We start from the raw sequence: 109,148 nt of genomic DNA, 5'->3' as shown, positions 1-109,148 counted from the left end.
CGGGCGATCGCGGCTCTGTACTCGTCGATTTCCGCGAGAACCAACTGGTCAATGTGCAGGCTGGCGACAAGGCCGTGGTGGTGTTCGAAGCCGCGCCGGGAAAACAGTTCGACGCGACGGTCGATTCCATTGCCTGGGGCATTTCGAGCGGCCGCACTTCCACTAATGGCCTCGCCCAGTCTTCGACCGACACACGCTGGTTCCCGCCGGCCCGGAAAATCCCGGTTCGCGTGAGCATCGACGATCCCGCTTCGCTTCCCCCCAATGTGCGGATCGGCTCGGAAGCGGCAGCCCTGATCCTCCCCGATGAAGGCGGCATCGTGCCTGTCATCGCGCGGATCATGCTCGGCTTTTCGAGCGTGATGTCGGGCTTTAACTAAAATGGAAACGCTGCCGCGCGTCGATCCGCTGGAAGATCCCTATCTCGCACTCCGCACCATGCTCGGCGTCGTCCTGCTGTTTGCGCTGGCCGAGCCGCTGGGCATGAGCCAGCCCATGCTGCCCATCGCGATCGGCATGAGCATTCTTTCCGGCCAGCGCGGCGCCCTGACGCCGCGCACCTTTGCCGGGCCGATCATGCTGCCTGTTATCGCCGTCATTTTCTCCTGGCTCGCGGCCATAACGGTCAACGAGCCGATGCTCTTCATCATCATGAATGTGGTGCTGGCGGCAGGCGGCATTGCCCTCATGCTGTTCCGCGGCTCGCGCGCCGGCATGATGCTGACGGTCTTTCCCGCGATGATGTCGATTTCGGCGCTCTACAATGAATATGCACTGGTCGCCATTCGCGACAGCATGGTTTCGGGCGGGCTGATGGTGGGGGTGGCGGCCGTCGTCACCAACCTCTTGTTTCCGCCGAAAACCAAGCGCGTGCACGTGGAGCAACCAAAGCCGCATGTGTCGCGCAATCCGGCGGTGGAACTGGGCATTCGCGTTGCGGTCTATCTCGCCGTGCTGATCGCTACCTACGCGACCAATAATATCAGCTTGCTTATCGCGCCGATCATGATGGTTTTCATCTGCGCCGAGCCCGACCATGGCGGGCGTATCGAGCAGGTGGTGGATCGCGGCGGCGGCACCATCATCGGCGCAATCGTCGGGATTTTGGCGCTGTTCGTCTACAATCTCGTGCCTCAGTTTATCGTGCTGTTGTTGCTGCTGGCCGCCATCACCTATGTGCTGATCGACCGGATGACCACCGGGCCGGCGCGGCCGCAATATTATCAATATGTGTGCTCGGTGGCGCTGGTGGTGGTGCTGTCCTCGATCTACGGCACCAATTCGGCCTTCGAGGTTGTGGTGCAGCGCGTCTCAATCACCGTCGGCATCATGCTGGCTGGCATCGTGCTGCTGTCGCTGCTTGAAACCATGTTCGTCGAACGTGACGATAGTCCCGAGCAACTGGCGCCGGTCGCCTCCTAAGCCTTCCAATCACTCGCCGCCCGGTGCTACATCGGGCGGCGGGTGTTGGCGCCGATGGAGGGGCGGGACATGGCTTTGGACGTCGCTTTTCTGCGCGGCATCAATCTCGGCAAGCGCCAGATGAAGATGGCTGAACTGAAAACCTGTCTCGAAGAGGCGGGGTTTGAGGACGTGAAGACCATTCTCGCCAGTGGCAATGTCCGCTTTCTGAGCAAAGCCGGCCCAGCCGAGAGCAAGACCCTCCTCGAAAAGAGCATCGAGCAAAAATTTGGCTTTAAGGTCGGCGTGGTATTGCGCAGCGAAGGCGAGATCAAGGAAATGCTCGCCGAGCATCCCTTTGACAGGATCGATCCCGCGGCCGACGTGACCCGGCATGTGCTGATGTCCGATGAGCCCCTGCCCAAGGGCGTGGTCATCGAGGACAGGCCCGGCCACACCGAGATCGTCCGCATCGATGCAAGGGAAATCTACATTGCCTGCTATCGCCAGCCCAACGGGCGCTATACGGAAGGCGTCGAGGAGGTGCTGAAGCCGCTTTATGCCAAGCTGGGCAAGGGCGTGCTTGACACCATGCGCAACTGGAACACCATAGAAAAGGTCCTCAAGTGATCGTTGTTTTCGGCTCTACCAATCTCGATCAGGTCGGCACCGTTTCGCGTCTGCCGGCACCCGGCGAAACCGTTGCAGGCGGCACCTTTTCCATGGCGCCAGGCGGCAAGGGCGCCAATCAGGCGCTGGCCGCGCGCCGCGCCGGAGCCGATGTGCGGCATGTCTCGGCCGTGGGCGACGATGCCTTTGCCGATATGGCGCTGAAGCTGTTGCAGGAGGGCGGGGTCGATCTCAGCCAGATGCGCAAGGCGCGTGCTGCAACCGGCATCGCCATGATCTTTGTCGATAGCGCGGGCGAGAACGTCATCGCTATCCTGCCCGGTGCCAATGGCACGGTAAGCGCTGAGGATGCCGAGCGTACGCTGGGTGGCCTGACGCCCAATGACACGATCCTGCTGCAGCAGGAGGTTCCGCAGGCAGCAACGCGGCGGGCGCTCGAAATTGCCCGGGCCAAGGGTGCGCGCAGCGTGCTCAATACCGCGCCCTTCCTCGCCGACACTCCCGAACTCGCGCCGCTGGCCGATATCGTCGTCGCCAACGAAACCGAATTTGCGCTGCTTTCGGGCCGCGGCATCGAGGAACTCGATGCCGCCATGGACGAGTGGGTGAAAAAGACCGGGCGCACCATTGTCGTTACCCTGGGCCCAGATGGGGCGCGGGCGGCCTCGCCGGAGGGCAAGTTTGCGGTGCCGGCCTATAAGGTGGTTCCGGTCGATACGGTTGGTGCAGGCGATACGTTTTGCGGTTATCTGGCAGCGAGCCTTGATGCTGGAATGACGCTTGAAACGGCCATGCGCCGCGCGGCCGTGGCGGGGAGCCTTGCGTGTCTCAATCCGGGCGCGCAGCCGGCTATTCCGCTGGCCGGGGATGTGGACGCGCTGGTTTAAAGGATCATATAGAAACCGCTGCGGGCCGCCCTCGAGGGCGGCCTTTTTCATTCCTCATTGTTCGCTCCCTTGACGCGCTGAACGCCTTCTTCTAATTAATGACCATCAGTCATTAATTAGAAGAAGGCGACCATGGCACGAACCAGGGTGGACGACAAATCGAGCATCATTGCCGAGAGTGCCGCCCGGCTGTTTCGCGACAGGGGCATTGCCGATGTTTCCATAGAAGAGATCGCCGCCGCCGCCGGGATCGCAAAGGGTACGTTCTATCTGTATTTCCGCACCCGGGATGATCTGCTCGAAAAGCTGGCAACAAAGCTGGTGGACCAGATGGCGCGTGCGGCCGAAACCGCTGGCCGGCACCCGGGCAATGGGCTCGAGCGGTTGGCCGCAGCCGTCTGGGCGCTAAAGCTCGTCGACCGCTCGGAAGACTATCTGGTCGAGGCGCTCAACAGGCCGGAAAACAGCGCGCTGCATGAACGGGTCAATGTGTCCCTCGTGCGCCGCATTGGGCCGGTTCTGGTCGACATTGTGGAAGACGGACGAAAAGAGGGTGTATTCGAGGTCGATGACCCCCTCTCCACCCTCCAGTTCATTCTTGCCGGGCAGGCCACGCTTCTGGGCGGGGGGCGGTTCAACTGGTCGGGCGAAGAATATGCCGCCCGTCTCAAAGCGACCTTTACCCTTATCGAGCGTGCCCTCGGCGTCCATGAGCCCGGCGCGCTGGTGCGGCGGCTGAGCCAGGCTCTCGGCCAACTCGATCCGACCTCACTTTCTTCCGACAACAAGGAGCTGACAGAATGAATATCCATATCGAAAAATATGCCGATGGCGTAAAGCAGGAGACCCTGACGCTGCCTTTGGGTCCGCTGCGTTTTTCGCCGGTCTGCTACCGGCCGAGGCGCGCCGACACCTTTCGGAGCATGGCCTCGACCTCGACAGACTGCTTGATACCAAATCGACCGCTACCGACGTGCAATGGCTCGAGGTTACGGAAAAAGACACGCCCAAGCGCATCCGCATTTCGCGCGGAGGATGATTGCACTAACCGGCCGATGCCTCAGTGGAAAACCCGCCGCGGCTGGAACTGGCCGAATTCGACCGAGCCCGTCGCCACCACCTTGCCCTTGAAACTCACCCAGCATTCGTCGAGTTGAGCGGGGGCCGCGGCGCCGGTAAGAAGCACCGGATTGCCATTGCCGACGGCGCTGGCCTGGCTGGCGTCGAGGCGGATTTCGGGGAGATCGACGAGACCGGCCGAGGTCGGGGCCAGGAGCGCGTCGCGGGCTTCGCCGGCTTCGGCGGCTTCCAATTCTTCGAGCGTTACCGCGTCTTCATCGGAAAACGGGCCGACGGCGGCACGGTGGAGGCTGCCGACATGGCCGCGCGTGCCCAAAACTTCGGCGATATCGCGGGCGAGCGAGCGCACATAGGTGCCCTTGCCGCAGGTGACTTCCAGAACGCTCTGTTCGGCGCCGTGTTCGAGGAGCACGAGGGTGTCGATTTCGATTGGGCGTTCGGCCAGTTCGACCGTTTCGCCGGCACGGGCGAGATCATAGGCGCGTTCGCCATCGATCTTGAGGGCCGAAAAGATCGGGGGGCGCTGCATGATGAGGCCGGTAAAGCGCGGCAGCACGGCTTCGAGCGCCGCCCTGTCGGGCCGCACGTCCGAGGTGGCGATCACTTCGCCTTCGCGATCATCGGTCGTGGTGGCGCTGCCCCAGACGATCGAGAAGCGATAGATCTTGGTGCCGTCTTGCACTTGCGGCACGGCCTTGGTGGCTTCGCCGAGAGCAATCGGCAGGATGCCCGTTGCCAGGGGGTCGAGGGTGCCGGCATGGCCGGCCTTGGCGGCGGAAAAGAGCCAGCGCACCTTGCCCACCGCCTGGGTGGAGGTGAAGTCATAGGGCTTATTGAGCACAACCCATCCGGAAATGGGGCGCTTTTTGGATTTTTTCTGTTCGGTCACGGCTATTCTTCGTCGCTACCGTCTTCGTCGAGATCGCGCTTGACGCGATCCGAGCGCAGCAATTCGTCGATCCGGCCAGCTTCCTCAAACGTGTCATCGACATAGAAGCGGATGTCGGGGGCGTATTTGAGGTTGATACGCGGCGCGACGCGGCCACGGATAAATTTGGCATGACGATTGAGCGCGGCGACGATCTCTTCGGCATGCACGCCGCCGAGCGGCATCACATAGGCATTGGCGAGTTTCAGATCGGGCGTCATGCGCACTTCGGGCACGGTCAGGACCGAACCGACCAGCGCTTCGTCCTCGATGTCACCGCGCGCAAAAACGTCGGCCAGCGCGTGGCGCACCAATTCGCCAACGCGCAGCATGCGCTGGCTCGGACCCAGAGGCTTGTTGTCTTTTTTCATGGGCAAGCGGATTAGGCTTTTAGGACCTTTCCGTCAATCCGCCTTGCGGAGCGAGACCTCGGCTTTGAGCTGGTTTGCCCGCGCCTGGACCACCTCGGTCGCGACCGGCCAGGTCTTGGGATCGCCGGGATCAAAGCTCTTGCCGCGCCATTCCTGATAGATGATGGCCACACCCGTATCGGACCGCTGGAAGCTTGCGACCATGATTTCGCCGAGACCGGCAAAGGTGGAATAGCGATCGGCATAGGCGCCGCAGACAAAGCCGAGCGGCGCGAGATCGTTATCGCCCTTGTCGGGGCCGAGCTGGAAGAAGCCGGTCAGCGCCGGATTGCAGCTATTGGCGTGCAGCACCATCAGCGCGGCGCGATAATCGGCCAGGGTCCGCTCGTTTTCGTCGCGGCTGATGCGCGCGCCATAAAGGGTCGTCCAGAGCGCTTCGCTCTCGCCCTTGGGATAGATTTCAAGCAGAGCCTGGCCGTCTTCGGCAAGGAAAGTGGTTTCAACCCGGGCGAGCGCGGCCTCGTCACCCGTCAGCCAATCGGGGCGGGGAAGCGAGAGCTGGTGACCCATCGCATCGAGCGCCAGCTTGCCGCTTTCCTCGAGAAGGGGTGGGGTGCTACGAATCTGTGCCGCCGCCGGCATGGTGGCGGCGCCCAAGGCGACAAGAACAAGACAAACGGTTCTCAACGGCGTCACGGGGCACTCCTTAGCCCAAAGACAGGTGCAGCCCGGCCCAAGCCCCCAAAGGCCAGCTGCTGTGCGCACGATTAGAAAGGAAGTTTCGCCCATGCAAGGCGAACGAGTGACAGGCGTGATGATGGTGCCGCGGTTGAAGGAAAGCTGCAACACATGGGAGGTGGGGGCGGCCCCTATCCCCTTGCGCTCCGCGGCAATGGGGATTCAGGCAAGAGCCGATGCGGCGGCTGGTGGCCGTCCATGAAGGTGCGGATATTGACGATAACCGTTTCGCCCATCTCGATGCGCGCTTCGAGTGTTGCCGAGGCCATGTGGCCCGTGAGCACCACCTGATTGGTTTCGGCCAGGGCCAGGAGCCGGGGGTTGATACCCTTCCTATTGTCGAAAACGTCAAGCGCGGCGCCGGCGAGGCGGCCGGTCTCGATGCGCTCGATCAGCGCCACTTCATCGACGAGTTCTGGACGGCTGACATTGAGCACATAGGCGCCCGGCTTCATCCGATCGAGGCGTTCGGCCGAGAGGATATTTGCCGTGTCGCGCGTCAATGGGGTGTGGAGCGAAACGATGTCGACCGCTTCGAGCATGGGCTCAAGCTCGGGCCAGTAGGTCGCGCCCAGGGGCTCTTCGACGCCGGGCGGGCGGCGGTTGCGGGAGAAATAATGGATATTGAGGCCGAAGGCGCGGGCGCGCTGGGCCACCGCGGTGCCGATGCGGCCCATGCCGACAATGCCGAGCGCTTTGCCGCGGAGCCGATTGCCGAGCATGGAGGTGGGCGACCAGCCGGCCCAACTGCGATCGCGCAGGAGCACCTGCGTGCCTTCCACAAGCCGCCGCGGCAGCGCCAGCAGCAGCGCCATGGCCATATCGGCGGTGTCTTCGGTGAGAACGCTCGGCGTATTGGTAACGGTCAGCCCGGCCGCCCAGGCGGCCTCAAGATCGATATTGTCGACGCCATTGCCGAACTGGGCGATGAGCCTCACGCTTTGGGGCAGGCGCGCAATGAGATCGGCATCGATGCGGTCGGTAATGGTCGAGACCAGCACATCCTTGCCCTCGACCCCGGCCAGGATATCCTCGGCGGTCAGGGTCTGGTCGGTTTCATTGACATCGGTCTCAAAAAGCGTCGCCATGCGCGCTTCGATGGTCTCGGGCAGGCGACGAGTCACCAGAATTTTCGGTTTGCTCGATGTCATGCTTGCCTTGCGACCTGATCACAAAGGGATGGCTTGCGCCTATCCTTTAAGGACCGTTAAGGATCATGCCGTAGTGATAGGGCAATTCCAATCCGTCTGCAAAGTCATGTTCATTTCGCACGCCAGTTCGGGCCGTGCCCGTATACTTTTTCCGCGCTTTTTCGCCGTTTTGCCGCTGGTGCTGGCGAGCCTTTTCATGAGTGCGCCCGCCGCCTGGGCCCAGGCCGAATCGGTTTCGGGGCTGAAATTGCCGCGCTTTGTTTCCACCCGCTCCAACCCCATCAATGTACGTGTCGGCCCCGGCACGAAATATGACATTGCCTGGAATTATACGGTTTCCGGCGTGCCCGTCGAAATCGTCCAGGAATTCGATACCTGGCGCAAGATTCGCGACATGGACGGGGAAGAGGGCTGGGTGCACCAGAGCCTCCTCGTCGGGACGCGCGCTGGCTATGTGACCCCGATTTCAGCAAATGGCGAAGTCGATATGTATGCGTCGCGCTCGGCCGAATCGGGCGTGCGGGCGCGGCTTTCTCCGGGCGTGCGCGTCAATATTTCGGAATGCGACGGCGACTGGTGCACTGTTACCGCCGGGCAGCCGGGCGAGCGGGCCAATTTCTCGGGCTATGTACGGCAGGAAGAAATCTGGGGCGTCTATCCCGACGAGGTTTTCGACTGACTATGCTCTAGGCATCGCATTCGGCCTGCGCTTCATCGCGCAGGCGGGCGAGACGCAGGTCATCGTCCTGCTTGGGACAGGTGCTGCAATAGACATCGGGAAAAGCCAGATAATCGAGGCAGCAGCCTTTTCGCGCTGATATCAGCACCTGCCGTCCATCGGCGAGAACGAGGGTTTCGAGATCGCCCTTCCCCACAAGGTCCATGGCTGAGAGCCACAGGTCGCAGATACGGCGCTGCTCTTCGAGGGTTATGCCCGGAGCATAGTCTCTTAACCGCAACACCAGCCCCAGCATGCGATCGGTCACGAGGCGCAGAGCCGGCAGGCGCCTGAGCTTTGTCACCGCGTTGATTTCGGCGAGGAGAGCATCGGCAAAGACGCGGAGATCAGTGCCGGCGCGCAAGATCAGATCGTCGAGGGGCGCCGTGTATTGGGGCTCGGGCGGCAAGCGAAAGCCGCTGACGTCGATCCCCTTGACCTGCTGGCTGACGCTCGAGAGTTGCGGCAGGGCGCCATGCACGTGGGTGCCGATGACGGCGAGATAGGCCGGCTGCCAGAAGAGATTGGTGAGAAGCCGCACGGCATAAAATGGTTGGCCGGCCGCAGGATAGGTCGCTTCCAGCCTTGCATAGAGTTCGCGCAGGAATGGCGCATTGTCCCCGCCCGGGACGTACCAGCCCGGCAGTGGTCCACCCGGCGCGCCCTTGAGAAAGCCGGTGACCCGCGCGGTGGTTTCGAGAAACCGGGTCAGCGCCACATCATCGTCATCAAGGGCAAAGAGGAAATTGCGGGCGGCCACAGGATTTTCCGGGTTTTACCCCCTATAGCGCCATCCACACGCCAGTCCAAGGCCCGAAGAATCAGGAAATCCCCCTAAGTACTTTTTTATATTTTGATAACAATTGGGGAGGAGAATTATCTGACAACGGATGCATGGTGACAGTATGCTGTACCACCGCGATTCCTGTCTAGGCAACAATTCTGGTAGCTCCGCAGTAGAATTTGCAATTCTGGCGCCAGTTTACTTGATGATGCTCTTTGGCATGCTTGCTTATGGGCTCTACTTCGGGGCCGCCCATTCCCTGCAGCAGCTGGCTGCCGATGCGGCGCGCATTTCCATCGCCGGGCTCGACACCGCCGAGCGCGACAGGCTCGTCGGGCGCTATCTCGATCGTCACGCCGGCGACTATATGCTGCTCAGCCGGCAATACCTGACCTATGCCATTGGCGATGACCCCGGCGATCCCACCCAATATCGCGTCGCCCTGCGCTATGACGCCATAGAATTGCCGATCTGGAACCTTTATCCGCCCCTGCCCATGCCCAGCCGCTATATGGTCTTTGGCGCCACAATCCGGCAGGGCGGGCTGTGATCGGGCCGTTCCTTGCCGACAGAAGCGGCAATATGGCCGTGCTGTTCGCCATCGCCTTTTCACTATCGGGCGTCATTGGCGCCATCGCCGTGGATGCCGCCGCGCTCTATCACGAAAGGCGCGCCATCCAATCGAGCGTGGATCTTGCCGCCATCAGCGCCGCGCGCAATCCGGGCCGCGCCGGGGAGATCGTTGCCGACGTGCTGACCAAGGCCGGCTATACCGATCAGGCCGGCCTTAGCGTCACCGTGGGGCGCTTCGAGGCCGACCCGACCCGCGCGCCGGAAGACCGTTTCACTCCCAACCGCACGCCCACCAATGCGGTGAAAGTGCAATTCAATCGGCCCGGCACGCTGCATTTCGCCTCGAGTTTCACTCAGCCCCCGACGATCGGGGCAACGGGTCTCGCAACCGTCACGCCCGAGGTCTCCTTTTCGCTCGGGTCGCGCCTCGCAAGCCTGAATGGCGGCATCGCTAACGCCTTGCTCGGCACTCTGCTCGGCACCACGGTCAACCTGTCCCTCGTGGACTATAACAACCTTGCCTCCGCGCGTGTCGATGCCCTGAGTTTCCTCGATGCACTGGCGCTGCAACTGGGCGTGAATGCCGGCACCTATAATGACATTCTCGCAACGAAAGCCTATTCTGGAGATATAGCGCGGGCCCTCGCCAGTCTCGCCACCGGGGCGCAAAAGACCGTGCTCACCACGCTGGCCAATGCCGGCCGGGGCAATAGCGTGCCGCTTGGAAAACTCTTTGATCTCGGGCACTACGGCTCTCTGGCCCTCAACAGCGCCGGGTCGGCGCTCAATGCCCGCTTGTCGGCGCTTGAAATTCTCTCCGCCGCCGCCGCTCTCGCCGATGGCAACAAGCAGGTCTGGCTCAGCCTTGGCGGAAACCTGCCCGGCATTGCGGCGCTCTCGGTCGATCTCTCGATCGGTGAACCGCCACAGGGTGGGGGCTGGTTCGCCCTCGGGCCGGTCGATACGGTCGTTCGCACCGCGCAAGTGCGGCTGCGGATCGAGGCGCAATTTCTCGGCGGCCTCATATTGCAGAGCGCCCTCATCCGCCTGCCGCTCTGGCTAGACCTCGCGCCTGCCGAGGCCCGCGTGGCCGGAGCCACCTGCCCCGATCGCAATAGCCCCAATGGCACCGCTGAAATCGCCGTGCTGCCCGGCGCGCTCGAACTTGCCGTGGGGCAGGTCACCAATGCGCAAATGCGCAATTTCGGCGCCAAGTTGCCAGTCACGCCGGTGCGTATTCTCGATGCGCTCCTGTTGGATATTTCCGCCTCGGCAGATGTGAAAGTGGCGCAGACGACGCCCGTGCTGCTGAAATTCTCCTCCAGCGATATCGGCACCGCCCAGATGAAGACCGCCAAGACCACGACGCTCGTGACCTCGCTGGGCCAGTCGCTGCTGGGTGATCTCAACCTTGAGATTTCCGTGCTGGGCCTCGGGCTGTCCCCACTCAATGCCATCCTCAATGCGCTCAAAACGACCATTGCCCCGATTGCCGCGCCGCTCGATTCCATCGTCAACACGCTCCTCACGACGCTGGGTCTCGGCATCGGGGAGGCGGACGTGCGGGTCTATGGCGTACGCTGCCTCAATCCAGTGCTGGTGGGATAGTTTTGCAAGTCTTTGGGGCGGCTCACTTTGAGGGCCGAATGCGGTCCCGCATTTGTCCCGGCGCAGCGGTCGATTGGCGGCGAGACGAAAACACCACTAGACTGGGCAAAAGACCGATTCCCCTGCCCATGTTCTCATTCCTTCGCCAAGCGCCAAAGCCCCCCAGAAGCGTGACCGTCGAAATCGATGGCCGCCCGGTGGATGTTGCCGTCAAAATCAGCAAGCGGGCGACGAGTTTTCGGCTGTCCCTGCCCGCCTCCGGCCCGGTGCTGACGCTGCCCGAACGGGCGCGCTGGGCTGATGGCGAAGCCTTTCTCATGCGTCACCGCAATTGGCTGGCCGCCCGCCTGCCGCGCACGACGCGCTCGATGCGTCTCGAGCCAGGCATGGAAGTGCCGCTGCGCGGGGTGCCGCATCTCGTGGTTGGTACAGGAAACCTGCGCGGCCGGGTGGAGATTTTAGCCCTCGCCGATCTTCCCGAATTGCGCGTGCCCGGCTCGCCGGAGCACCAGCCGCGGCGGCTGTTCGATTGGCTCAAGGCCGAGGCGCTCAACGATCTGTCCGAGCGCAGCGCCGTTCATGCCGCCCGGCTAGGCGTCACGGTGAAGGATATAAAGTTGCGCAGTCAATCGAGCCGCTGGGGCTCGTGCTCCTCGACGGGCTCGATCAATTACAACTGGCGGCTCATTCTCGCTCCACCCTTCGTGCTCGATTATGTCGCTGCCCATGAGGTGGCGCATCTGGTCGAAATGAACCATTCGGACGCCTTCTGGGCGACCGTGAAGCGCACCCTGCCGGACATGGAGCGCGGGCGAGCGTGGCTAAAAGCACACGGTCGGCAGCTGATGGCATGGGAGCCGCCCGGCAATAGCGGCTGAAAGCGTCACTCGCCCCCTTCTCGCCGCAATTGGCCCCCAGCAGCCTTGGGATATGCAGCGGTTTGTCCTTTCCATAGCGATTCTCTTTGCCTTCGCCACCCTTGCCGGGGTGACGACTGCGCATGCGCATCGCTATGTGGCAACCCCTATCGTCGTGCTCAATCACGTCGATGCCGAGAACGTGCCCATTCGCATCACCGTCAAAGTGCAGCGCGGTGAGATCGATCTTGGCGAGGGCATTGTCATGCCCTGTGGGTCGCACCATGCCATTCCCGTGCTGCTGCCCGAATTGCCGGTCGGGCCCGAAGGTGAGGCGCCCAGCGATGGCTTCGCCGCCGCCGCTCCCCGCTGGCTCGCCGAAGATTTTCTCCGCCCGCCAATATCGGCCTGAACGAAGCCCTTCTCCTTTCCTTCCCTTAGAGCCCCTCCGGGCTCTGCCCTTCGTTTAGCGCCCCCTTGCGGGGCCGAGGATATTTTTGTGACTGATATCATCAGCGCGCACCCGTCGCGCCGCGCCGTGCTGGCTGGCCTTGCCAGCCTCGGCGCCCTTGCCCTTGCCGGTTGCACGACCACCGGCTCCACCCGCTCGGCCGTTGCCACCGCAGAACCCGCAGGCCGTATCGTGCCGCCCGAGGTTCTGGCCATGTATGGCCCGCTGCCGGATGAGGATTTCCCCATCCCCGCCGCGCCCATCCACCTGCTCGATCCGATCTATTGGCGCCAGGAAGTGGACAATATTACCGGCGAGAAGCCCGGAACGGTGGTCGTCGATACCGCCAACCGTTTCCTTTACTGGACCATGCCCGATGGCCGCGCCATGCGCTACGGCGTTGGCATTGGCCGCGCGGGCTTTGAATGGAATGGCCGCGCCCATATCGCCTACAAGCGCAAATGGCCGACCTGGACCCCACCATCCGAAATGATCGATCGCCAGCCGGAAATCGAAAAATATCGCCATGGTCAGCCGCCTGGGCTCGAAAACGCCCTCGGTCCCCGCGCCCTCTATATCCATCAGGGCAACAAGGACACGCTCTATCGCGTGCATGGCAATATGGACGTGCATTCGATCGGCAAGGCCGTGTCTTCGGGCTGCGTGCGGCTCCTGTTCCAGGACATCATCGACCTGCATGACCGCGTGCCCAACGGCTCGCCCATCGTCGTCCTGGCCGATCAGTCGGTCATTTGATCCTTTGGGAAGGGCCGGCAATGCCGGCCTTTTTCTTTGGCTGTCGCACGCCTGGGTCTTGCCCTATCGGCAAGGGGGATTCTCGGCAGGGGCATGCCCAACTTGACAACCCCTGCCCCCGAGGCGCATGCCGCTTCATGTTTATGTCTTGACCTATACGTCGGGCCGGCGCGGCGATAAGCTCATCTGGCAAGGCGAAGTAGGCCTTCTCGGCCCAGCGTCTTTCGGCCGTCCTTTTGAAAACAGGTGATTCATGAAACTGCTGGCGCGGTTATACGCCATTGTCCTTGCGCTGATCGGCGTGGGTCTGGCGGGTGGTGGCCTATGGCTGATTACGCTTGGGGGCTCGGCCTATTACGCCATTGTCGGCGTGGTCTATCTGGTCGCGGCGGTCTTGATGCTGCGCGACAAGGCTCTCGGGGGGCAACTCGTGCTCCTCGTTGCCGTGCTGAGCGTGCCCTGGGCCATCTGGGAAGCCGGGCTTGAATTCTGGCCGCTCTTTGCCCGTCTCATGGCGCCGCTGGCGCTGGCTGGTTTTGCCCTTCTCTTCACGCCGGCCCTCGCACGGCCCGTCCGCAGCGGCGCCTATTATGGCGGCGCGGCTTTTGCGGCCGTGCTCTTTGCCGCCGGTTTTGCCTTTGCCTTCCAGCCCCAGGGCGTCGTGCGCCCCTCAGCCGATATTCCGGCCTATCAACCGGCTGTCGGCGACAATACGCCGGCCAACTGGACCTCTTATGGCCGCACCACGGCGGGCCTCCGCTATTCGCCCTTTGACCAGATCAACCGCGACAACGTCGGGGATCTCGACCTCGCCTGGACCTATCGGACCGGGCGAGGTGATATCGGGCTTGACCAGAACACGCCGCTGCAGATCGGCAACCTCGTTTATTCCTGCACCACCTCCAATGTCATCATCGCCATCGATGGCGATAGCGGCGCGGAAGTGTGGAAGTTCGACCCCAAGGCCAGCGGCCCCTTCTGGCAGCGCTGCCGGGGCCTCGGCTACTATGAACTGCCCGTTGACCAGCAAGCCGATGGCGCGCTCTGCAATACGCGCCTGATCATGACCACCATGGATGCGCGCCTCTTTGCCATCGACGCCAAGACCGGCGCCGTCTGCCCCGATTTCGGCACCAATGGCGTCGTGTCGCTGGGCGAAAACATGGGCGAAATCATCCCCGGCTTCTATTTCCAGACCTCGGCGCCTCTCGTTGCTCGCGACAAGATCGTGGTCGGCGGCTGGGTGGTCGACAACCAGATGGTGGGCGAACCTTCGGGCGTCATCCGCGCCTTCAATGTGATCACCGGCGAACTCGACTGGGCCTGGGACCTCGGCAACAAGGCCATCACCCGACTGCCCCTGCCGGGCCAGACCTATACCCGCGGCACGCCAAACATGTGGACCACGGCCGCCTATGACGACACGCTGGGCCTGATCTACGCCCCGCTCGGCAATACGACGCCGGACTATTTTGGCGGCAATCGCCCGCCTTTTGCCGACGAATACAATGCCAGCCTCGTGGCGCTCGACGTCAATACCGGCCGCGAGCGCTGGAAGTTCCAGACCGTCCATCACGACCTCTGGGACTATGACCTGCCCAGCCAACCGGCTCTGCTCGATCTGCCCGATGGCAAGGGCGGCACGCTTGCCGCCGTGCTGCAGACCACCAAGCGCGGTCAGCTGTTCCTTCTCGATCGCGCGACGGGCGAGCCGCTGGCCGATGTCGAGGAAAAGCCCGTGCCCCAGACCGGGCATGTGCCGGAGGAATATCTCTCCCCCACCCAGCCCTATTCGGTCGGCATGCCCACGATCGGGGCGGAACATCTGACCGAAGCCAAGATGTGGGGGCTGACCATGTTCGACCAGCTCATGTGCCGCATCGCCTTCAAGCAGTTGCGCTACGAGGGTGACTTCACCCCCATCGGGCTCGACTACGTGATCTCCCAGCCGGGTAATATCGGCGGGCTCAACTGGGGTTCGGTCTCGGTCGACATCCCCAATAACCGCGTCTTCGTCAACGACGTGCGCGCCCCGAGCAAGTTCGCCCTGGTGCCGCGCGACGACTACGAAGCCTTCGCCGAAAGCGTCCATGCCGACGATACCGGCCACGGCCCCTCGCCCCAGCATGGCACGCCCTATGGCATGGCCACCGAAATGTGGGTTTCCCCGCTCGGCGTGCCCTGCGTCAACCCGCCCTTCGGCACCGTCACGGCCATCGACATGAACACCCGCCAGATCGCCTGGCAGGTGCCGGCCGGCACCGCCGAACAGCTCGGGCCCCTGGGCATCAAGACCAAGCTCCCCATGCCCATGGGCTTGCCGACATATGCCGGCACCTCGGCCACGGCCGGCGGCCTCGTCTTCTTTGCCGGCTACCAGGACTATTACATCCGCGCCTATGACGCCGAAAACGGCGACGAAGTGTGGAAGTACCCGCTCCCGGTCGGCTCGAGCGCCACGCCCATGACCTATGTTTCCCCCGCAACGGGCAAGCAATATGTGCTCATTTCCGTCGGCGGCGCGCCCTATTCAGAAGACAAGGGCGACTACGTCATGGCCTTCGCCCTGCCCAACTGATTTTGGTCTTTTGGGTTTTTGCTCCTTCCCGCTTCGTGTGGGGAGGGGTTTTGTTTTTTGGCGCGGGGGTTTCACACCCACTGCGTGTCATCCCGGCGCAGGCCGGGGTGACATCGCGTTGGTGGGGAATTTTGAGCCCAAGCCAAAACCCCGGCCGACGTTGCCGCCTCCGGTTAAATTGCAAATGAGCAGACCCCGAGGTGGCATTTGCTCCTTGGGAATTTAGAAATGGGGCAAAAGCCACCCCGGGGGCCGGGTTTTTGGACAGCATCCACAGCGCCTCTTGATCGCTCGTCGCGAGGGACCGATGCCCGAACCCGCTTTCCCATGCGAACGGGACCGCGACCGGTACACCCCGCTCAGTTCGCATGCAGACCTGCCCGTGCGAGGTGATGGGTTTTAATCTAAACCCCGCCGGGGGACCGGGGATAAGTTTTTCAAATCGAATTTTCATCGACCGGCGGCGCCCCCAACCGCGCCGCGCGCCCGGCGGCAAAGCCGGCCTCATAAACCCGGCTCTCCTTGGCATTCATCAGCTTGGCCAGAGCCTCCCGCATATCGCGGCCCTTATATGTCTTGAGCTCAAAGGGCGGCACTTCCGCGCGCAGCCGCGCCATGGGCAGTGTCGGGCCAGCGACGCGCCAAACCCGGCAACCCGCCTTGCCATCCCAAAAGGCATGGCGATTTTCAAAATCCTCCAGCATGGCCAGCACCTGGCCCAATTGCAGCGCGAGCCCGGCAAAGTGTTGCGCGGCGACGGGCAGCCGATCCGCCGGCTTCTTGAGAAACGGCCGGCAATCGCTGATCAACCCTTCCACCGTGGCCCGCTCGGTATTCCCCACCGGCGCCTCCGGCTTTTTGGTGGCGATGGCGCAAACGTCCTTGTGGAGGGCGGAAAGGCGGAGCCAGAGCGCCTCGTGGCGCTCTGCGAGGTGGTGGGTGATTTGGGGAAGGGCGGTGGGCATGGAGGTCTCCTACACAGTTGCCACGGTAGGATACCGGACTGTCGAATGGCGGGGATAACAGTCTCCCGAGGCGGACATGCTTGACATACCGTCGGCGGCCGATTCTTGTGTTCGTAGTAGGGGGCAAACACTGCAATGAATACTGGCGATGACGTCGTCGAGGCCTTGGAGGTCTACGAGGACGATTCCAATTTCCTTTCACCACTGTTGGATGACGTCACTTCGCTGGCGTCGGAGTATCGTAGGCGCAAGAACGAGTACGACTTAAAGAGTGTGCATCCTGCCGATATTGAGGCGGAAGAGGCTAAAGGTTGGGCACTACAGCGACCCGGAAAACGTGCGGCTCGCTTAAAGCGCCCAAAGGGCCACGAGCGTTTGCTAGAGGATCGCGTGTGGTGCCTATTCCGATCCATGGGCTACAGGACCCTCAACGGCACGAATTTCAAGATTTCATTCATCCGAGGGGATGGCTCCAAAGGACGTAAGCAAATCGACGTCTATGCCGAAGACGACGAAACGGCGGTCGTGATCGAATGCAAATCGAAATTGGAGCGTGGGCGGCGGTCGCTTCAGAAAGACATCCAAGAGACCGTTTCGCTTCAGAAATATTTCAGAGAGTCGATAAACAAGAAACAGAAGAACGGGCATAGGCCAAAAATAATTTGGATATATGCGACCAGCAACATACTTTGGTCGGTGCCAGACGTGGAAAGAGCAGAAGCTCACGGCATAAAAATTCTCACCGAGAATGAGCTTCAGTACTTCGAGACATTTGTGCGGCACATGGGGCCTGCCGGAAAATATCAGATACTTGGAGAGTTTCTTCGAGGCCAAAAAGTTCCGGGTTTGTCCGATATCAAATTGCCCGCAATCCGAGGTAAAATTGGTGGCGAAGTCTTCTACAGTTTCGTGACTACGCCGCGAAACCTACAGAAAATTGCATTCATAAACCATCAGGCACTCAATCACCCCGATGGCCGTCCTGCGTATCAGCGGATGATATCTTCAAGTAGAATCAAAGAGATAGGAGAGTATATCTCCAAGGGTGGTTTCTTTCCCACGAACATATTGGTCAATTTTTCCGATGCGCCGAGGTTCGATCTCATCTCCAATGCAGAAAATACGGATCCCAACATAAAGTTCGGTTGGCTCACTCTGCCGTCAAAATATCGTTCTGCGTGGATTATCGACGGACAGCACCGCCTGTACGGTTTTTCTCACCTTACGGACAAACATCTCGACCAGAGTTTGTTTGTTTTAGCCTTTGAAAAGATGGCAGTTCAGAAGGAGGCCGACCTATTTATCACTATAAATCACAAGCAAAAGAGCGTGCCTAAGGGACTTCTGGTAAGTCTGTTGGCGGATATTCGGATGGGCGATGCTGACCCGTCTACGGCGCTGTCTGCGCTTGCTTCGGCTGTTGTGCGCGCCCTAAATACCGACAAAACTAGCCCCCTGTCCCGGCGTTTCGCGGTACATGGTGTTCCGGCAGAGCCTAACCAGAATCTTACAATTTCTGAGGCAGTAAATGGATTTCGTCGGTCCGGACTAGTCGGACGGCTTGCTGGTTCCTCTGTCGCGCCCGGCCCCCTTACTGGCGCGACCGATGACGAAACTGTCGCGCGGGCCTCAAGCGTCCTCAACGCGTATTTTGAAAAGGTCCGAGAGGCTAATCCGAAGCGTTGGGAGAGCGGTAGGGACGCGTTTATCGCGATCAATCCGGGGCTGCGCGCCCACCTCTCCGTTATCGCCGAGGTCGTAAGTTACTTATCGCACAAAAAGGCTCTGGACTTTCAGCTTCTAAAATCGCCGGACTTTGCTGCGCACATCATCACCTTTTGCGAGCCGATTTACAAATTTATCAGGGATGCACCTGACGAGTTGGTCAAAGAAAAGTTCTCACGCAAATTCGGTGAGGGCGGTGTGAAGGAGTACGCGTATCACTTGATGAGGATCCTGACTGATACTCACTCCGATTTTGGCACCGAAGAGTTCCTGCGGTGGGTTGAGCAGAGCAACTCGGACAAGATAGATGAAGTAAATCAGTTTCTCATGAAGCTGTCCGAGCGTCTGACCAACTACGTGATCGACACGCTCAAGCAGGTGCATGGCACGCATCGGTTGGCCAGTGATGAGCAAGCGTTTTGGGAAACTGGGGTTGAAAGCGAGCGAATTAGGCGGAACGCTTTCGAGGCGCAGCAGCGAGACAAGTCGCGTCGTAAGCCGAAAGAGGCTTATCTAAATATTGTTGATTTAGCAGAAATTGTTAAACAGCCCAACAACTGGTCTCATTTCGAGCATGCTTTTAAAAATCCAAAATCAGAGGAGAGGACTGGTCAAAAGTATTACCTATCTTGGATCCAGGACTTCAATGAATTGAGAAATATCGCTGCACATAAGAATCAATTGAAAACGTATACAGACGAAGATCTGAATTTTATTGAGTGGTTGCGAACTGAAGTTAGCCCGAAATTTCCAGTATGAGTAAAGAACCTTTGAAGCCGTTCCTGAAGTGGGCGGGTGGCAAGCGGTGGATGTTCGAAAGCGGGCAGTTTGCAACGCCTAGCTTCCCCGGAAGGTACGTTGAGCCGTTTCTAGGCGGCGGAGCCGTTTTTTTCGAAACTGGGCCAGAGCGGGCGGTATTGAGTGATTCCAATGAACGCTTGATCGAGGTCTACGTCGCTATACGGGACGATTTGGACCGGCTTGTTCTCCTTCTTCAGGGGCACGCCGCAGCGCACTCCAAAAGCTACTACTACGAAACGAGATCGAGGAGCTTCCCAGATCTAGCGGAAAGAGCGGCGCAGTTCTTATACTTGAACAGGACCTGCTGGAACGGGCTCTATCGCGAGAATCTAAAGGGTCAATTCAATGTCCCCATCGGCACGAAACAAACTGTCATTTCGACCGCAGACAACTTCATCGCTTGGTCCGCAGCGCTCCAAGGCGCAGAACTCGCAACGTCGGATTTTGAGCAAACGATCAACCGGGCGGGCGAGGGGGATTTCATATTCGCGGATCCCCCTTACACCGTTCGGCACAATATGAATGGATTCGTGAAGTATAATCAGAACATATTTGCGTGGAACGACCAAGTTCGCTTGCGTGACGCAATAAGACGAGCAGCCGCGCGTGGCGCTTTGTTTGCCATAACCAACGCAGATCACGAGAGCGTGCGCGATCTATATCGTGATTTTGGACATCACCGACAGTTGGGCCGGCACAGCGTTATTGCCGCGAAAGCAATGCATCGCGCACAATCTACGGAACTTCTGATTACGAGTTGAAGCAGAACGGACGACGGGTGAGGAAGTGACTACTCGTCGCCCATCTTCAGCGCCTTAATAAACGCTTCTTGCGGAATGTTGACGTTGCCGTATTGGCGCATCTTGGCTTTGCCTTTTTTCTGCTTGTCCAAGAGCTTGCGTTTACGCGTCGCGTCGCCGCCATAGCATTTTGCGGTGACGTCTTTGCGCATGGCGCGGACGGTTTCGCGGGCGATGATCTTGCCGCCGATGGCGGCCTGGATCGGGATAACGAAGAGATGGGGCGGGATCAGCTCCTTGAGCTTTTCGCACATCAGGCGGCCGCGTGATTCGGCGACAGACCTATGCACCAGCATGGAGAGCGCGTCGACCGGCTCGGCATTGACCAGAATCGAGAGTTTCACCAGATCGCCCTCACGATGGGTATCGAGGTGATAATCAAAACTCGCATAGCCCTTCGAGATCGACTTCAATCGATCATAGAAATCGAAGACCACTTCGTTGAGCGGCAGGTCGTATTCGACCATGGCGCGATTGCCGACATAGGACAGGTTGTTCTGGATGCCGCGGCGGTCCTGGCAGAGCTTTAGGATCGCGCCGAGATATTCGTCGGGCGTCAGGATCGTCGCCTTGATCCAGGGCTCGCGGATTTCTTCGATCTTCATCACATCGGGCAAATCAGCCGGATTGTGCAGCAGGATCGTTTCGCCCGAAGTCATCTGCACTTCGTAGACCACCGAAGGGGCGGTGGCGATCAGATCGAGATCGAACTCGCGGGAGAGGCGTTCCTGGATGATTTCGAGATGCAAGAGGCCCAAAAAGCCGCAGCGGAAACCGAAGCCGAGCGCAGCAGAGGTTTCCATTTCGAAGGAAAAACTGGCGTCGTTGAGGCGCAGCTTGCCCATGGCGGCGCGCAGTTCGTCGAAGTCGGACGCATCAACCGGGAAGAGGCCACAGAACACCACGGGCTGGGCGGGACGGAAGTCGGGCAGCGGGGTGGCGGTGGGCTTGCGATCGTCGGTGATGGTATCGCCGACATTGGTATCTGCCACTTCCTTGATCGAGGCGGTGAAAACGCCGAGTTCGCCGGGTGTAAGCTCCTTGACTTCCACCAGTTTCGGGGTCTGCACGGCGACGCGATCGAGCTCGTAAACGGCGCCCGAGGCCATCATGCGGATGCGCTGGCCCTTCTTCATCACGCCATCCATGATGCGGACGAGAACGACGACGCCGAGATAGGTGTCGTACCAGCTATCGACCAAGAGGGCTTTGAGCGGCGCGTCGATGTCGCCCTTGGGGGCGGGGAGGCGGGTGACGATGGCTTCGAGCACGGTGTCGATGCCAAGGCCGGTCTTGGCCGAGATTTCGAGCGCGTCGGACGCGTCGATGCCGATAACGTCCTCGATCTGCGTTTTGACGCGCGGAATATCCGCGGCGGGCAGATCGACCTTGTTGAGGACGGGGACGATTTCGTGATTGGCGTCGAGCGCGTGATAGACGTTGGCAAGGGTCTGCGCCTCGACGCCCTGGGAGGCGTCGACCACCAGCAGCGAGCCTTCGACGGCGGCCATGGAGCGGCTGACTTCATAGGCGAAATCGACGTGGCCGGGCGTGTCGATGAGGTTGAGGACATAGTCCTCGCCGTCCTTGGCCTTATAATTGAGGCGCACGGTCTGCGCCTTGATGGTGATGCCGCGCTCGCGCTCGATATCCATCGAATCGAGGACCTGTTCCTTCATCTCACGCAGGTCCAATCCGCCGGTGAGCTGGATCAGCCGGTCGGCGAGCGTGGACTTGCCATGGTCGATATGGGCGACGATGGAGAAATTGCGGATGTTTTTGATCGGCGTGGTCATTCGCGCCTGATAGCAGAAGGCGCGGAGCGGAGAAAGATGGTTTCCGCGCGGTAAACGGCAACGTTCGCATGAGAACTGCGTTTGGAGGGGCATGGCTTTTCCCTACCGCACCTTCGCCGCCGTTTTGGTCCTGCTGCCCGTATCGGTCACCGCGCAGGATTTTTTCAAACCCCTCGAGGATTTTGTCGAAGACCTGGTGCCGCAAAGGGCCCCGGCGACAAGGCCCGCGCCCAAACCTGCGGCGGAGGTGAAGGAAGAAGCGGAAACCCCGCCGCCTCTCCCAAAACCGCGTCCAGAAGGGCTGGGCGAGGAGCCTGAGCCAGAAGAACCGGTCGAGGCGCCTGAGCTAGAGGTTACGCCCGAACCAGAACCGGAGCCTGTGAAAGAAGAGGCGGTGGTGGACGAGCGAATCTATCAGACCGCTTGCCCGGCGCTGCTTTCCGGCGCGGTCGTCGCAAAAATGCTGCCGCCGATCGCTGAGGGGGTGTGCATGGCGCAATCCCCGCTCGAGGTGACGGCGCTGAACCTGAATGGAAAGACGGTGGAGCTGACGAGCCCGATAGAGACAAATTGCGAGATGGCTACGGCGCTGGTGGATTGGGCGGGCGAGGTGGACGCCTATGCCAAGGCGGCGCTTGATAGCGAACTCGTCGCTCTGCAGACGGGCACCAGCTATATGTGCCGTGGCCGGGTTGGCGGGGCGGAACAGTTCACCTCCGAGCACGGCTTTGCCAATGCCGTGGACCTCGTCGGCTTTACCCTCGCCGATGGCCGCAGCATTGTGGTGAAGGATGATTGGCTGCCGGCGACGACACCCGAGGCGAAATTGCTGCGGCAATCACACGGGGCGGCCTGCGGAAAGTTCACCACTGTCCTCGGGCCCGAGGCCAATGCCGATCATGAAGACCATCTGCATCTCGACCTCGGTTGCCATGGGCAGACCTGCACCGCGCAGATCTGCGAATAGCTGAAACCGCTCAGGTGCCCGAATAGACGGCGATAACAGCGTCGGTCTGTTGGCGGTCGGGGCTTCCTTCGGTGCAATCGACGCCGGATTTTTCGACATCGGCCTTGACGGTCTCATAGGCTTTTACGGCCGTTTCGCCTTCGAGATGGAACTCGGTTTCGAGCTGGCGGCGGTGCGCGGCCATGGCGGTGACGCCCGGCTCAGCGACAGTGATGTTGCACAGTTCGATAGTGGCCTGCGTGGCGTAGAGACCCGTCAGCAACTGACCCTGCTTAGGCATGGCATCCACAATGGCGTGGGGGTCAACGGTGATCGTCGGGGCAGCGGCTGGGGCGGTAGCCGGGGCCGGCGCGGCGTCCTGCGCCAGGGGAGCGACAATGGTCAGAGCAAGAACGGAAAGGGCTAGGGCGAAGCGGGGCACGTGGGCACTCCATGCTCGGGGAAGAGGTTTCCCGCCATTGTCAGCCCGATTATGGCTTCAGCACGGCGTGCCATCGGCCCTGGGATGATGCGGGGGCAGGTCAGCCCAATCCCTCGCACTCATTTCTGGTTCCATGGACGATGAGGCGGCGGGGGCGTTGAGCCAGGCGAAGACAAGGCGCAAAAGCTCGTTCAGGCGGGACATGGCGGTCTCCTGTTCGCTAAAATTGCGGGGCGGTGTTGAAGTGTCTTTACCTTGCGCCCGAGCCTCCCTCGCCGCAATGGACAAGGTTTTTGCCGGGGTATAGAAAATCTATATGAGCAATCCCTTCCCCATTCCGCTCAATGCCCTGCGGGCCATCGAAATCGTGGCGCGGGCCGGTGCGCTGGCCCCGGCCGCCGAGGAATTGGGCGTGACCGTGGGCGCTGTCAGCCAGCATCTGCGGCGCGCCGAGGAGCGGCTGGGGATGGAGCTCTTTGCCCGCACGCCCCAGGGGCTCAAGCCCGTGCCGGAGCTGATCGAAATCCTGCCCCAGCTGTCGGCCGGATTTGCCTCGCTGCGCGACGGGCTGGCAACGCTGACCGGGGCGCATGAGGGCGTGCTCAATATTACCGTGGGCAGTGTCTTTGCCTCACGCTGGCTGATCTGGCGGGTCAACAAATTCTCTTCGCGCCATCCCGGGCTCGAAGTGCGGCTGACGGTGACCGCCGCCATGCTCGACCTGACCCGGCCGGACCTTGATTGCGGCATTCGTTTCGGTGACGGCAATTGGCCGGGTGTTTCCCTCAGCCTGATCGGTGGGCAGGACTTTCAGCCCGTTTGTGCGCCGGAATTATTGCGGCGCTATCCTAATATGGCCGAGCTTGGAAAAATTCCCGTGATCGCGGACCAGACGAGCATGCTCGATTGGCCGCTCTGGCTCGGCGCTGCCGGGTTTGACCCGAACCTGAAACTTTCGGGGCCGGTTTATTCCGATGCCTCGCTCGCCTTTGATGCCGCCATTTCCGGCCAGGGCATTCTGCTTGCTGCCGACATGATGAGCGCCGACGCGGTATGCGATGGAAGGCTGGTGCGGCCCTTCGAAAAGCCGGTCCAGAGCACCTATGGCTACTATCTGGCGACCGCCAGGGGCCGGCGCGAATCCAAAAAACTAAAACTGTTTCGCGACTGGCTGGCCGAGGAAGTGGCCGCCAGCGCCAGAGGCTATCTGTTTCAGTCCGGACCGGACGCCAGCTAGGCGGACCGCGACGGCCGGAAATTCGTCAAGGAGGCGAATATGCAAGACGTCCTGATCCTTGGAGCCGGCATTGTCGGTATTGCCACCGGGATCCATCTGCTGAAACGCGGGCGCAGCGTTACCCTTGTCGACAAGAACCAGCCCGGCCGCGAAACCTCCTATGGCAATGCCGGTATCATCCAGCGCGAAGGGGTGCGGCCGCACGCTTTTCCGCGCGATCTCCATACCCTGATGCAGGTGGGGCTGCATCTCTCGACGGCAGCCCGCTACGAGCCGCTGGCTTTGCCGCGCATTGCGCCGCCACTCCTGAAATATTGGTGGGCCTCCTCGCCCGAACACTATCGGCAGGTGGTGCAAAGCTATGCGCCGCTGATCGCGCGCTCGATCGATACCCATGCGGCGCTGATCGCCGAGGCGGGGCCGGATGCGGAAAAGCTGATTTCGAAAGAGGGCTGGTATCTGGTTTTCCGCACGCTCGAAAAACTGCAGCGCGAAGCCGCCAAGGCCGAAGAGGACCGGGCGCGGTTCAATATCCATCATGAAGTGGTGGATTGGGCGGGGCTGAAAGCGCTGGAGCCGAGCCTGATCGGGGGGCTGGCGGGCGGCATTCATTGGACCGATCCCTGGACTGTCACCGATCCCGGCGGGCTCGTCACCCAATATTTCAAGCTTTTCGAAAAGCTTGGCGGAAGTTTTGTGTCGGGCGAAGCCTCGGGCCTGACGCAGGATGGCGGCAGCTGGCAGACACGGGTCGGCGGCACGCTGCACACGGCGAAACAGGCCGTGATTGCGCTCGGGCCCTGGGCCCCCGAAGTGCTCGACAAATTGGGCTATCGCCTGCCGCTCTTCGTCAAGCGCGGCTATCATATGCATTATAAGCCCGCCGAGGGCGCGGCGCTCAATCACCTGCTGCTCGATGCGGAAGTGGGCTATGTGCTGGCGCCTATGGCCCAGGGCATTCGCCTGACGACGGGCGCGGAATTTAACCTCCGCGACGCGGCGCCGACGCCGATCCAGCTCGGCAAGGCGGAGGCGGCGGCCAAGGAAGTGTTTCCATTGGGCGAACGCGTCGATCCGCAGCCCTGGAAGGGCGCGCGGCCCTGCACGCCCGATATGATGCCGATCATTTCCGAGGCGCCGAAACATGAAGGGCTTTTTGCCGGCATCGGCCACGCCCATCATGGCTTTACGCTGGGGCCGGCAACGGGCGAGCTGCTGGCGCAGATGATGACCGGGGAAGCGACAGCGATCGATGTGACGCCGTTCAGGATGGGGAGATTCCTGGGCTCCTAGCCGTCCCGCGAGGCAAATCGCTGTGGAGCGATTTGAGGCTGGGAGGCCACGAGAGCAATGCTCGAGTGGCGGGGAGATTGCCGAAAGGCCCCCTCACCCGCCGCTTTGCGGCGACCTCTCCCCCAGAGGGAGAGGTGTCGCTCCGCGACTTTAGCACCCTCCCCACCTCTCCCTTCGGGGGAGCGGTCGGCCCGTAGGGCTCACCGAATTCGCTATCGCGAATTCGGTTGGGGTGAGGGGGCCTTTGGCCCGACCTTCATTGCGCCCTAACCCAGCGCGACCACCGCGACGACACCGCAGACAAAGCCGATGGCGACAAGCAGCGCGATGTTAAGCGCTCGGCCATTGCTCTGCCGCGCGAGGGGCAGGGGCGCGGTGCCTTGTGGCCGGGACGTGTTTCCGACCGATGCCCTGATCCGCTCCGGGTTTCCCCATTTCAGCTTGCGAAACGCATAGACATTGGAGCGCCGCCGCTGGGCTTCGAACGCTGCGTGATCTGGCGATGGCTTCTCGCTGGACATATTTATTCCCTTTCGAGCCATGCAGATGGGGATGCGCGACCCTGGCGGCAATGGCTGGCGCTGCCAGGGCGAGAAAGAGCGTTAACGCCGCCGGGCCAGATGCCTCTTGCCCAAACATTAGAACCGTTCTAATCATTGTTTGGAACAATTCTAAACTTTGAGGCGGGCATGTTTACCCTGTGGCCGGACAACAGACGCGCTTTCGAGACGCTGTCGGAGCGTGAAATCCTGTCTCTCGCCATCGCGGCCGAGGAAGAAGACGGGCGGATCTATTCCGAACTGGCAACGCGGCTGGGCGAGACTTTTCCCGGCACGGCGGCGCTGCTCGAAGCCATGGCGGCCGAAGAGGACGAGCATCGCCGGCGGCTGCTCGATATCTATGTCGACCGGTTCGGCAAGCGCCTCGTGCCCATTCGCCGCGAGCATGTGCGCGGTTTCCTCAATCGCAAGCCGGTGTGGCTCCTCAAGACGTTGACGCTCGAACAGGCGCGCCAGCAGGTCTGGGAAATAGAGGAAAGCGCCTACCATTTCTATCTTGAAGCGGCCAAGCAGACCAATGACGTGGGCATTCGCAAGCTGCTCGGCGATCTGGCGGTGGCCGAGCGCGGCCATGCCGCATCAGCCACCAAACTCGATGAAAAGCTCCTCGGGGATGCGGGCCACGATACGGAAAAGGACGAGGCGCATCGCCAGTTTCTCCTCACCTATGTGCAGCCGGGTCTGGCCGGGCTGATGGATGGTTCGGTGTCGACGCTGGCGCCGGTCTTTGCCGCGGCCTTTGCGACGGGCGATACCCACCAGACCTTTCTGGTCGGGCTTGCCGCCGCGGTGGGCGCCGGCATTTCTATGGGTTTTACGGAAGCCGCTTCCGACGATGGCAAGCTGACGGGGCGTGGCTCGCCGATCAAGCGCGGCTTTGCCGCGGGGATCATGACGGCGGTAGGCGGGCTCGGGCACGCCCTGCCCTATCTGATCCACGATTTCTGGACCGCGACCTTTATTGCCGGAGCGGTGGTTCTGCTCGAACTTTGGGCAATCGCCTTTATTCAGAAGCGGTTTATGCAGACCCCGTTCTGGCGGGCTGTGTTGCAGGTGGTGCTGGGCGGCGCGCTGGTGTTTGCGGCGGGGGTCTTTATCGGCATGGCTTGAGCGGGCACACCACTGAGTATCCAGTAGCCCTCATGGTGAGGTGGGAGCGGAGCGACCCTCGAACCACGGGGCGCGCGAGTGGAGGCACGGTGCCACACCCTCGTGGTTCGAGGCCCTCGGTCAAGCCCGAGGGCACCTCACCATGAGGGTTAATGGGAGGAAGGGGTCTAGCGTCCCGCCAAAAGGCTCGCGGCCTTCGATCCGATCGCCATGGCCGGCGCATTGGTATTCCCTGACACGATCTGGGGCATGATCGAACAATCGATGACCCGCAACCCGTCGATCCCGCGCACCTTCAACGCCGCATCGACCACAGCCGTCGGATCATCATCGCGGCCCATGCGCAGCGTGCCGACGGGGTGATAGTTGGTCTTCACTGTTTGCCCGCAATAGCGGTTGAGCGCTTCGGGATCGTCCATCACCGCCTGGCCGGGCAGCAGTTCGGTATCGATCTTTTCGGTCAGGGGCGCCGATTTCAGCAGCTTTCGCGCTTCGTGGAGGGCCGCGATGGTGAGCCTGAGATCGTCGGGATGCCCGAAGAAATTGCAGTTCACCACCGGCTGATCCGCGGGATTAGCCGAGCGCAGGGTGACGCTGCCGCGCGCCTTGGGGCGGAGGAGGCAGGAGGTGAAGGTGACGCCATAGGTCGGCTTGGCGGCCGAGACGTCGCGATCGAGATAGACGATGGGCGCGCAATAGAGCTGGATCGTCGGGCGGCTGCCGCCATCGGGATCGAAGAACATGCAGGCTTCGATGCCGGTGGTGGTCACCGGGCCGGTATTGGTGAGAAGATATTGAAGCCCGTTGCGCACCATGTTCCAGCCGCGGTCCTGGCCGAAATAGCCGGACTTATCCTTGGTCGTGGCGATAACCGGGACTTCGTGATGGTCCTGCAGGCTTTGGCCGACGCCGGGGATATCGGCGGTGACCGCGATGCCGTGTTGGCGCAGGTGATCGGCGGGGCCGATGCCCGAGAGCATCATCAGCTTGGCGCTATTGTAAGTACCGGCGCCGACGAGCACTTCGCGCTCGGCGCGGACGGTGTGGCTCTCGCCGTTCGTGGTATAGACGAGGCCGGTGGCGCGGCCCTTTTCGATCGTGATGCGATCGACGCGGGCGCCGGAAATAATCGTCAGCCTGCCGTCGGATTTCAGCGGATCGAGGAAGGCTTTGACCGCGTCGGAGCGCTCCTTGTAGCGGCCCCATTGCCCATAGGTGTGCTGCATGATGCCAACGCCGAACTGGCTGGCGCCGTTGAAATCGGGGTTTGGCTTGTGGCCGAGCGCTTGGGCGGCGGCGATGAAATCGTGCGTCGTTTGCGTCGTATAGCCGGGGTCGGACACGCGGAGGGGACCGCCCGAGCCATGGAAGCCATCATGGAGACGCGCATTGTCTTCCACGGCCTTGAAATGGGGTAATATGGCATCATAGGACCAGCTCGGGTCATTGCCTAGGCTTTGGGCCCAGCCGTCATAATCCTCCTTCTGCCCGCGCATATAGACCATGGCATTGACCGAGGAGCCGCCGCCAAGCACCTTGGCCACCGGCACGATGGGCGCACGGCCACCAAGCTGGGGCTGCGGCACGGTCTGGTGCATTTCGAGGAACGTGTCCTCTCCCAGATATTTCATATAGCCGGCCGGCATCGCCATGATGCGATTGGTGCGCTCACGGCCGCGCTCGAGCATCAGCACCGAAAAGCCGAATTCCTTGACCAGGCGCCAGGCGGTGACGGAAGCCGCCGACCCGCCGCCGGCAATGACGAAATCATATGTGGGCATGGTGTCCTCCGCTTCTAATCTTAAGCGGCGGGCAGGAAGACCTCTAGGCGATTATCAATAATTTCGCCCACTCGCGCGCATTCCGCCGCGATCTCGCGGATGAAATCGGCCAGCATCGGGCGCTCCAGCGCCGCCTTGGAACGCACCACCATGGCGGTGTCGCGATGGAGCGGGCCAAAATCGGCCGGGGTGATTTCCACCAGCCGCCCCGCCGCGAGGTCATCGGCCACGGCCGACTGGACGAAAAAGCCCAGCCCCTGACCCTTGATGGCAAGGCGCCGGCCGGGGCCGGTCGGGAGTTCGACGCTGGTGCGGCCAAGGCGGGCCAGCACCGTGGCGGTTTCCGGATCAGCCTGCCACCAGCGCAGCGAAATGACGCGTGGCACCAGCGCCAGCACCTCCTCGATGCCCGGCTGGGCCGGGAGGCGGGCGGCGATGTCGGCCGAAACCACCAGCGGCACGCGCTCGCGCATGATCAGAAGGGGGATGAGGTCGACGATCAGCGGATCGAGATTGGGCCAGCACAGAATGCCCATTTCCACATCGCGCTCATGCAGCATGGCGGCGATCTGGGCCTGACGGCCTTCGTTGACGACGACATCCACCGCCGGATATTTTTCCTGGAAGCGCAGCAGGCTTTCGGTGATCAGCGGGGAGACGAGGCTGCGAAGCGAGGCGATGGCGATGCGGCCGCGCTCGACCCGGCGCAGAGCTTCGCGCGCCTCCTGCGCCGTGCCGATGATGCGGCGGGCAAAGGGCAGGAAGGTCATGCCCTGATCGGTCAGCGTCACCGTTCGCCCGCGCACGAAAAGGGTGACGCCCAGCAGTTGTTCGAGCGCCCGCATGCGCATCGAGGCCGTAGCCTGGGTGATATTCAGATAGGCCGCCGCCTTAGTAAAACTCTGCTCGCGAACGATGCGGTCAAATGTGCGAAGCTGGTCGAGGTCCATAGGATTGGCTTATGCAATTGCGTCGATAGGCCGGAATATCGGTGTTCGCATAGAACATGTCTATGCGTTGAATGGCGCATAACGCATTGCGTTATATAACGAGACGCGTTATATTCTGGTATGATCCAGAGTTTTTCGGACGGCGAAGCGGAGCTGATCTGGAACGGTCGCCGCAGCCGAAGGCTGCCGGCCGACATTCAGTCCGTTGCCCTCAGAAAGCTCCGCCTGCTGCATGCCGCTCGCGTCATCAGCGACCTCAAGGTGCCGCCCGGCAATCGGCTGGAAACACTCAAGGGCAACCGGGCCGGCCAATGGAGCATTCGCATCAACGATCAATGGCGCATCTGTTTTGTCTGGGATGAAGGAGGACCGCGCAATGTCGAAATTGTCGACTACCATGGATGACACCCTGCCTAATCCGCATCCCGGCGAAATCCTGCTCGAAGAATTTCTGAAGCCCATGGGGCTCAGTCAGAACGCGCTCGCCCGCGCGGTCCATGTGCCGCCTCGCCGTATCAATGAGATCGTGCTGGGGCAGCGTGGCGTGACGGCCGATACGGACCTGCGGCTGGCGCGCTACTTCGGCCTTTCCGAGGGATTTTTCTTGTCCCTCCAGATCGAGTTCGACCTCATGCAGCGCCGGCGCGAGCTGGGCGATGATCTTGAGACAATAGAGCCGCGCGCAGCCTAGTCGCGCTCGTTGCGGGCCCGCGACTCTTCGGCCAGCGCCTGTTTTTGTGCCTTGGCTTTTGCGGCGATCTCGGCGACGGCGTCGCCCAGATGCGCCGTGCCGCGCTTTTTGGCGAGGTCCATCTGTTTCTGCCGCTCCGCCGCGGCTTCGTGCTTGGCCGTGTCACCAATGCAATAGGGGCAGGTCAGGCCTTCGGCAAAGTGCTCGTGGCGCCGGTCGGCTTCGGTGAGCGGATGGCGGCAAGCGCGGCAGAGGGTGGCGTCGCCGAGTTCGAGGCCGTGGCCGACCGAGACGCGTTCGTCGAAGACGAAGCATTCGCCGGCAAAGCGGGTGTCTTCCTTCGGCGTCACTTCGAGATATTTCAGAATGCCGCCCTTGAGGTGAAACACCTCCTCAAAGCCCTGACTAAGCAGATAGCTCGATGCCTTTTCGCAGCGGATGCCGCCGGTGCAGAACATGGCGACCTTCTTGTCCCGGGCGGGATCGAGGTTTTTCGCCACATAGTCCTTGAACTCGACAAAGCTTGCGGTTTTGGGATCGAGGGCACGCTGGAAGGTACCGAGGCCGACTTCGTAATCGTTGCGGGTATCGACCAGCACCACGTCGTTGCGGTCAATAAGCGCGTTCCAGTCTTCGGGCTCGACATAGGTGCCGACCTGCCTGGAGGGGTCGGCCTCGGGGGCGCGGAGGGTGACGATTTCAGGCTTTAGCCGCACCTTCATGCGGAGGAACGGTGCGGTGTCGGCGAAGGAATATTTGGTTTCCGCGCCAAGAAGGCGCGCGCCGAAGGGACCGGAGACGAACAAAAAATCGACCAGCGCGTCCACGGCGTCGGGCGTACCGGCCACCGTGCCGTTGATGCCTTCGGGGGCGAGAATGAGCGTACCCTTGATGCCGCGGTTGCAGCAGAAAGCGGCGAGCGGGGTTTTGAGCGCTTCCGCATCGGGGAGGGAGGCGAACTTGTAGATCGCCATCACCTTGAAGGGATGGGTGTCCTGGTGCACTCTGGGGGCAGAATTGTGTGTGGGCGCGGTCATGGCGCGCTCATACCACTGGCCGGGCCCGGCGTCACGGGCCGCCGCAAGCAAGACATCGGGAGGACTCTTAATGACCTATCGGGCGGATAACGCACGCTACGACACCATGCAATATCGCCGCTCCGGGCGCTCGGGGCTGAAATTGCCGGTTTTGAGCCTCGGCCTCTGGCAGAATTTTGGCGGCACGCGCGACTATCCCGGCGCCATGGAAATTTTGGGCTATGCCTTCGATCAGGGCATTACCCACTTTGATCTCGCCAACAATTACGGGCCGCCGGCCGGCTCTTCGGAAGAACTGTTCGGCCAGGTGATGGCGCGCGATTTTCACCCCTATCGCGACGAAATGATCGTTTCGACCAAAGCGGGCTACAATATGTGGCCGGGTCCCTATGGCGAGTGGGGGAGCCGCAAATATGTGCTGGCGAGCCTTGACCAGAGCCTCAAGCGGCTCGGGCTCGACTATGTCGATATTTTCTATTCCCACCGTTTCGATCCCGAAACGCCGCTTGAGGAAACCATGGGCGCACTGGCCCATGCGGTGAAATCGGGCAAAGCGCTCTATGTCGGGGTCTCGTCCTATCCCGAAAAGGAAACGCGCGAGGCGCATCGGATTCTCAAAGACATGGGCGTTGCGACGACCATTCACCAGCCGAGCTATTCGGTGCTCAACCGCTGGATCGAGAACGATCACACCATCGATGCCTGTGGCGAACTGGGCATCGGCGTGATCGCCTTTTCGCCGCTGGCGCAGGGGGTGCTGTCGGGGAAATATTCGTCGGGTGGCGACAAGGCGGGGACGCGCGGCGCCAATCCCAATGGTTCGCTACGCGCCAGCCATGTCGAGCCACGCGTGCTCGACGCGGTGGACAAGCTTAGCGCCATTGCCAGGAATCGTGGCCAGTCGCTGGTGCAACTGGCGCTCGCCTGGGTGTTGCGGCGCAAGGAGGTTACCTCGGCACTGATCGGCGTGCGGACGCTCGAACAGCTCAAGGATAATCTCGGGGTGATCGACAATATCGAGCTGAGTGCGGCGGAAATTGTGGCGATTGATGAGGCGACCAAGGACGGGCAAATGGAGCTGCATCCGCGTCCGCAGGGCTGGCTGCGGTAGAGGAGCGACCAGACCGGCCCTCAACTTACCGTGTCATCCCCGTGAAAGCGGGGATGACACGGTGGATGAAAAACCTCAAACCATCATCGATTGCAATGCGCCCATGGCGGCCATTGAGCCGGTATTGTTGGCAAAAGTGACCGAATGCATGCCGGTCGTCAGGTCGCCGGCGGCGAAAATGCCGGGGCGCGAGGTCAATTGCATATCGCTCACGGCGATCATGGTGCCGGTGGGCGTATCCTTCATGTCGAGACCAAGCTGCAGGTGCAGGTCCGCCGACGGCCGATTGTGCGGATGGGCATAGAGAGCTTCGAGCCCGATCTTTTCGCCGTCCGCCATGGTGACGCCGGAAATGCGGCCGGCCTCATGATGGATGGCAGCCAGTTTGCCATCGACAATTTTAACGCCGCGCTGTTCGAGCTTGTGGCGCTCTTCCGCGATGATCTCGTGCCCATCAAGGATCAGCGTGATGTCATCGGTCCAATTGGCGTAGAGTATTGGTCCATGAAGAGACATGGGCGAGGAATAGACAAGGCCCCAGCGCGTACCCGCGACTTCATAGCCATGGCAGAACGGGCAGTGAATGACGGTCTTGCCCCAGCTCTCGGCGAAGCCGGGAATGGCGGGAAATTCATCGACAATGCCATAGCTGAGGATCAGGCGGCGGCCGGAGATCGTCTCGCCTTCCGCCGTGGTGACGGCGAAATTATCCGGTTCGCCTGAGATGCCCACGGCCTTCCCGCTGATCATTTTTACCGTTGGATAGTGCGCGATCTGCGCCCTTGCTGATGCGAGCAGCTCGCCCGGCGGAGTGCCGTCATGGCCGAAAATATTATGGGCATGTTCGGCGTAGCGGTTTCGGTTGAGGCCGGTGTCGAGCACGGTGACCTTGCGACGGGCGCGGCCGAGCTGCATGGCGGCGGTGAGGCCGGCAAAACTGCCGCCGATAATGATGACATCCTGCATGAAAGATCTCCGTTCGTCGCAATGACACCTGCAATGTAATAACATTACGCAGATGTCAAGCCAAGGTTTCGCTCTCCGGTGGTTTGACCTAGAGTGCGGCGCGGACAGCCCCTCGGGAGGGAGAATATGCGTCGTCTTTTCGCTTGCCTTGTTATTGGTCTCATTGGGATTTCGCCGGCTCTGGCTTTCGATACGGGGACCCAGGGCGTGCTGGACCGGATGAAGATCGGCAAGCCCGTCCCCATCACCGACATCGCCACGCTGATGCGCAGTTCTGCGCGCTGGTGTTATGCCGAGGACGAGGGCAGTTGCTCGTGGTCCGATATCTATCTCGAGGTCACCGACACGGGCGCGACCTATGAGATCGGCAATGCCTGGGACGCCGACTATGACGTGATCTTCACCGATCACGGCACATTCGAAGAGGGCCGCTATATCTGCGAGACGGGCTATGACTGGGTGCCGACCCTTCGCGCCGTCAAGCGCGCCGACGGCACCGCCCTCAATGGCCGCCCGCTTTGGGACCTCAAGACCCAGATTGGATCAGGGCGCAGCGAAGGTATCGACTGCTTCGACTATGTCCTCAAGGGATCGGACAGCGCGGCGGAAACCATTACGCTGTTGCAGCGGCAGTTTACCCAAGGCGTCACCGACCCGATCAACGACGTGACGGTGACGCTGCATTTCAACGCGAAAACCGCCGCGGCGCTGAGCTGGTATTACTGAGCGCCCGCTGCAGAGAGCCAGGTGGGATCGGGCTCAATCGGGGTAATCACATCGAGCAGCACGCCATTGGGGTCGCTGGCGATGAAATGGCGCTGGCCGAAAACCTCGTCGCGGAGCGGCTGGGCAATTCTTATGCCTTTGGTTGCGAAGCGCGCGGCCTCCGCTGCGGCGTCGGCAACTTCAAAGCTGAGGATCAGGCCTGAGGTCGGGGCGCGCCCTTCGGGGGGAATGGTTTCGTGGTCATAGACGATGATCGCGAGTTCCTGTGGCCCGTTTGGCGCGCGCAGATGCATGTACCAGTCACTGGCAAAGACCTCGGTAAAGCCGAAGAGGTCCTGGTAGAATGAGGCTGTGGCGGCGACATCCCGGACCTGCAAGAGCGGATAATAAGCCGAAAACATGGGTCTCTCCTTGCGAAATGACGAAAACAAATACATACTGACTGTATGTAATTTAACAAACAGGCTGCATGTATGCAAGAGGGTCGCAAAACGCAGGAAGAGCGGCGGGAGGGCACACGGCGCGCGCTGATCGCGGCGGCACGGCGGCAATTCGCCGGGAATGGCTATGCCGCGACCAATACGCCCGCCATTGCGGCCGCCGCCGGGGTGACCCGCGGCGCGCTTTATCACCACTTTGCCGACAAGCAGGCGCTGTTCGAGGCGGTGGTCGAGGAAGAGCATGCGCTTCTGGCGCTTGCGATCAATGCGGCGGCGGGAGGCGAAGATGAACCCGGCCCCGTGCGCGCGCTGATCGAAGGCGGCGACGCCTATCTCGCCGCCATGCAGGATATCGGGCGGCGGCGCATTCTGCTCATCGACGCGCCGGCGGTGATCGGACGGCAAAGGCTTGAAGCCATCAATTCGCGCTTCGGATTGAGGACATTGGTTGAAGGCGTCGCCGCGGCGGTAGAGGCCGGCGCGATCCGCGACCTGCCGGTGATGCCGCTGGCGCAATTGCTCGACGCGCTCTTTGATCGCGCCGCCCTGGCGCCGGCCGAAGAACTGGCCGACTACCGCAAGGCGATCAGGGCATTGATTAGGGGCCTAAAGACCTGATTCCAGTTTGTGCACCCGCTCCGCCAGAGCCTGAACGGCGGCGACAACTGGCGCGATGAAGCTTGAATAGCGCAGGGCTTGCTGGCTATCGGCATCCTCGTCATCGACCAGCACATGGCCACCGAAGTTTGGCGCGCCATGGGCCCTTGCGGTGGCGAGGACCTCTTGCGCCAGAAGGCCGTAGTGGACGCGCTCGTCCGCGGCATTGTCGCGCCAGCGGTAGCGCACCGGGTTCAGCGCCAGGATGAAATCGAGACCGAGATCGGACGGAAAGATATCGGTCTTGAGGCGCTTGTCCGAGGTCTGGATCGTGCCGGTGGCCGACCAGACGGCGCTCCAGCGCGCGCCGCTGGCGCCGAGGGTCTGTGCATTGTCGGTAAGGGGTTTTAGGGCGCCGGCAAAGCTGGCGCTGCCATCCCCAGCGATCACCAGGGCATTGCTCCAGATGCTGCCGTCGCTGCTGATCTTGAGGCGCCAGGCATTGTCGGCAAGCAGCCCCATTTCGGCCCGGCCCGACCAATTGCTTTGGAAGAGGAGGCTGGCCGTGTCGCCCGAAGTCGCCTTGTTGAGCTTGAGCTGGTGCCCCGCGCCGTCGTGGTTGAGGAGCGTCGCATCGGCCGAGATCGACAGGCGATTGGTGGTGTCGGCGTCGGCATTGATGCCCAGTTGCGGCAGGCCGGCGCCGGTGGCGGCGACGGCAATCCAGCCGGTGCCGGAAAAAATGCAGAGCGTGCCGCTCGCCTTGTCGAAAACCTGCCAGCCGGGCGCGGGGTCGTAAAATGTCCAGGCGCCGGCCTGGAAGGCGGCGATTTCCTCGCCATGCCCGGCCCAGGCGCCAGTGGCGGATGCTGGAACGATCCAGGCTTCGCCGTCGAGCGGGGTTGCGGGTGGCGCCGTGACCGTGCTCGCTTCGACGCTCGCCTGTACCAAAGCGTCGAGCCGCATCAGGGCTTCATTGTGGGTGATGTGTTTGAGCGCCTGCCCGGAAATGATCTGCGGCAGGCTCAGGCGCGGGGTGTCGTCCATGGGGTCAATCCTCTTTGCGATGGCCCCATTGTCCACCCGCCTTGAGGGGCGGGGATTAGCGGGATAACTGGATTTTTCTTCCCTTTGGCGTGCGAGCCTTTATGAGATGCCTTCGATCCCGAGCCGTTCACCGTTTCGTCGAAACGGTGAACGGCCCAGATTTTTTGTTTGTCGCGTTTTCGAACCGGAAGAATGGTTTCCATTCTTCCTGAAAACCCTCCAGGCCCGAGAGCGGAATGAGCGCACCCATCCATATCGTCCTCGCCTTCGACGACAATTTCTGGGCCCCGGCCTTTACGGTGATGCGCTCGGTGTGCCTCTCGACGCATCGGCGCAAGGACCTGGTGTTTCACCTCTTCCATATGCCGATCAGCGATGAGCATCGCTATGATCTTGAAGGCGTGGTGCGCGAATATGGGGCGAGCCTGCGCTGGTATCCGGTGGCCGATTCCGCGCTGTTCGACTTCTTCGTGGCCGAACTACCCGCTTCGGTGCAATGGCCGAAAATCGTCTATGCCCGCATGCTGGTGGCCGATCTTTTGCCCAGTGATATCGAGCGCGCCATCTATCTCGATTGCGACATGCTGGTGCGCGCGCCGATCGAGCAGCTTTTTGACATGGATCTGGAAGGGCGCCCCCTCGGGGCCGTGCGCGATTCGCTTGCACCCTTCATCGCGGCGGGGAGGGAGATGCGGCAGAACAGGGGTATTTTCGACCCTGCCGATCCCTATTTCAATTCCGGCATGCTGGTCATCGACCTTGCCCAATGGCGCGAGATCGATGTCAAAGCGGAGATCGCTGCCATCGCCGGGCGGGGACTGATGGACCGGCTCTACTACGACCAGGATATGCTCAACCTCGTTTTCCATAATCGTTGGACCCAACTGCCCTGGCGCTGGAATACGATCGATGCCCATCCAACCCATGAAGCGCTCGATGCAGCCATCCTGCACTATACGCTGAGGGGTAAACCCTGGTTTCTGCTGTCGGGCATTTTGCGCCGCGCCGCCTATGCCCGCTGGTATCGGCACGTGATGACCAACGACATTTTTTATCGCTTCGCCCGGCACCGCTGGAAGCGGAAGTGGACGAAAAGGCTTGGATTGGGCCGATAGATGGCGATGCATGTTGCACTGACGTTCGACGACAATTTCTGGGCGCCCGCCTATGCGACTATGCGTTCGGTATGCCTGTTTTCGCATCGCCGGCAGGAGCTGGTCTTTCATCTCTGTCATCGCACGCTGACGGCAGCGCACCGCGCCGATCTCGAATGCATCACCGAAGAATTTCCGGTGGAGCTGCGGTGGTACGATCTCGACCAGTCCAACATGTTCCGGGACATTGCCGGGCGCATGCCCGAGAACAAGCGCCTTTCAAATATCGTCTATGCGCGGCTGATGATCGACCGGCTGGTCGGCCCCGATGTCACCCGTATCCTTTACCTCGACTGCGACATGCTGGTGCGCGAAGACGTGGCCTTCTTTTTCGAGCTCGACCTTGAGGGCAATTCCATCGCGGCGGTGCGCGACTCGATCGGGGCCCTCATTACCGGCCGGCGCGATCTCAAGCAGAACCGCGATATTTTCGATCCCGCCGACTACTATTTCAACGCCGGCATGGTGTTGATCGACATCGCCAAATGGCGCGAAGCCGATGTTATCGGCCGCATGGAAGAGGCCTATGCCGCAGGCATCATGCAGCGGATCTACTACGATCAGGACCTGCTGAACCTGATCTTCAAGGGCAAATGGCTGAAATTGCCCTGGCGCTGGAATGTCATCGATGCGCGCCATGCCCATGATGGCGTCGACCCCGCCATTCTTCACTATACCGCCGAACGCAAACCCTGGGGGGTGCTCGCGGGCATGCTGCAGTCCGTGGCCTTTGCGCGGTTTTATCGCCACGTGATGACCAATGAGCTGTTCTATCGCTTTGCGCGGCATCGTTGGAAGCGTTGGTGGCTGAAGACGTTGCGGCTGGGCCGCTAGGCAATACTTGCTGGATCAAGTCCCTCGCGGGCGCAGAGTTCGGCCAATGCACTCCCCGCTTCGGGGAGCGGCAGGCCGGCGCGGCCGCGGTCGGTGAGTTGGCTGCGCCAGAGGTGGATGCCAAGAGTTTCTGGTTTTATCGCTGCGTCGAGGTCGGAGCCTGACTTCATCAGCGCCGGGATGCCTTCATAGGGCACGGGGTAGAAGGTTGCCGAGGGTAGGACGCGCGCGACGAAACCATGCTCGGCGACGAAATGAGTGAGAGCCATGGGGCCGGTTGCGCCATATTGCATGTGCTCGGGCGTTACCCGGTCGCCCACGAGGCGGCGGATGGCGACTTCAATACGGCGCAGCGGCGGCAGGTGCGGCTCAAGGAGCGGGCGCTTTTTTTCTTCGAACACCGAGAGCAGATCGGCCAGCAGCGGGGCGTCGGCCGGCATATAGAGCACGGCGCCGTTGACCGAACCGGGGCGCTCCCAGGCCATGAGATAGTCGAATGACCCCGCCATGGGGCGCAGGCAATAGATGTCGAGATCGGCATAGACCCCGAGCCCAGCCTTTAGCGCTGCGTAGCGAAAATGATCGGAAAAGACGCCGGGCGTGCCGCGGCCCTTGTAAAAAACCAGCTTTTCCTGCGGCAGCACCTTTGCCGCATCGCGCCATTCGGCGCCGGCGGGCAGACCTTTTATGGGGTCATAGGAATAGACTTCTACCCTGTGTCCCTGCCGGAGAAAGGAGCGGATGCACAGAATTTCCAGCCAGCTCATCGGGCCGTGCCAAAAGCTGACAATGGTGGGAAGCGACATGGGAGCGGTCCTGTTTGGACCGCTCCCTAGCATGTTGGGGCATAAAGGCTCAATTGGCGGCGGAGCGGCGGCGATATTCGCTGGCGATGTAAATCGCAACGAGGGCGAAGACTGCGCCGATGCCGACCTGCAACCAATCGAACTTTTGCAGGAAATCCACCATGAAACGCGTGGCGTCGAACATTTCCTGCCCTTCCCAGATGCGGTCGAGATAGTCGAACGACACCGGGAATTGCGAGCGGTAGTCAAGGAATGCCCAGGTGCGCGTGGCGAAGGGATGCATGCCGCCGCCAAGGAGGACCCATTCGAGCACCGAAAGCACCGAGGGCAGCAGCAGCGCCAGCGGAATGGCCCAGCGGCCGGCGACCGTGCCCATGGCCCCCACCAGCGCCATATAAGGCAGGTACCAGAGAAGGGCGCAGACCACGACGACGAGCAGCACAAGGCTCATCTGCGCGAAGATGCCCAGAATATTCCAGAGGAGGGTCGCGCTGCCGAGGCCGGCGATCATCGTCGTCACATAAGCAACGCCGAACATGAGAAGAATGCTGAGCAAAGCGACGGCAAAGACCGAGCCGGGCAGGATGGTCAGCGCGGCAGCAAGCTTGCTGAGCAGCACTTTGAAATCCGAAGCCGGCATCGACTTCCAGAACAGCATGGCGTTGTTGCGCTTGTCGGCGGCAAAGCCGTCGGCACAATAGAAGAACAGCACGAAACCGAGATAAATGAGCCAGCCCGCGGCAAGCGCGGCAAAGCCGGCTTCAAAAACCCAGGTGGGCATGACGGTCAGCATCTGACCGGAAAAGCGTGTGTTGATGCGCTCGACACTGAAGGCGAGAATGGTGAGGAGGAAGACGAGGGCCACCATGACCAGCGGCGCAATGAAGAAGGCACCGCGATGTTCGATATATTCGCGATGGACGAGTGCCAAAAAAGCCTTCATCGGGCCGTCTCCGGATTGGCGGTCGGCCGTTGCATCAGCGCGACGAAAAGGTCGGACAGGGTCGGGGTGGAGATTTTTCCCAGCGGCTCAAGCTGCTCGCGTGCAATGCCGTCAAAGATGAAGACGGTCTGACCGAAGCGGGTTTCCTCATAGACCGGCCCAAGGGCGCGGGCCTGCGCCTGAAATTCGGGTTCGTTGGTGACGAGCTGGGAGAATTTCTCGTTCACCGTCTCCATCTGCATGTGGAGGATCAGGTCGCCATCCCGGATGAACATGATGTCGGAGAGCATGAACTCGATCTCGTCCACCTGATGGGTGGTGATGATCAGCGTGCGTTCCTCGGTCATGTAATCTTCGAGAAGACGGCGGTAAAAGCGCTTGCGATAGGTGATGTCGAGGCCGAGCGTCGGCTCGTCGAGGACGAGCAGTTTCGCGTCGATCGCCATAACCACGGCGAGGTGGAGTTGGGCCACCATGCCCTTTGAAAGCGTCTTGATCTTCATTTCGGGCTTTATGTCGGTGCCTTCGAGGAAGCTGCGCGCCTTGTCGGTCGAAAAATTGGGATGGATATTGGAGAGGAGCGCAAAGAGCTCGCGCACGCGCAAGAAGCGCGGCAGGCTCGCGACGTCGGAAATGAAGGCGACGTTCTCCATCAATTTGGCGCGGCGCGCAAAGGGGTCTTCGCCGAGCACGCGGATCGTGCCCTCATAGCTCGTCAGGCCCAGCATGGCATTGAGCGTCGTGGTCTTGCCCGCGCCATTGTGGCCGACAAGGCCATAGATGCGGCCGGGTGGAATGTCGAAATCGAGACCGTGCAGGATTTCCTTGCGGCCGAATTTTTTCCGGAGGCCCCGTGCGGTGACAACGGGCTCGATGGTCTGGTTGATATCGGTCATGGTTTGGGCTCCACCGGGGTTTCGGCAAAGAGGGTTTTCGGATCGAGGTCGAGCGCCTTGATCTGGGTGAGAATACGCGGCCAATCCTCTTTGAGAAACTTGTCGCGTTCGTGGGACAGCAGTTTGTCGCGTGCGCCTTGGGTAACGAACATGCCAAGACCCCTCCGTTTTTCGACCACGCCGATCTCGACCAAGGCTTCGAAAGCCTTGGTGACCGTCAGCGGATTGACCGATAGCTCTGCTGCAATCTGGCGCACCGAGGGAAGCGAATCGCCCTCCCCCACTGCGCCACGCAGGATCATCTCGATCAGCCGCTGCCGGATCTGCACGAAGATCGGCTGGCTCGCGTGAAAATCATCCATGTGTCGCGCCTATCTAGTGTGATAGATGTGTAGCACACTAAATCGCCGAGTCAAGCACTGTTACCGAGCGCGGAGAATCTCCTCCTCTGGCCTAGCCTGATGCACGAAAAGGGATTTTCGTTTGCGGTCTTGCTCTTGCCACGATTTTTCGGCATAAGAGGGGATATACGTTTCTGCCTAAGTCGGCCGCCTTTTTCCGGTTTTCCGGTCCTTGGCTCTCTGATCCACTTTGCGAACGTCTGTAGGCCCTTTTGCATGTTGCGGAGGGAAACGCTCGCTTCGCTTCGGCTCCGAGCTTTTAGGATTTAAAAAAATGGCCACCATCAACGGCACCGTCAAGTTCTTCAACGCCACCAAGGGCTTTGGTTTCATCACCCCCGACAATGGCGGCAAGGATCACTTCGTCCACATTTCCGCTGTTCAGCGTTCGGGCGTCGATGGCCTCTACGAAAACGACAAGGTCACCTATGAAGTCGAAACCGGCCGTGACGGTCGTGAATCGGCAATCAACCTGACCCTCGTTCAGCAGTAAGCTCTTTTTGAGCGCTGAAGGTTGCCCTCGGGCGACCTGAGTTTTAGCCCGCCCAGCCTCTGCTGGGCGGGCTTTTTGCTGCCCAGCTCAACCGGGCACAAAAAAGGCGCCCTTGCGGGCGCCAGTTCACTTGGGAGGTAGGGAAGAAAGGGGCCGGCCTTAGCCGTTATTGCCCCAATTGTTATTGTCGGTCGGCTTGCTGTCGCCAAAACCCTGGCGGTTGCCGCGATGTTCGCTCATGAAGCGATCGAATTCTTCGCGGTCCTTGGCCTTCCTGAGGTTCGCCATATAGTCCTGGAAGGCGTCCACTTCGGCGTCGAGGCGGGCGCGTTCTTCATCGAGACGCTTGAGCTGGTCGGAGCGGTAATCGTCGAAGGCAGCATTGCCCGAGCTCGACTGATCGCGGTTAAAGCCGCCAAAGTGCTTCTTGTTGTTGCGCATATAGCCACATCCCTTGTTCCAGTAAGCCTGTGCCTTTTCGGCGGAGCCGCCGAATTTCTCGCCCCAGATGATGTAGGCGAGCATGACGAAGCCAAGCGGCGGAAAGGTGATGAAGCCGATGACCATGAGTGCGATGGTCAGTGGCGACCATTGCGGTTTGATAATTGCTGTGTTCATGTTGATGTGTTTCCCAGTCACGTTGCGATGTGCATAACGTGGCCCTCCCCCGGGCAGGATCAAGAATGTGCCTATGGGATTTCTAGGCTTGAAATGATGCTTTTCCCTTCCTATGCGGCGCATAGACGTTCCCCAAAATCATGAGCGAAGAGAGCCTTTCCGTCAGCGACGACGCCTCCCATTGGCGGCCGCTGCGCCTGCAAACGCTGGTGCTGCTGCGCTGGCTCGCCGTCGTGGGACAGACCATTGGCGTGCTCTTCGTGCATCTGGGGCTCGGCTACCCCTTGCCGCTCTGGGAATGTTTTGCGCTGATTGCCCTTTCGGCGGGCCTCAATGTCGCGTTGTTCCTGCGCTATGGTGCCAAAGGCCAGCTTTCGCCGCGTTTTGCCGCCATCCAGCTGGCCTTCGACCTCTGCCAATTGGGCGGCTTGCTGGCCCTGACGGGGGGCCTGCTCAACCCATTCGCGCTACTGCTCCTCGCGCCAGTCTCCGTCTCGGCAACGACGCTGCCGCCAAGGGAAACGCTGGTGATTTCGGCGCTGGCCGCCGTCATCGCCTCGGTAATCTCGATCCTGCACCTGCCCCTGCCCTGGGTGCCCGGCGAGGAACTGGTATTCAACCGCATCTATGTGATCGGCATCTGGGTGTCGATCATCTGCGGCATTGCCTTCATCGCCGCCTATACGATCCGCGTCGCCCATGAATCGCGCCTGATCGCGGACGCGCTGGCTGCGACCGAACTGGCGCTCTCGCATCGCGAGCAGCTTTCAGCCCTCGATGGGCTTGCCGCCGCCGCCGCGCATGAACTGGGTACCCCGCTCTCGACCATTGCGCTCGCCGCCAAGGAAATGCGGGCCGAGGTCGAGGAAGGCAGCCCGCTCGCCGAAGACGTCGAACTGATCATCTCGCAGGCCGCGCGATGCCGGGCTATTCTCTCCAAACTGCGCAACCTCGGCAGCGAGCCGGCCGATATGTTCGCCAAAGCGCCGCTGACCGATATTCTGGCCGAAGTCGCGCGCCCGCATGAGGGGCGCGGCAAGGTTATTTTGTTCTATTCGGAGCGCGCCACCGGCACGTCCCCCGTATTTCCGCGCTCGGTGGGCTTGCTCTATGGTCTCGGTAATCTGATCGAAAACGCCACCGGCTATGCGCGCGAAACCGTGCGCATCGATACCGAATGGGATCAGGCGACGATCACCGTCACGGTGACAGACGACGGCCCCGGCTTTGCGCCTGAACTTATCGCGCGGCTGGGCGAGCCTTATCTGACGACGCGCCCGCGCGATCCGCATGGCAGCGACGCGCATCAGCCCGGCGGCTTGGGCCTTGGCATCTTCATTGCCAAGACCCTCTTGGAGCGCACCGGGGCGCGCCTAAGCTTTGAAAATGAAAAACCCACGGGCCATGCCCGCGTCACTATTACCTGGCCGCGCGCGGCACTGTGATCGTGTCGCACCCAGCCGATTTTGACGAAAGAGCGGCAAAGGCTTAAGGAAAGCGCCATGAACACGCTCGAAGACATCCTTGCGGCCGATCCCAGCCTTTTGCTGGTCGATGACGATGCGGCCTTTCTCTCCCGGCTCGAACGGGCCATGGCGCGGCGCGGCTTTATCGTGCGCACCGCGCCGTCAGTCGCTGCCGGCGTTGCCGCCGTCAACGAACAGCCGCCGGCCTTCGCCGTCGTCGATCTGCGCCTCGAAGACGGCAATGGGCTCGAGGTGGTTTCGGCGCTGCACCAGAAGCGCCCCGATGCCCGGGCCGTGGTCCTCACCGGCTATGGCAATATCGCCACTGCGGTGACCGCGGTAAAACTCGGGGCGATGGATTATCTTTCAAAACCCGCCGACGCCGACGACGTCATCAATGCCCTTCTCGCCACCGGCGAAGACAAGCCCGAGCCGCCGGAAAACCCGATGTCGGCCGACCGGGTACGCTGGGAACATATTCAGCGCGTTTATGAACTGTGCGATCGCAATGTTTCGGAAACGGCCCGCCGCCTCAATATGCACCGCCGCACGCTGCAGCGCATTTTGGCCAAGCGCGCGCCGCGCTGATTCAATCAAGCCACCGCGTCATCCCCGCGAAAGCGGGGATCTCTGTTTCCAAAGCCGAGATTCCCGCTTTCGCGGGAATGACGCCGCGCCTGTCAGGCTCACACCTCGAACAGCGTCGAAAACCCGCCATAGATCAGACGCTGCCCGTCAAACGGCATGTCTGGAACGTTCGCCATCGCGGGGTCTTCCATCATGCGCTTCATCACCGCATCGCGCGTCGCCTTGTCGGGATATTCAATCCAGGAAAAGACGATGACCTCGTCCTCCTTGGCCTGCACGGCGCGCTGAAAGTCGGTCACTTTACCGGGGGGAACGTCATCGCCCCAATTCTCAACGACGCGGGTTGCGCCCCACTGTTTAGCCAAATCGGCCGCCCCTCGGGCGTGGGCAATATATTGCTCCTTGTTTGCCTTGGGCACGGCGGCGACAAATCCATCCACATAGGTCATTTCGTCTCTCCTCATTGGTTCGAACAAAACAGCGGCGAGCCATAACCGGTTGCCCGCTGCCTCGACTTTGACGAATGGCTGAGGCTAAGTTCGACACCCAAGGCGAAAATTCGGGAGTTTTGTGATGACGGTGACCCTCCATTTCCATGGCGCAGCAGGAACGGTCACCGGATCGTGCTACCGCGTGGTGCATCCGCAGGGGCAATTCCTCGTCGATTGCGGGCTGTTTCAGGGCAATAAGTCAGTCCGCGACCTCAATCTCAAGCCGACACCCTTCAATCCCAAAGAAATCGATTTTTTGCTTTTGACGCATGCGCATATCGACCATGCAGGCCTCCTGCCAAAGCTCTATGCCGAGGGCTGGCGCGGGCCGATGTGGATGACCGAACCAACGGCGGGCCTGCTCGAATATCTGCTGCCCGACAGCGCCGGCATTCAGGAAAGCGAAGCCGAGCGCGAGACCAAGAAGCGCAACCATCGCGGCGATGAACCGGCAAAACCGCTCTACACGATGGAGGACGCCAGCGAAGCGCTGCTGCACCGGAAAACCTGCAATTATGGCGAGTGGATTTCTCCCGGCCCCGGCGTGCGCGCCCGCTTCTGGAATGCCGGCCATATCATCGGCTCGGCCTCGATTGAGGTGGAAGTGATGAATGGCGATGGCAAGCCGGTGCGCCTGATGTTTTCGGGCGATATCGGGCCGGACGAAAAGGTGTTTTACAACGAGCCCGAAGGCCCTTCGAACTTCGACTATATCCTTTGCGAATCCACCTATGGCGGCCGCGAGCGCGAGGATTATACCCTCGTGCAGCGCCGCGAGGCGCTCAAGACCGAGATCAACCTTGCCCTGCAAAAGGGCGGCAATCTCATCATCCCCGCCTTCGCCGTCGAGCGCAGCCAGGAACTTTTACACGATATCGGCGTCCTTATTCGCGACAAAGAGATCGACCCGCGCCTCGTCGTGCTCGATTCCCCGCTCGCCAGCAAAGTGACCGGCGTCTATCGCAAATATGCGAAAATGTTCGAGGACACCGAGCTGACCGCCGACGAATTGTTCAACGATCCGCGCTTTCGCATCATCGAGGCCGTAGAAGATTCCAAGGCGCTCAATGCCATCAAGGGCGGCGCCATCATCATGTCCGCTTCGGGCATGGCTGATGCCGGGCGCATCAAACATCACCTGCGCAACAACCTGATCCGCGCCAATGCCACGGTTCTGTTCGTCGGCTATCAGGCGCCGGGCACGCTGGGGCAGATCATTCTCTCCGGCGCCAAGGAAGTGCGTATTCATGGCACGCTGGTGCCGGTGCGCGCCACGATCCGCTCCATGGGCAACTATTCGGCCCATGCGGACCATTCCGAACTGATGGCGTGGATCAAGGAGCGCCTGCCGGCGCATGGCGCCATCTTCCTCACCCATGGCGAGGACGAAGAGCGCACGGCGCTGCGCGCCGCATTGATGGCCACCGGGATCGGTGGCGACCAGATCGTTCTGCCGCAGCTCGACGACTATTTTGAACTGACCGCCGCCGGCATTGCCGCCGCCAAGGCGCCGGCCGCCCGCCGCGTGGACCTCAAACAGTTGCCGGCCGACTGGCACAATGCCTTCTCGGACTTCACCATCCGGCTGAGCCAGCGCCTCCACGACCTGCCGGACAGCGACAAGCTGGCGCTGATGACCTCGCTGCAACGAAAACTCTCGGAACTGGGCGCAGCGCCAAGCCCAACGCCCGTGCCGACGCCGGTCACCCCGGTCGAGACACAGGCTTTCGACGAGTAGTTTTCTTACGACGCCGGGCGCGGTTTCAGGCGCCCGGCCATGGCAAAAGTCAGCACCAGCAAGGGGATGAGCATGGCAAAGGCCAGGCGCACCCCAAGGCCTTGCGCCACAGCGCCAATCAGCGCCGGCGCACCGAGATTGACGAGCTGGAAGATCAGCGTCGTTGCGGCAACGTTCTGGCTCGCTGGACGATCGCCAATGCGCGCGGCGGCCGAGAGCATCAGCGGATAAAGCACGCAGATGCCCATGCCGACGACAACGAAACCCAGTAGCGCCACATAAGCATTGGGCGAGAGCACGATGAGCACCATGCCGGCGACGGCGAGCGCCGAGAGCAGTCGCGCGACGCGCACCGGACCAAAGCGGTCGATGACGCGATCGGCCAGCAGCCGGCCCGCCGCCATGGCCGCCAGAAGCGCGGGCAAAGCCAGCGACTCGACAAAGGGCGGCACATCAAAACTATCGCGCAGATAAATGATCGACCAGGCGCGCGAGGCGCCTTCGGTGAGGCCCGCGCCAAGGCCGAAGGCGACGAGGCCAAGAGTCGCCAGGGTCGGCAGCGCCAGCTTTCTGACCTTTTCGCCGCTATGCGGGCGCGGCGGCATGACCGGCATGGGCACGACGACGACCAGCAGGAGCACGATAAGAACCGGCGCCAGTGCCCAGAGGTGAATGGCCGGATCGACATGAAGGCCGCGCAGCGTCGCGCCCAGAAGCGATGTAATCAAAAAACCGACGCTCCAGACGCCGTGGCAGGTATTCATCACCCGCGCGCCCGTCGCCGCTTCCACCCGGTCGGCCTCGACATTCATGGCGATATTGCTGAGCGAAAAGCCAAGCCCGTTAAGGGCCAGGAGCATAAAGAGCGCCACGGGGTTGAGCAGCACAGTCGCCAAAGCCGCCGTGATGATGACCACGGGCAGCACCGCGAGGATGGCGCGGCGCGGCCCAAAGCGCTCGATGATCGCGCTCGCGAACAGAAACATCGAGAGAGCGCCAAGCGGCTGGCCCATCAGCACGAGGCCCAGCTGTCCCTCGGAAAGACCCATGGCGACCTGCAGGTCGGGGATGCGCGTATGGATCGCGCCGGCGGCCAGGGCATGGGTGAAAAAAAGCGCAATAATGCGCCAGCGGGCAGAGGTCATGATCTACTAAACGTTCAATGGGGACCGGGGTCCATCAGCACATGGATGCGGTCGGCGCCGAGGCGGGCGAGTTTGAGCATCAGTGCCTTGCGGCGGGCGGGGGCAAGGGGGGTATCGGGGCTATCGCGCAAAATGGCGCCATCATGCCCGTCGGCAACGATAAGTCCCTCGCTTTGCGGAAAAATCTCTCCGTCGAGCTCGGGCGGTTTGGCAAAAAAGAACTTGTCGGAAAATTCGCGGTATTCGGGCCATTTGCGATCGACCTGAAAGTCGATGAGGCTCGATTTGATCTCGATGATCCAAATCTCGCCCTTGGGCCCGACGGCCAAAACGTCGGCGCGCCGCCCATTGCTGAGCGGCACTTCGGCATAGCACGCCATATCGTGCCGCTCGCGCAGCATGCGCATGACCCCGCGCTGCACGCGCAGGGCCGTAGCCGATTGCCGGAGATCGACGATAGGCGGCAGGTCTTCAGCCATGGGCGAGCGCTGCAAATTTCCGTGCCGGCAGAGCGCGGATGACGAGGAGCGCAGCGACCAGCAGCGGCACCACGACCCAATAGGACATGCGGATGCCGAACTGTTCGGCAACGAGGCCCAGCAGAGGCGGGGCGAGGAAGAAGACCACAAAAGTCATCTGCCCGAGCGAAGCGACATTGACCGAGGCGGGACGATCGGTGCGTTGCGCCGCCGCCGAAACGGCCAGCGGATAGACCGCCGAGCAGCCAATGCCGGTGAGCACAAAGCCCAACAGAGCCACATATTCATGCGGCGCCGTGGCGACCAGCACCAGCCCGGCAATGGCGATCAGCAGTAAGGTTGCCGCCACCGCGCGCGGCGAGAACCGATCGACGACGCCATCCATGGTGAGGCGCGCAACGGCCATGGCCAGCGAGAAAACGGTGACGCTGAGCCCGCCGATGAAAGGCTCGACGTGGAAGACGTCGCGCATATAGATCGCAGACCAGTCGATGCCGGCGCCTTCCGCCAGGAGAGGCGCCGCCCCGATGAGGCAGAGCGCGGCAAGACCCATGGTCGGAAAAGCGATGCGCGGCGCTTCGCCGGCATGGGAATCAGGCCGCAGCGGCGCATTTTCGATGCCGCGGAAGACGACGAGGCCGGCGATGACCACGACGATCAGCGCGGCCACGAGATGTACCGTCACCGGCACGCCGGCCTGGCGGACGCCTGCACTGACGAGGGCGGTGACGAAAAAGCCGAGGCTCCACATGCCATGGGTGCGGCTCATGATGCCGTAGCCAAGCTGGGCTTCGAGCCGGTCGGCTTCGAGATTGACGACGATTTCGACGGCGCCGGCGCAGATGCCGGCGAAAAACAGCACTGGCACGACAAAGAGCGCCGACGGCATGAACGGCACCAGCGCATAGAGCGCCGAGGCGAGGAAGATGGTGACGAAAACGCTGGTTCGCGCCGGATAGCGGGCGATGAAGGGGCCGGAGAAGGTGAGCCCGACAAGAGCGCCGCAGGACATGGCGATCAGCATCAGCCCCAGTTGGCCCTCGGTCAGCTCGAATTGACGCTGCAGATCGGGCAGGCGCGAGAGCATGGCGCCCATCGAGAGGGCAAAAATGAAAAAGACCCCGAAAATCCGGTGGTGCGGACGCATGAAAGAAATCTCCTTGCGAGAGTTCTGGCGCCCTGCGGCGTCAGAACCCGTCAGCAATCGTCTTTATTTGCCGGTCAGCCGAGCGGCGTCGGCTCGGGCGGCATGCCGTGTGGCGTATCGACCTTTTTGGTGCCAAGGGCAAAGCTCGAGGCCCAAAGGCCGGCGAGCAGCAGCGGCAGGCAGATGAGATAGGACCAGCGGATGCCCAAAAATTCGGCGACGAAACCGAGCAGCGGTGGGGCGAGGAAGAACACCACGAAGCTAACCTGGCCGATAGCCGCCACATTGACTGCCGCTGGGCGATCGGTGCGCTGCGCGGCGGCGGAAACCGCCAGCGGATAGACCGCCGAGCAACCGGCGCCCATCAGCGCAAAGCCAAGCAAGGCCAGTTCCGCGGTCGGCGCCGTGCCGACGAGGAGAGCGCCAAAACTTGCCGCAGTCAGCATGACCATGGCGACGTTGCGCGGGCCGAAGCGGGCGACGATGGGGTCGGCGGAAAGACGCATCGCCGCCATGAAGAAGGCAAAAAGCGTCAGGCCCATGCCGCCGATAAACGGCTCCACGGCAAAGACATTGCGCATGTAGATTGCCGACCAGTCGATACCGGCGCCTTCGACGAGGAAAGCGGCAAAGCCGATGAGGCAGAGCGGCAGTAGGCCGAGATTGGGGAAAGCGAAGCCATGGCTCTGGCCCTCGACCTTTGCCGGCTTGGGCGCTTCGGTGGCCGAGATCAGCAGGAAGCCGCCCACGGCCACGACGATGATGGCAATGATGCCCAGATGCCAGCCAGCCGAAAGGCCCGACTGGCGGATCATGGCGCCGAAAAGCGCGGTGACGAAGAAGCCGACGCTCCAAAAACCATGGGCGCGGTTCATGAAGCGCTGACCGGTTTGAATTTCCAGCCGGTCGATTTCGACATTGAGATTGATTTCGAGCGCCCCGGCCAGAAGCCCGGCAAAAAACAGCACGCCGAACATGGCCGGCGCCACCGGCAGCCAGGGAATGGTGGCGAAGAGCAGCGCGGGGCCGAGCACGGTGAGCAGAGCGGTCTTGCGGAAGCCGAGCTTTTCGATCAGGGGCGGCCCGAAGGTGAGGGCGATCAGCGAGCCGATGGCCATGCCGATCATGGTCAGGCCAAGCTGGCCTTCGGAAATGCCGAGATGGGTCTGGATATCGGGCAGGCGCGCCATCAGCGCACCCGTGGTCACGGCAAACAGGAAGAAGCTGGCATAGATACGGTGTTGAGCGGCAATCATGAGGTGGCCTCAAGCAGGACAGGTTTGGGCGCCAGGACATGGGCCGTGGTAAAGCCGAGCAGCACCAGCGGAATGCCGACGCCGAACACCCACTGGATGCCAAAATGCTCGCCGATAAAGCCGAGGAGCGGCGGTCCCAGGAGGAAAGCGGTGAAGGAGAATTGTGCCAGGGCGGCCACATTGACCGCCGCCGGACGATCGGTCTGCTGCGCTGCAGCCGACATGGCGAGCGGGAACAGCGCCGAGGAGCCGACGCCGATCAGGGCAAAGCCGAGATAGGCCACCCAAGCGGCCGGGGCGAAGAAAGCCAGCAGCACGCCCACGCCCAAAATGGTGAGCAGCACGCGCGCCACGAGCACCGGGCTGAAGCGCTCGACAAAGCCATCGGCAAAAAAGCGCGCCACGCCCTGCGAACCGGCAACGGTCGCCACGGCAAGGCCCGCCCAGAAGGGTTCGGCATTGAAGAGATCGCGCATATAGATGGCCGACCAGTCGATCCCCGCGCCTTCCATCAACATGGCCGAAAGGCACACGCCGACAAGGGCCATGACGGTGGCCGTGGGGCGGGCAAAGCGCGGCGCTTCATCGGTGCTGGTGCCGGCGCGGTGGGCTGCCGGCTCGAACCGCCCGAGGATGAGGAGGGTCGCGACGATGATGACGGGGACCATGATCATCAGATGGTAGTGCACTTCGAGCCCAGACTGGGCAATGAAGGAGCCGACGATGCCGGCGGCGAAAAAGCCAAGGCTCCAGAAGGCATGGGCGCGGCTCATGATGCGGCGGCCGATGGCGTGTTCGACGCGATCGGCCTCGACATTGATGATGACTTCGATGGCGCCAATCGTAAGACCGACAGGCAGCAAGAGCAGGAAGAAAGTGAGAGGGGTCTGCGCCCAGCTTGCCAGCGCATAAAGCGCCGAGAGCAGCGGAATGGCGGTCAGGAGCACGCGGCGATAGCCGATGGTTTCGACGATACGGCCGGCAAATGTCAGCGAGATCAGCGTGCCGACGGCCGAGCCGATCAGCGCCAGGCCCAACGCGCCTTCACGCACGCCCATGGCGGTCTGAATATCGGGCAGGCGCGGGAAAATGCTGCCCATGGCAAAGGAATAAATGAAAAACGCCCCAAAGACCTTGATCTGGGGCGGCAACGCAATGCCGAATCGCATGACAGGAAAATGCTCTAAAAATCAGACCGGCGCGACGTTAGGGCATTTCACGGCGCAGTGAAATGGGGGCGCGCCTGCCCCAATAGAGTTTATTGCAACGTTTGCATTGCTGCCACATCGGTGAATTCGTCGCGCAGGACGGAAACGCCATCGAGCAGATTGCGCACGATTTCGAGCCGCCGGAACGGGCCGCCGACACGCGTCATCGAAGGGTTTGGTTCAAGCGCCGCGACGCGGTTACGCCGGTCGGGACCGAAATAGCCCGCGGTCTCGTAAAAGACCAGGCTGTGGCCGATCTGCCGGGCGAGGCGCTGGCGCAGTTTCGGCTGCGACTGCGGCAGAGCCACGATGTCGTCAAAGCCCATATTGATGCAGGCCATGGTGGTTTCGACCGACGGGTCCTCGGCGCAATAGACCATGGGCGAAAAGCGAATGGCACGCGAAGCCGAGAAGCGGATGGCGTCGGCAACGGGACGAAGCGCGCTCAGGTCTACGGCGGCCGAAAACAGAAAATAGCAGACCGGCGTCTCGCCTGCCTGCTGCTCCACCTGATTGAGGCCGCGAAAGTCCGAGACGCCGGCAAAGCCGAGAGCGCCGGCCATGTCGAAAAGCGTCTGCCAGGCCTTGTCCTGAGGCCCGACGACATAGGCGTATGCCTTCATAGCACCGCTGTCCCTGCTGCATTCCCGGTGCGAATGCTAGGCCCAAGCCCCTAACGCGGACCTAACGGATCGGTTGGGTTTTATGCGTGCAGCGGCTTTTCCCCGCGAAACAGCGGCGCGTTTTCGTGCATCAGCGCGGCGATGCGCTCGGTGACGGCGCGCACGGCGGGGGTGTGCCGCTCCTCGTGGTGACAGACCAGCCATTGATCGGTTTCAAGCTCGGGAATGGTGCCGGCCATGCGATCGACCCGCGGATCGCTGTCGCCGACAAAGCAGGGAAAGACCGACATGCCGGCGCCGGCCGCCACCAGTTCCAAGACGCTCATGGCGTCATTGCCGCGCGTCGCGATACGATCGCCATGCCGCGCATGCAGCCAGCGGGCCGAGTGGGTCTGGCCACCCTCGCCAGCGACACCGACGAAATAACCGGCCGCCACCCCGCTGATCAGCTCGGGCCGCGCATAAAGCCCATAGGCGACTTTTCCCACCAGCCGCCCGGCCAGCCACTGCTCGGTCGGGCGCTGGTTGCGGATGCCGATATCGGCGTGCCGCCGGCCGATATCGACTTTTTGGCTGGCGGTCACCAGTTCGAGCGCAAAGCGATCCCCCGCCGTCCAGATTTTTGCAATGTGCCGGGCCAGGAATGCCGAGGTCCAGGGTCCGGCCGAAACGCGCACCACCCGCTCGCCGATGGCGCCTTCCTTCCAGCGTTTCAGCGACAGCATGGCCGCTTCCACCTCTTCGGCGCGCAGCAGCAATTCTTCCCCGGACGGGGTCAGCCGATAGCCGGTCTGGCTGCGCATAAAGAGCGGCTCGCCGACCTGCCGCTCAAGCGCCGTCACGCGGCGGCCAAGGGTCGCCGCCGAAAGGCCGGTGGTCTCGGTCGCAGCGCTCAGCCCACCGAGCCGCGCCACATCGAGAAACAGCCGGAGATCATCCCAGGAGAAATCCATTTTTCATTTCTGAAAAGAACCTTGCAGTCTCGAGTGTAGCGCAAGGGTATGAGAAAGCGCAATTATCGCCTCATCGGATCGCCGGAAGCGGTCCCAACCTTTGCAGAAAGCACCAGTTTTGAAACGCCGGATTCCAGTCTGGCGCCGGGGTGTTTTTGCGCAAAATTTCGAGGAGACGACATGTTTGAACCCATCAGAAACCGCCTGCGGCGTTGGCATCTGCGCAATATCACCCGCCGCCAGCTTTCCCTGCTCGACGACCGCCTGCTGGCCGATATCGGCACAAAGCGCAGCGGCATTGCCGACTTCGTGGCCACCCAAACCGACGAAGGAGCATGACCATGATGGACAAGCGCAAACTCGGGCCCAATGGGCCAAAGGTCGGTGCCGTGGGCATGGGCTGCTGGGCCATTGGCGGTCACTTTACCCTCGATGGGCGCAATGACGGTTGGGGACAGGTCGACGACGCGCAATCGGTGCGCTCGATCGAACTGGCGCTTGACCTCGGCGCCAGCCTTTTCGACACGGCCGACGCCTATGGCACCGGCCATAGCGAGAGCATTTTGGGCAGCGCGCTCAAAGGGCGGCGCGACGAGGTTTTTGTCGCCACAAAATTCGGCTTCACCTATGACGAGGGCGCCAAGGCTCTCGTCGCGACCGATGTGTCGCCGAGCTATATCGATTGGGCCTCGGGGAAATCGCTGAAACGGCTCGGCATGGACCATATCGACCTCTACCAGATCCATGTCGGCGATCTCAGCGATGACGCCGCCGACCGCGCCGGCGAAGCGCTCGAAAGTCTCGTCGATAAAGGCCGCATCCGCGCCTGGGGCTGGAGCACGGACAACGCGGCTTCTGCCCGCCGCATGCTCAAATATCCGCATTTTGCCGCCGTACAGCAGGAACTGAGCGTGCTCTGCGACGGGAAGGACATGCTGGCGCTCTGTGCCGAGGCTGATCTTGCCAGCCTCAATCGCTCGCCGCTGGCCATGGGCATGCTGAGCGGCAAGTTTTCTGCCAGTTCGCGCCTCGGCAAGGACGATGTGCGGGCGGCGGGCCACTCCTGGGTGCGGTTCTTTGCCGATGGCAGACCAAAGCCCGAAACCCTCGCCGTGGTCGAGGCCCTGCGTGACCTGCTGACGACCGGCGGCAGAACCGTGGCGCAGGGCGCACTGGGCTGGAACCTTGCCCGCTCGCCGCACACCGTGCCCATTCCCGGCTTCAAGACCGAGGCGCAGGTCCGGGACAATCTCGGGGCGCTCGAAAAAGGCCCCCTGCCCGCCGCCGTCATGGCCGAAATATCAGGCATATTGCGGGCCGAGCCCGTCGACGCCTGAGAGCAAAAATACAAAAGGCCGCCCAAAGGGGCGGCCTTTTACTTGGGAGATCGCAAGGGATCACATGGAATCGAGGCAGACCGAGGTCGTGCCGCGATTGCGGAAGCCGAGAGCAGTTGCCGCGGCTTTCGAAAGGTCGATGATGCGCTTGCCGTGGAAAGGCCCGCGATCATTGATGACCACTTCAATCGACTTGCCCGAGTTCTGGTCGGTGACCTGAACCTTGGTGCCGAAGGGGAGAGAACGATGCGCCGCCGTCATGGCGTTTTCGTTGAAGATTTCACCCGATGCAGCCCGCTTGCCGTTGAAGCCGGGGCCATACCAGGAAGCGCCACCACATTGGGCGTAGGCTGCCGAGGAGGAAAGTGCGAGGGCAGCCGCCGCTGCGGCGACGAGAACGGCTCTTCTGATCAATGGTCTATGCTCACTGAAGTTATCGATGAGCATTGCCTAAAGATGACGCGCGGCACGATTAAGGGCGAAATCGCGCGGGATTGTGCGGTGTTGCCTCATTGCCGCAGGTTTGCCGGCATCAATTCATTAACCATTCAGCCAGTCTTGATCGATTCTTAGAAACTGAATCTCAAGAATTGCCGAATTAGCGCCCTGCTAACCGAGATCGGTAAGAATCAGGAAACCACTTTGTTCGCTGTGGCCATGAGGCAACGGTTCCCGAAATCTGGCCGAAAGCCCCGGATTTCGGCCAGTCAAGCCTGTGAATAACGAGAAATCCGGCCTTTTCAGAAAATACGAACAATGATTGCGGCCAATTTGGGCAGCGCAAAACGGCAATTGCGGCAAAGAAAATGGGCGATGGAGTGAACCACCGCCCAGTCAGTCAGGGAGAAGACAGTTACCGCCTGCGCTTGTCCCCCGAAAGTGGGACCCGGTTTCGGGATAAGGACAGGCGCCGCCAGAAACTCAAACGCGTAGCGTTTCAGCCACGGGGTTGCGGAACAATGCGCAGGTAGGGCTTCAGTTCCTTCCAGCCCTCGGGATACTTGGCCTTGGCCGCCTCATTGGACACGGCCGGAACGATGATCACATCCTCGCCGCTCTTCCAGTTCACCGGCGTCGCCACCTGGTGCTTGGCGGTCAGCTGCAGGCTGTCGATGACGCGCAGCACTTCATCGAAGTTGCGGCCGGTCGAGGCGGGATATTCGATCTTGAGTTTTACTTTTTTGTCCGGGCCGACGACGAAGACGGAGCGGACGGTCAGGGTATTATCGGCATTGGGGTGGATCATGTCGTAAAGACGGGCCACCTTGCCTTCGGTATCGGCCAAGAGCGGGAAGTTGAGCGCCGTGCCCTGGGTCTCTTCGATATCCTTGGCCCAACCGCCATGGTCTTCGAGCTTGTCGACCGAGAGGCCCAGCACTTTGACGCCGCGCTTTTCAAATTCCGGTTTCAGCTTGGCCGTGTAACCAAGTTCGGTGGTGCAGACGGGCGTAAAATTCTTGGGGTGGCTGAACAGCACGGCCCAGGACCCTTCGATATAGTCGTGGAAGTGAATGGTGCCCTCGGTGGAGTCGAGGGTGAAATCAGGGGCGGTATCGCCGATCAGGATCGCCATGTTTGTCTTCCCTTGCCGCCAGCAGATGGCGCTAAATGTCTGAAAAGAGAATATCGTGCCCCGCACTGCCGTTTGAAGCGGCTGCGGGCGGAACGCTTTTGCCTTGTTTTAGCCAAGACCGGCAAGCCTTTGCCCGCCGGAGCCGACAGCCGGAATGGCCTAAAGCGCGTCGCGATCTCTAGGATCCGCTCCAGACGCTTTAGCCTTTTGATTTAACGCATGTCTTGGTCCCGAAACCGGTACCCACTTTCGGGAGACATGCTTATTGCACCATGACCGAGCCGGTGACCGGTGCACCCGTGGGCGCGCCATTTTTCCAGGTCACGTTGAGCCCGTTGAGCGGCACGACCGAAAGGCTCATCTTGCCCGAGCCCTGCTGGATTTCGCGGGCATGGGCGAGATAGATCAGCGAATTGTTGGCCTGGTCGTAAATCCGGGTGACGCGCAGCGACTTCCAGATCAGCGAGCGCGCTTCCTTGAAGATTTCTTCGCTGCCCTTCATGGGGATATCGCCCACGGTGATCGGACCGACCGCCGAGCAATCGAGCGCGGAATAGGACGGGTCCTCGAACCAGTTGCCCTGGCTGACGCGATCGATGAAGGAGCGGTTGAAGAAAGCCAAGTGGCAGACGACGCCCGTGACATCGGGATCGGCCACGGCCTCGACCGAAATATCATTGCCGGTCCAATCGACCCCGACATTGCCCACCTCATTGCGATTGCCGCAGGCGGCAAGGGCGAGAGCGGCAACTCCAAAAACGGCAAGACGGGCAAGTTTGTGCATTGGGTCCTCCAGCGATTTCCAGAACATGGTCCGTGCGAAGGCGTCCCGCAAGACGATCAGCCCCGATCTTTTCGCGCCATGAACATTTCAAGCCAGCGCACCAGGAGCGAGAGCGAAATGGTCATGGTGAGATAAAGAAAGGCCACGACATTATAGGTCTCAAAAAACTGAAAGCTCGAGGAGGCGTGGAGTTTTCCCAATTGGGTAATGTCCTGCACGCCGAGCGCTGAAACCAGCGCCGAGTCTTTCACCATCGAGACGAAATCATTGCCGAGCGGGGGCAGGATGGTGCGCAGCGCCTGGGGCATGATGACGAGGCGAAAGCACTGAAAGCGCGAGAGACCAAGCGAGCGCGCCGCCTCGACCTGCCCGCGCCCTACCGCCTCGATGCCGGCGCGGAAAATCTCGGCGATGAAGGCGGAGTAGCAGATGGTCAGCGCCAGGATCGCCCGCCAGACGAAATCAAAACCGCGCACCGTCGCCGGGGCCGTCCAGCCAAGGTCGATGAGCGGGCCGACCACCCAATTGAAGGCAGACACCAAAGCCGGTGCGCCAACAAAGGCGATATAGAACAAAAACACCAGGATCGGGATGCCGCGGATGATCTCCACGTAAAAGGTCGCGATTTCGCGCAGTACGCGGATATTGGAGGTTCGCGCCAAAGCAATAAGAAGCCCGAACACGGTCGCCAGACCAAAGGCGAGCAGCGTCACCCATAGCGTTGTCAGCACGCCGCCGGAGAGTTTTTGGAAAATATTGGCATAGGTCGCGTCCGCCGTGATGGCCCAAAAGCCAAGCACGAACAGGAGCCCGACGACGAGCAGCCACCAGGGCATGCGGGCGAGAATGGAAGGGCGGCGTGGGCTTGTGGTCATAAGTGGGAGATAGCCGAAAGCGGCGTGCTTGTCGTCACCCCCTCCCATCCTCCCCCATCAAGGGGGAGGTGCCATATCGAGTTGGTGACGCGGTCCAGCCAAGGGCCCAGTCCCTTCACCTCCCCCTTGATGGGGGAGGCCGGGAGGGGGTGACGGCAATCGCCAAAAGCCAAAAAGCTCACTCGCCCGCATATTCAAAGAACCAGTAATTGATCCGCTCATCGAGCCAACCTTCGGCCCTGAGCTGGACGATTGCCGCATTGAAGGGGTCTACCAGGTCCGAGCCCGGCGTCAGGATCAACCCGAGCGGGTCGGCCTTGATGGCTTCGCCCACCTGTTTGAAGGCGCCGGGATCGGCCCCGATATAGCCGGCGGAAGCTGCCTGATCGGCAATCACGGCATCGACATCGCCGGCCTTGACCGCCTGCACCGCGGCGCCAAAGCTGTCGAAAACCTTGACGCGCGGATTGGCCTCGTCGCCGTCGAGCACATCGTAAATGGCGGTATAGAAGGACGAGGTTCCGGCCTGGGCGCCGAACAGCAGATCGGCGTTCTCGGCAAAGCTTTCCTTGGTGGTGATCCGCTCTTCATCGGCGCGCACGAGGAAATATTGTTCGACGGTGATGAAGGGTTGGGTGAAGTCGATCTGCTCGTCGCGCTCGGCGGTGATGGTGATGCCATCGGCGCCGACATCGAACTGGCCGGTGCGGACCGATTCGATCATTACATCCCAGGCGACGAGGTTCCATTCGACCTTGGCGTTGAGGCGCTTGGCGATCTCGTTGATCACGTCATATTCGAGCCCAATGCCTTCCCCGGTCTTGGCATCGGCGAAATTGAGCGGGTAATAGGCGTTTTCCGTCACCGCATGGATGGTGCGGCCGGCAAGATCGGGCAGGTCCTGCGCCGAGGCGGGTGCGGCAATGGCCAAGGCGGCCACGGCAAGGAGGGCGGAGGTCTTCAACATCTTTGCGTCCCCAAATCTGATTGAGGGACAGTAGTGCGCTTTAGCAAAATGTGGAAAGGGGGCGTCGCGCCCCCAAGCCAATTCTTTTTAATTTGGTAGCAATGGGGAGTTAGGCTTCGTCGGCGACGTCGGCGCCGGGACCATTCTTTTTCAGCGAAGCGATGGCATTGGTGGCGCTGGATTTCTGCTTGTAGGTCTCGGTGCGAACCATGGTTTCGTTATTGGAGGCCACGAAGCGCACGAAGTGCTGGCCATCCTTGGACGCCACGATCTCGAAACGATAACCTTTGCCCTCTTCACCCTTGGAGAGGTCGGCCGTCGCGGCATCGGGGGCGTGCTTTTTCAGCGACTCGATCGCCGATTTGGCTGATGCCTTCTGCTTGTAGTTTTCCGACCAGAAGATCGTTTCGGCATTGTAGACGAAGGCGAACTTGAACTGCTCGTTTGCAGCCCCAGTGATCTTGAACTTGTGAGCCATGACGCCAGGCCTCCCTTGGGTTTGACAGGGAAAGACTATCCAAAAGCCGGCATTTGAAAAGGGTTATTTGCTTTTGATGAGATCCACATGGCCAAGACTGCGCTCGGGGTCGATGCGGTCGCGCAGCATTTGCTTGAGCACCCGGCTATCGGGGAAGCCGCCATCGCGCTTGCGTTCCCAGACGAGTTCGCCATCGACGTGGATTTCGAAAATGCCGCCGGTGCCCGGCACCAGCGTCACCGACTGCAGTTCGAGCGAAAAGGTCGAGAGCAGTTCCTGCGCCATCCAGGCCGACCGCAGCATCCAGTTGCACTGCGTGCAATAGGTGATGACGACGGCGGGTTTTCCCGCCGTTGCAACGGCGGGTTTTAGAACCGTCTCGTCGCTCATTTGCGCTTCTTCTTGCCTGCTTCGCCCGGATCGACAAGGCTCGCCAAGATTTCATCGACGAGATCGAGATCCTGCCGCTTGCCAGCCGCCTGTTGCTGCAGATCGACGAGATAGGAGGTCGTATAATAAAGCCGCCGGGCCAGCATGGTGGCGATATGGAGCGAGAATTCGGGATGACCATCGAGGAAGGTCAGGGCATCGGGAATTTCATAGGCTTCCACCTCGGAGAGGGCTTTTACCGTTGCCGAATGCGGCATGTCGAGCAGCACCGCCATTTCCCCAAAGATCGAGCCGGGCTCGTCCACATGGGTCACCTGCGTGCGCTCGCGGATGATCTCCACCTGTCCTTCAATGAGAACATAGAGTTTTCCCAGGCGCTCGCCCTCGGGCAGGATCACCTGCCCCGACTTGAAGCGCTGCTTCTTCAGATCCTTGCAATAGTCGAGAATGTCGGCCATGGCCCGCCCTCGTTCATCCGCCGCCCTCTAACCTAGAGGCTTTATGGCGCAAAGCAATCTGGCATGCGGAGGTGGTCGTCTCGGGTTTTGAGGATGCCAACACCCCCACCCATCCTCCCCCATCAAGGGGGAGGTGTCAGGCCGGTGACTTTGACTCGATAGTGCCCAAAACTCGATGCAGCACCTCCCCCTTGATGGGGGAGGATGGGAGGGGGTGGAGCCGCAAACGCTTGCCCTAAAGCAGCTTCTCAATATCCCCCGCAATATCCGCTGGTTCCGTCGCGGGCGCAAAGCGCTCGACCACCTGGCCGTCGCGGCCAATCAGAAATTTCGTGAAATTCCACTTGATGGCTTCGCTACCGAGCAGCCCCGGCGCCGATTCCTTGAGCCACTTGTAGAGCGGATGCGCCTCGTCGCCATTGACATCAACGCGTTCGAAGATCGGGAAGGTAACCCCGTAATTGATCTGACAAAAACTGGCGATTTCTGCGCTGGTTCCGGGCTCCTGGCCCGCAAACTGATTGCAGGGAAAGCCGAGAACGACGAGGCCGCGATCCCCATATTGCTTATAGAGCGCCTCAAGCCCCTCATATTGCGGGGTCAGGCCGCACTGGCTCGCCACATTGACCACCAGCACCACCTTGCCGGAAAAATCAGCGAGGTTTTGCGGCTTGCCGCTGAGGAGCGGCAGGGTGAAATCTGCAAGTGTGGTCATGAGAAAATCCGGGGACGCGAGGGAGATAGTGCCCATCTGCACCCGTAATGGCGGCAGCACAATGGCGAGGCGATGGAAGGTCTCCATCGCCTCGCCATTTCATGTTGTCCGTTAGGCCAAAGGCCTCAATTGCCGAACAAGAGGTCCATCAGCGTGCGCTGCGAATTTTCGTTCTGATAAACCGGCTGCTGCTGTTGGCCCACCGGTGCGGGCGGGGCGAAGGGGCTGGCCGGCTGGATTTGCTGACCCTGGAACTGCTGCTGACCGGCCGCCGGCGCGCCCGGCACCCAGACCTGCTGGCCCGTTGCCGGATCAACCACCAGCACCATGGGCATGCCGGTCTGCGGATCGATCGGCGCATTGTTAAGACCCGCATTGGGATCGGCCTGCAAGGGGAAGCCCGTTACCGGATCGATTGCCTGGCCCTGCGCATCGTATTGCGGCTGGGTCTGGTCAAAACCACCATTGATCGGCAGCCCCGTCGTGGGGTCGGTCATCTGTCCGGTCTGGATCGGGGGATTGGTCGATGTGCCGGCACCGACAGGCGCCAAGTTCGGATTGGCAAGACCGGTATTGGGATCGATAGCGACGACCTGACCCGTCGCCGGATCGGTCATGGTCTGCACCGGCTGGCCGGTGCCACCATCGACATATTGCACCTGCGGCTGGCCGGTGGTCGGATCGATCAGGGCCTGCCCCGTTGCCGGGTCGATCAATTGCTGGGCAATCAACTGGCCCTGATAGGAGCCGCCGGGAATGGCGACCGGCGAGCGGCCGGCATGGGCCTTGGTCATGAATTCGGACCAGATCGACGCCGGCACATTACCGCCCGATAGGGTGGTCTTGGTGTCATTGTCATTGCCCAGCCACACGCCGGTGACCATGGCCGAGGTATAGCCGACAAAGAGCGCGTCGCGCGCGTTCTGGCTGGTGCCGGTCTTGCCGCCAAAATCCCAGCCGCCAAGATTGGCGCCCTTGCCCGTACCCACTTCCACCGCGGTCTTGAGCATGTCGTTCATTTCGGCGAGCACATTGGGATCGACGACGCGGCCGGGGCCGGCGTCGGAGGCTTCATAAAGCTGGGTGCCGTCCTTGGAGGTGATCTTGGTGATCACATTGGGAATGACGCCCATGCCGCCATTGGCGAAAGGCGCATAGGCCGAGGTCAGCTCAAGCAGGTTCACTTCCTGCGTGCCGAGCGCGATCGAGGGCACCGGCGTCATATGCGATGAAATGCCCATGCGGGTCGCGACATCGATGACGGCTTCCGGCGTCACGTCGATGGCAAGGCGACCGGCAATGGTATTGAGCGAATAGGCCAGACCCTGGCGCAGCGTCACCGTGCCGGCATATTTGCCCGAGGCATTGCGCGGGCTCCAGCCCTTATATTCGAACTGGGCATCCTCGGCCAAAGTGTCGGGTGTATAGCCCTTTTCCATGGCGGCCATATAGACGAAGGGCTTGAAGGTCGAACCGGGCTGACGCTTGGCGGTCACGGCGCGGTTATATTGGCTTGCCTGATAATCAACGCCGCCGACCATGGCGCGCACCGTGCCATTAACGTCCATGGCAACCAGCGCGCCCTGGCTGAAACCGCGCTTGGCGCCCTCATTGGCCACAGCCTCGCGGACGGCAAACTCGGCGTCCTTTTGCATTTTCCAGTCGATGGTGGTCTGCACCACCACGTCATCCTTGATCTCGCCGATATAGGCGGTCATCAGGCTTTCGACCCAGTCTGCCACATAGGATTCCGAACCCGCGACCACGGTGCGCACGGTCCCTTGGTCAGAAGAAATCTGCGCCGCGTCAGCCTCCTGGCGGGTGATATAGCCTTCCTGCGCCATGGAATTGAGCACCAGACGCTGGCGCTCGATGGCGCGCTGCGGATTGGCTTTTGGATTATAGGCCGATGGCGCGGGCAGAATGCCCACCAGCATGGCGGCCTGGCCCAGCGAGAGGTTTCGCGCGGACACACCAAAATAGGTCTGGGCCGCGGCTTCGATACCGGTGGCGCCGGAACCGAAATAGACGCGGTTCATATAGAGTTCGAGAATTTCTTCCTTGGTGAAATTCTGCTCGAGCCAGATGGCGAGAATGGCTTCCTGCACCTTACGGCCAAGGGTCTGGTCGGGGGTAAGAAAGAGGTTCTTTGCCACCTGCTGGGTCAAGGTCGATGCGCCACGCGTTACTTCGCGCGCTTGGACGGATTCGACGGCAACCGCGATCAAACCAATCGGGTCGACGCCAAAATGGCTCATGAAGCGCCGGTCTTCCGAGGCGATGAAGGCGGCCGGCACATATTGGGGCAATTCGCGGAACGTGACCGCTTCGCCGCCAGTCTGGCCGCGATTGGAAATCAGGCTGCCATCGGCCGCCAGAATACGGATATTGGGCGGGCGATCGGGAATGGCCCAAGAATTGGACGAGGGCAGTTGCGCGCCATAATAGACGATGACGCCGATAACGGCGAGACCGCCCCAAAGGCAGGCGACAAAGCCCCACCACAGAAGCCCCATGAGGAAACCGCCCGAGCGCGAGCGGCGCTTTTTGGGTTTTGCCATTTCGGCCTTGCCGCGGCGCGGTTCCTTCTCGGCGCGGGCCGGCTTCTTGCCGCGCGGCGGCTTGCCGCCATTGCCGCCACCACCGCCGATGGGACCGCCGGAGCGTTCATCATCGACAAAGCCGCCGACGGACTGGCCAAGGCTCGGCTCGACGCGCTGGCCTTTTGCGGCACGCGCTTGCGGCTTGGCACCCCTATTGGGCTGGGCGCCAACGCGATCATCGGCCGAAATGCGGAAGTCCATCGAGCAAACCTGTCCTAGGGGGTCTCATCCCGCTTCTACCCTGTTCTCTCCATGAGGGAAACAAAAGGTAAGCAGGAGGTTAAAGTCCTCTGGCGCGCTGTGGACGGGATTTCCCGTCTCCGCTGCGTCTCGCGGTCGGATGAGACGCTTTTCTGCGGTAAATGTGGCCGGTTTATGGGATTTGCGACAGTGTTGAAGCCAGTGTGACCCCTCTGCCACAGCCCTTTTGCTGACCCGATCTGAAACAGCTCTTTTAGGCGGGATGACTTTGGAGGATAACCTTACGCCATCCCAGTCAGCATGAAAGAGCGCGCCATGCCCCGCTTTCTCGCCGTCTATACGATGCAGCCGGAAGATCTCGCCCGCTTCCGCGCCATGCCCAAGGCCGATCAGGACGCGGTTGACGCAGCCGGCCTCAAGCAATGGGCCGATTGGGAGAAGCGCAACGCCGCCTCATTTCCCGATCCCGGCGGCATGGTGGGCAAGACCTTGCGCGTCAGTAAGAACGGCGTCGCACCGGCAGTGAACCCCTTTTGCGGCTATATCGTCGTCGAGGCCGAAAGCATCGAGGCAGCGGCAAAACTCTTCGAAAACCACCCGCATTTCTCGCTCTTTCCCGGCGATGGCGTCGATATCATGCCCTTTCTTACCGGGCCGTCGAACTGAACGCTTCCGACGTCGCCAGGGCCTTGCGGGCGCCACCTTGAGCGGGCAGAAAGCAGCATGCGCTTCTGCTTCCTGCTTCTGATTTTCCTGCTATCCGCCCTGCCGCCGGCCCACGCCAATACGGTTGACGCGGCCTTCGACCGCGCCATCGCCCAATTCGAAGCCGCGCGCCTCAACCTGCCAGCCGAACTCTTCGGGGTCGATGTATCAGCCTATCGCGCCGCGCTGACTTTTAGGCAATTCACGTCGCGCCACTGGGGCGGTACCGTCATCATGCGCGTCGAAAACGGCAGCGCCACCAACAATTCCTGTTCCCGCTTCGCCGCTTTCGTCCGCCTGCCGCCCAGCGAGGGTCAGGTCAGCCTCGTGCTCTGCCCGCAATTTTCGAGTGATGGCGCCGATACACTACGCACGCTCACCATTTTGCACGAACTGGTCCATGTCGTCGCCGGCCCCAACGAATGCCGCGCCATGGCCTTTGCCGCCCATATCGAACAGGCCGCGACGGGCCGGTTCACCGATGTGACCAGTTACTGGCGCGCAAATGAATGCGGAGGCTCGGGCTTCAGCCTGCCTTAGCGCCAGCCGAGGCCCGGGGCCACATGGGTGAGAATGCTCTCGATCACATGGGCATTGTAATCGACGCCAAGCTGGTTCGGCACGGTTAGCAGCAGCGTGTCGGCTTCGGCGATGGCTTCGTCGCGCTTCAGCTCTTCGATCAGCTTGTCGGGTTCGGCGGTGTAGCCGCGCCCGAAAACGGCGCGTTTTTCCGGCTCGATATAGCCGAACTGATCCGCTTCCGAGCGTCCCGTGCCGAAGAAGGCGCGATCCTGATCATTGACCAGCGCAAAGATCGAGCGGCTGACCGAAACGCGCGGCTCGTGCGTGTGGCCGGCTTCCGCCCAGGCGGCCCGATAGGCGCGGATCTGTTCGGCCTGCTGCACGTGGAAGGGTTTTCCCGATTCATCGAATTTCAGCGTCGAGGACTGCAGGTGCATGCCCATTTTGGCCGCCCAGATCGCCGTCGCGTCGCTCGCCGCGCCCCACCAGATGCGGTTGCGCAGGCCCTCGGAATGCGGTTCGAGCCGCAGCATGCCCGGGGGATTGGGGAACATGGGCTGCGGATTGGGCTGGGCAAAGCCCTTGCCCTTCAAAATTTCCAGAAACACCTCGGCATGCTGGCGCGCCATGTCCTGGTCGGTCTTGCCCTCTTCGGGCGCAAACCCGAAATAGCGCCAGCCATCGATCACCTGTTCGGGCGAGCCACGCGAAATGCCAAGCTGCAAACGCCCCCCGGCGATCAGATCGGCCGCGCCGGCATCCTCTGCCATATAGAGCGGGTTTTCGTAGCGCATATCGATCACGGCCGTGCCGAGCTCGATTTTTTTGGTCTTTGCCCCGGCGGCCGCGAGCAATGGAAAGGGCGAGGCCAGCTGGCGGGCAAAATGGTGCACGCGGAAATAGGCGCCATCGGCCCCCAGTTCCTCGGCGGCCACCGCCAGGTCGATCGATTGCAGCAGCGCATCGCTCGCCGAGCGCGTGCCCGATTGCGGCGAGGGATTCCAATGCCCGAAGGACAGAAAGCCGATCTTTTTCATTTTTGCCTCACGGGGCCCGATTTATGTTGGATCATAGCTAGGCGGTGACGGCCAAAGGCACAAGGCGGCCGGGCGGAACGGATTGGTCCGCGAGGGTGAACGATAAATCCCTCGGCCCCGGCAACTTGCCAAGAGTCCACGCCGGGCTTGGCAAGGCCGCTTTGCCCTGCCAATAGGGGACCATGACCAATTCCGATGATGATTATGTCTATGACGAGGTAACGGGCGAGTGGCGCCCTGCCTCCGAGGCAAACGCCGCCCCGCCGAACCAAAACCTGGAGGTGCGTGACGCCTCGGGCACCATCCTCGCGGATGGCGATCCCGTTGTCCTGATCAAGGACCTAAAAGTAAAAGGCGCCGGCCAGACCCTCAAACAGGGCACGGTCATCAAATCGATCCGTCTGACCGACAATCCCGAAGAAATCGACTGTCGGCACGAGGCGATCAAAGGCCTTGTTCTCCGCACCGAATTCGTGCGCAAGCGCTAGGCCGCGGCACCGCGACCAAAAAACCGGCGCAGATATCATCCGAATCGGCCACCTTCGAGCCTGATGCCGGAGGACCGAAAATGCAGATTGCCGTCGCGCAAACGCCTGTCGAAGAGGACATTCGGGCCAATGGCGATACGATCCGGAAAGTGCTGCTCGCCGCTCACGCGCAGAACATAGCGCTCGTCGTCTTCTGCGAAGGCGCGCTGTCCGGCTATGCCAAATCCCAGATCATGCGCAAGGACGAATGGCACGCGTTCGACTGGGAGGCTCAGGAAAACGAGCTGCGCGACATCGCCGCCCTCTGCGGTACGCTCGGCATTTTTGCCGTTATCGGAGGCGCGCACCGACTGGATGCCGCCACCCGCCCCCATAACAGTCTCTATGTTTTGTCCGCCTCGGGGGACCTGCTGACGCGCTACGACAAACGCTTCCTCTCCCATACCGAAATCACCGATTGGTACACGCCCGGCACCGAGCCGATCACCTTCGAAGTCGATGGGTTCCGGTTTGGCCTTGCCATCTGCATCGAGTCGCAATTTCCCGAAATTTTCAGCCAGTATGAGGCGCTCGGCGTCGATGCCGTGCTTTTTGGCAGTTACGGCATTCCCGAATATTTCCAGATCGCGCTGCGCGCTCATGCCGGGCTCAACTGCCTCTGGATCGCCGGCGCCACCCCGGCGCAGCAGGCACCGGAGGGTCCGGCCGGGATCATCGGCCCGGATGGCAAGGTGATTTCCCACTGCCCGGCCTCAGCGGAGGCAAGCCTGGCTGTTGCGAGGCTTGACCGGAACGATCCGAACTATGACGTGGCTCTCAACAAGGCCCGCCCCTGGCGCGCCAAGGCACGGTTGGGGGACATCTATCGCGAGCGCATGGTGGACGATGCGCGCAGCACCGAGCGGACACGTTATTGATCCAAACAAAAATCCCCGCTTGCGCGGGGATCTTGGAGGCCGGCCGCCATTCGAGCACAGCTCTCGTGGCCTAGCCTGCTCAAATCGCTCCACTGGAGCGATTTGTCCCTTCGGGCCGGTGGCCGCCATTCGACCATAGGTCTCATGGCCTGCTCGCCTAGAATCGCGCCACCGGCGCGATTCTGCCGCTTTGCGGCCGGCTCTCAGACATCCAGATTGCTTACGTTGAGCGCGTTGTCCTGGATGAAATCGCGGCGCGGCTCCACCAGGTCGCCCATCAGCGCGGTAAAAATCTGATCGGCTTCGTCGGTCTGGTCGATTTCGACGCGCAGCAGCGTGCGGGCATTGGGGTCGAGCGTTGTTTCCCAAAGCTGCTCGGCATTCATTTCGCCAAGACCCTTGTAGCGCTGGAGGCTCACGCCCTTGCGGCCGGCATCGGTGACGGCCTTGAACAGCGTCGAGGGCCCGAAGATGGAAATCGTCTCGCCCTTGCGCTTGAGCGTCGGCACGCCGCCGAACAGTTCATCCAGACGCCCGGCCAATTGCCGCAGTTTTCGCGCATCGGCCGATTGCAAGAGCGCGCGGTCGATTTGATGCGTCTCGGTCACGCCCCGCACGGTGCGCGAAAAGGCCAGCGCGTCCTCGTCGGTGATCGCCCCGCTCCAGCCGCGTTCCAACTCGTCCGAGATACGATCGAGCCGGTTGGCGACGCGCTTTAGCGTTTCGGCGCTCTTTTCGGGGTCCGCCATGCCATCGGGATCGAGCGCCCCGACGATTGCCGCCTGTTCCACCAGATTGCGATTGTAGCGCAGGTTGAGGTTCTTGATCGCATAGTCGATATCGCGCGCCTGCTGCAGAATGGCGAGCAGATCGGGTCCGGCATGCTCGACACCATCGCGCGTCGTGAACACGGCCTCGTCGAGCCCGGCATCGAGCAGGTAATTCTCGAGCGCCCGTTCGTCCTTGAGATATTGTTCGGAGCGGCCGCGCGTCGCCTTATAAAGCGGCGGCTGGGCGATGTAGATATGCCCGCGTTCGAGTAACTCGCGGGTCTGCCGGAAAAAGAACGTGAGCAGCAGCGTACGGATATGGGCGCCGTCGACGTCGGCGTCCGTCATGATGATAATCTTGTGGTAGCGCAGCTTGTCGGCGTTGAACTCTTCGCGGCCAATGCCGGTGCCAAGCGCGGTGATCAGCGTGCCGACCTGATCGGACGAAATCATCCGGTCAAAGCGCGCGCGCTCGACGTTGAGAATTTTGCCGCGCAGCGGCAGCACTGCCTGATTGGAGCGGTCGCGGCCTTGCTTGGCCGAACCACCTGCGGAGTCGCCTTCGACGATGAAGATTTCGCTCTTTGCCGGGTCGCGTTCCTGGCAGTCGGCAAGCTTGCCGGGCAGCGAGGAGATTTCGAGCGCACCCTTGCGGCGGGTCAGTTCGCGCGCCTTGCGGGCCGCTTCGCGGGCGGCGGCGGCTTCCACCACCTTGCCGACGATGACCTTGGCCTCGTTCGGGTGCTCTTCGAACCACTGGCCGAGCTTCTCGTTGACGATGTTTTCGACAACGGGACGGACTTCAGAAGAAACCAGCTTGTCCTTGGTCTGGCTCGAAAATTTCGGGTCCGGCACCTTTACCGAAAGCACGCAGGTCAGCCCTTCGCGCGTATCATCGCCGTTGAGCTCGACCTTTTCTTTCTTGGAAATGCCCGAAGACGCCGCATAGCCCGTCACCTGGCGCGTCAGCGCGCCGCGGAGACCGGCGAGGTGCGTACCGCCATCGCGCTGCGGGATGTTGTTGGTGAAGCACAGCACGTTCTCATGGTAACTGTCGTTCCACTGCAGCGCCACTTCGACGGTGATACCGTCCTTTTCCGAGATCATGGTGATCGGGGTTTCGATCACCGGCGCCTTGGACTTGTCGAGATATCTAACGAAGGCTTCGAGGCCGCCCTCATAGAACAGCTCGACCTCGATCGGTTCGGGATGGCGGTGATCGCGCAAATGGATGCGGACGCCCGAATTGAGGAATGCCAGCTCGCGCAGGCGGTGTTCGAGCGTCTTGAAATCGAACTCGACCATGGTGAAGGTGTCGGTCGAGGGCAGGAAGGTGATTTCCGAGCCCGAGCGCCCTTCATAAGTGCCGGGCTGCTTGTTCTCGACATAGGAGCCGATCACCTTGAGCGGCGCATCGGCCACGCCATGGGTAAAGCTCATCTCGTGCACCGAGCCATCGCGGCGGATGTTGAGCCTGAGAAAGACCGACAGCGCGTTGACGACGGAAACGCCGACGCCGTGGAGACCGCCGGATACCTTATAGGAATTCTGGTCGAATTTACCGCCGGCATGGAGCTGGGTCATGATGACCTCGGCCGCCGACACGCCTTCGGAGGCGTGAATGCCGGTTGGAATGCCGCGGCCATTGTCGTTGACCGAGCAGGACCCATCGGCATTGAGCGTCACGGTGACAAGATCGGCGTGGCCGGCCAGGGCCTCGTCGATGGCATTGTCGACCACCTCATAGACCATGTGGTGCAGGCCCGAACCGTCATCCGTATCCCCGATATACATGCCGGGGCGCTTGCGCACGGCATCGAGCCCTTTCAGCACCTTGATGCTGTCGGCGCCATACTCGTTCGGGGTCGGATTTTCGCTATCGCTCATGGGGTCCGAATCACTCGTACTTTTGGTTACTTGTTTCTAGCGGAACGGGGTGTAAACCCCAAGAAAATTGCCGGTTTTCGTGGCTTTTGGTGGGCATAAGGCGCGAGCGCCGAACTATTCTTCTCCCCCTCGGGGAGAAGGTGGCGCGCAGCTCACCGAATTCGCGAATTCGGTTGGGATGAGGGGGCTTTGAAGCGGGCCACACACCCTCACCCGTCTCGGCCTCCGGCCGATCCACCCTCTCCCCGAGGGGGAGAGGAACAGAAGAAACTAGTCCCGCGCCACCCGGCCCTCGTGCACGGTAAAACGCTGCGCCCGGTCTTCCAGCGCCTGGAACAGCACCGCATCCGTGCCGGTCAGAAAACACTGCGTTTCGAGCCCATCGAGCGCCAGAAACAGCGCCCGGCGCCGGTCGGGATCGAGATGGGCCGCGATCTCGTCGAGCAGCAGAAAGGGCACGATGCCGGTGCGCAAGCGCACCAGCCGCGCATGCGCCAGGATGAGGCCAATGAGCAGCGCTTTTTGCTCGCCGGTCGAACCCAGAGCCGCCTTCATGTGCTTTTGCGCATGCATGACGTCGAGATCGACCCGGTGTGGACCAGATGTGGTGCGTCCAGCTGCCCGATCAAGGCCGCGCGCCGCATGCCAGCGCTGCGCGAGGAGAGCTTCAAGTTCGGCCGACGTGGTGGCGACCGCCCCATCCTCGAAGAGCGGGGTCAGCGACAGTCTTGCCGCGGGGAAACTGGCATCCTCGAGGCTTTCGGCGATCAGCGCCTGCAAATGGGCGAGGCTATCGGCGCGATTGAGATGGATCGAGGCGCCAAGCTCGGCCATCTGTACTTCGATGGCGTTGAGCCAGCGCGGGTCCGTCCCCTCTTCGAGCAGCTTGTTGCGCTGCCGCATGGCTTTTTCGAAGTCCGAGACCGCAGAAGAATGCGAGGGGATCAGCGTCGTCACCAGCCGGTCCAAAAAACGCCGCCGCTCGCCTGCGGGGCCGGAAAAGAGCCCATCCATGGCCGGGGTCAGCCAGAGCACACGCAAATAGTCGCTCATGGCTTCAATGGAGCGCGCATTGGCGCCATTGACCCTTACCCGCCGCCCGCCATCGGGCAGAGCGCCGGTGCCGATATCGGCGGGTCCATCATCGGTTTCAACGCTTGCCGCCACGGCCCAGCTGATATCGGAACCCTGCTGCTGCAAAGTCTCGAAACTGGCGCCGCGCAACCCGCGTCCGGGCGAGAGCACCGAGACCGCCTCAAGCAGATTGGTCTTGCCCGAGCCGTTCGATCCGGTGAGCACGACATGGCGTTCGTCGAGGTCGAGCGCGGCCGAGGCGTAATTGCGAAAAGCGGTCAGGCGCAGGCGGGAGATGTGGCGGATCATTTGGCGCTTGGCGCCCTCGTGGTTCGAGGCTCGTGAAGAACTCGCACCTCACCATGAGGGCTTCCGAAACACCGTTTCCGAGTAGCCCTCATGGTGAGGTGGGAGCGCAGCGACCCTCGAACCACGAGGGCGTGGCACAATGCATCAGACCCGCATCGGCATCAGCACATAAAGCGCCGACGCCTCGCCCTCTTCCTTCACCAGCGTCGGCGAATTGGCGTCGTTGAAGAGGAAGACGGCGCTCTCGGAGCGGATCTGGGTGATGATATCGAGCAGATACTTGGCATTGAAGCCGATCTCGAAAGCGTCGACATCAAAGTCGACCGCCAGCTCTTCGCTCGCCGTACCGTGATCGGGATTGGTCACCGACAATTCCAAGAGGCCATCATGGGCCTGGAGCTTGACGGCCTTGCCGCCGCGATCCGAAGCGATGGTCGAAACGCGGTCCACAGCCACGGCAAAGGCCGCACGATCGACCAGCATCTGCTTGTCGTTGTTCTTGGGCGTCACCCGGTCATAATCGGGGAACGTGCCTTCAATAAGCTTTGAAAGCAGCACGACCGGGCCGACGGTGAAGCGGATTTTCGTGTCCGAGACTTCAACCTTCACCTCGCCATCGACGCCATCGAGCAGCTTCTGCACTTCGCCCACCGTCTTTTTCGGCACGATGATGCCGCTCATGCCGCGCGCGCCTTCGGGCGCGGCGATTTCGGCGCGGGCCATGCGGTGCCCATCGGTGGCGACGGCGCGGAACAGCGGGCCGGTCTGGGAATTCTCGACGGCGTGAAAATAGATGCCGTTGAGATAATAGCGCGTCTCTTCGTTCGAAATCGCAAACTGGGTGCGCTCGATCAGCTCGCGCAGCAGCGCCGCCGAGACATCGAATTCATGGGCAAAGCTGCCCGATTTCAGATCCGGAAAGGAGTCGGGCGACAGGCACGCAAGATTAAACCGCGAACGGCCGGAGGTGAGAACCATGTTCTCCCCGCCATCGGTTTCAAGCCGCACTTCGGCGCCGTCGGAAAGCTTGCGGACGATTTCATAGAGCGTATGCGCCGGCACCGTGGTCGTGCCCGGCGTCGAGACCATGGCGGGCACGCTTTCGGTGACCTCGATATCGAGATCGGTAGCGCGCAGCTCGACGTGGTCTTCGCTGGCCTTGAACAGCACGTTGGCAAGGATGGGATAGGTGTTGCGGCGTTCCACAACCCGATGCACATGGCTCAGCGACTTGAGCAGATGGTTGCGTTCGAGCGTGACTTTCATATTCGGCATCTATCCCAAAAAAGGCGCAGCAATCCGGCCGAGGCCGGGCACGGACGTTTACATTCTCGTAAGAGGTTGGCAAGGCCACCAGGACTTTTGGCCGCGCCCAAGCTGTGGATCAGCTCTGAAAATAGATCGTAACGGAAAAACGCTCGTCCGCCGCTGCCCCCAGCGCCTCGAGCCCCTCGAACGGCACGCAGCGATCGACAGCGGCCAGAATGCTGTCGGTCAAGACGCCACGCTTGCTGGCGGCCTTGGCCGATTCGGGTGCCAGCATGACCTCGCCATCGAGCGTGCCATCGCCAAAAAAGGCGATATCGAGCGCCAGCCGCTGGTCTTCTTCACCGGGCGGCACGATCCAGCAGGCCATGAGCTGCTGTTGCACGCGAATGGCAATGGCCTGGTTCTGCTTGGCGATGGCCTCGGCAGACAGCCCTTGCGCCAAAGCGGGCGCGGCGAGGGTCATAGCAAGGCAAAGAGCGAGGTATCTGATCATGCGCCCATGGGTGCCGCTCGGCAGGGGCCAGATCAAGGCACAGTTCCGTCAACTTGAAGAGAATTGGGGATTGTCGCATGGGGGACACAGCGCAGGCTTTAGACCTATGCCGAGCGTCATTCCCGCGAAGGCGGGAATGACGCCGTGGTGAACAAAGGCGTGAGGGGTTTCTCCCGCCAGCCCTATTCTTCCAGCATACGCTTCAACAATTCGATTTCCTGGCCGAGCTCCAGATCGTCCTTGATCATCTGCTCGACCTTGCGCACCGAGTGCAACACCGTCGTGTGATCGCGGCCACCGAAGCGACGGCCGATTTCGGGGAGGGAGCGCGAGGTCAGCGCTTTGGCCAGATACATGGCGATCTGGCGCGGACGCACCACGTCGCGCGAGCGGCGGGCCGAGAGCAGTTCGTTGCGCGGCACCTTGTAGTGGCGCGAGACGATCTTCAAAATATCTTCGATGCGGACGCGCTTGGCGTCGCGGGCCCGGATCAGGTCCGCCAGGGTCTTTTCGGCCAGCGGCACGGTGATCAGTTCGCCGGTCAGCTGATTGGCGGCAACGAGGCGATTGACCGCCCCATCGAGGTCGCGGCCATGGCTCGTGACGGCGCGGGCGACATAATCGAGCACGGCGGGCGGGAAATGCATGCCGAAGCGGGCGGTTGACTGGTCGGCGCGGCGCTGCACGATGGCGCGGCGGAGGTCCATGTCAAAGGTCGAGATCGGCACGACAAGCCCGCCCGAGAGCCGCGAACGGACCCGCTCATCGAGCATTTCAAGATCGCGCGGCGGCGCATCGCCGGCCACGACGACCTGCTTGGCGCCGGTCAGCAGCGCCCCGAGCGTGTGGCCGAATTCGGTGGCCGACTTGCCCTGCAGGAACTGCATGTCGTCAATAAGAAGGAGGTCGACCTTGCGCAACCACTCCTTGAAGCCGAGCGCCGACTGGCGCTGCACGGCGGTAATGAAGTGGTACATGAAATGGTCGGCGGTCAGATAGACGATGTTTTTCGAACTATCGGCCTGGCCGACGGCGTGGGCGATGGCATTGAGGAGATGCGATTTGCCGAGGCCGACGGTCGAATGGATATAGACCGGGTTGAAGGTGACGGTGTTGTTGATGGCCGCATTGGCGATCTGCTTGGCGACACCGAAAGCCATTTCATTGGCTTCGCCCGACACGAAGGTATCGAAGGTCATGCGAGAATCGATGGCGCTTCCGGCCAGGGCATCGCCCTTTTGCGCCTGCTGGACGAGGCGGGTGACCGGGGCGGCGCTCGACATATCGGCAGAAACACTCGGCGCTGCGGACCTTGCGGCGGGCGCCTCCTCGGCCGGCTCGGCAGCAACAACCGGCGCCGGAGCGAGGCGCGGGCGGGCCTGGCCATTGACGCGCATGGTCACATGGAGCCGGGCCGCATCAGGAACGTCGTGACGGAAGGCTTCAACGATGCGGTCGGAATAATTGGATTGCACCCAGGAGCAGAGGAAGCGCGTGGGGGCGGAAAGGTGCACGAGGTCGTCGACGAGCTCTTCAAGCTCAAGCCGGGCGAACCAGGAGGCAAAAACATCCTCGCCCACCGCCGTTTTGAGGCGGGCGCGCACGCGCATCCAGAGATCGCGCTGGGTGGCGGCAGGGGAATTTTCGCTCATGACAGGGTCGCCACTCTGGTTGACGGAGGAAGAGGAGGGAGAGGCGGCCACCGACCAATCATCCCGTCCTGCGATTGCCTGTCGCATCATGTTTTCAAACCCCGTTTGTTGTGCCCGTGCGGTCCGCATGCCGCCGAAGCTTGTTGTTCTCGCGCCCGCCGCTCCACTTGAGAGACGAGCATTTCCTTGGCTTCCCCCAAAAGGAGAAACACTGGCCCGCGACAGTTCCCTGTCAAAGGCCTCAATCAATCAATGTCGTGAGCCCGGCCGGACCGGCCGAAGGACTAATACGCCGTGCCGCCCCGGAGGAATCCGGCCGCACACCGTTCCGTCAAAAAGGTCATAACCAGCCCATGCTGTTCCGGCCTCGTGTGCCGAGACAGCCCCCATACTCTTGCCCGAAGTGATCGTGTCCACACCGTACCGGGGTCATTTAGAGCCCCGCTTTTCCGTGCTGACCAGTTCACTTTAGGGGGTTGGTTTTGGCCCCGCAACTGGTGAATCGTTGAAATAGGCCCTTGACTCGCAGACAGAGATTTAACCCTCGAGCGAGGTCCAAAATTGCCTTTCCACAAGAGCCTGTGACTCAATGCAGAATCGCTTTTTCGCCTCTTTAACAAAGGATGAAAAAATTATTCTCGTCCCCAGGTCTCGCCGATTTTATGTCGATTTGAACGCGGTTTAACGAAAAGGCGATTTCGGGGGTAAGCCATTAAATCTGAAGCGCTTTCCCCGCCGTGACCCGGAAGTACGGCATTCTACCACAGTGTCATCGAAATGATATGTGACGCGCCGAAGACGAAAAACATGCCCATTTGAGGGACCAAGAAAAAGGGCTCCTTGCGGAGCCCGTTTCTGTGTCGCGTCTGCCTTATGGGCGCCGCTTCAGTTTTTTTGGCTTAGGCCTGGAGGGCCTTCACGCGGCTGTTCAGACGGCTAACCTTGCGCGAAGCGAGGTTGGTGTGAACGATGCCCTTGCCCGCAGCGCGGTGAATTTCGGGCTCGGCAGCCTTGAGCGCGGCGAAAGCAACGGCGTGGTCGCCGGCAGTGATCGCTTCTTCGACCTTGCGGATGAAGGTACGAACGCGGCTACGGCGCGACTTGTTGACCGCGGTGCGGGCTTCGATCTTGCGGGTAGCCTTTTTGGCTGAAGGCGTATTGGCCATAACGGTCCTCTTGGCGTCCAACCGGCCAACAAGCGCACAACGTCGCAGGCGTCCGGGATAAAATGAAATCGGCGGCGTTCGACTGCCGCCAAGTTGGGCGGTCTATAGGGGATAGGTGCCGAGGCGTCAACATCATTTGGACTCTTTGAAGAGCCCGGTTGGTGCTCAAGGCCCCCTCACCCGCCGGCTTCGCCGTCGACCTCTCCCCCAGAGGGAGAGGTGGGAGTGTGCCGAAGTCGCGGAGCGACACCTCTCTCAAGGCGCCTTCTGACACACCGGACAAAAGAATGTCGAGCGCCCCGACTGCACGATGCGCTCCACCGTGCCCTTGCACATCGGGGTCGGACACGGCTCCCCTTCCCGATCATAAACCGCAAACCGGTGCTGGAAATAACCAGACCCGCCCTCGGCATTGCGGAAATCGCGCAAGGTCGAACCACCCACTTCGATGGCCTCCGTCAGCACCTCGCGCACAGCGTAAGAAAGATCCTCCAGCGCCTTTTTGGGTTTTTCCGCCTTGGTAAGAAGGCTCCGTGCTTCGATGGTGGGCAGGATGTGCGCCCGATGCAGCGCCTCGGCGACATAGATATTGCCCAGACCCGCCACGACGCGCTGGTCGAGCAGCGCCGCCTTTATCGGCGCTTTTTTACCCTTGAACGCGGCAGCCATTTCCTCGGCGTTAAAATCGTTGCCGAGCGGCTCCGGTCCCAGTCCGTGCAAATAGGAACAGTGCTCAGGCCTCTCGAAGAGGTCCAAGAATCCGAACCGCCGGGGATCGGCATAGATGAGATGACTTTTGCCGTGCTCGGGGTGATCAATCGAAAAAATGAGATGATCGTGCCTGGGCTCGGTGCCCGGCTCATAATAGCGCGGCGGCTTGTCGATGCCGTGCTCGGCAAAGCGCCAGGAGCCGGTCATCCCCAAATGGCTGAGAATCGTAAAACCGTTGTCGAGCGTAATAAGCAGATACTTTGCCCGCCGCCCGACAGTGGTCACCGTGGCGCCCGTCACCTTTTCCGCCAACCCCGCGGGAAAGGGAAAGCGCAGGTCAGGGCGTCGCAGTTCCACCTTTTCAATGCGCGCATGCACCAGCCAGGGCTCGAGCCCCCGGCGGACGGTTTCTACCTCGGGCAGTTCGGGCACGAAAAATCTCCTTCACCCTGCGGTTCTTTGCGCCATGGGCTTTTGGCTACGCCTTATATATGGTGCGCGCCGATCCCATGTGGATGTTTCTTCCAGTTTAGCAAAGAGGCATGAGCCATGACCGAGGCGCGCGAAACCACCCATTTCGGCGAGCAGACCGTGGCGCTCGAAGACAAGCAGGGTCTCGTCAACAAGGTCTTTCACGACGTGGCGGATCGCTACGACCTGATGAATGATCTCATGAGCTTTGGCATCCACCGCCTCTGGAAGGATGCCCTCATTGCCGACCTCGCGCCGCCCCGCACTGGCAGCCGTGGCTATAAAGTGCTCGACATGGCCGGCGGCACCGGTGATGTCGCCGAGCGCATCGTCAATGCATCACATGGCTATGCCGAAGTCGTCGTTTCCGACATCAATGCGGATATGCTGCGGGTCGGCGCCGAGCGCGCAAAAACCTGGCGCTATCCGAGCCAAGCCAGTTTCGTCGAAGCCAATGCCGAAGAACTGCCCTTCGAGAGCAATTCGTTCGACGCCTATACGATCGCCTTCGGCATCCGCAATGTGCCGCGCATCCAGACCGCCCTCAACGAAGCCCATCGCGTGTTGAAGCGCGGCGGCCGTATTTTGGTCCTTGAGTTTTCGCAAGTCGATATTCCCGGCTTCGACGCGGTCTATCGCGCCTTCTCCGATACTGTCATCCCCCCCATGGGCCGCGCCGTCACCGGCGATGCGCAGCCCTATCAATATCTCGTCGAATCGATCCGCAAATTTCCCGATCCCGCGCGCTTCACCGCCATGCTCGACACGGCCGGCTTCAAGCGCACCAAACACACCGCCTTTTCGGGCAATATCGCGACGCTGTTTTCGGGCTGGAAGATTTAAGGGATGGGTCTGGGCTCTTATTTCCGTCTCTTCCACGCCGGCTGGGTGCTAGCGCGCGAAGGCGCCTTCTCCGTGCTTCCTGCCGAATCGCTGCCGCCATCGATGAAGCTGGGCATTGGCCTTGCGCGTGTTGTCGAGCGCCCGAGCGTGCGAAAAACCGGCCGTGTTGACCGGCTCAATGCCGCGCTCAATAAGCTCGGGCCCAGTTTTGTCAAATTCGGCCAGACCCTTGCCACCCGCCCAGATATCGTCGGCCCCCAGGCGGCGGCCGATCTCTCGGGCCTGCAAGACCGCATGCCGCCCTTTGACCCCGCCTTGGTCCCCGGCATTTTGGCGACTGCCCTCGGCCCCAAGGCCGAACTTCTTACTGAAATCAGCGAGCCCGTCGCCGCCGCCTCCATCGCCCAGGTGCACAAGGCAAAACTCCGCCAGCCCGGGGCGCTGCCGAAAACCGTCGCCATAAAAATGCTGCGCCCCGGCGTCTCCGAACGCTTCCATTCGGACACCAAGGCGCTCTATGCCGGCGCGCATCTGGCCGAAATGTTCGCGCCCTCAAGCCGCCGCCTGAAACCCACCGAGGTTGTCAGGACGCTCGACCATTCCATGCGCATCGAACTGGACCTGCGCCTTGAAGCGGCAGCCATTTCGGAATTGGCCGAAAATATAAAAAACGATACCGGCTTCATCATTCCCGACGTCCAGTGGGATCAGGTCGCGCAAAACGTCCTCACCACCACCTGGGTCGATGGCATCCCGATCCGCGATCTCACCGCCATCGACGCCGCCGGGATCGATCGCAAGGCGCTGGCCTCAAAACTGCTGCAGTCCTTCCTCCGCCACGCCATCCGCGACGGCTTCTTCCACGCCGACATGCACCCGGGCAATCTATTCGCCGACCCGAAAACCGGGGACGTGATCGCCGTCGATTTCGGCATCATGGGCCGCATTTCCAAGCGCGAACGAAAGTTCCTCGCCGATATTCTGTTCGGTTTCATCACCAGGGATTATCACCTCGTCGCCCAGCGCCATTTCGACATCGGCTATGTGCCAAAGCACCAGTCCGTGGACGATTTCACCCTCGCCATCCGCTCGATCGGCGAACCGCTGCATGGCCGCACCGCCGCCGACATTTCCATGGCCAAGGTTTTGGGCCAGCTCTTCGTCATCACCGAACTCTTTGACATGCAGACCCGCCCCGAGCTGGTTCTCTTGCAAAAATCCATGGTGCTGGTCGAAGGCGTGGCGCGAAACCTCGATCCCGATCTCGATATCTGGACCGTCGCCGAGCCGGTCGTCGGTGATTGGCTGCGCCGCGAGGAAGGCCCCGTGGGCCGTATCGAAGAGTTTGCCGGTCATTTTTCCCGTATGAGCGAGGCGCTTGGCCGCGTGCCTGTGCTTATCGCCGAGGCAGAGCTGACGCTGGCCGAGCATCGCGCCATGATGGCTAAAAACCAGCCAAACCGCTTCGTCAACAGCGCTCTCATTGCCGTGCTGGCCGCGGCTTTCGTGGTGCTTGTTCTGGCCGGCTGGCGCCTCCTCACAGGTAATTTTTAGCGTCAGCTTGCCGCCTTGTGCGCGCGCGCCTAGTTTGCCGCCAATCGGCTTCCGGAGATTTTTATGGGTTTCAAAACCATCGCAAAACTCGGCGCCATGCTGACATTCGGCGCCTCGCTTGCCGGCTGCATCGACGCAAAGGTTGATATCGAGCTCACCAGCCAAACCACGGCCAAAACCACGATGACCCAGGTCATGAGCGCCGATTTCTACGCCATGTTCAAGATGAACGCCTCGGAAAGCGAACCGGCCACCGGCGAGTTCTGCTCCGGCGGCACGCTCACCGAAAATGCCGATGGCAGCGCCACCTGCACCATGACCGAAACAGGCACGTTCGAGCAATTGACCGCCGGCGAAGAGTCGAAGGCCCTGGTCTTCACCCCGGCCGGTCCGGGCCTGGTGCGTGTCGCCCTGCCGACCGCCGACATGATGGGCGAACTCAGTTCCGAGGAATTGGACGCGGAAACCAAGCAGATGGTGGAAGCCTTTTTCACCGGCCATAGCGTGACGATCCGCATTACCGGGGCCGAGATCACCGAGACCAATATGAAGATCAGCGCGGACAAAAAATCGGCCGAAACCGAGCTGCCTTTCCTCGACCTGATCAACGGCACCGCCGATCTGCCGGACGAACTCTTTGCCGTGGTGCGCGCGAAATGAGCGGTTCTATCTCGATTCCCCTCCAGTGGCTCCCCCATGGCGCAGGCCTCTCCGTGCCCAAAGTGCAGACCGCCCTCTCGGCCGGCGCCGATCTCTACGCCGCGGTCGATGCCGACGCGCCCATCACCCTAAAACCCGGCGCCCGCGCGCTGATCCCCTGCGGCTTTGCCATGGCGCTACCCGCCGGCTACGAAGCGCAGGTGCGTCCCCGTTCCGGCCTTGCCGCCAAGCATGGGGTGACGGTGCTCAATTCGCCCGGTACGATCGATGCCGATTATCGCGGCGAAGTAAAAGTGATCCTCGTCAATCTCGGCGCCGAGGATTTCGTCGTCACCCGCGGCGAGCGCGTCGCCCAGATGGTCGTCGCCCCCGTGGTGCAGCCGATCTTTGGCCAAGTGGAGGAACTCGATGAAACCGAACGCGGCTCTGGTGGTTTTGGCTCGACGGGTCGCTAGTGTTTTTGGGCTTTTTGGCCTGATGGCCTCACCCGCTCTGGCGGGTGACCGGGCCTTGATCGACTTCATCGGCTTTTCGCCCGATGCCAAATATTTCGCCTTCGAGGAATTCGGCATCCAGGACGGTTCTGGTTCGGCCTATTCCAATATTTTCGTCATCGACCTCGAAAACGACTCCTGGCTCGATGGCACCCCGATCCGCGCCCAGGCCGAGGAGGGCGACGACAGCGAAAACCTCCTCGCCATCCGCTCGAAGGCCAATAGCGAGGCGCTGAAATTCATCGCCGATAACAAGATCTTCGTGCCCGCCGAAATCGCCGCGCTCAATGCCGATGGCGAAATCGAGGAAGATCCGGCCCGGCTCGCCTTCATGTTCCCAATTCCGGGTCCAGGGATGGAGACCGCGAGCTACCAGCTCGAAATCTCGACCTTTGCCGCAACCTCCTCCGAGGATTGCGCCGGCTATTTCGGCAATCCTCCGCTTGGCTTTGAACTGACCGTCTTCGATGGCAAAGAAACCAGAAGTCTCCACCGCGATGGGGACACCCTGCCGGGCTCGCGCAGCTGCCCATACACCTATCGGCCCTATGCCGTGCTCGTGCCGGGGATCGGTGCGTCGCAACACGCAGGCGTCGTCATCGTCTCCTATACGCGCGGCGGCTTTGAAGGCCCCGATCGCCGCTTCCTCGCGGTGCCACTTGCCTTCTGATTCTCCCCTTTCACCCGAGGAAACCCGCCGCTATGCGCGCCACCTCGTCCTCAAGGGGTTTGGTGGCACCGCCCAGCAAAAACTGAAGGCGGCCAGCGTGCTCATTGTCGGCGCCGGCGGCCTCGGCAGCCCGGCTCTCGCCTATCTCGCCGCGGCAGGGATCGGCCGGCTCGGCATTGTCGATCCCGACAGCGTGTCCCTTTCCAATCTGCAGCGCCAGATCGTCCACACAACGGCCGGCCTGGGCACGCTAAAGGCGGACAGCGCCAAAAGTTTTGCGGAAAATCTCAATCCACACGTGGTCGTAGACGCCATCCCCGAGGCCGTCACCGCAGCCAATGCGGCGGATATTCTTGCGCCCTACGATCTCGTCCTCGACGGCACCGACAATCTCGTCACCCGCCGCCTCGTGGCCGCCGCAGCAGCAGCCCAGCAAAAGCCCCTCGTCTCCGGCGCCGTCTCGATGTTTTCCGGCCAGGTCACCGTCTTCGCCCCCCATCTCGGCGGCCCCCGCCACGACGCGCTCTTTTCCGAGGATGCCGACGACGACAGCCTCCCCTCCTGCGAACTCAACGGCATTTTGGGGCCCGTCACCGGCGTCATCGGCACGCTCATGGCCATGGAAGCGATCAAACTGATCACCGGCACCGGCACGCCGCTGATCGGCCGGGCGCTTATCTACGACGCGCGCGACGCGCAGTTTTCCGAGATTGCCTACTGAAGCTCCCGCAATTCCCGCGCCACCCACTCAATCACCCCTGCCAATCTTCGCGGCACGAACTGGCGCGAGGGATAGACCGCGTGAATGGGCAGCGCGAGTTTCTTCCAGCCCGTAAGCACCTCGACCAGCCTGCCGCTGGCCAAATCTCCCTCCACCAGCACCCGCGGCGCATAGGCGAGCCCAACGCCTTCCAGCGCCGCCGCGCGCATGGCCTCGCCATTATCGACCCCAAAATTGCCCTTCACCGCCGCCGAAACCTCGCGCCCCCCAGCGTCCCAAAAGCTCCAATGGTCGCGCGGCGAAAGGTTGAGGCTGATGACGCAGCGATGCCTACCCAATTCATCGGGATGGCCCGGCGTCCCCGCGCGCCGCAGATAATCGGGCGAGGCGCAGCAAGCAAAATCATAGGTGCCGATGCGCCGCGCGATCAGGCTCGACGGCTTCAGATTGCCAATGCGAAACGCCAGATCAAACCCCTCGGCCACCAGATCCACATTGCGATCGAGCAGCGTCATTTCCACCGAAACGGCAGGATGCGCATTGGTAAAACGCGCCAGAGCCGGGGTGAGCAATTTGACGCCCAGCGTCGTCGAGCCGCTGATCCTGATATGCCCGACCAGATCCTCCGCCTGCGGATGGGCGATATCGTCGAGCTGCTCCACCTCCTCGAGGATTTTTAGCGCCTTGGCGAGAAACGCCTGCCCCGTCTCGGTCAGCCGCTGGCTGCGCGTCGTGCGCTCGATCAGTTTGACGCCATAGTCCGCTTCGAGCGCCAGGATGCGCCGCCCCACCATGGCCGGCGACACGTTGAGCCGCCCCGCAGCCTTGGAAAAGCTGCCTGAGGTTGCCGCGGTCACAAAGGTGCGCAAATTGACGAGGTCGACCATTCGATACTTTTTTGAACTTCTCTTCCAACCATTGAAGACATTCACGTTGCAATCGTCCAGCCCTATTTTCCTCTCATCGAAACCGCCACACGGAGAGAAGAAATGACCACCGCAATCATCGGTCTTGGAAATATGGGTTCGGGCCTCGCCCGCCGTCTTGCCGGCAACGGCAATCTGGTGCTCGCCGCCCGCAATGAAGCCGCTGCGACGACCCTCGCTCAGGACATCGGCGCCAAGAGCGCGTCCGTCGACGCCGCCATCGCCGCTGCCGATACCGTCATCCTCGCCCTGCCCTATGACGCAGCGCTGGCGCTGGCAAAATCGGGGGCGCTGGATGGCAAGGTGGTCGTCGATATCTCCAATCCGGTAAAGCCGGACTTTTCGGGTCTTGCCTTCGGCTTTGACACCTCGGCTGCCGAAGAAATCCAGAAGGCCGCCCCCGGCGCCAAGGTCGTCAAGGCCTTCAACACCATCTTTGCCAGCCTCTTTGCCGCCCCCCGCGACAACACGGCCAATGTGCCCGTTTTCCTCGCCGGCGAAGACGCTGCCCTCGAAAAGGTCGAAACGCTGGTCAAGAATGCCGGCTTTGCCGTCGAAAAAACCGGCACGCTCGACGCCGCCCGCCTCCTCGAACCTCTCGGCATGCTCAACATCCGCTTCGGCTACGGCCTCGGCCGCGGCACGTCGATTGCGCCGGCCTGGCTGAGCGTTTGATCCTCGGCTCGACACAGACGCCGCCACACACTCGATTGTCACCCCGGCGAAGGCCGGGGCCCATCCTGAGATCTCAAGATGGATCCCGGCCCTCGCCGGGATGACAGCCGGTGGGGGGCGTGAAGGTAGAACCTCCAAAAAACAAAAAAGGCGGGCCCAAAAGCCCGCCTTCTTCAATTCCACAGATACCGTCGCCTTACTTGGGCGCCAGCACCATGACCATCTGGCGGCCTTCGGAGCGGGGCTGGCTTTCCACCTTGGCGATGGTTTCCATCTGCTCCTTGACCTTGACGAGCAGCGACATGCCGATGTCCTGGTGCGCCATTTCGCGGCCACGGAAACGCATCGTCACTTTCACGCGGTCGCCTTCGCCCAGGAACCGTTGCACAGCTTTCATCTTGGTCTCGTAGTCATGGGTATCGATGTTCGGCCGGAGCTGAACTTCCTTGACTTCGATGACCTTCTGCTTCTTGCGCGCTTCGGCCGCCTTTTTCTGGGCAGCATATTTGAAACGGCCAAGATCGAGCATCTTGGCGACCGGCGGAGCAGAGTTCGCGGCGATCAGCACGAGGTCGAGCCCGGCTTCCTGCGCTTCTGCAAGCGCGACGCGCGTTGAAACTATGCCGCGGTTTTCACCTTCGGCATCGATAAGCTGGACGTCGGGGCTGGTAATGTCCTCATTGGCAAGCGGCCCATCTTTTTGGGGCGCCGTTGGTCTCATTGGACGACGAATGGCAAGCGTTCCTTGTGCTATTCAAGCGAGGGGGTGAATTCGGGCCTAAAATCGTGTTAGCGGGTTAAGAAGTCAACAGCCGGATATGCTGATTTTCCCGGTGTTGCGCCCGGGGAACGCTTATTCGTTTGCCGGTAAAGATCGCAAACGGCCAAAGAGTTCCGCGTGACTTCCCTTCCCTCACAGTTCCTTAGCATTGGCGAAGCTGAAAAGCACCGCAATATCGCCTATGTCCAGCGCCCCGGAAAAACCCCGGGACTTTTCTGGCTCAATGGTTTCCGCTCGGTAATGACCGGGCTCAAAGCCAGCGCCCTCGACACATTTGGCGCCGAGATGGGCTTTGAGGTGACGCGATTCGATTATTCCGGCCATGGCGAGTCGGGGGGCGAATTCGACCACGGCACCATCACCCGCTGGCTCGAAGAAACCATCGCGGTCTTCAACCAGACCCACGGACCGCAAATCGTTATCGGCTCCTCGATGGGCGGCTGGCTCGCCTTGCTCCTCGCCCGGCATCTGCTCGAAACCGGCGAAAAGCGTTTGCTGGGCCTGATCCTCATCGCCCCGGCGGTCGATGCGACACGCGACCTCATCCCCACCCGCTTCACGCCCGAACAGTTTTCCGCCCTTGCCGAACAGGGCTTTGTCGAGCGCCTGAGCCAATATGGCGACGGCGACTATCGCTATACCAAAACCCTGCTCGAGGACGGCGAGAACCACCAGCTCTTCGGCCGCGTCATCGAAACCGGCTGCCCCGTCCATATCCTCCAAGGCGGCCAAGACCCGGACGTGCCCCCCGCCCATGCGCAAAAGCTGCTGACGCACATCCTCCACGATCCCGTCACGTTCACGCTGATCCCCGACGGGGACCATAGGCTCAGTCGTGAGGGAGATCTGGAAAGGTTGCGGCAGGCAGTGCTGGGGATGATGCCGTAGACACACCCTCCCGCCCTCCCCATCAAGGGGACTGTTTACTTTGGACTGCTCAGCGCTCTTAACAACCTCGGCGTCATTCCCGCGAAAGCGGGAATCCCCTTGCACCGAAACAGAGATTCCCGCTTTCGCGGGAATGACGCGGTGAAAGAGGATGAACCAGCGAAGTCCAAAGTAAACACTCCCCCATCAAAGGGGGAGGTGAAGAGACAGTGGTCGACCCGAGATGTTGGCAAACACTGGATGCAACACCTCCCCCTTGATGGGGGAGGATGGGAGGGGGTGGTGCAGCCCGCGCGATACTATCGCGCCCCCGCATTCCGCATCCGGATCATCGAGAACATCAGGCTCGACGCTTTCACCCCATCATGAAGCGCCCACAGCGACGGCAGCACTTTTAGCGTCACACCTTCGGCCGCAATCGCCCCCGGCAGATCGTCCAAAACCTCCATCGCCAGCGGTTCTATGGCGCCATAGGACACCCAATAGCCCGCGCCCTCGTCCTGCAGCACGAAGCCGTCTTTGGGCATGACATAGCGATGCAGCTTTTCATTCTGCACCCGCACCCGCCAATCCGCCTCGATAGCAATCACCGCGGTTTCGTCACTGAGAAACCGCTCAATATCCGCGCCCAGGCTTTCCGGCCCGGCGCGAAAGCACACGCGCGGGCAATGGCGTGGCAGTAGGTAGTTCGCAATCCGCTGGTCCGAAATCGCCCAGACCACCGGCTCGGCGGTATAGGCCGAGGGCCGGGGCTCGAAGCGGGCAATAGTGGGATCATCGCTGAGATGAAACAGCTTCACCGCGTCGCAAGCCGGCTCTTCTGCTGCCCGGCATCATCAAAATTGTCGGGGCTCAGCCAGCGCTCATATTCGGCCCGCAGTGCCGGCCATTCGCCGTCCACAATCGAGAACCAGGCCGTATCGCGGCTCTCGCCCTTGATGATCATGTCCTGGCGAAACACGCCCTCATGCTTGAAGCCAAAGCGCGTCGCCGCGGCCTTCGAGGGCTCGTTGCGATCATTGCATTTCCACTCGAAACGCCGATAGCCGAGGTCATCAAAGGCATGGCGCGCAAAGAGATAGAGCGCCTCGGTCGCCATTTGCGTGCGCGCCATGGGCAGTCCCCAATAGACCCCGCCGATCTCGATGGAGCCGTGTTCCGGGCGAATGCGCATCCAGCCCTGCTGGCCCAGTGCCTTGCCACTGGCTTTGTCGATGATGGCCACATAGGCGGGGTCGGTCCCGGCATTGGCCTCCTCGATGCGGGCTTCCATGTCCGCCACGCTCACCGGCGCGTTGCTAAAAAGCCAGCGATAGCGCTCGGCGCCGCCTTCCATCGTGGAAACGGCCAGCAAGTCCGCCGCATGGCGCCTGTCCAGCGGCTCCAATCGCACATATCGCCCTTCGAGCACGATCCGCTCAGGTGCAGACTTTGCGGGTTTGACGCTCATCGAAACGCCTTCCAGATGGCTTCGAGCCCGGCTTGATAGTTGGGATAAAGCAGTTCGATCCCCAGCGCTTGCTTGATCGCCCTGTTCGAAACCCGCTTATTGTCGCGATAAAAACTGCGCGCCATCGGCGTCATCTCGGCCGTCTCGAAATCCACCTCGGCCGGCGGCTCCACGCCCATCTTTTCGGCCGCATAAGTAATGAGATCCTGGGGCGGTCCCGGCGCATCGTCAGCGAGATTGAAAATCCCGTCGAGCCGCCGCTCCGTCGCCAGCATGGTTACGCGGGCAATGTCTTCCACATGGATGCGATTGAATACCTGCCCCGGTTTTATCACCCGCCGCGCCGTGCCATCGGCCAATTTGTCAAAGCTCGAGCGTCCCGGCCCATAGATGCCGGCGAGGCGCAGAATACAGAGCGGCACACCGCGTGCCCGCGCATAGTCGATCCACTCTTCTTCGGCGCTGGCGCGCACGCCCGAGCGCAGATTGCGCGGGCTCAGCGGCGCTGATTCGTCGATCCAGGCGCCGCCGAAATCCCCGTAGACCCCGACCGTGGAATAATAGCAGAGCCATTGCAAATTGGGCATGGCGTCGAGATCGGCACGATGGTGGCGCAACACCACATCGCCGGTTTCGTCGGGCGCGATCGAGACCACCACATGCGTGCTATCCCGCAGCACTGCGGCTACGTCGGGCCCCGGCGCAGTGCCGTCGAAGACGACTGCGGAAAGACCGCTTTTTGTTAACCGATTGGCCTTGTCCGACGTTCTCACTGTTCCCAGTGTGCTAGCGAACTCGCCACTCATTTGCATGAGTTGCGCACTCGCCTGCGACGAATAGCCAAGGCCGAAAAAGAACGTGCGCATAATCTATCCCCGGCCCTAAAAGTCGAGGTCGGCATATCCCTTGCTCGGCGGCATGGCAACGACGCGGTCGTTGAGGAGGGTCCGGAAGGCCGGGCGCGATTTCAGCCGCGAATACCAGTCGCGCGTCTCGGCGGCCTTCGACCAATCGATATCGCCGAGATAATCAAGCGTGGACAAATGCGCGGCCAGGGCAAAATCGGCCAGCGTCATCTCTTCGCCGGCCAGCCATTTGCGGCTTGCCAGCAGCCAGTTGAAATAGAGCATATGCTCGGCAAGGTTGGCCTTGGCCGCCCGCAAAACCGAGGGTTCGGGCGTCGCGCCCTTGAGATCGCGTTTGGCGATTTTTTCCTCAACGAGATAGCGCGTCACTTCGTCGTTGAATTTGACCAGCATCCATTCGACCAGCCGCCACATTTCGGCGCGATCAAGCGGATGGGTCGGCATCAAACCGCCAACGGTTTCAAGGGTGTAGATATCTTCCACAACATGGATCGAGGCGAGAATGCCGATGATCGGCACCTCATCGTCGGTCACCAGGATAGGCAAGGTTGCCGCAGGGTTGAGGTCCAGCAGATGCGGTTCACGCAGCCAGGGCTTGATCTCCTCCACGTCCAGCGGCACGCCATATTCGGCACACATGAGCCGAATAAGCCGCGAGGCGGGATCGAGAGGATGGTGCACGAGTGTCGGCATGAAGGGGCCCCGGTTGACGCGAAGCTGCCTTGCTTGGTCCCTCGCTTGGCGCGGTAGACGAACACCGTTAAGAGAGGGGGCAAAACGGCCCAAGAGACGAGTTAGGAGATCAGATGAACGCGGATCAAGGTCTTTTTGTGCCCCTTATTCTGGGAATTCTGGAAGGCCTTACCGAATTCCTACCGGTCAGCTCCACTGGTCACCTTTTGTTAGCAGGTCATTTCTTCGGCCTGACCCAGCCGGCGACCTTCGTTGTGCTCATCCAATTGGGCGCAATTCTTGCTGTGGTCACGGTCTATTTCGCCAAATTGGGCATGCTCATTCGCGATGCTCTGACCGGCAAGGCCTATGCCTGGCAGTTCGCTCTCACGGTGGTTATCGCCTGCGTCCCGGCGGTGATCGCGGGGGTGCTCCTGCGCGATTTCATCCAGGGTGACCTTTGGGAATCAGCGGCGTTGATCTGCTGGTCGCTGCTCATCGGCGGCTTTGTCCTCCTTGTGGTCGATCGCCTGAAGTTGCAACCAAAGTACGACGATATCTACACTTTTCCCTGGCACCTGGCGGCGATCATCGGTCTATTCCAGATGATCTCGTTGATCCCCGGTGTTTCGCGTTCCGGCTCGACTGTTGTCGGCGGCATGCTCTTTGGCGCCTCCAAGCGCGCGGCGGCCGAGTTCACGTTTTTCGTCGCTCTCCCCATCATGGTCGGCGCTTTCGGCTATGACCTCTACAAGAGCCGCGACCTGATCGACGCGTCCATTGCCCTCAATGTCGCCGTGGGCTTTGCCGCCGCCTTCGTCGTCGGCGCGATCGTCGTGCGCTACCTCCTCAACTTCGTCTCCCGCTACGGTTTCGCCCCCTTCGCCTGGTGGCGCATTGCTGTGGGTATCTTTGGGCTGGTGGGGATTTATTTCTTCGGGCGATAGCCCCTAAAGCCCATGACCTTGCTCAGTAGCCCTCATCCTGAGGCGCGGAGCGCAGCGTAGCCTCGAAGGGCGGGGGCGTGCCCCGATGTTTCCCTGCCACGTCCTCGTGGTTCGAGGCTTTGCTGCGCAAAGCACCTCACCATGAGGACTACTGAAACAAAAGCCCTCCTAACGGAGGGCTTTTTCATTTCACGTGTCGATCTCTTACCGCCGCGTCGAGGGATCAACGCCCTTATAGGTCGCTGGAATCGAAAAATACGAGCGCGGAATTTCGACGCCCTTTTCGACGTCATAAAGCGAAAAGGTCAGCTCCGAGCCGCTGGGCTCAACCAGGCTCCACTGCGCCAGGTCCTTGGTCTCGACGTCGAAAATCAGCGACACCTGCACCGTGCCGGCCACCGTCTCGTCGATGATGGTAATGGCCATATAGCCGTCCGAGGTCGTGACATCGATCACATTGGCATTCATGAGGTTGATCTGATCGCCCAAGAACTGGCGCAACGGGATCGTGTCCTGCGGATAGGCGTAATAAGTCTCTTCCTGCCGGTTGAGCACGTAGAAGCCACGGCCCACCGAGACGATTTCTTCCCGGCTGGGCGGATTATAGCGGAAGCGCACCTTGTCCGGCCGTTCGAGGAAGAACGTGCCTTCGGTGCGCCCGCCATTGGTGTCGATCTGGAGAAACCGGCCCACCATGGTGCGGATTGCCGAATTATGCGTGTTGATCTCGGTGATGAGCTGCTGCTCTTCTGGCGTCAGTGTCCGTCCCTGAGCCAGGGCCGGCACGATGGGAGCCAAAACGGCGGCAACACCAAGAAGGAGAGCATGGCGGCGAATCATCGGCGGGATATCCTCGCTGGGTTTTTAGTCTGATAAACTAACCTAGGAAGCAATTGCGGCAAGAGGTGGAAAGTTCCACCGGCCGGAGGGGGACGACAATGCGCAAATTGGTGATGTGCTTAACGCTGCTTTTTGGGACGACGCTGCCAGCCTTCGCGGCCCTGCCACCGCAATACCAGCGAAGCGCCGAATTTGCCGCCGTCCTGAACGTCGCGACCGAGGTTCTGGGCATCGGCAACCTCATCGACGCCATCGAGACGAGCGAGCCCGATATCTATTCGGTGCGCTCTGGCGCATGCACGCTCATCGTGCGGATCGTCGATACGCCGAAAAAACAAGAGCCCGGCTGGGCCGGTCCGCGCCAGTTCGAAGCCGTAGCGGACCCACTCACCTGCTGAACAAGACCCCCACCTGGCTAGCCACTCGGGCGTAGCCCTCGCGGCCTTCTCGCCTAAAATTGCGCCACTGGCGCAATTTTGCCTGCGGCCGGTTCGAAGCCCCTGAAGGGGGAGGGATCTGCCGGTGGCTCACCACCATCGCGGCAAACTCAATGCGTCCCTCCCCCTCTGCAGGGGGAGGTTAGGTGGGGGTAGACGCTCCGCCCACCAAAAGCAAAAGCCTCGGCGCAAAACCGAGGCTTTTCAATTCATTAGTAAAACTACCTAGTAGCCGTCGGCATTGTTCCCGACCAGGATTTCGCGCTTGCCGGCATGGTTGGCCGGGCTGATGACGCCCTCGCGTTCCATGCGCTCGATCAGCGTTGCCGCCTTGTTGTAGCCGATGGCCAGGCGCCGCTGCACATAGGAGGTGGAGGCCTTCTTGTCGGTGAGAACGACATGCACGGCCTTGTCATAGAGCTCGTCGCCCGAGCCCGCATAATCGTCGCCCCCGCCGGACCCGCCGGCATCCATGCCGCCTTCGTCTTCGTCGGCGGTGACCGAATCGAGATAATCCGGGGCGCCCTGGCTCTTGAGATGATTGACCACCGCCTCGACCTCGTTGTCCGACACGAAGGCGCCATGGAGGCGCTTGGTGCGGCCGCCCGAGGCCATATAGAGCATGTCGCCATTGCCCAGGAGCTGCTCGGCGCCCTGCTCGCCCAGAATCGTGCGCGAGTCGATTTTGCTGGTCACCATGAACGAGATACGCGTGGGGAAATTGGCCTTGATCGTGCCGGTGATGACGTCGACGGAGGGGCGCTGGGTGGCGGTGACGATATGGATGCCGGCGGCGCGGGCCATCTGGGCAAGGCGCTGAATGGCGCCTTCGATGTCCTTGCCGGCAACCATCATCAGGTCGGCCATTTCGTCAACGATCACGACGATATAGGGGAGCGGTGCGAGATCGAATTCTTCGCTCTCGTAGATCGCCTCGCCGGTTTCGCGATCAAAGCCGGTCTGCACGGTACGGCTGATGGTGCGGCCTTCCTTGGCCGCTTCCGAGACGCGCTGGTTGAAACCATCGATATTGCGCACCCCGATCTTGCTCATCTTGCGATAGCGATCTTCCATCTCGCGCACGGCCCATTTGAGCGCCACCACGGCCTTTTGCGGGTCGGTCACGACCGGGGTGAGCAGATGCGGAATGCCATCATAGATCGAGAGCTCGAGCATTTTGGGATCGATCATGATCATGCGGCACTGCTCGGGCGTCATCTGGTAGAGCAGCGAGAGAATGAAGGTATTGATACCCACCGACTTGCCCGAGCCGGTGGTACCGGCGATCAGCAAGTGCGGCATGCGCGCGAGATCGGCGATGATCGGCTCGCCGCCAATGGTCTTGCCGAGGCAGATCGGCAGCTTGCCCTTCATCTTCTCGAAGTCGGACGAGGCCAGCATTTCGCGGAAATAGACGGTTTCGCGCGTCTGGTTGGGCAGTTCGATGCCGATGGCATTGCGGCCCGGCACCACAGCGACGCGGGCGGAAATGGCCGACATGGAGCGGGCAATATCGTCGGCCAGCGAAATGACGCGTGAGGACTTGATCCCGGGAGCCGGCTCCAGCTCGAACAGGGTGACGACCGGGCCGGGGCGGACATTGATGATGTCGCCCTTGACGCCAAAGTCGCTCAAAACCTCTTCGAGACGGCGCGCCATCGCTTCGAGCCGTTCGGGCGCATGCTCGGCCGAGGGTCCGGAGCGCTTGGGTTCGGCAAGCAGGCTCAGCGCCGGCAGCTCAAAGCCTTGCGGCTCATCGAGGAGGCTCGGCTGGGCTTCGCGGAACTGGCGCTGGCCCTGTGCCGGGCGGGGCGCGGGCGCGGTAACGCGCGGGGCGGTGTGATCGACCGGCTGAAAGCGCGAATCGCCGCGCTGGGTATGATTGGCCACGGCCGGGTGCTGGGCGATCGGCATGTCCGGCTCGAAGGGGATCGAATCATCCTCGGCTTCGTCGGGATAATCGATTTCGGTTTCGCCATAAGCCGGACCCGCATTGATGCGCGGCGATACCACGGGCGAGGCTTCGAAAGCCGGCTCGACCGGGGCATGAATACGCCGCTGGGTGGGCGCAAAAGCCGGCTCTTCGGCGCCGGGGCCGCGCGAGGTGACGGAAACGTCGAGGTCCGGCTCCTGGCCGTGCTCGCGCCATTCTTCCTCTTCCTCGTGGCGGGCCGCCTGGGCGGCACGGGCACGGCGCCAGGCGGTGCGCATGGAATAGCCCATATGCACCACGGCGCCGAGCGCCACTTCCATCAGCGGATTGGCTTCGCGCTCGTCGTCTTCCTCAACCTGCGCCGATTTGCGGGAGCCCTTGGCCGGCATGGCGGGCACGGAGGTGCCAAGGCCCATGGCGATCCAGAGAAGCGCAAAAGCGGGTACGGCGATGATGACGGCGAAAAGCGCGCCGGTGATCGGCTGTGGGTCGGCGCCGGCGATCATGGCGGCAAGATTGGTGAAGAGCATGCCCGCAAGCCCACCGAGTCCGGTCGGCAGCGGCCAGCTTGCCGGGGTCGGCAGGAACGAAAAAACCCCGGTCGAAAGCAGGATAGCGCCGAGCCAGGAGAGGCTGCGCAGCACGACATGGGTCAGCCGGCGTTTTCGCAGCAGCGCCCAGCTCCAGAGCGCCGGCGGCACGATGGCGACAATGCCGCCAAGCCCGAGGAACTGAAAAACCAGATCGGCAATGACGGCGCCGGGATAACCGAGCCAGTTTTCCGCAATCTTGCCCGTGGCATAGGAAAGCGAGGGGTCATCGACCGACCAGGAGCTCAGCGAGAGCAGCAGGATCGTGACGACGCCCAAGAGCACCATGCCGGCGATTCTGAGCGGAATGCGGATGGCGATAACCGGCGCGGGCTTAGGCATGGCCTGCGCCTTTTGGCGGGCAGACCCACGCGGCGGCACGGGGCGAACATCATCGAGCGTCGGAACGGGATGGCTGGGCATGACACGCATTACTGTTCGGGGGACACGACCCATTCGCGGTCCCCGTATCGCCTGCCATGCTAGAGCGAGGTGGTTAATCTCGTGCTAACCATCGACCAGAGCATCATCAGAACGAGAAATTTCTGCTTCGTCCGCTAAGCTTTCCCAGGGAGTGCGGCCCACCATTGTGCGTGGGAAGCCTCTGTGGCGGGCCAAGAGGAAGCAGGCCGCACACCGCGAGAAAGCGTTGGCAGGCGGCACCGAAGCGCCGCCTGCCGGGGAGGGATCAGTTGTAGGCGCGTTCGCCGTGGCTCGTGAGATCGAGACCATCGCTTTCGCCGGCCTCGCTGACGCGAGCACCGCCGAAGATGGCCTTGACGATGAGCATGGCAACCAGGGCCACGACACCGGACCAGACGATGGCAACGATAACGGCCAGGAACTGGGTGACCAGCTGGCCGCCCATGGCGTAGCCCTCGGCACCAAAGCCGCCCAGAGCCGGGTCAGCGACGATGGCCGTGCCGATGGCGCCGACAATGCCGCCCACGCCGTGGATGCCGAACACGTCGAGCGAGTCGTCATATTTGAGCATCGGCTTGAGGGTGACGACGGCCCAGAGGCAGACGAAACCGGTGACGGCACCCAGAACGATCGAGCCGAAGGTACCGGCAAAGCCGGCGGCCGGGGTGATGGCCACGAGACCGGCAACGGCGCCCGAAACAAAGCCCAGGGCCGAAGCATGGCCACGGGTGATCTTTTCGCCGACGGCCCAGGCAATGGCGGCAGCGGCAGGCGCAGTGATGGTGTTGAGGAAGGCTTGAGCCGCAAGGCCATTGGCCCCGAGTGCCGAACCAGCGTTGAAGCCGAACCAGCCAACCCAGAGGAGCGAAGCGCCGATGAACACGAAGATCAGGTTATGCGGAGCGATCGGCTCCTTCATGTAGCCAAGACGTGGCCCGAGCACGATGGCGGCGACGAGAGCGGCCACACCGGAGTTGATATGCACGACGGTGCCGCCGGCAAAGTCGAGGGCGCCCATGTTGAAGAACAGGCCCGCACCCGACCACACCATGTGGGCTATCGGCAGATAGGCGAAGGTGAACCAGATGGCGAGGAACGCCATGACCGCACCGAACTTCATGCGCTCGGCAATGCCGCCAACGACCAGGGTCGCCGTGATACAGGCAAAGGTCAGCTGGAAGACCACGAAGACCAGTTCGGGGATCGTGCCCGAAACCGAATCAGGGGTCACATTGGCCAAGAAGAGGTTGGAGAAGTCACCGATGAAGGCCGAGATACCGCCTTCGGACGGGCCCGAGAAGGCCAGCGAATAGCCATAGGCCACCCAGAGAAGGGCGATCATCGAGAAGGCGCCGAACACCTGGGTGACGACGGACAAGACGTTCTTGCCGCGGACGAGGCCGCCGTAGAACAGAGCAACGCCCGGGATGGTCATCAGAATGACGAGCAGGGTCGAAACGATCATCCAGGCGGTATCGCCGGTATCGATGGTGGCGACTTCCTCGGCAGCAGCGGCAACTTCGGGCGCCGCGTCCTGGGCAAAGGCCGGAAGGGCCAGCAGCAGGGAGGCCAGCGCAGCACTCCCCAAGAGTTTGGACATCTTCATTGTTCTTGTCTCCAGTTGGGGAAGGGCCTAGAGGGCGGACGCGCCGGTTTCACCGGTGCGAATACGGGTGACCGCGAGCAGATCGAGCACGAAAATCTTGCCGTCGCCGATGCGGCCGGTCTGGGCCGAGTCGCGAATGGCATTGCTCACCTGGTCGGCGAGGCTGTCATCGACAGCGATTTCGAGCTTCAGCTTGGGCAGGAAATGCACGGCATATTCGGTGCCGCGATAGATTTCCGAATGACCCTTCTGACGTCCGTAGCCCTTCACCTCGGTCACGGTCATGCCGTGAACGTCGAGAGAATTGAGCGCCTGCCGGACCTCTTCCAGCCGCGACGGCTTTATGATGGCAACCACCAGTTTCATTTGACCCCCTTTGGCGCCGCTCCGGCGCGTTTCGGTATGGCGACATGAATTCAAGTGCCGTGCCAAACCAAAGGGCACGGATTTTCGCCACTTTTACAATGGCTTAACCAGAGACCGCGAAGCAGCGACTCGCATTTGGGCAGAAGTGCGCCGCTTTTTTGTGCGCACGAACCGATATTTGCCTGTTTTTTAAACACCACAATTGACGCCGCGGCATTGGGCGCACTTGCACCGGAGCGCCCTGCGCCCGACAATGAATGAAAGACGCAAGGAGACGGCGATGAGCGCAGCGGCACCGGAGCATTTCGACGTGGCAATTGTTGGCGGCGGGCCGGTGGGCATGACCCTGGCGCTGGCGCTGGTTCAATCCATGCGCGGCATGCGGGTCGCTCTCATCGACCGCCGGCCGCTGAGCGTCCCCAAAGACAATCGCGCCTCGGCGATCGCCGCAGGTGTGCGCCGGGTTTTCGACGCGCTCGGCGTCTGGGGGGAGATGGAGGCGCAGTCCCAGCCGATCACCGCCATGCGCATTACCGATTCGGGCAGTGGCGACATCGCGCGTCCGCTTTTTCTGCAATTTGACGGCGAGGTCGCGCCCGGCGAGGCCTTTGCCCATATGGTGCCTAATACGGCAAGTCAGGCAGCCCTCCTCGGGGCCATGGGCGGCCTCGTCACCGTCATCGCCCCCGCCGACATTGCCGATTGGTCGGAAGGCCGGCTCACCCTTGCCGATGGACGGACAATCGTCGCGCCTGTGATCGTTGCTGCGGACGGCGCGCAATCGGCGCTGCGCCAGCGCGCCGGCATTACGACATCGGGCCACGACTATCACCAGACCGGGCTCGTTGCGACCATCGCGCATGAGCTGGCCCATGACGGGGTCGCCTACGAACATTTCCGACCCTCCGGCCCCTTTGCGAGCCTCCCGCTCAAGGGCAATCGCTCCTCGCTCGTCTGGACCGAGACAAGCGAGAACGCCAAGGCATTCCTCGCCATGGACAGCGACCAACTGGCCCTCGAAATCGAGGCCGTCATGGGGTCAAGCCTCGGCGCCGTCACGCTCGAAGACAAATTGATGGGGTTTCCGCTGCGCCTGCAGATCGCCCGCGATTTCGTCGGGCCGCGTCTGGCGCTGGTCGGCGATGCGGCCCATGTGGTCCACCCCATCGCCGGGCAGGGACTCAATCTCGGTTTGAAGGATGTCGCGGCGCTGGCCGAAGTGATCGTCGATGCCATTCGCCTCGGGCTCGATCACGGCAGCAACGATGTTCTCGCCCGCTATCAGGCCTGGCGCCGCCTCGATACGGCCAGCATGGTCATGGTGACCGATGGCATGAACCGGCTCTTTTCCAACGATGTCGCCCCCGTGCGCGCCATCCGCGATTTCGGCCTCGGGCTGGTCGATCGCGCCGGTCCGCTCAAGGACGCGATGATCCGCGCCGCCGCGGGCGTCTCGCAAAACGGCCCAAAACTCTTGAGCGGCCTGCCGATCTAGTGCGGCTGGCGCGAAAGCGTCTGCAACTCTTCCGGCTCGACATTGCGCGCTTCTTCGAGACTCAATAGCGGCACGCCCTGCACAATGGGAAAAGCCAACCGCGCGGCAATTGAGATCAGTTCCTTGTGGTCGCCCGAGAGCGTCAACCGCGTCTTGGTCAGCGGACAGACCAGCATTTCGAGCACCTGCCGGTCGACGATGTGGCGGGGATCGGCCGGGGTTTCCGCCATCAGTTGAGCGGCACGGCGCCTTTGCCGCCGCCGGCCATTTCATATTCGGTCATGGCGATCAGCGTTTCCGCCCGGTCGTTGAGCGTCTGCGCTTCGAGCAGTACCTGCTTTTCGGCCGGCCCGTAGGGCGAAACCATGGCGCAGAAATTGACGAGATCCGCCGTGCCGGTGCGCTCGATCTCTTCCCAGTTGAGATCGATGCTGGCGAATTCGGCATAGTCGCGCATCATTTTGACGAACCGCACCCGGTCGACCACTGCTTCCCCATCATTGCGGATGAAATCAGCCTCAAAGCCTTCCACGGAAATTTTCGCCTGGCGATAGGCGGTGCCACGGTCCAGTTCTTCGCGGATGCGAAACCGCGTCACCCCTTCAAGAATGACGAAATAGCGTCCGTCGCCGCTTTCCTCGAAATGCGTCATCCGGCCAAGACAGCCGACCTTATGGAGCGGCACTTGCCCAACCGGGCTTTCTTCGCTCGCGTCTTCGGGCTGGATCAGCCCGATCAACCTATCGGTCGACAGCGCGAAATCGACCATCTCGATATAGCGCGGCTCGAAAATATTGAGCGGCCGGTGCGAATAGGGCAGCAGCAGCGCCCCGCTCAGCGGAAAGATCGGGACCAGTTCCGGCACCTGGGCAGGGCTGGTGGGGCGCTGCGGCATATTTTTAGTCCTAGGAGAAAAGGGCCGCGGAAAGGAGGCGCCGGCCCTTGAGAGTAGCCGGATCCTTGGCGCCCCAGGCCTCGAAGAATTCGAGCAGCTTCTTGCGCGCGCCGTCTTCGTTCCAGGTGCGGTCGCGCTTGAAGATGGCGACCAGAGCCTCGGCCGCCTCGACGCGCTTGCCTTCGGCGTTGAGCACGACCGCCAGATCAAACCGCGCCTGATGATTGTCCGGGTCCGCCGCAATTGCGGCCTCGAGCGAAGCCGATTCGGACAGGCCGGACGCTTCGTCCTGGAGGCGAATGGTATTGGCAATGGTCGTATAGGCTTCGCCCTTGCGCTTGTCCTCGGGCACCATATCGAGCGTTGCCCGCGCCTGATCGAATTCACCGGCCTCGACATAAACGCGCGAGAGACCAATCAGGGCCAGTTCGTTTTCGGGAGAGTGTTGCAAGACCATGCCGAAAATCTGCGCGGCCTGGCCGAGATCGCCGGCCGCAAACGCTTCTTCCGCAACTTTTAGCGCATCGGCAATCTGGGCTTCGATGGAATCGGCCGGCGGCGCGCCCGCGGGGGCTGCGGCAATCACCTTGTCGGCGAATTTGCGCACTTCGCCTTCGGGCATGGCGCCCATGAAACCGTCGACCGGACGGCCGCCGGAGAAGGCAAAAACCGCGGGAATGGACTGCACGCCCAATTGTCCGGCAACGCCGGGATGGTCGTCGATATTGATCTTGACCAGTTTGATCTTGCCGGCCTTTTCGTTGACCACCTTTTCAAGCGCGGGGGTCAATTGGCGGCAGGGACCGCACCAGGGCGCCCAGAAATCGACGAGAACCGGAACATCGCGCGAGGCTTCGAGCACATCGGCGCGGAAGCCGGCATCGGAGGATTCGCTGATGAGACCGACGGGAGCGGCCGGGGCAGCGCCGGCGGCGCCGTTGAGGGAAATCGACATAAAGAGCTCTCGCGAATGGGCATTGAGGGAGCAGTCGCGGGCCTTTTTGCGCCCGCCTCAACCCGGTTGCAAGTCCTCATTCCCACAGGCTTTCAACAAGATGACATGAAAGCGAAGAACTGGGGTTGCAATCGGTCTGATGATTAGGCATATAGCGCCTCGTTGAAGCGCTTCAAGGCGCGGCGACACGGATGCGGGTGTAGCTCAGGGGTAGAGCATAACCTTGCCAAGGTTAGGGTCGAGGGTTCGAATCCCTTCGCCCGCTCCAATTCTCCCAGGTTGGCAAGCCTAGGGAGAAACAAAGGGTCCTTCGGGACCCTTTTTGTTTTTCCAAGGCATGGCGTTCCCATTGCCCAATGGACCGACTCGCGATCTAGCTGGCGCCCCTTGAGGCCATTGAAACACGAGAACGCCATGACCGACCTGTCGCAATTCCCCATCGCCCAGCGCTGGCCGGCGGCGCATCCCGATCGCCTGCAGCTTTATTCCTGGCCGACGCCCAATGGGGTGAAAGTCTCGATCATGCTCGAAGAAACGGGCTTGCCCTATGAGGCGCATGCGATCCAGATCGGCAAGAACGAGACCTGGACGCCCGAATTCCTCGCGCTCAATCCAAACGGCAAGATTCCGGCAATCATCGATCCCAACGGCCCCGGCGGCAAGCCGCTGGCGCTGTTCGAATCGGGCGCCATTCTTTTGTATCTGGCTGAAAAGACCGGCAAATTCCTGCCCCAGGACCCGGCGCTGCGCTACGAGACCATCCAGTGGGTGTTTTTCCAGATGGCCGCCATCGGCCCGATGTTCGGCCAGGTCGGTTTCTTCCACAAATTCGCAGGGCGGGAATTTGAGGACAAGCGCCCGCTCGAACGCTACAGCGCCGAATCGCGACGGCTGCTCGACGTGCTGGAAAAGCGCCTCGAAACCCGCGACTGGATCATGGACGACTATTCCATCGCCGATATCGCGACGCTGGGCTGGGTCCGCAATCTCATCGGCTTTTATGGCGCGGGCGATCTCGTCGCCTATCACACGCTCAAAAACGTGCCGGCATGGCTCGAACGCGGCCTCGCCCGCCCCGCAGTGCAGCGCGGTTTGCTCATTCCTGCCGCCGACTAATTTTGCCACAAGCGGCGGCAGGGCCTTTGGTCAGCCCCTCGCCGCCGCTTCCAGCGCCGAGATGTCGAATTTTACCTGTTTCAGCATGGCCTCGGTGACGCGTTTCGACACAGCCGGATCGGGGTCCATCATCAGTTCGCCCAGGCGCTTGGGGGTAATCTGCCAGGAGAGGCCCCAGCGGTCCTTCAGCCAGCCGCATTGCTCGGTCGAGCCGCCCTCTTTCAGCGCATCCCAGAGCCGGTCGATCTCGGCCTGGGTGTCGACTTCGACCAGAATCGAAAAACTGTGGTTGAAGGGGTCGAGCGGACCCGCCTCGATCGCCATATAGCGCTGGTCGCCAATGGTGAAGGCGGCCATGCCGACACTGCCGGCCGGGCCGCTGGGATTATCAGCCGGAATGGCCGAGACCCATTCGATCTTCGAGCCTGGAATCAGCGACGTATAGAATTTTATCGCCGCGTCCATGTCTTTTTCAAACCAGAGATGCTGGGTGACCTTCATCGTTTCGTCCTCCTGTTGAACCGTCTGCCTTCAAGACGATTCAACGTTTTGGACTTCGACATGGTCGCGACGATTTAGCATTTCGTCAGTGCCAACCCCACCTCGGTGGCCCCCCCGGCCTTCGCCGGGGTGACAGCTGGTGGTTGAGAATCTATCGACGAAAAGCGCTATGCCGGCCGGATGCGAATGGCCAGATGCGGCCGCCCCGGCAGTTCGACCGCAAAGGCGGCGTCGGGCTTGCGCGCCACGACCACCGCCCCATGCCGCGTCGGATGATTTGCCGGCGCCGGCACGATCTTTGCCGGCTCCACCGTCATGTTCCAGGTATCGATCAGGTCTACCCGGTATTTTCCATCGTCCTTGGGCAGGCCCGAGGCCCAGATCACCGGCTGGTGCTCGCCAAAATAGACAATCGTCGTGTCGCCATCGCGCGCCCCTGAAACACGGTTCCACGGATAGCGCGTCTGCGGATCGATCGGCTCGAAACCGTGCTTGGCGTCTTCTTCCATGAGATCGCGGAGGAAGCCGATGCGCTTCCAGGCCTCGCCATGCAGTTCCCCGCCCTTGGCCCACCAGATGAGATCATCGGGATTGGAAAAGGTCTCGCCGTGCCCGGTATAGCCGCCGCGCATTGCCGTCACCCAAAAGCGGTGCACCAGCTCCTCGGCGGAAATATTCCCCCAGACCTGGATGATATTGCCCTCATATTCGGGCTCGTCATTGACCACCGGTTTTCCGTAAGCCAGCCGCCATTCCCCGGTCCGCTTCACATCCCAGTGCTGGATGCAGACATGGGTCACCCAAGGCTTGCGATGATCGTAATTGGCCTCCGGGTCGCCATTGTGGATCGAGCGCAGATGCCCATAGGGATCGTTCTCTTCGAGGATATGAAAATAGCGCTCCCACTGGTGCATCGGCTTGGTATTGAGCAGGAAGTCATACTCGTTGGCGAGCGACCACCAGACATTGCGATAGGCCGAAAGCCGCGCGGCGAGATATTTTACATAGGCGTAGTCCTGCGTCTCGCTCATGTCGCAGTAACCCCAGCGGTCGTAGGGGTGGAAGATGATGATATCGGCTTCGATCCCCATCTCCCCCAGCGCCTTCACCTGGTTTTCAAAATGCCGGAAACTCTCGGGATTGGGCCGGTCGAAGTCGAATTTCCCGTCACTGCCCTTCTGATAGACGTCGTGCAGCGCCTCGTTGACATTGTAGGGATAGTCCTTGGGAAAGACGCCCATGCGTAGTTTGTTGAAACGCGTCTTCTCAAGCGTTTCCAGTGTCTTCTGCTGTTCGCCCAGCGGCTGATGCGTCCAGGCATAGCAGGTGGTGCCGAAGGACAAAAACGGCGTGCCATCGGCGTAGGCAAAGTGGAATTTGTTGGCGACCCGCACCGGGCCATGGACGCCTGCACGCGGCGCGGTGACGGAAAAACTGCCGGTCTTGCCGTTCAGTTCCGCCACATTGGACTTGGTCGAAAACGTCCACTCGCCCGCATTGTCCGGCATGAAGCGAATACGGAAAATCCCGTCGCCATCATAAAAGCCGGGCACGCGCACGGTACGGCTCTTTTGCTGAAAGAAAGCCTCCAGCGTCACCTCGAGAAACGGATTGCCGCCCGAGGGGCCCTCAAAACTGGCTTCAAACACATCCCATTGCGCTGTGGTAGACATGCTCATTCTCCGTCGACGCGCTTGAACAGCAGGGCTTGGTAGGGCTTTGGCGAAAAATGCAGGACATCGCCGCGCTCGACGCTATCGGCCAATGTCTTCTCGGTCATTTCCCAGGTGTCGATCAGCGTCGCCGAATATTTTTCGCCTGGCGGGGTCGCCACCGCGAATTCGTTCGGCTGGTTCTCGCCGAGATAGCTCAGATAGTAGCGATGCGGCTGGCCGGCCGTCGCGAACCAGGCTTGCACCCGCGGCCAATCCTCTTCGCCCGCCGCAGGCTGAAACAATTGGGCCAAGACAACATTATCGAGCCCGCCGACAATGGTCGTCCGATAAGCGCCGGTCGATTTGACGGGATCGAGCCCCTCATCCGGACCGTCTTCCAAAATTTTGCGGAGAAAAGCGATGCGCGCGACGCTCTCGCCAGTCAGCTTGCCACCCTTGGCCCACCAAAGATTTTCTTCGTCATTATAGTAGGTTTCGCCATGCGTGACGTAACCGCCATTGACGGTGCCGTCCCAAAAACGGCGCACCATTTTCTGCCCGGAAATATTGCCCCAAAGTTCAGCGATATCGCCCTCGTAGCAGCACTCGTCGATCGAGACGGGTTTGCCGTACTTTTCCCGCCACAGGGCCGAGAGATTGGCCCCCGAGCGCTGGATGCTCGAATGGGTGATGCGGGGATGGTTGTGGTCATAAAAGGCAAAACAATTGTGCACGCTGAGAAGGTGCCCGAAGGGATCATTGTCGGACGTGATGTGGATGAACCGATCCCAGTCCGCCATCGTCTTCGATGGCATCAGGTCATATTCATTGGCCATCGACCACCAGACATTGGGGAAGGCCGCGAGGCGCGCCACGAGATATTTCAGGTAAGCATCATCCTCGGCCGGGCTCATCCGCGAAAAACCCCAGCGGTCATAGGGGTGGAAGATGATCAGGTCGGCTTCGACGCCGATCTCGGCCAGCTGGTTGATGCGCTTTTCGAGGTGCCGGAAATAATCGGGCTCAAAGCGCGAGAAATCGAATTCCCAGCCGAACTCGCCGCCGAAGCGGCCGGTCCATTCGCTTGATCCCGTCTTCGTCACCGGGAAGGGATAACGCTCTGGCTCGTTCTCGTTGTAGCGATAGTGTTTTGGGAACACGCACATGCGGATTTTTGTGAAAGGCCCATCCGCCAGCGTTGCCAGCGTCTCCTCCTCCATCGCGTCGCCCTGCAGGTTCCAGACATAGGCCGTGGTGCCGATATTGATGTAGCGCGTGCCATCGGCATAACGGAAATGGTGGCGGTTGGAGACGCGCACCGGCCCATGATGACCGGGCTTGGCCGCACCAACCTCCAAGCTGCCGCTTACCCCATCAAGCGCCGAGACATTGCTCTTCGTCACGTAGGACCAGGTACCCGTCGTGTCGGGCAGGAAGCGCAGTTTGTAATCGCCGTCGCCATCGTAAAAGCCGTTCACCCGTACCGTTTTATCGCCTTGGGTAAAGGTCGCGCGCAGCTCGACGTCCTGAAATGGATTGCCCTCGCTCGGGCCGTTTAGGGTGAGTTCATACGTGGCCCACAGCGACGCGGCGCCATTGGCAGAAACCGAATTGGTCATCTTTCTGTCCCGTAGTCTGAAATGAGTTGGTTTGAAATTTCTGGCTAACTGGCCACGCGTTTGCGCTCGCGCCAGCGGCTGGTGGTCGTGGGAATAGAACTCAGCAGCAGTCGCGTATAATCGTGCTGCGGGTCGGACATCACCTTTCGTGCCGGGCCGAATTCGACCACGCGACCCTTGTTCATCACCGCCACATAGTCGGAGATGTAGTAGGCCGTGGCGAGATCGTGGGTGATGTAGACAAAGCTCCGTCCCGCCTCGTCGCGCAGCCGCTTAAAGAGGTTGATGATGATCATGCGCCGCGAGGCGTCGATCATGGAGACGGGCTCGTCGGCCACGATCAGTTTCGGATTGGGAATCAACGCCCGCGCCACCGAAATGCGCTGCAATTCACCGCCCGAAAACTGGGCCGTGTATTTGCCCCGCACATCGTCATAGTTGAGCCCGACGCTCTTTAGCGCAGCTTCCACCGCCGCCTCGGCCTGTACCCCATCCATGCCGGCGACACGCCGCGCCGTTTCTTCGAGATAAACATCCACCGGCCGATAGCGGCTAAAGGCTTCAAAAGGGTTTTGGAAGATCGGCTGCACCAATCCCAAAAAGTCCTTCTTGGAGGGGATGGCACCCTTCCCGGCGACCACTTCGTCATAGACGATCGCCTGGCCAGAAGTCGGCGTTTCGAGCCGCAGCAGCGTTTTGGCCAGGGTCGTCTTACCGCTGCCTGACTCTCCCACCACCGCAATCACCACCGGCTTGTCGCTCTCGACGGTGATGTTGACGTCGTTGAGCGCCTGCACCTGCTTGGCATTGACGATGCCGCCGAGCCGATAGGTCTTGTTGAGCCCTTCGGTCTTGAGAATGAAGGTCATGCCAAAACTCCCTCACGCTGGCGGGCCGGCTGGGCCACAAAATGCCCCGGCTTCACCTCGATGAGATTGGGTTCGACCCGGAAGGCGCGGTCGCCGCCGCCGCCAGCCTCGCTCGCCATAACGCCACGCATGCTGTCGTCGCCGATGGTGGGCAAGCTGTCGATCAGCATTTTCGTATAGGCATGCTGCGGATCGGCAAAGACGCTGTCGGTATCGCCATATTCGACGACGCGACCGGCATACATGATCAGCATTTTCTGGGTGACCTGATAGTGGACGCCCATGTCGTGCGAGACGACGAGGATGGTATTGCCCATCTCCTCCTGCAGCTCCATGAGCAGCATCAGAATGTCCTTCTGCACCACCACGTCGAGTGCCGTCGTCGGCTCGTCGGCAATGATCAGTTCGGGCTGGAAGAAGGTCGCAAGCGCGATCATCATGCGCTGCCGCATGCCGCCCGAAAGCTGGTGCGGATAGGAATCCATCGCCTCCGGGGGAAGCCCAAGTTTTCCGATATAGGCACGCGCCCGTTCGAGAACCCGCTTCTTGTTGCTGTCCGTGCCCGGAAAATCCACGAACTGTTCGCGAATGCGGATAACCGGATTGAGCGAGTTCATCGAAGATTGCGGAATGTAGGAAATGGTCTTGAACCACTCTTTCCGCACATTCTCGGCCGTGACCGCTTTCCCGTCCGTACCCTTGAGGCCGTATTCGATACTGCCCCGTGAGAGATACATGGGCGATTGAATATCGCCATAGATCGCCTTCATCAGCGTCGATTTGCCCGACCCAGACTCCCCGGCAATGCCGACGACGCAATTGTCGGGAATAGTCAGCGTCACCCCGTCAACGGCGTCGATGGTGCGGCCGCCGATGCGATAGCTGATTTTCAGATCGTTGAGGCGGATCATGAGACACCACGCTTGGCTGCAAAGGCTTGGTTGAACCCGGTCGAAGTCAGGAACAGCCCGAGGAAAAGGGTAACGGTCGCGACGATCGGCGCCACGATCCAGGGATATTGCCCGGTGAAGAGAGCATTGTAGCTCAGGGCCCAGAAGATGATGGAGCCGAGCGTCGGCACCTCAACCTTGGAGAGCCCGATCACTGCCAGCGTCGCCTCGGTATTGATGGCGAAAAGCACGGTGTTGATGAAGCCGACGAGGATATAGGCCGACACATAGGGAAAAATTTCCTTGGCCAGAATGTCGACCGTATTGGCCCCCGAGAAGCGGGCCATGTTGATAAATTCGCGTTCTCGCAGGGAGAGCGCCATGGCGCGAACGGTGCGTGCGTCCCAGGCCCAGCCAAAAATGATGATGATCAGCCCGACGGTGAAAAACGAGGTATTTCCCCGGATCAGCGCGCCCAAAATGATCAGGATCGGCAGGAGAGGGATGGTGATGAACGTATCGACGAACAGCATGACGATGCGCTCGAACATGCCGCCGATATAGCCCGCGCTGAGCCCGACAATCGTCGCGACAATGGTCACACCCACCGCCACCAGAATGCCGAGCATCAGCGAGTTCTTGATGGCAAAGACCAGGAACCAGAAAATGTCCTGCCCCAAAGAATTGGTGCCGAGCCAATGGACACCCGACATCGGCAGGTTGCGCATGTAAGTCGCCTGGATCGAGGGGTCCGCAGGCGCGAAGAACGGCAGGATAAAACTACCGAGGCCCATGACGAGAAGAATGATGAGGCCGATAGCAAGGCGCGCATTGAGGAGCCAGAGCAGCCCGCCCTTCTTGCGGCCGGGTTTTACGGAGACGGGCGGGGCGACAACCAGCGCCACCGGATCGGCATTGTTGGTGTCAAAACTCATTTGGTGCGGATCCGCGGGTCGAGGAGAGGATAGATGAGGTCGATGACGAGGCCGGCGGTAGCGACGGCGAGGATCGAGAGCGTGATCGCGCCATAGAGCACATTGTAATCGCCGCCGGTCGCGGCGGTGCGCATGATCAAGCCAATGCCGGGATAGGAGAAGATGATCTCCGTAAGAAGCGCGCCGTTAAAAATCATGCCCAGCGACAGGGCCAGAGCCGTCACCTGCGGCAAGAGCGCATTGCGGAACACGTAGCGCGTCATGCGCGTCCAATTGGAAGCGCCTTTCAACCTTGCATAGGTGACATAGGGCTCCTCGGTGGTCGCAACCGCCAGGGCCTTCATGGACAAAATATTCCAGCCAAAACCCGCCAGGACCAGCGTGATCGCCGGCAGCAGCGAATTGTAGATGATCATGCCCACCTTGGCCCAGGTCATCTCGCCCACGGGGAAGGTCGGGGACAGCGGAAAAATCGGAAAGATATAGGCCAGGATCAGCAGCACCGAGACCGCGAGGATGTAATACGGGATCGGGTAAAGGAGGATGCCGACGAATTCGAGGATCGAGGCCGCCTTGTGCTTGTGAAAATAGCCGGCAACGAGACCCACCATATTCCCGAGCAGCCAGGCGATCACCGTCGCCGTCAGCAGCAGTCCCAGCGTCCAGGGCAGCGCCGTAACGATCATGGTCGACACTTCGGTGGGGTAATAGGTGAAGGACGGGCCGAAATCGAAGTCGATGACGACGCGTTTCAAATAGGACAGATACTGGGTGAAAATATCGCCCTTGAGGCCATAAAGAACCTCGAGATTGACCCGCATTTCGGCGATGGCCTCGGGCGTGAGCGTGCCATTGGCACGGCTTTGGATCTGCCCGATATAGCCATCCACCGGATTGATCGGCATGAAGCGGGGCAGCATGAACGTTATGGTCAGCCCGATAAACAGCACGGCGAGATAGAGGCCGAATCGCTTGGCGACATAGGCGAGAACACCCATCAGTCAGTCCTTCGCAAGGGCGCAGCCGAAAAACGCTGCACGACGAAATAAAAACCCGGAGAAGCGTTCAGCGCCGCAGGGACAAGGCGCTGAACGGCTCCGGGGGGCAAGGCGGCCAGGAGGACATTGGCCGCCCCGCAACTCGCTTATTGCTGGCCGGTCGGCTCGATCGACACGATGGTCTTCTTGAACGAACTCCACCAGGTGTAGGGCGCAGCGTAGAAATTGTCCTGCTTGGGGAAGTTGGTCCAATAGGTCTTGTTGGTCGGGATCGTCGTCGGGATGTTCATGAGATTGATCATCTGCATGTCTTCCGTCAGGTATTTTGCAATACCCCGGCCGTTTTCGAGGAATTGCGGATCGTCGGTGGGCAGCTTGGCGCTGTCGACAACGAGATCAAAAATCCGCTGGTCGGTGACGCGCATGATGTTGCCGTTGAGCGAGTCGGTAGAGTCGACCGGCAGCACATAGCTCGCGTCGAACTGGCGCCAGGAATTCTGCCAGTTCGCGTTATAGGTGCACGACTGCCCCCAGTTGATCATCAACTCGTTGCGCGAATTGGTGTTCTGGACCGTGGTCCATTCGCCGTTGTCCACCTGGCGGGTATTGATGTTGAACCCGGCCTGGCGCCAGCTATCGGCAATCGAAAAGCCGATACGCTGGATGACCTTGTTCCAGTCGCCGGGAATGACGAATTCGATCACCCACGGCGAGCCGTCTTCGAGCGCAAAGAAGCCATCGGCGCCCTTCTTCATGCCCACCGATTCCAGCAGCTTTGCCGCCTCGGCCGGATCATGCTTCCACCAGCCCATGCCAAACCCGGATTCAATGGCATCGCCCGTCGGCAGCTGCGAAGCATCGATGCCTTGCGCGGCGAGCGTTTCGGTCAGTTCGGCACCGAAATTGGTGTTGTAGGGTTTGTAGCCGTCCGCCAGCGTCAGCTCTTCGAGCCAGGACTGGAGCGGGGCATAATAGAGCGGATTGGTAATGGGCGTATCTGCCAGCGGCAGCGCGCCGGCCTTGAACTGGCCGCTCATCGAAGAAATGCCGACCTGCTGCATGTTAAGCGCAAGGGCCAGGGCCCAGCGAACTTCCGGCTTGTCGTAGGGCGCCTTCTGCAGGTTGATATAGACGCCATAGGAGCAGGCGTCGTTCATGTCGTGATAGGGGAAGGTCGGTGAAAAGCTTTCCACATTGGGATTGCGACCCTTGGCCGCCTGGATCGAGTCCGGGCTCATGAAGGTGTCGATGTCAT

General features: G+C 61.3%; 115 protein-coding genes and 1 tRNA gene (2 of these 116 only partly in view). 48 read left to right on the top strand and 68 right to left on the bottom strand.

What is annotated here, in order from left to right; translation table 11 throughout:
• The 5 genes from ASD83_RS16300 to ASD83_RS16280 form a co-directional block, all read left to right on the top strand.
• Positions 1-380 carry the 3' end of an HlyD family secretion protein gene (locus ASD83_RS16300; protein ID WP_082561281.1) on the top strand. 835 nt of this gene lie to the left of the window's left edge, so only the last 380 of its 1,215 coding nucleotides appear in the window; its start codon lies beyond the left edge, outside the window; it ends in the stop codon at positions 378-380.
• Position 381: 1 nt separating this feature from the next.
• The gene (locus ASD83_RS16295) at positions 382-1,422 is read left to right on the top strand and encodes an FUSC family protein (protein ID WP_056312882.1); all 1,041 of its coding nucleotides are present in this window, start codon (positions 382-384) and stop codon (positions 1,420-1,422) included.
• A gap of 69 nt (positions 1,423-1,491) precedes the next feature.
• The gene (locus ASD83_RS16290) at positions 1,492-2,031 is read left to right on the top strand and encodes a DUF1697 domain-containing protein (RefSeq protein ID WP_056312880.1); all 540 of its coding nucleotides are present in this window, start codon (positions 1,492-1,494) and stop codon (positions 2,029-2,031) included.
• Positions 2,028-2,918 (top strand): ribokinase, encoded by an 891-nt coding sequence (locus tag ASD83_RS16285; RefSeq protein ID WP_056312878.1) that lies wholly within the window; start codon positions 2,028-2,030, stop codon positions 2,916-2,918. Before ASD83_RS16290 ends, ASD83_RS16285 begins: the two co-directional genes overlap by 4 nt.
• Positions 2,919-3,050: 132 nt before the next feature.
• A complete protein-coding gene (locus ASD83_RS16280) occupies positions 3,051-3,722 on the top strand; it encodes a TetR/AcrR family transcriptional regulator (RefSeq protein WP_082561279.1) in 672 nt (223 codons plus the stop codon).
• A 256-nt stretch (positions 3,723-3,978) separates the two neighbouring features.
• Here the strand turns inward: ASD83_RS16280 and truB are convergent, their stop codons facing one another.
• The 4 genes from truB to ASD83_RS16260 form a co-directional block, all read right to left on the bottom strand.
• Positions 3,979-4,887 carry a tRNA pseudouridine(55) synthase TruB gene (gene truB, locus ASD83_RS16275; RefSeq protein ID WP_056312874.1) on the bottom strand — a complete coding sequence of 303 codons (909 nt, stop codon included), beginning with the start codon at positions 4,885-4,887 and terminating at the stop codon, positions 3,979-3,981.
• 2 nt (positions 4,888-4,889) lie between these two features.
• Entirely contained in the window at positions 4,890-5,297 is a 408-nt protein-coding gene (gene rbfA / locus ASD83_RS16270) for a 30S ribosome-binding factor RbfA (RefSeq protein ID WP_056312871.1), read from the bottom strand.
• A 33-nt stretch (positions 5,298-5,330) separates the two neighbouring features.
• Positions 5,331-5,993, bottom strand: a complete 663-nt coding sequence (locus tag ASD83_RS16265; RefSeq protein ID WP_156386014.1) for a hypothetical protein — start codon at positions 5,991-5,993, stop codon at positions 5,331-5,333.
• Positions 5,994-6,166: 173 nt separating this feature from the next.
• Entirely contained in the window at positions 6,167-7,186 is a 1,020-nt protein-coding gene (locus ASD83_RS16260) for a 2-hydroxyacid dehydrogenase (protein WP_056312867.1), read from the bottom strand.
• A 196-nt stretch (positions 7,187-7,382) separates the two neighbouring features.
• On the opposite strand from ASD83_RS16260, the gene ASD83_RS16255 reads away from it, so the two are divergent.
• Positions 7,383-7,865: an SH3 domain-containing protein gene (locus ASD83_RS16255; protein ID WP_056313322.1), complete on the top strand. Its 483-nt coding sequence runs from the start codon at positions 7,383-7,385 to the stop codon at positions 7,863-7,865.
• 7 nt (positions 7,866-7,872) lie between these two features.
• Here ASD83_RS16255 and ASD83_RS16250 read toward each other — a convergent pair whose 3' ends face one another.
• On the bottom strand, positions 7,873-8,664 hold the full coding sequence (locus tag ASD83_RS16250) for a hypothetical protein (RefSeq protein WP_056312864.1): 792 nt from the start codon (positions 8,662-8,664) through the stop codon (positions 7,873-7,875).
• Positions 8,665-8,794: 130 nt separating this feature from the next.
• Between ASD83_RS16250 and ASD83_RS16245 the strand changes: the two genes are divergently transcribed.
• From ASD83_RS16245 to ASD83_RS16220, 6 genes are all read left to right on the top strand, one after another.
• Positions 8,795-9,238: a TadE family protein gene (locus ASD83_RS16245; RefSeq protein ID WP_082561277.1), complete on the top strand. Its 444-nt coding sequence runs from the start codon at positions 8,795-8,797 to the stop codon at positions 9,236-9,238.
• Positions 9,235-10,869, top strand: a complete 1,635-nt coding sequence (locus tag ASD83_RS16240; RefSeq protein WP_056312862.1) for a TadG family pilus assembly protein — start codon at positions 9,235-9,237, stop codon at positions 10,867-10,869. Before ASD83_RS16245 ends, ASD83_RS16240 begins: the two co-directional genes overlap by 4 nt.
• Positions 10,870-11,039: 170 nt before the next feature.
• Entirely contained in the window at positions 11,040-11,747 is a 708-nt protein-coding gene (locus ASD83_RS16235; protein WP_056312859.1) for a M48 family metallopeptidase, read from the top strand.
• 52 nt (positions 11,748-11,799) lie between these two features.
• The gene (locus ASD83_RS16230; protein ID WP_056312857.1) at positions 11,800-12,138 is read left to right on the top strand and encodes a hypothetical protein; all 339 of its coding nucleotides are present in this window, start codon (positions 11,800-11,802) and stop codon (positions 12,136-12,138) included.
• 87 nt (positions 12,139-12,225) lie between these two features.
• Positions 12,226-12,933, top strand: a complete 708-nt coding sequence (locus tag ASD83_RS16225) for a L,D-transpeptidase (protein WP_244489208.1) — start codon at positions 12,226-12,228, stop codon at positions 12,931-12,933.
• Positions 12,934-13,186: 253 nt separating this feature from the next.
• The gene (locus ASD83_RS16220) at positions 13,187-15,511 is read left to right on the top strand and encodes a membrane-bound PQQ-dependent dehydrogenase, glucose/quinate/shikimate family (protein ID WP_056312855.1); all 2,325 of its coding nucleotides are present in this window, start codon (positions 13,187-13,189) and stop codon (positions 15,509-15,511) included.
• A 437-nt stretch (positions 15,512-15,948) separates the two neighbouring features.
• Here the strand turns inward: ASD83_RS16220 and ASD83_RS16215 are convergent, their stop codons facing one another.
• Positions 15,949-16,476 (bottom strand): hypothetical protein, encoded by a 528-nt coding sequence (locus ASD83_RS16215; RefSeq protein ID WP_056312853.1) that lies wholly within the window; start codon positions 16,474-16,476, stop codon positions 15,949-15,951.
• 135 nt (positions 16,477-16,611) lie between these two features.
• Between ASD83_RS16215 and ASD83_RS16210 the strand changes: the two genes are divergently transcribed.
• Both ASD83_RS16210 and ASD83_RS16205 read left to right on the top strand, forming a co-directional pair.
• Positions 16,612-18,960: a DGQHR domain-containing protein gene (locus tag ASD83_RS16210; protein WP_056312851.1), complete on the top strand. Its 2,349-nt coding sequence runs from the start codon at positions 16,612-16,614 to the stop codon at positions 18,958-18,960.
• A complete protein-coding gene (locus tag ASD83_RS16205) occupies positions 18,957-19,763 on the top strand; it encodes a DNA adenine methylase (protein ID WP_056312850.1) in 807 nt (268 codons plus the stop codon). The genes ASD83_RS16210 and ASD83_RS16205 overlap by 4 nt, the downstream gene beginning before the upstream one ends.
• A gap of 29 nt (positions 19,764-19,792) precedes the next feature.
• Here ASD83_RS16205 and lepA read toward each other — a convergent pair whose 3' ends face one another.
• Complete coding sequence (gene lepA, locus ASD83_RS16200) at positions 19,793-21,598, bottom strand: translation elongation factor 4 (protein WP_056312847.1); 1,806 nt, start codon at positions 21,596-21,598, stop codon at positions 19,793-19,795.
• Positions 21,599-21,689: 91 nt separating this feature from the next.
• Between lepA and ASD83_RS16195 the strand changes: the two genes are divergently transcribed.
• Complete coding sequence (locus ASD83_RS16195; protein WP_056312845.1) at positions 21,690-22,565, top strand: extensin family protein; 876 nt, start codon at positions 21,690-21,692, stop codon at positions 22,563-22,565.
• A gap of 10 nt (positions 22,566-22,575) precedes the next feature.
• Here ASD83_RS16195 and ASD83_RS16190 read toward each other — a convergent pair whose 3' ends face one another.
• Positions 22,576-22,986 carry a hypothetical protein gene (locus ASD83_RS16190; RefSeq protein ID WP_056312843.1) on the bottom strand — a complete coding sequence of 137 codons (411 nt, stop codon included), beginning with the start codon at positions 22,984-22,986 and terminating at the stop codon, positions 22,576-22,578.
• A gap of 57 nt (positions 22,987-23,043) precedes the next feature.
• Entirely contained in the window at positions 23,044-23,190 is a 147-nt protein-coding gene (locus ASD83_RS21045) for a hypothetical protein (protein WP_156386013.1), read from the bottom strand.
• Between the two features lie 112 nt (positions 23,191-23,302).
• Between ASD83_RS21045 and ASD83_RS16185 the strand changes: the two genes are divergently transcribed.
• Complete coding sequence (locus tag ASD83_RS16185) at positions 23,303-24,223, top strand: LysR substrate-binding domain-containing protein (protein WP_056312841.1); 921 nt, start codon at positions 23,303-23,305, stop codon at positions 24,221-24,223.
• A gap of 39 nt (positions 24,224-24,262) precedes the next feature.
• Positions 24,263-25,516, top strand: a complete 1,254-nt coding sequence (locus ASD83_RS16180) for an NAD(P)/FAD-dependent oxidoreductase (RefSeq protein ID WP_056312839.1) — start codon at positions 24,263-24,265, stop codon at positions 25,514-25,516.
• A gap of 266 nt (positions 25,517-25,782) precedes the next feature.
• Here the strand turns inward: ASD83_RS16180 and ASD83_RS16175 are convergent, their stop codons facing one another.
• Positions 25,783-26,037 (bottom strand): hypothetical protein, encoded by a 255-nt coding sequence (locus tag ASD83_RS16175; protein ID WP_056312838.1) that lies wholly within the window; start codon positions 26,035-26,037, stop codon positions 25,783-25,785.
• Positions 26,038-26,205: 168 nt separating this feature from the next.
• On the opposite strand from ASD83_RS16175, the gene mbfA reads away from it, so the two are divergent.
• Entirely contained in the window at positions 26,206-27,186 is a 981-nt protein-coding gene (mbfA, locus tag ASD83_RS16170) for an iron exporter MbfA (protein ID WP_056312836.1), read from the top strand.
• 167 nt (positions 27,187-27,353) lie between these two features.
• On the opposite strand, the gene ASD83_RS16165 is transcribed toward mbfA, so the two are convergent.
• Positions 27,354-28,967 carry a GMC family oxidoreductase gene (locus tag ASD83_RS16165; RefSeq protein ID WP_056312833.1) on the bottom strand — a complete coding sequence of 538 codons (1,614 nt, stop codon included), beginning with the start codon at positions 28,965-28,967 and terminating at the stop codon, positions 27,354-27,356.
• Between the two features lie 20 nt (positions 28,968-28,987).
• The gene (locus ASD83_RS16160) at positions 28,988-29,917 is read right to left on the bottom strand and encodes a LysR family transcriptional regulator (RefSeq protein WP_056312831.1); all 930 of its coding nucleotides are present in this window, start codon (positions 29,915-29,917) and stop codon (positions 28,988-28,990) included.
• Between the two features lie 120 nt (positions 29,918-30,037).
• On the opposite strand from ASD83_RS16160, the gene ASD83_RS16155 reads away from it, so the two are divergent.
• Together ASD83_RS16155 and ASD83_RS16150 are read left to right on the top strand one after the other, a co-directional pair.
• Positions 30,038-30,322: a type II toxin-antitoxin system RelE/ParE family toxin gene (locus tag ASD83_RS16155; RefSeq protein WP_056312829.1), complete on the top strand. Its 285-nt coding sequence runs from the start codon at positions 30,038-30,040 to the stop codon at positions 30,320-30,322.
• Positions 30,294-30,608, top strand: coding sequence for a HigA family addiction module antitoxin (locus tag ASD83_RS16150; protein ID WP_056312827.1), 315 nt, complete (start codon positions 30,294-30,296; stop codon positions 30,606-30,608). The genes ASD83_RS16155 and ASD83_RS16150 overlap by 29 nt, the downstream gene beginning before the upstream one ends.
• Here the strand turns inward: ASD83_RS16150 and ASD83_RS16145 are convergent.
• Entirely contained in the window at positions 30,605-31,645 is a 1,041-nt protein-coding gene (locus tag ASD83_RS16145; protein ID WP_200946524.1) for a rhodanese-related sulfurtransferase, read from the bottom strand. The two genes, ASD83_RS16150 and ASD83_RS16145, sit on opposite strands and share 4 nt — an antisense overlap.
• 70 nt (positions 31,646-31,715) lie before the next feature.
• Here ASD83_RS16145 and ASD83_RS16140 point away from each other — a divergent pair, with 70 nt between their 5' ends.
• Complete coding sequence (locus ASD83_RS16140) at positions 31,716-32,756, top strand: aldo/keto reductase (RefSeq protein WP_056312824.1); 1,041 nt, start codon at positions 31,716-31,718, stop codon at positions 32,754-32,756.
• A gap of 75 nt (positions 32,757-32,831) precedes the next feature.
• On the opposite strand, the gene ASD83_RS16135 is transcribed toward ASD83_RS16140, so the two are convergent.
• Positions 32,832-33,722, bottom strand: a complete 891-nt coding sequence (locus ASD83_RS16135; protein ID WP_056312822.1) for an NAD(P)/FAD-dependent oxidoreductase — start codon at positions 33,720-33,722, stop codon at positions 32,832-32,834.
• Positions 33,723-33,848: 126 nt separating this feature from the next.
• Between ASD83_RS16135 and ASD83_RS16130 the strand changes: the two genes are divergently transcribed.
• Entirely contained in the window at positions 33,849-34,448 is a 600-nt protein-coding gene (locus tag ASD83_RS16130) for a hypothetical protein (protein ID WP_056312821.1), read from the top strand.
• Here the strand turns inward: ASD83_RS16130 and ASD83_RS16125 are convergent.
• Positions 34,442-34,849 (bottom strand): VOC family protein, encoded by a 408-nt coding sequence (locus ASD83_RS16125; RefSeq protein ID WP_056312819.1) that lies wholly within the window; start codon positions 34,847-34,849, stop codon positions 34,442-34,444. The two genes, ASD83_RS16130 and ASD83_RS16125, sit on opposite strands and share 7 nt — an antisense overlap.
• Positions 34,850-34,921: 72 nt before the next feature.
• Here ASD83_RS16125 and ASD83_RS16120 point away from each other — a divergent pair, with 72 nt between their 5' ends.
• Entirely contained in the window at positions 34,922-35,506 is a 585-nt protein-coding gene (locus ASD83_RS16120; protein ID WP_056312817.1) for a TetR/AcrR family transcriptional regulator, read from the top strand.
• Here ASD83_RS16120 and ASD83_RS16115 read toward each other — a convergent pair.
• Complete coding sequence (locus ASD83_RS16115) at positions 35,495-36,532, bottom strand: DUF2793 domain-containing protein (RefSeq protein ID WP_056312815.1); 1,038 nt, start codon at positions 36,530-36,532, stop codon at positions 35,495-35,497. The two genes, ASD83_RS16120 and ASD83_RS16115, sit on opposite strands and share 12 nt — an antisense overlap.
• Positions 36,533-36,768: 236 nt before the next feature.
• Between ASD83_RS16115 and ASD83_RS16110 the strand changes: the two genes are divergently transcribed.
• Both ASD83_RS16110 and ASD83_RS16105 read left to right on the top strand, forming a co-directional pair.
• The gene (locus ASD83_RS16110; protein WP_056312813.1) at positions 36,769-37,647 is read left to right on the top strand and encodes a glycosyltransferase family 8 protein; all 879 of its coding nucleotides are present in this window, start codon (positions 36,769-36,771) and stop codon (positions 37,645-37,647) included.
• Positions 37,648-38,520, top strand: coding sequence for a glycosyltransferase family 8 protein (locus tag ASD83_RS16105; protein WP_056312811.1), 873 nt, complete (start codon positions 37,648-37,650; stop codon positions 38,518-38,520).
• Here ASD83_RS16105 and ASD83_RS16100 read toward each other — a convergent pair.
• From ASD83_RS16100 to ASD83_RS16085, 4 genes are read right to left on the bottom strand one after another with little or no spacing between them, the layout of a single operon-like run.
• Positions 38,517-39,326, bottom strand: a complete 810-nt coding sequence (locus ASD83_RS16100; RefSeq protein WP_056312809.1) for a hypothetical protein — start codon at positions 39,324-39,326, stop codon at positions 38,517-38,519. The two genes, ASD83_RS16105 and ASD83_RS16100, sit on opposite strands and share 4 nt — an antisense overlap.
• 49 nt (positions 39,327-39,375) lie before the next feature.
• Positions 39,376-40,269: a hypothetical protein gene (locus ASD83_RS16095; protein ID WP_056312806.1), complete on the bottom strand. Its 894-nt coding sequence runs from the start codon at positions 40,267-40,269 to the stop codon at positions 39,376-39,378.
• Positions 40,266-41,165, bottom strand: a complete 900-nt coding sequence (locus ASD83_RS16090) for an ABC transporter ATP-binding protein (protein WP_056312805.1) — start codon at positions 41,163-41,165, stop codon at positions 40,266-40,268. Before ASD83_RS16090 ends, ASD83_RS16095 begins: the two co-directional genes overlap by 4 nt.
• Positions 41,162-41,527: a GntR family transcriptional regulator gene (locus ASD83_RS16085; protein ID WP_056312802.1), complete on the bottom strand. Its 366-nt coding sequence runs from the start codon at positions 41,525-41,527 to the stop codon at positions 41,162-41,164. The genes ASD83_RS16090 and ASD83_RS16085 overlap by 4 nt, the downstream gene beginning before the upstream one ends.
• A 313-nt stretch (positions 41,528-41,840) precedes the next feature.
• On the opposite strand from ASD83_RS16085, the gene ASD83_RS16080 reads away from it, so the two are divergent.
• Positions 41,841-42,059 (top strand): cold-shock protein, encoded by a 219-nt coding sequence (locus tag ASD83_RS16080; RefSeq protein WP_056312801.1) that lies wholly within the window; start codon positions 41,841-41,843, stop codon positions 42,057-42,059.
• A 159-nt stretch (positions 42,060-42,218) separates the two neighbouring features.
• On the opposite strand, the gene ASD83_RS16075 is transcribed toward ASD83_RS16080, so the two are convergent.
• Positions 42,219-42,677, bottom strand: a complete 459-nt coding sequence (locus ASD83_RS16075; protein WP_056312799.1) for a DUF2852 domain-containing protein — start codon at positions 42,675-42,677, stop codon at positions 42,219-42,221.
• Positions 42,678-42,817: 140 nt separating this feature from the next.
• Between ASD83_RS16075 and ASD83_RS16070 the strand changes: the two genes are divergently transcribed.
• Both ASD83_RS16070 and ASD83_RS16065 read left to right on the top strand, forming a co-directional pair.
• Positions 42,818-44,122, top strand: a complete 1,305-nt coding sequence (locus tag ASD83_RS16070) for an ActS/PrrB/RegB family redox-sensitive histidine kinase (protein WP_056312797.1) — start codon at positions 42,818-42,820, stop codon at positions 44,120-44,122.
• Positions 44,123-44,179: 57 nt separating this feature from the next.
• A complete protein-coding gene (locus ASD83_RS16065; RefSeq protein WP_056312795.1) occupies positions 44,180-44,731 on the top strand; it encodes an ActR/PrrA/RegA family redox response regulator transcription factor in 552 nt (183 codons plus the stop codon).
• 98 nt (positions 44,732-44,829) lie between these two features.
• On the opposite strand, the gene ASD83_RS16060 is transcribed toward ASD83_RS16065, so the two are convergent.
• On the bottom strand, positions 44,830-45,180 hold the full coding sequence (locus tag ASD83_RS16060) for a DUF1428 domain-containing protein (protein WP_056312793.1): 351 nt from the start codon (positions 45,178-45,180) through the stop codon (positions 44,830-44,832).
• A gap of 124 nt (positions 45,181-45,304) precedes the next feature.
• On the opposite strand from ASD83_RS16060, the gene ASD83_RS16055 reads away from it, so the two are divergent.
• On the top strand, positions 45,305-46,960 hold the full coding sequence (locus ASD83_RS16055; protein ID WP_082561275.1) for an MBL fold metallo-hydrolase RNA specificity domain-containing protein: 1,656 nt from the start codon (positions 45,305-45,307) through the stop codon (positions 46,958-46,960).
• Between the two features lie 5 nt (positions 46,961-46,965).
• Here ASD83_RS16055 and ASD83_RS16050 read toward each other — a convergent pair whose 3' ends face one another.
• The 7 genes from ASD83_RS16050 to ASD83_RS16020 all read right to left on the bottom strand — a co-directional run bounded on the left by ASD83_RS16050 (position 46,966) and on the right by ASD83_RS16020 (position 53,771).
• Positions 46,966-48,105, bottom strand: coding sequence for an MFS transporter (locus tag ASD83_RS16050; protein WP_056312791.1), 1,140 nt, complete (start codon positions 48,103-48,105; stop codon positions 46,966-46,968).
• A 14-nt stretch (positions 48,106-48,119) separates the two neighbouring features.
• Positions 48,120-48,584: an MmcB family DNA repair protein gene (locus ASD83_RS16045; RefSeq protein ID WP_056312789.1), complete on the bottom strand. Its 465-nt coding sequence runs from the start codon at positions 48,582-48,584 to the stop codon at positions 48,120-48,122.
• Complete coding sequence (locus ASD83_RS16040) at positions 48,577-49,731, bottom strand: MFS transporter (protein WP_056312787.1); 1,155 nt, start codon at positions 49,729-49,731, stop codon at positions 48,577-48,579. The genes ASD83_RS16045 and ASD83_RS16040 overlap by 8 nt, the downstream gene beginning before the upstream one ends.
• Before the next feature lie 74 nt (positions 49,732-49,805).
• On the bottom strand, positions 49,806-50,987 hold the full coding sequence (locus ASD83_RS16035) for an MFS transporter (RefSeq protein ID WP_056312785.1): 1,182 nt from the start codon (positions 50,985-50,987) through the stop codon (positions 49,806-49,808).
• Complete coding sequence (locus tag ASD83_RS21375) at positions 50,984-52,156, bottom strand: MFS transporter (RefSeq protein ID WP_056312783.1); 1,173 nt, start codon at positions 52,154-52,156, stop codon at positions 50,984-50,986. The genes ASD83_RS16035 and ASD83_RS21375 overlap by 4 nt, the downstream gene beginning before the upstream one ends.
• A gap of 89 nt (positions 52,157-52,245) precedes the next feature.
• Entirely contained in the window at positions 52,246-52,818 is a 573-nt protein-coding gene (locus ASD83_RS16025; RefSeq protein ID WP_056312781.1) for a hypothetical protein, read from the bottom strand.
• Between the two features lie 80 nt (positions 52,819-52,898).
• A complete protein-coding gene (locus ASD83_RS16020) occupies positions 52,899-53,771 on the bottom strand; it encodes a LysR family transcriptional regulator (RefSeq protein ID WP_056312779.1) in 873 nt (290 codons plus the stop codon).
• A gap of 180 nt (positions 53,772-53,951) precedes the next feature.
• Here ASD83_RS16020 and ASD83_RS21155 point away from each other — a divergent pair, with 180 nt between their 5' ends.
• Positions 53,952-54,110 (top strand): DUF1127 domain-containing protein, encoded by a 159-nt coding sequence (locus ASD83_RS21155; RefSeq protein WP_162249183.1) that lies wholly within the window; start codon positions 53,952-53,954, stop codon positions 54,108-54,110.
• Complete coding sequence (locus ASD83_RS16015; RefSeq protein ID WP_156386012.1) at positions 54,107-55,108, top strand: aldo/keto reductase; 1,002 nt, start codon at positions 54,107-54,109, stop codon at positions 55,106-55,108. Before ASD83_RS21155 ends, ASD83_RS16015 begins: the two co-directional genes overlap by 4 nt.
• Positions 55,109-55,168: 60 nt before the next feature.
• Here the strand turns inward: ASD83_RS16015 and ASD83_RS16010 are convergent, their stop codons facing one another.
• From ASD83_RS16010 to ASD83_RS15965, 10 genes are all read right to left on the bottom strand, one after another.
• Entirely contained in the window at positions 55,169-55,522 is a 354-nt protein-coding gene (locus tag ASD83_RS16010) for a septal ring lytic transglycosylase RlpA family protein (protein ID WP_244489207.1), read from the bottom strand.
• Between the two features lie 523 nt (positions 55,523-56,045).
• Positions 56,046-56,681 (bottom strand): peroxiredoxin, encoded by a 636-nt coding sequence (locus ASD83_RS16005; protein ID WP_056312775.1) that lies wholly within the window; start codon positions 56,679-56,681, stop codon positions 56,046-56,048.
• A 262-nt stretch (positions 56,682-56,943) separates the two neighbouring features.
• On the bottom strand, positions 56,944-57,465 hold the full coding sequence (locus tag ASD83_RS16000) for a CreA family protein (protein WP_056313312.1): 522 nt from the start codon (positions 57,463-57,465) through the stop codon (positions 56,944-56,946).
• A 56-nt stretch (positions 57,466-57,521) separates the two neighbouring features.
• A complete protein-coding gene (locus ASD83_RS15995; protein WP_056312772.1) occupies positions 57,522-58,340 on the bottom strand; it encodes an amino acid ABC transporter permease in 819 nt (272 codons plus the stop codon).
• Positions 58,341-58,518: 178 nt separating this feature from the next.
• Positions 58,519-59,307, bottom strand: a complete 789-nt coding sequence (locus ASD83_RS15990) for a substrate-binding periplasmic protein (protein ID WP_056312770.1) — start codon at positions 59,305-59,307, stop codon at positions 58,519-58,521.
• A gap of 109 nt (positions 59,308-59,416) precedes the next feature.
• Positions 59,417-59,785, bottom strand: a complete 369-nt coding sequence (locus ASD83_RS21570; RefSeq protein WP_056312768.1) for a YegP family protein — start codon at positions 59,783-59,785, stop codon at positions 59,417-59,419.
• A gap of 63 nt (positions 59,786-59,848) precedes the next feature.
• A complete protein-coding gene (locus tag ASD83_RS15980; RefSeq protein WP_056312766.1) occupies positions 59,849-60,175 on the bottom strand; it encodes a SelT/SelW/SelH family protein in 327 nt (108 codons plus the stop codon).
• A complete protein-coding gene (locus ASD83_RS15975; protein WP_056312764.1) occupies positions 60,172-60,633 on the bottom strand; it encodes a Crp/Fnr family transcriptional regulator in 462 nt (153 codons plus the stop codon). The genes ASD83_RS15980 and ASD83_RS15975 overlap by 4 nt, the downstream gene beginning before the upstream one ends.
• Positions 60,634-60,868: 235 nt before the next feature.
• Positions 60,869-61,348: a glutathione peroxidase gene (locus tag ASD83_RS15970; protein WP_056313310.1), complete on the bottom strand. Its 480-nt coding sequence runs from the start codon at positions 61,346-61,348 to the stop codon at positions 60,869-60,871.
• 125 nt (positions 61,349-61,473) lie between these two features.
• Positions 61,474-64,152, bottom strand: coding sequence for a transglycosylase domain-containing protein (locus ASD83_RS15965; RefSeq protein WP_056312761.1), 2,679 nt, complete (start codon positions 64,150-64,152; stop codon positions 61,474-61,476).
• Between the two features lie 315 nt (positions 64,153-64,467).
• Between ASD83_RS15965 and ASD83_RS15960 the strand changes: the two genes are divergently transcribed.
• Positions 64,468-64,818, top strand: coding sequence for a hypothetical protein (locus ASD83_RS15960; RefSeq protein ID WP_056313308.1), 351 nt, complete (start codon positions 64,468-64,470; stop codon positions 64,816-64,818).
• 57 nt (positions 64,819-64,875) lie between these two features.
• Positions 64,876-65,397 (top strand): hypothetical protein, encoded by a 522-nt coding sequence (locus ASD83_RS15955; protein ID WP_056312759.1) that lies wholly within the window; start codon positions 64,876-64,878, stop codon positions 65,395-65,397.
• Here the strand turns inward: ASD83_RS15955 and ASD83_RS15950 are convergent.
• Positions 65,394-66,416, bottom strand: a complete 1,023-nt coding sequence (locus ASD83_RS15950) for an LLM class flavin-dependent oxidoreductase (protein ID WP_056312757.1) — start codon at positions 66,414-66,416, stop codon at positions 65,394-65,396. The genes ASD83_RS15955 and ASD83_RS15950 overlap by 4 nt on opposite strands.
• Positions 66,417-66,598: 182 nt before the next feature.
• On the opposite strand from ASD83_RS15950, the gene ASD83_RS15945 reads away from it, so the two are divergent.
• Complete coding sequence (locus tag ASD83_RS15945) at positions 66,599-66,904, top strand: alkylphosphonate utilization protein (protein ID WP_056312754.1); 306 nt, start codon at positions 66,599-66,601, stop codon at positions 66,902-66,904.
• 80 nt (positions 66,905-66,984) lie between these two features.
• Positions 66,985-67,821 (top strand): carbon-nitrogen hydrolase family protein, encoded by an 837-nt coding sequence (locus ASD83_RS15940; protein ID WP_056312752.1) that lies wholly within the window; start codon positions 66,985-66,987, stop codon positions 67,819-67,821.
• Between the two features lie 203 nt (positions 67,822-68,024).
• On the opposite strand, the gene gyrB is transcribed toward ASD83_RS15940, so the two are convergent.
• From gyrB to mutM, 7 genes are all read right to left on the bottom strand, one after another.
• Positions 68,025-70,478, bottom strand: a complete 2,454-nt coding sequence (gyrB, locus tag ASD83_RS15935) for a DNA topoisomerase (ATP-hydrolyzing) subunit B (protein WP_056312750.1) — start codon at positions 70,476-70,478, stop codon at positions 68,025-68,027.
• 270 nt (positions 70,479-70,748) lie between these two features.
• Entirely contained in the window at positions 70,749-71,861 is a 1,113-nt protein-coding gene (gene recF, locus ASD83_RS15930; protein WP_056312748.1) for a DNA replication/repair protein RecF, read from the bottom strand.
• 144 nt (positions 71,862-72,005) lie between these two features.
• Positions 72,006-73,127, bottom strand: a complete 1,122-nt coding sequence (gene dnaN, locus ASD83_RS15925) for a DNA polymerase III subunit beta (RefSeq protein WP_056312746.1) — start codon at positions 73,125-73,127, stop codon at positions 72,006-72,008.
• Between the two features lie 118 nt (positions 73,128-73,245).
• On the bottom strand, positions 73,246-73,659 hold the full coding sequence (locus ASD83_RS15920) for a hypothetical protein (RefSeq protein WP_056312744.1): 414 nt from the start codon (positions 73,657-73,659) through the stop codon (positions 73,246-73,248).
• A 146-nt stretch (positions 73,660-73,805) separates the two neighbouring features.
• A complete protein-coding gene (gene dnaA, locus ASD83_RS15915; RefSeq protein WP_056312742.1) occupies positions 73,806-75,275 on the bottom strand; it encodes a chromosomal replication initiator protein DnaA in 1,470 nt (489 codons plus the stop codon).
• A gap of 899 nt (positions 75,276-76,174) precedes the next feature.
• Complete coding sequence (gene rpsT, locus ASD83_RS15910) at positions 76,175-76,441, bottom strand: 30S ribosomal protein S20 (protein ID WP_056312739.1); 267 nt, start codon at positions 76,439-76,441, stop codon at positions 76,175-76,177.
• Between the two features lie 255 nt (positions 76,442-76,696).
• Positions 76,697-77,584, bottom strand: a complete 888-nt coding sequence (mutM, locus tag ASD83_RS15905) for a bifunctional DNA-formamidopyrimidine glycosylase/DNA-(apurinic or apyrimidinic site) lyase (RefSeq protein WP_056312737.1) — start codon at positions 77,582-77,584, stop codon at positions 76,697-76,699.
• 117 nt (positions 77,585-77,701) lie between these two features.
• On the opposite strand from mutM, the gene ubiE reads away from it, so the two are divergent.
• The 6 genes from ubiE to ASD83_RS15875 all read left to right on the top strand — a co-directional run bounded on the left by ubiE (position 77,702) and on the right by ASD83_RS15875 (position 82,565).
• Positions 77,702-78,466, top strand: coding sequence for a bifunctional demethylmenaquinone methyltransferase/2-methoxy-6-polyprenyl-1,4-benzoquinol methylase UbiE (gene ubiE / locus ASD83_RS15900; protein ID WP_056312735.1), 765 nt, complete (start codon positions 77,702-77,704; stop codon positions 78,464-78,466).
• Positions 78,467-78,469: 3 nt separating this feature from the next.
• Entirely contained in the window at positions 78,470-80,020 is a 1,551-nt protein-coding gene (gene ubiB / locus ASD83_RS15895) for a 2-polyprenylphenol 6-hydroxylase (RefSeq protein WP_056312732.1), read from the top strand.
• 63 nt (positions 80,021-80,083) lie between these two features.
• On the top strand, positions 80,084-80,680 hold the full coding sequence (locus ASD83_RS15890; protein ID WP_056312731.1) for a hypothetical protein: 597 nt from the start codon (positions 80,084-80,086) through the stop codon (positions 80,678-80,680).
• On the top strand, positions 80,677-81,135 hold the full coding sequence (dut, locus tag ASD83_RS15885; RefSeq protein ID WP_056312729.1) for a dUTP diphosphatase: 459 nt from the start codon (positions 80,677-80,679) through the stop codon (positions 81,133-81,135). Before ASD83_RS15890 ends, dut begins: the two co-directional genes overlap by 4 nt.
• The gene (locus tag ASD83_RS21360) at positions 81,089-81,844 is read left to right on the top strand and encodes a DUF2259 domain-containing protein (protein ID WP_082561273.1); all 756 of its coding nucleotides are present in this window, start codon (positions 81,089-81,091) and stop codon (positions 81,842-81,844) included. The genes dut and ASD83_RS21360 overlap by 47 nt, the downstream gene beginning before the upstream one ends.
• Positions 81,834-82,565, top strand: a complete 732-nt coding sequence (locus ASD83_RS15875) for a HesA/MoeB/ThiF family protein (protein ID WP_056312725.1) — start codon at positions 81,834-81,836, stop codon at positions 82,563-82,565. The genes ASD83_RS21360 and ASD83_RS15875 overlap by 11 nt, the downstream gene beginning before the upstream one ends.
• On the opposite strand, the gene ASD83_RS15870 is transcribed toward ASD83_RS15875, so the two are convergent.
• On the bottom strand, positions 82,559-83,452 hold the full coding sequence (locus ASD83_RS15870) for a LysR family transcriptional regulator (RefSeq protein WP_056312723.1): 894 nt from the start codon (positions 83,450-83,452) through the stop codon (positions 82,559-82,561). The two genes, ASD83_RS15875 and ASD83_RS15870, sit on opposite strands and share 7 nt — an antisense overlap.
• Before the next feature lie 75 nt (positions 83,453-83,527).
• Between ASD83_RS15870 and ASD83_RS15865 the strand changes: the two genes are divergently transcribed.
• Complete coding sequence (locus ASD83_RS15865; protein ID WP_413813503.1) at positions 83,528-84,166, top strand: NADPH-dependent F420 reductase; 639 nt, start codon at positions 83,528-83,530, stop codon at positions 84,164-84,166.
• Between the two features lie 196 nt (positions 84,167-84,362).
• Here ASD83_RS15865 and infC read toward each other — a convergent pair whose 3' ends face one another.
• Positions 84,363-84,899, bottom strand: coding sequence for a translation initiation factor IF-3 (infC, locus tag ASD83_RS15860; protein ID WP_200946532.1), 537 nt, complete (start codon positions 84,897-84,899; stop codon positions 84,363-84,365).
• Positions 84,900-85,064: 165 nt separating this feature from the next.
• Here infC and ASD83_RS15855 point away from each other — a divergent pair, with 165 nt between their 5' ends.
• Complete coding sequence (locus ASD83_RS15855; RefSeq protein WP_056312717.1) at positions 85,065-85,835, top strand: alpha/beta hydrolase; 771 nt, start codon at positions 85,065-85,067, stop codon at positions 85,833-85,835.
• 299 nt (positions 85,836-86,134) lie between these two features.
• Here the strand turns inward: ASD83_RS15855 and ASD83_RS15850 are convergent, their stop codons facing one another.
• The 4 genes from ASD83_RS15850 to ASD83_RS15835 are packed head-to-tail and all read right to left on the bottom strand — an operon-like array spanning position 86,135 to position 88,844.
• Positions 86,135-86,635 (bottom strand): DUF6886 family protein, encoded by a 501-nt coding sequence (locus ASD83_RS15850; RefSeq protein ID WP_056312715.1) that lies wholly within the window; start codon positions 86,633-86,635, stop codon positions 86,135-86,137.
• On the bottom strand, positions 86,632-87,285 hold the full coding sequence (locus ASD83_RS15845; protein WP_056312713.1) for a GNAT family N-acetyltransferase: 654 nt from the start codon (positions 87,283-87,285) through the stop codon (positions 86,632-86,634). Before ASD83_RS15845 ends, ASD83_RS15850 begins: the two co-directional genes overlap by 4 nt.
• The gene (locus ASD83_RS15840) at positions 87,282-88,151 is read right to left on the bottom strand and encodes an SDR family oxidoreductase (protein ID WP_056312711.1); all 870 of its coding nucleotides are present in this window, start codon (positions 88,149-88,151) and stop codon (positions 87,282-87,284) included. The genes ASD83_RS15845 and ASD83_RS15840 overlap by 4 nt, the downstream gene beginning before the upstream one ends.
• Before the next feature lie 15 nt (positions 88,152-88,166).
• The gene (locus ASD83_RS15835; protein ID WP_056312709.1) at positions 88,167-88,844 is read right to left on the bottom strand and encodes a glutathione S-transferase family protein; all 678 of its coding nucleotides are present in this window, start codon (positions 88,842-88,844) and stop codon (positions 88,167-88,169) included.
• A 113-nt stretch (positions 88,845-88,957) separates the two neighbouring features.
• Between ASD83_RS15835 and ASD83_RS15830 the strand changes: the two genes are divergently transcribed.
• Positions 88,958-89,770 (top strand): undecaprenyl-diphosphate phosphatase, encoded by an 813-nt coding sequence (locus ASD83_RS15830; RefSeq protein WP_056312707.1) that lies wholly within the window; start codon positions 88,958-88,960, stop codon positions 89,768-89,770.
• 204 nt (positions 89,771-89,974) lie between these two features.
• Here the strand turns inward: ASD83_RS15830 and ASD83_RS15825 are convergent, their stop codons facing one another.
• On the bottom strand, positions 89,975-90,610 hold the full coding sequence (locus tag ASD83_RS15825; RefSeq protein WP_056312705.1) for a LolA family protein: 636 nt from the start codon (positions 90,608-90,610) through the stop codon (positions 89,975-89,977).
• 98 nt (positions 90,611-90,708) lie between these two features.
• Between ASD83_RS15825 and ASD83_RS15820 the strand changes: the two genes are divergently transcribed.
• Positions 90,709-91,008 (top strand): hypothetical protein, encoded by a 300-nt coding sequence (locus tag ASD83_RS15820; RefSeq protein ID WP_056312703.1) that lies wholly within the window; start codon positions 90,709-90,711, stop codon positions 91,006-91,008.
• Positions 91,009-91,272: 264 nt separating this feature from the next.
• Here the strand turns inward: ASD83_RS15820 and ASD83_RS15815 are convergent, their stop codons facing one another.
• From ASD83_RS15815 to ASD83_RS15805, 3 genes are all read right to left on the bottom strand, one after another.
• Positions 91,273-93,912, bottom strand: coding sequence for an FtsK/SpoIIIE family DNA translocase (locus ASD83_RS15815; protein WP_056313305.1), 2,640 nt, complete (start codon positions 93,910-93,912; stop codon positions 91,273-91,275).
• Positions 93,913-94,258: 346 nt separating this feature from the next.
• A complete protein-coding gene (locus ASD83_RS15810) occupies positions 94,259-95,599 on the bottom strand; it encodes an ammonium transporter (RefSeq protein ID WP_056312701.1) in 1,341 nt (446 codons plus the stop codon).
• Between the two features lie 27 nt (positions 95,600-95,626).
• Complete coding sequence (locus ASD83_RS15805; protein WP_046142773.1) at positions 95,627-95,965, bottom strand: P-II family nitrogen regulator; 339 nt, start codon at positions 95,963-95,965, stop codon at positions 95,627-95,629.
• Positions 95,966-96,245: 280 nt separating this feature from the next.
• Between ASD83_RS15805 and ASD83_RS15800 the strand changes: the two genes are divergently transcribed.
• Positions 96,246-97,460 carry an FAD-dependent monooxygenase gene (locus tag ASD83_RS15800; RefSeq protein WP_056313303.1) on the top strand — a complete coding sequence of 405 codons (1,215 nt, stop codon included), beginning with the start codon at positions 96,246-96,248 and terminating at the stop codon, positions 97,458-97,460.
• On the opposite strand, the gene ASD83_RS15795 is transcribed toward ASD83_RS15800, so the two are convergent.
• From ASD83_RS15795 to ASD83_RS15785, 3 genes are read right to left on the bottom strand one after another with little or no spacing between them, the layout of a single operon-like run.
• Positions 97,457-97,690, bottom strand: coding sequence for a Trm112 family protein (locus ASD83_RS15795; protein WP_056312699.1), 234 nt, complete (start codon positions 97,688-97,690; stop codon positions 97,457-97,459). The two genes, ASD83_RS15800 and ASD83_RS15795, sit on opposite strands and share 4 nt — an antisense overlap.
• The gene (locus tag ASD83_RS15790) at positions 97,690-98,355 is read right to left on the bottom strand and encodes an LON peptidase substrate-binding domain-containing protein (protein ID WP_056312698.1); all 666 of its coding nucleotides are present in this window, start codon (positions 98,353-98,355) and stop codon (positions 97,690-97,692) included. The genes ASD83_RS15795 and ASD83_RS15790 overlap by 1 nt, the downstream gene beginning before the upstream one ends.
• Positions 98,356-98,365: 10 nt before the next feature.
• The gene (locus tag ASD83_RS15785) at positions 98,366-99,310 is read right to left on the bottom strand and encodes a thioredoxin family protein (RefSeq protein WP_056312696.1); all 945 of its coding nucleotides are present in this window, start codon (positions 99,308-99,310) and stop codon (positions 98,366-98,368) included.
• 193 nt (positions 99,311-99,503) lie between these two features.
• Here ASD83_RS15785 and ASD83_RS15780 point away from each other — a divergent pair.
• Both ASD83_RS15780 and ASD83_RS15775 read left to right on the top strand, forming a co-directional pair.
• Positions 99,504-99,578 (top strand) — tRNA-Gly (locus ASD83_RS15780).
• A gap of 146 nt (positions 99,579-99,724) precedes the next feature.
• Complete coding sequence (locus ASD83_RS15775; RefSeq protein ID WP_056312694.1) at positions 99,725-100,426, top strand: glutathione S-transferase N-terminal domain-containing protein; 702 nt, start codon at positions 99,725-99,727, stop codon at positions 100,424-100,426.
• 30 nt (positions 100,427-100,456) lie between these two features.
• Here the strand turns inward: ASD83_RS15775 and ASD83_RS15770 are convergent, their stop codons facing one another.
• The 8 genes from ASD83_RS15770 to ASD83_RS15735 form a co-directional block, all read right to left on the bottom strand.
• A complete protein-coding gene (locus tag ASD83_RS15770) occupies positions 100,457-100,927 on the bottom strand; it encodes a VOC family protein (RefSeq protein WP_056312692.1) in 471 nt (156 codons plus the stop codon).
• A 167-nt stretch (positions 100,928-101,094) separates the two neighbouring features.
• Positions 101,095-102,606: a DUF5060 domain-containing protein gene (locus ASD83_RS15765; protein WP_056312691.1), complete on the bottom strand. Its 1,512-nt coding sequence runs from the start codon at positions 102,604-102,606 to the stop codon at positions 101,095-101,097.
• Positions 102,603-104,201, bottom strand: coding sequence for a DUF5060 domain-containing protein (locus ASD83_RS15760; RefSeq protein ID WP_056312689.1), 1,599 nt, complete (start codon positions 104,199-104,201; stop codon positions 102,603-102,605). Before ASD83_RS15760 ends, ASD83_RS15765 begins: the two co-directional genes overlap by 4 nt.
• Positions 104,202-104,245: 44 nt before the next feature.
• A complete protein-coding gene (locus ASD83_RS15755) occupies positions 104,246-105,070 on the bottom strand; it encodes an ABC transporter ATP-binding protein (protein ID WP_056312686.1) in 825 nt (274 codons plus the stop codon).
• Positions 105,067-105,981, bottom strand: a complete 915-nt coding sequence (locus ASD83_RS15750) for an ABC transporter ATP-binding protein (RefSeq protein ID WP_056312684.1) — start codon at positions 105,979-105,981, stop codon at positions 105,067-105,069. The genes ASD83_RS15755 and ASD83_RS15750 overlap by 4 nt, the downstream gene beginning before the upstream one ends.
• On the bottom strand, positions 105,978-106,895 hold the full coding sequence (locus tag ASD83_RS15745) for an ABC transporter permease (protein WP_082561271.1): 918 nt from the start codon (positions 106,893-106,895) through the stop codon (positions 105,978-105,980). The genes ASD83_RS15750 and ASD83_RS15745 overlap by 4 nt, the downstream gene beginning before the upstream one ends.
• The gene (locus ASD83_RS15740) at positions 106,892-107,893 is read right to left on the bottom strand and encodes an ABC transporter permease (protein WP_056312682.1); all 1,002 of its coding nucleotides are present in this window, start codon (positions 107,891-107,893) and stop codon (positions 106,892-106,894) included. The genes ASD83_RS15745 and ASD83_RS15740 overlap by 4 nt, the downstream gene beginning before the upstream one ends.
• Positions 107,894-108,039: 146 nt before the next feature.
• A protein-coding gene (locus tag ASD83_RS15735) for an ABC transporter substrate-binding protein (RefSeq protein ID WP_162249182.1) crosses the window boundary here: on the bottom strand, positions 108,040-109,148 show its 3' portion. It continues 751 nt past the right edge of the window; only the last 1,109 of its 1,860 coding nucleotides appear in the window; the start codon falls outside the window, past its right edge — the gene reads right to left on this strand; it ends in the stop codon at positions 108,040-108,042.

Source organism: Devosia sp. Root685 (assembly GCF_001427875.1).
Lineage (GTDB): Bacteria > Pseudomonadota > Alphaproteobacteria > Rhizobiales > Devosiaceae > Devosia.
The sequence above is the reverse complement of the archived record's forward strand: the minus strand, read 5'-3'. Positions and strand labels throughout refer to the sequence as shown.

Excerpts from the sequence above, each read along its gene's own strand:
- ASD83_RS15940 (WP_056312752.1), top strand. The coding sequence starts at position 66,985 with ATGCAGATTGCCGTCGCGCAAACGCCTGTCGAAGAGGACATTCGGGCC.
- ASD83_RS15815 (WP_056313305.1), bottom strand. The coding sequence starts at position 93,912 with ATGCCTAAGCCCGCGCCGGTTATCGCCATCCGCATTCCGCTCAGAATC.
- ASD83_RS15820 (WP_056312703.1), top strand. The coding sequence starts at position 90,709 with ATGCGCAAATTGGTGATGTGCTTAACGCTGCTTTTTGGGACGACGCTG.
- ubiB (WP_056312732.1), top strand. The coding sequence starts at position 78,470 with ATGGGTCTGGGCTCTTATTTCCGTCTCTTCCACGCCGGCTGGGTGCTA.
- ASD83_RS15805 (WP_046142773.1), bottom strand. The coding sequence starts at position 95,965 with ATGAAACTGGTGGTTGCCATCATAAAGCCGTCGCGGCTGGAAGAGGTC.
- ASD83_RS16015 (WP_156386012.1), top strand. The coding sequence starts at position 54,107 with ATGACCATGATGGACAAGCGCAAACTCGGGCCCAATGGGCCAAAGGTC.
- ASD83_RS16295 (WP_056312882.1), top strand. The coding sequence starts at position 382 with ATGGAAACGCTGCCGCGCGTCGATCCGCTGGAAGATCCCTATCTCGCA.
- ASD83_RS15755 (WP_056312686.1), bottom strand. The coding sequence starts at position 105,070 with ATGACCTTCATTCTCAAGACCGAAGGGCTCAACAAGACCTATCGGCTC.
- ASD83_RS15945 (WP_056312754.1), top strand. The coding sequence starts at position 66,599 with ATGACCAATTCCGATGATGATTATGTCTATGACGAGGTAACGGGCGAG.
- rbfA (WP_056312871.1), bottom strand. The coding sequence starts at position 5,297 with ATGAAAAAAGACAACAAGCCTCTGGGTCCGAGCCAGCGCATGCTGCGC.
- ASD83_RS15960 (WP_056313308.1), top strand. The coding sequence starts at position 64,468 with ATGCCCCGCTTTCTCGCCGTCTATACGATGCAGCCGGAAGATCTCGCC.
- ASD83_RS16180 (WP_056312839.1), top strand. The coding sequence starts at position 24,263 with ATGCAAGACGTCCTGATCCTTGGAGCCGGCATTGTCGGTATTGCCACC.
- ASD83_RS16000 (WP_056313312.1), bottom strand. The coding sequence starts at position 57,465 with ATGCACAAACTTGCCCGTCTTGCCGTTTTTGGAGTTGCCGCTCTCGCC.
- ASD83_RS16290 (WP_056312880.1), top strand. The coding sequence starts at position 1,492 with ATGGCTTTGGACGTCGCTTTTCTGCGCGGCATCAATCTCGGCAAGCGC.
- ASD83_RS16145 (WP_200946524.1), bottom strand. The coding sequence starts at position 31,645 with ATGACCGCGCCCACACACAATTCTGCCCCCAGAGTGCACCAGGACACC.
- ASD83_RS16245 (WP_082561277.1), top strand. The coding sequence starts at position 8,795 with ATGCATGGTGACAGTATGCTGTACCACCGCGATTCCTGTCTAGGCAAC.
- ASD83_RS16215 (WP_056312853.1), bottom strand. The coding sequence starts at position 16,476 with ATGCCCACCGCCCTTCCCCAAATCACCCACCACCTCGCAGAGCGCCAC.
- ASD83_RS16125 (WP_056312819.1), bottom strand. The coding sequence starts at position 34,849 with ATGTTTTCGGCTTATTATCCGCTCTTGCAGGTCCGGGATGTCGCCGCC.
- ASD83_RS15775 (WP_056312694.1), top strand. The coding sequence starts at position 99,725 with ATGACCGACCTGTCGCAATTCCCCATCGCCCAGCGCTGGCCGGCGGCG.
- ASD83_RS16035 (WP_056312785.1), bottom strand. The coding sequence starts at position 50,987 with ATGATTGCCGCTCAACACCGTATCTATGCCAGCTTCTTCCTGTTTGCC.
- ASD83_RS16210 (WP_056312851.1), top strand. The coding sequence starts at position 16,612 with ATGAATACTGGCGATGACGTCGTCGAGGCCTTGGAGGTCTACGAGGAC.
- ASD83_RS16205 (WP_056312850.1), top strand. The coding sequence starts at position 18,957 with ATGAGTAAAGAACCTTTGAAGCCGTTCCTGAAGTGGGCGGGTGGCAAG.
- ASD83_RS16140 (WP_056312824.1), top strand. The coding sequence starts at position 31,716 with ATGACCTATCGGGCGGATAACGCACGCTACGACACCATGCAATATCGC.
- mbfA (WP_056312836.1), top strand. The coding sequence starts at position 26,206 with ATGTTTACCCTGTGGCCGGACAACAGACGCGCTTTCGAGACGCTGTCG.
- ASD83_RS16065 (WP_056312795.1), top strand. The coding sequence starts at position 44,180 with ATGAACACGCTCGAAGACATCCTTGCGGCCGATCCCAGCCTTTTGCTG.
- ASD83_RS15835 (WP_056312709.1), bottom strand. The coding sequence starts at position 88,844 with ATGCCGACACTCGTGCACCATCCTCTCGATCCCGCCTCGCGGCTTATT.
- ASD83_RS16040 (WP_056312787.1), bottom strand. The coding sequence starts at position 49,731 with ATGCGTCCGCACCACCGGATTTTCGGGGTCTTTTTCATTTTTGCCCTC.
- ASD83_RS16020 (WP_056312779.1), bottom strand. The coding sequence starts at position 53,771 with ATGGATTTCTCCTGGGATGATCTCCGGCTGTTTCTCGATGTGGCGCGG.
- ASD83_RS15870 (WP_056312723.1), bottom strand. The coding sequence starts at position 83,452 with ATGGTCGACCTCGTCAATTTGCGCACCTTTGTGACCGCGGCAACCTCA.
- ASD83_RS21155 (WP_162249183.1), top strand. The coding sequence starts at position 53,952 with ATGTTTGAACCCATCAGAAACCGCCTGCGGCGTTGGCATCTGCGCAAT.
- ASD83_RS16135 (WP_056312822.1), bottom strand. The coding sequence starts at position 33,722 with ATGCAGGATGTCATCATTATCGGCGGCAGTTTTGCCGGCCTCACCGCC.
- ASD83_RS15760 (WP_056312689.1), bottom strand. The coding sequence starts at position 104,201 with ATGACCAATTCGGTTTCTGCCAATGGCGCCGCGTCGCTGTGGGCCACG.
- ASD83_RS16045 (WP_056312789.1), bottom strand. The coding sequence starts at position 48,584 with ATGGCTGAAGACCTGCCGCCTATCGTCGATCTCCGGCAATCGGCTACG.
- ASD83_RS15995 (WP_056312772.1), bottom strand. The coding sequence starts at position 58,340 with ATGACCACAAGCCCACGCCGCCCTTCCATTCTCGCCCGCATGCCCTGG.
- ASD83_RS16165 (WP_056312833.1), bottom strand. The coding sequence starts at position 28,967 with ATGCCCACATATGATTTCGTCATTGCCGGCGGCGGGTCGGCGGCTTCC.
- ASD83_RS16055 (WP_082561275.1), top strand. The coding sequence starts at position 45,305 with ATGACGGTGACCCTCCATTTCCATGGCGCAGCAGGAACGGTCACCGGA.
- ASD83_RS16070 (WP_056312797.1), top strand. The coding sequence starts at position 42,818 with ATGAGCGAAGAGAGCCTTTCCGTCAGCGACGACGCCTCCCATTGGCGG.
- ASD83_RS16060 (WP_056312793.1), bottom strand. The coding sequence starts at position 45,180 with ATGACCTATGTGGATGGATTTGTCGCCGCCGTGCCCAAGGCAAACAAG.
- ASD83_RS15840 (WP_056312711.1), bottom strand. The coding sequence starts at position 88,151 with ATGCGCACGTTCTTTTTCGGCCTTGGCTATTCGTCGCAGGCGAGTGCG.
- dnaA (WP_056312742.1), bottom strand. The coding sequence starts at position 75,275 with ATGAGCGAAAATTCCCCTGCCGCCACCCAGCGCGATCTCTGGATGCGC.
- ASD83_RS16105 (WP_056312811.1), top strand. The coding sequence starts at position 37,648 with ATGGCGATGCATGTTGCACTGACGTTCGACGACAATTTCTGGGCGCCC.
- ASD83_RS15990 (WP_056312770.1), bottom strand. The coding sequence starts at position 59,307 with ATGTTGAAGACCTCCGCCCTCCTTGCCGTGGCCGCCTTGGCCATTGCC.
- ASD83_RS16090 (WP_056312805.1), bottom strand. The coding sequence starts at position 41,165 with ATGACCGATATCAACCAGACCATCGAGCCCGTTGTCACCGCACGGGGC.
- gyrB (WP_056312750.1), bottom strand. The coding sequence starts at position 70,478 with ATGAGCGATAGCGAAAATCCGACCCCGAACGAGTATGGCGCCGACAGC.
- ASD83_RS16280 (WP_082561279.1), top strand. The coding sequence starts at position 3,051 with ATGGCACGAACCAGGGTGGACGACAAATCGAGCATCATTGCCGAGAGT.
- ASD83_RS15770 (WP_056312692.1), bottom strand. The coding sequence starts at position 100,927 with ATGAAGGTCACCCAGCATCTCTGGTTTGAAAAAGACATGGACGCGGCG.
- ASD83_RS16230 (WP_056312857.1), top strand. The coding sequence starts at position 11,800 with ATGCAGCGGTTTGTCCTTTCCATAGCGATTCTCTTTGCCTTCGCCACC.
- rpsT (WP_056312739.1), bottom strand. The coding sequence starts at position 76,441 with ATGGCCAATACGCCTTCAGCCAAAAAGGCTACCCGCAAGATCGAAGCC.
- ASD83_RS16005 (WP_056312775.1), bottom strand. The coding sequence starts at position 56,681 with ATGGCGATCCTGATCGGCGATACCGCCCCTGATTTCACCCTCGACTCC.
- ASD83_RS16050 (WP_056312791.1), bottom strand. The coding sequence starts at position 48,105 with ATGACCTCTGCCCGCTGGCGCATTATTGCGCTTTTTTTCACCCATGCC.
- ASD83_RS15845 (WP_056312713.1), bottom strand. The coding sequence starts at position 87,285 with ATGAGCGTCAAACCCGCAAAGTCTGCACCTGAGCGGATCGTGCTCGAA.
- ASD83_RS16080 (WP_056312801.1), top strand. The coding sequence starts at position 41,841 with ATGGCCACCATCAACGGCACCGTCAAGTTCTTCAACGCCACCAAGGGC.
- ASD83_RS15980 (WP_056312766.1), bottom strand. The coding sequence starts at position 60,175 with ATGAGCGACGAGACGGTTCTAAAACCCGCCGTTGCAACGGCGGGAAAA.
- ASD83_RS16130 (WP_056312821.1), top strand. The coding sequence starts at position 33,849 with ATGCGTCGTCTTTTCGCTTGCCTTGTTATTGGTCTCATTGGGATTTCG.
- ASD83_RS15890 (WP_056312731.1), top strand. The coding sequence starts at position 80,084 with ATGGGTTTCAAAACCATCGCAAAACTCGGCGCCATGCTGACATTCGGC.
- ASD83_RS16095 (WP_056312806.1), bottom strand. The coding sequence starts at position 40,269 with ATGAAGGCTTTTTTGGCACTCGTCCATCGCGAATATATCGAACATCGC.
- ASD83_RS16175 (WP_056312838.1), bottom strand. The coding sequence starts at position 26,037 with ATGTCCAGCGAGAAGCCATCGCCAGATCACGCAGCGTTCGAAGCCCAG.
- ASD83_RS16185 (WP_056312841.1), top strand. The coding sequence starts at position 23,303 with ATGAGCAATCCCTTCCCCATTCCGCTCAATGCCCTGCGGGCCATCGAA.
- ASD83_RS15970 (WP_056313310.1), bottom strand. The coding sequence starts at position 61,348 with ATGACCACACTTGCAGATTTCACCCTGCCGCTCCTCAGCGGCAAGCCG.
- ASD83_RS16195 (WP_056312845.1), top strand. The coding sequence starts at position 21,690 with ATGGCTTTTCCCTACCGCACCTTCGCCGCCGTTTTGGTCCTGCTGCCC.
- lepA (WP_056312847.1), bottom strand. The coding sequence starts at position 21,598 with ATGACCACGCCGATCAAAAACATCCGCAATTTCTCCATCGTCGCCCAT.
- ASD83_RS15830 (WP_056312707.1), top strand. The coding sequence starts at position 88,958 with ATGAACGCGGATCAAGGTCTTTTTGTGCCCCTTATTCTGGGAATTCTG.
- ASD83_RS16220 (WP_056312855.1), top strand. The coding sequence starts at position 13,187 with ATGAAACTGCTGGCGCGGTTATACGCCATTGTCCTTGCGCTGATCGGC.
- ASD83_RS15740 (WP_056312682.1), bottom strand. The coding sequence starts at position 107,893 with ATGGGTGTTCTCGCCTATGTCGCCAAGCGATTCGGCCTCTATCTCGCC.
- ASD83_RS21375 (WP_056312783.1), bottom strand. The coding sequence starts at position 52,156 with ATGCGATTCGGCATTGCGTTGCCGCCCCAGATCAAGGTCTTTGGGGCG.
- ASD83_RS16100 (WP_056312809.1), bottom strand. The coding sequence starts at position 39,326 with ATGTCGCTTCCCACCATTGTCAGCTTTTGGCACGGCCCGATGAGCTGG.
- ubiE (WP_056312735.1), top strand. The coding sequence starts at position 77,702 with ATGACCGAGGCGCGCGAAACCACCCATTTCGGCGAGCAGACCGTGGCG.
- ASD83_RS15795 (WP_056312699.1), bottom strand. The coding sequence starts at position 97,690 with ATGGCGGAAACCCCGGCCGATCCCCGCCACATCGTCGACCGGCAGGTG.
- ASD83_RS16025 (WP_056312781.1), bottom strand. The coding sequence starts at position 52,818 with ATGAAGGCATACGCCTATGTCGTCGGGCCTCAGGACAAGGCCTGGCAG.
- ASD83_RS15955 (WP_056312759.1), top strand. The coding sequence starts at position 64,876 with ATGCGCTTCTGCTTCCTGCTTCTGATTTTCCTGCTATCCGCCCTGCCG.
- ASD83_RS16085 (WP_056312802.1), bottom strand. The coding sequence starts at position 41,527 with ATGGATGATTTTCACGCGAGCCAGCCGATCTTCGTGCAGATCCGGCAG.
- ASD83_RS15765 (WP_056312691.1), bottom strand. The coding sequence starts at position 102,606 with ATGAGCATGTCTACCACAGCGCAATGGGATGTGTTTGAAGCCAGTTTT.
- recF (WP_056312748.1), bottom strand. The coding sequence starts at position 71,861 with ATGATCCGCCACATCTCCCGCCTGCGCCTGACCGCTTTTCGCAATTAC.
- ASD83_RS16115 (WP_056312815.1), bottom strand. The coding sequence starts at position 36,532 with ATGGACGACACCCCGCGCCTGAGCCTGCCGCAGATCATTTCCGGGCAG.
- ASD83_RS15745 (WP_082561271.1), bottom strand. The coding sequence starts at position 106,895 with ATGAGTTTTGACACCAACAATGCCGATCCGGTGGCGCTGGTTGTCGCC.
- ASD83_RS16075 (WP_056312799.1), bottom strand. The coding sequence starts at position 42,677 with ATGAACACAGCAATTATCAAACCGCAATGGTCGCCACTGACCATCGCA.
- ASD83_RS15965 (WP_056312761.1), bottom strand. The coding sequence starts at position 64,152 with ATGGACTTCCGCATTTCGGCCGATGATCGCGTTGGCGCCCAGCCCAAT.
- ASD83_RS15950 (WP_056312757.1), bottom strand. The coding sequence starts at position 66,416 with ATGAAAAAGATCGGCTTTCTGTCCTTCGGGCATTGGAATCCCTCGCCG.
- ASD83_RS16150 (WP_056312827.1), top strand. The coding sequence starts at position 30,294 with ATGTCGAAATTGTCGACTACCATGGATGACACCCTGCCTAATCCGCAT.
- ASD83_RS15785 (WP_056312696.1), bottom strand. The coding sequence starts at position 99,310 with ATGTCGATTTCCCTCAACGGCGCCGCCGGCGCTGCCCCGGCCGCTCCC.
- ASD83_RS16110 (WP_056312813.1), top strand. The coding sequence starts at position 36,769 with ATGAGCGCACCCATCCATATCGTCCTCGCCTTCGACGACAATTTCTGG.
- dnaN (WP_056312746.1), bottom strand. The coding sequence starts at position 73,127 with ATGAAAGTCACGCTCGAACGCAACCATCTGCTCAAGTCGCTGAGCCAT.
- ASD83_RS15790 (WP_056312698.1), bottom strand. The coding sequence starts at position 98,355 with ATGCCGCAGCGCCCCACCAGCCCTGCCCAGGTGCCGGAACTGGTCCCG.
- ASD83_RS16155 (WP_056312829.1), top strand. The coding sequence starts at position 30,038 with ATGATCCAGAGTTTTTCGGACGGCGAAGCGGAGCTGATCTGGAACGGT.
- ASD83_RS21570 (WP_056312768.1), bottom strand. The coding sequence starts at position 59,785 with ATGGCTCACAAGTTCAAGATCACTGGGGCTGCAAACGAGCAGTTCAAG.
- ASD83_RS15975 (WP_056312764.1), bottom strand. The coding sequence starts at position 60,633 with ATGGCCGACATTCTCGACTATTGCAAGGATCTGAAGAAGCAGCGCTTC.
- ASD83_RS15825 (WP_056312705.1), bottom strand. The coding sequence starts at position 90,610 with ATGATTCGCCGCCATGCTCTCCTTCTTGGTGTTGCCGCCGTTTTGGCT.
- ASD83_RS16255 (WP_056313322.1), top strand. The coding sequence starts at position 7,383 with ATGAGTGCGCCCGCCGCCTGGGCCCAGGCCGAATCGGTTTCGGGGCTG.
- ASD83_RS15800 (WP_056313303.1), top strand. The coding sequence starts at position 96,246 with ATGAGCGCAGCGGCACCGGAGCATTTCGACGTGGCAATTGTTGGCGGC.
- ASD83_RS15810 (WP_056312701.1), bottom strand. The coding sequence starts at position 95,599 with ATGAAGATGTCCAAACTCTTGGGGAGTGCTGCGCTGGCCTCCCTGCTG.
- ASD83_RS21360 (WP_082561273.1), top strand. The coding sequence starts at position 81,089 with ATGAAACCGAACGCGGCTCTGGTGGTTTTGGCTCGACGGGTCGCTAGT.
- ASD83_RS16260 (WP_056312867.1), bottom strand. The coding sequence starts at position 7,186 with ATGACATCGAGCAAACCGAAAATTCTGGTGACTCGTCGCCTGCCCGAG.
- dut (WP_056312729.1), top strand. The coding sequence starts at position 80,677 with ATGAGCGGTTCTATCTCGATTCCCCTCCAGTGGCTCCCCCATGGCGCA.
- ASD83_RS16160 (WP_056312831.1), bottom strand. The coding sequence starts at position 29,917 with ATGGACCTCGACCAGCTTCGCACATTTGACCGCATCGTTCGCGAGCAG.
- ASD83_RS15750 (WP_056312684.1), bottom strand. The coding sequence starts at position 105,981 with ATGATCCGCCTCAACGATCTGAAAATCAGCTATCGCATCGGCGGCCGC.
- ASD83_RS16120 (WP_056312817.1), top strand. The coding sequence starts at position 34,922 with ATGCAAGAGGGTCGCAAAACGCAGGAAGAGCGGCGGGAGGGCACACGG.
- ASD83_RS21045 (WP_156386013.1), bottom strand. The coding sequence starts at position 23,190 with ATGTCCCGCCTGAACGAGCTTTTGCGCCTTGTCTTCGCCTGGCTCAAC.